Annotated in this window: 109 protein-coding genes and 1 tRNA gene (2 of these 110 cut by a window edge); 61 read left to right on the top strand and 49 right to left on the bottom strand. The window is 60.7% G+C overall.

Annotated features, from left to right (window positions below; all coding sequences use genetic code 11):
• The 5 genes from ACUN8C_RS14610 to egtB all read right to left on the bottom strand — a co-directional run.
• Window positions 1-1,200, bottom strand: the 5' portion of a protein-coding gene (locus ACUN8C_RS14610) for a hypothetical protein (RefSeq protein WP_445619893.1). 378 nt of this gene lie to the left of the window's left edge; the window shows 1,200 of its 1,578 coding nt (coding positions 1-1,200); it begins with the start codon at window positions 1,198-1,200; the stop codon falls past the left edge of the window.
• Between the two features lie 18 nt (window positions 1,201-1,218).
• Complete coding sequence (locus ACUN8C_RS14605; RefSeq protein ID WP_445619892.1) at window positions 1,219-2,748, bottom strand: OmpA family protein; 1,530 nt, start codon at window positions 2,746-2,748, stop codon at window positions 1,219-1,221.
• A 216-nt stretch (window positions 2,749-2,964) separates the two neighbouring features.
• Complete coding sequence (gene bglX / locus ACUN8C_RS14600) at window positions 2,965-5,184, bottom strand: beta-glucosidase BglX (RefSeq protein WP_445619891.1); 2,220 nt, start codon at window positions 5,182-5,184, stop codon at window positions 2,965-2,967.
• Between the two features lie 11 nt (window positions 5,185-5,195).
• Window positions 5,196-6,203 (bottom strand): L-histidine N(alpha)-methyltransferase, encoded by a 1,008-nt coding sequence (gene egtD / locus ACUN8C_RS14595; RefSeq protein ID WP_445619890.1) that lies wholly within the window; start codon window positions 6,201-6,203, stop codon window positions 5,196-5,198.
• Between the two features lie 80 nt (window positions 6,204-6,283).
• On the bottom strand, window positions 6,284-7,630 hold the full coding sequence (gene egtB / locus ACUN8C_RS14590) for an ergothioneine biosynthesis protein EgtB (RefSeq protein ID WP_445619889.1): 1,347 nt from the start codon (window positions 7,628-7,630) through the stop codon (window positions 6,284-6,286).
• A 257-nt stretch (window positions 7,631-7,887) separates the two neighbouring features.
• On the opposite strand from egtB, the gene ACUN8C_RS14585 reads away from it, so the two are divergent.
• Window positions 7,888-9,078, top strand: coding sequence for a CynX/NimT family MFS transporter (locus tag ACUN8C_RS14585; RefSeq protein ID WP_445619888.1), 1,191 nt, complete (start codon window positions 7,888-7,890; stop codon window positions 9,076-9,078).
• Between the two features lie 161 nt (window positions 9,079-9,239).
• Window positions 9,240-9,734, top strand: a complete 495-nt coding sequence (locus ACUN8C_RS14580) for a universal stress protein (protein ID WP_445619887.1) — start codon at window positions 9,240-9,242, stop codon at window positions 9,732-9,734.
• Between the two features lie 74 nt (window positions 9,735-9,808).
• Here the strand turns inward: ACUN8C_RS14580 and hglS are convergent, their stop codons facing one another.
• The 3 genes from hglS to ACUN8C_RS14565 form a co-directional block, all read right to left on the bottom strand.
• On the bottom strand, window positions 9,809-11,218 hold the full coding sequence (gene hglS / locus ACUN8C_RS14575; protein ID WP_445619886.1) for a 2-oxoadipate dioxygenase/decarboxylase HglS: 1,410 nt from the start codon (window positions 11,216-11,218) through the stop codon (window positions 9,809-9,811).
• Window positions 11,219-11,310: 92 nt separating this feature from the next.
• The gene (locus ACUN8C_RS14570) at window positions 11,311-11,682 is read right to left on the bottom strand and encodes a DUF202 domain-containing protein (RefSeq protein ID WP_445619885.1); all 372 of its coding nucleotides are present in this window, start codon (window positions 11,680-11,682) and stop codon (window positions 11,311-11,313) included.
• A 4-nt stretch (window positions 11,683-11,686) separates the two neighbouring features.
• Window positions 11,687-12,076 carry a YidH family protein gene (locus ACUN8C_RS14565; protein WP_445619884.1) on the bottom strand — a complete coding sequence of 130 codons (390 nt, stop codon included), beginning with the start codon at window positions 12,074-12,076 and terminating at the stop codon, window positions 11,687-11,689.
• A 123-nt stretch (window positions 12,077-12,199) separates the two neighbouring features.
• On the opposite strand from ACUN8C_RS14565, the gene ACUN8C_RS14560 reads away from it, so the two are divergent.
• Window positions 12,200-12,394: a hypothetical protein gene (locus ACUN8C_RS14560; protein ID WP_445619883.1), complete on the top strand. Its 195-nt coding sequence runs from the start codon at window positions 12,200-12,202 to the stop codon at window positions 12,392-12,394.
• Here the strand turns inward: ACUN8C_RS14560 and ACUN8C_RS14555 are convergent.
• Window positions 12,385-12,720 (bottom strand): YnfA family protein, encoded by a 336-nt coding sequence (locus tag ACUN8C_RS14555; RefSeq protein ID WP_445619882.1) that lies wholly within the window; start codon window positions 12,718-12,720, stop codon window positions 12,385-12,387. The two genes, ACUN8C_RS14560 and ACUN8C_RS14555, sit on opposite strands and share 10 nt — an antisense overlap.
• A gap of 90 nt (window positions 12,721-12,810) precedes the next feature.
• Between ACUN8C_RS14555 and ACUN8C_RS14550 the strand changes: the two genes are divergently transcribed.
• Window positions 12,811-12,883 (top strand) — tRNA-Thr (locus ACUN8C_RS14550).
• 57 nt (window positions 12,884-12,940) lie between these two features.
• On the opposite strand, the gene ACUN8C_RS14545 is transcribed toward ACUN8C_RS14550, so the two are convergent.
• From ACUN8C_RS14545 to ACUN8C_RS14525, 5 genes are all read right to left on the bottom strand, one after another.
• Window positions 12,941-13,678, bottom strand: a complete 738-nt coding sequence (locus ACUN8C_RS14545; RefSeq protein WP_445619881.1) for a hypothetical protein — start codon at window positions 13,676-13,678, stop codon at window positions 12,941-12,943.
• 113 nt (window positions 13,679-13,791) lie between these two features.
• Window positions 13,792-14,550 (bottom strand): phospholipase D-like domain-containing protein, encoded by a 759-nt coding sequence (locus ACUN8C_RS14540; protein WP_445619880.1) that lies wholly within the window; start codon window positions 14,548-14,550, stop codon window positions 13,792-13,794.
• A 127-nt stretch (window positions 14,551-14,677) separates the two neighbouring features.
• Entirely contained in the window at window positions 14,678-14,935 is a 258-nt protein-coding gene (locus tag ACUN8C_RS14535) for a hypothetical protein (protein ID WP_445619879.1), read from the bottom strand.
• Entirely contained in the window at window positions 14,932-16,227 is a 1,296-nt protein-coding gene (locus tag ACUN8C_RS14530; RefSeq protein WP_445619878.1) for a Y-family DNA polymerase, read from the bottom strand. Before ACUN8C_RS14530 ends, ACUN8C_RS14535 begins: the two co-directional genes overlap by 4 nt.
• Window positions 16,224-16,676, bottom strand: coding sequence for a LexA family protein (locus tag ACUN8C_RS14525; RefSeq protein WP_445619877.1), 453 nt, complete (start codon window positions 16,674-16,676; stop codon window positions 16,224-16,226). Before ACUN8C_RS14525 ends, ACUN8C_RS14530 begins: the two co-directional genes overlap by 4 nt.
• A 250-nt stretch (window positions 16,677-16,926) precedes the next feature.
• On the opposite strand from ACUN8C_RS14525, the gene ACUN8C_RS14520 reads away from it, so the two are divergent.
• Window positions 16,927-17,307 carry a S24 family peptidase gene (locus ACUN8C_RS14520; protein WP_445619876.1) on the top strand — a complete coding sequence of 127 codons (381 nt, stop codon included), beginning with the start codon at window positions 16,927-16,929 and terminating at the stop codon, window positions 17,305-17,307.
• Window positions 17,308-17,385: 78 nt separating this feature from the next.
• Here ACUN8C_RS14520 and ACUN8C_RS14515 read toward each other — a convergent pair whose 3' ends face one another.
• Entirely contained in the window at window positions 17,386-18,993 is a 1,608-nt protein-coding gene (locus tag ACUN8C_RS14515; RefSeq protein ID WP_445619875.1) for a PQQ-dependent sugar dehydrogenase, read from the bottom strand.
• A 405-nt stretch (window positions 18,994-19,398) separates the two neighbouring features.
• On the opposite strand from ACUN8C_RS14515, the gene ACUN8C_RS14510 reads away from it, so the two are divergent.
• The 8 genes from ACUN8C_RS14510 to etfB all read left to right on the top strand — a co-directional run bounded on the left by ACUN8C_RS14510 (window position 19,399) and on the right by etfB (window position 29,545).
• Entirely contained in the window at window positions 19,399-19,860 is a 462-nt protein-coding gene (locus ACUN8C_RS14510; protein ID WP_445619874.1) for an adenylate kinase, read from the top strand.
• A gap of 372 nt (window positions 19,861-20,232) precedes the next feature.
• Complete coding sequence (locus tag ACUN8C_RS14505; RefSeq protein ID WP_445619873.1) at window positions 20,233-21,384, top strand: GlxA family transcriptional regulator; 1,152 nt, start codon at window positions 20,233-20,235, stop codon at window positions 21,382-21,384.
• Window positions 21,385-21,662: 278 nt separating this feature from the next.
• Window positions 21,663-22,640: a dipeptidase gene (locus ACUN8C_RS14500; protein WP_108842040.1), complete on the top strand. Its 978-nt coding sequence runs from the start codon at window positions 21,663-21,665 to the stop codon at window positions 22,638-22,640.
• A 112-nt stretch (window positions 22,641-22,752) separates the two neighbouring features.
• On the top strand, window positions 22,753-23,283 hold the full coding sequence (locus ACUN8C_RS14495; RefSeq protein WP_108841662.1) for a 4-vinyl reductase: 531 nt from the start codon (window positions 22,753-22,755) through the stop codon (window positions 23,281-23,283).
• Between the two features lie 15 nt (window positions 23,284-23,298).
• Window positions 23,299-25,371 (top strand): dimethylglycine demethylation protein DgcA, encoded by a 2,073-nt coding sequence (gene dgcA / locus ACUN8C_RS14490; protein ID WP_445619872.1) that lies wholly within the window; start codon window positions 23,299-23,301, stop codon window positions 25,369-25,371.
• Window positions 25,372-25,456: 85 nt separating this feature from the next.
• On the top strand, window positions 25,457-27,469 hold the full coding sequence (locus tag ACUN8C_RS14485; RefSeq protein WP_445619871.1) for a (Fe-S)-binding protein: 2,013 nt from the start codon (window positions 25,457-25,459) through the stop codon (window positions 27,467-27,469).
• Complete coding sequence (etfA, locus tag ACUN8C_RS14480) at window positions 27,466-28,746, top strand: electron transfer flavoprotein subunit alpha (RefSeq protein WP_445619870.1); 1,281 nt, start codon at window positions 27,466-27,468, stop codon at window positions 28,744-28,746. The genes ACUN8C_RS14485 and etfA overlap by 4 nt, the downstream gene beginning before the upstream one ends.
• Window positions 28,736-29,545 carry an electron transfer flavoprotein subunit beta gene (etfB, locus tag ACUN8C_RS14475; protein WP_445619869.1) on the top strand — a complete coding sequence of 270 codons (810 nt, stop codon included), beginning with the start codon at window positions 28,736-28,738 and terminating at the stop codon, window positions 29,543-29,545. Before etfA ends, etfB begins: the two co-directional genes overlap by 11 nt.
• A gap of 286 nt (window positions 29,546-29,831) precedes the next feature.
• On the opposite strand, the gene ACUN8C_RS14470 is transcribed toward etfB, so the two are convergent.
• Complete coding sequence (locus ACUN8C_RS14470) at window positions 29,832-31,574, bottom strand: sodium:solute symporter family protein (RefSeq protein ID WP_445619868.1); 1,743 nt, start codon at window positions 31,572-31,574, stop codon at window positions 29,832-29,834.
• Between the two features lie 177 nt (window positions 31,575-31,751).
• Window positions 31,752-33,335 (bottom strand): BCCT family transporter, encoded by a 1,584-nt coding sequence (locus ACUN8C_RS14465; protein ID WP_445619867.1) that lies wholly within the window; start codon window positions 33,333-33,335, stop codon window positions 31,752-31,754.
• Between the two features lie 211 nt (window positions 33,336-33,546).
• Here ACUN8C_RS14465 and ACUN8C_RS14460 point away from each other — a divergent pair, with 211 nt between their 5' ends.
• Complete coding sequence (locus ACUN8C_RS14460; protein ID WP_445619866.1) at window positions 33,547-33,786, top strand: hypothetical protein; 240 nt, start codon at window positions 33,547-33,549, stop codon at window positions 33,784-33,786.
• Window positions 33,787-33,910: 124 nt separating this feature from the next.
• Here the strand turns inward: ACUN8C_RS14460 and ACUN8C_RS14455 are convergent, their stop codons facing one another.
• On the bottom strand, window positions 33,911-35,197 hold the full coding sequence (locus ACUN8C_RS14455) for an aromatic ring-hydroxylating oxygenase subunit alpha (protein ID WP_445619865.1): 1,287 nt from the start codon (window positions 35,195-35,197) through the stop codon (window positions 33,911-33,913).
• Between the two features lie 357 nt (window positions 35,198-35,554).
• Between ACUN8C_RS14455 and ACUN8C_RS14450 the strand changes: the two genes are divergently transcribed.
• The gene (locus ACUN8C_RS14450) at window positions 35,555-36,661 is read left to right on the top strand and encodes an FAD-binding oxidoreductase (protein ID WP_445619864.1); all 1,107 of its coding nucleotides are present in this window, start codon (window positions 35,555-35,557) and stop codon (window positions 36,659-36,661) included.
• 281 nt (window positions 36,662-36,942) lie between these two features.
• Here the strand turns inward: ACUN8C_RS14450 and fdhA are convergent, their stop codons facing one another.
• Complete coding sequence (gene fdhA, locus ACUN8C_RS14445) at window positions 36,943-38,130, bottom strand: formaldehyde dehydrogenase, glutathione-independent (RefSeq protein ID WP_445619863.1); 1,188 nt, start codon at window positions 38,128-38,130, stop codon at window positions 36,943-36,945.
• Window positions 38,131-38,495: 365 nt separating this feature from the next.
• Between fdhA and glyA the strand changes: the two genes are divergently transcribed.
• The 6 genes from glyA to purU all read left to right on the top strand — a co-directional run bounded on the left by glyA (window position 38,496) and on the right by purU (window position 46,200).
• Window positions 38,496-39,827 carry a serine hydroxymethyltransferase gene (gene glyA, locus ACUN8C_RS14440; RefSeq protein ID WP_445619862.1) on the top strand — a complete coding sequence of 444 codons (1,332 nt, stop codon included), beginning with the start codon at window positions 38,496-38,498 and terminating at the stop codon, window positions 39,825-39,827.
• A gap of 46 nt (window positions 39,828-39,873) precedes the next feature.
• Window positions 39,874-41,124 carry a sarcosine oxidase subunit beta family protein gene (locus tag ACUN8C_RS14435; RefSeq protein WP_445619861.1) on the top strand — a complete coding sequence of 417 codons (1,251 nt, stop codon included), beginning with the start codon at window positions 39,874-39,876 and terminating at the stop codon, window positions 41,122-41,124.
• Window positions 41,125-41,136: 12 nt separating this feature from the next.
• The gene (locus tag ACUN8C_RS14430) at window positions 41,137-41,526 is read left to right on the top strand and encodes a sarcosine oxidase subunit delta (protein ID WP_445619860.1); all 390 of its coding nucleotides are present in this window, start codon (window positions 41,137-41,139) and stop codon (window positions 41,524-41,526) included.
• Window positions 41,523-44,564 carry a sarcosine oxidase subunit alpha family protein gene (locus tag ACUN8C_RS14425; protein ID WP_445619859.1) on the top strand — a complete coding sequence of 1,014 codons (3,042 nt, stop codon included), beginning with the start codon at window positions 41,523-41,525 and terminating at the stop codon, window positions 44,562-44,564. Before ACUN8C_RS14430 ends, ACUN8C_RS14425 begins: the two co-directional genes overlap by 4 nt.
• A complete protein-coding gene (locus tag ACUN8C_RS14420) occupies window positions 44,557-45,192 on the top strand; it encodes a sarcosine oxidase subunit gamma (RefSeq protein WP_445619858.1) in 636 nt (211 codons plus the stop codon). Before ACUN8C_RS14425 ends, ACUN8C_RS14420 begins: the two co-directional genes overlap by 8 nt.
• 141 nt (window positions 45,193-45,333) lie before the next feature.
• On the top strand, window positions 45,334-46,200 hold the full coding sequence (purU, locus tag ACUN8C_RS14415; RefSeq protein WP_445619857.1) for a formyltetrahydrofolate deformylase: 867 nt from the start codon (window positions 45,334-45,336) through the stop codon (window positions 46,198-46,200).
• A gap of 12 nt (window positions 46,201-46,212) precedes the next feature.
• Here the strand turns inward: purU and ACUN8C_RS14410 are convergent, their stop codons facing one another.
• Window positions 46,213-46,479, bottom strand: a complete 267-nt coding sequence (locus tag ACUN8C_RS14410; RefSeq protein WP_445619856.1) for a DUF4113 domain-containing protein — start codon at window positions 46,477-46,479, stop codon at window positions 46,213-46,215.
• 187 nt (window positions 46,480-46,666) lie between these two features.
• On the opposite strand from ACUN8C_RS14410, the gene ACUN8C_RS14405 reads away from it, so the two are divergent.
• Both ACUN8C_RS14405 and ACUN8C_RS14400 read left to right on the top strand, forming a co-directional pair.
• A complete protein-coding gene (locus tag ACUN8C_RS14405) occupies window positions 46,667-51,172 on the top strand; it encodes a CHASE domain-containing protein (RefSeq protein WP_445619855.1) in 4,506 nt (1,501 codons plus the stop codon).
• Entirely contained in the window at window positions 51,093-52,106 is a 1,014-nt protein-coding gene (locus tag ACUN8C_RS14400) for a diguanylate cyclase domain-containing protein (protein ID WP_445619854.1), read from the top strand. Before ACUN8C_RS14405 ends, ACUN8C_RS14400 begins: the two co-directional genes overlap by 80 nt.
• A gap of 136 nt (window positions 52,107-52,242) precedes the next feature.
• Here ACUN8C_RS14400 and ACUN8C_RS14395 read toward each other — a convergent pair whose 3' ends face one another.
• Both ACUN8C_RS14395 and ACUN8C_RS14390 read right to left on the bottom strand, forming a co-directional pair.
• Complete coding sequence (locus ACUN8C_RS14395; RefSeq protein ID WP_445619853.1) at window positions 52,243-52,944, bottom strand: hypothetical protein; 702 nt, start codon at window positions 52,942-52,944, stop codon at window positions 52,243-52,245.
• Between the two features lie 47 nt (window positions 52,945-52,991).
• Window positions 52,992-53,729, bottom strand: a complete 738-nt coding sequence (locus ACUN8C_RS14390) for a Crp/Fnr family transcriptional regulator (protein WP_445619852.1) — start codon at window positions 53,727-53,729, stop codon at window positions 52,992-52,994.
• A gap of 434 nt (window positions 53,730-54,163) precedes the next feature.
• On the opposite strand from ACUN8C_RS14390, the gene ACUN8C_RS14385 reads away from it, so the two are divergent.
• A complete protein-coding gene (locus tag ACUN8C_RS14385) occupies window positions 54,164-54,934 on the top strand; it encodes a Crp/Fnr family transcriptional regulator (protein ID WP_445619851.1) in 771 nt (256 codons plus the stop codon).
• A gap of 283 nt (window positions 54,935-55,217) precedes the next feature.
• Here ACUN8C_RS14385 and ACUN8C_RS14380 read toward each other — a convergent pair whose 3' ends face one another.
• From ACUN8C_RS14380 to ACUN8C_RS14365, 4 genes are all read right to left on the bottom strand, one after another.
• On the bottom strand, window positions 55,218-56,306 hold the full coding sequence (locus ACUN8C_RS14380) for a calcium/sodium antiporter (protein WP_445619850.1): 1,089 nt from the start codon (window positions 56,304-56,306) through the stop codon (window positions 55,218-55,220).
• Between the two features lie 241 nt (window positions 56,307-56,547).
• Window positions 56,548-57,060, bottom strand: coding sequence for a ferritin-like domain-containing protein (locus ACUN8C_RS14375; RefSeq protein ID WP_445619849.1), 513 nt, complete (start codon window positions 57,058-57,060; stop codon window positions 56,548-56,550).
• Window positions 57,061-57,128: 68 nt separating this feature from the next.
• Window positions 57,129-57,953 (bottom strand): manganese catalase family protein, encoded by an 825-nt coding sequence (locus tag ACUN8C_RS14370; RefSeq protein ID WP_445619848.1) that lies wholly within the window; start codon window positions 57,951-57,953, stop codon window positions 57,129-57,131.
• Between the two features lie 379 nt (window positions 57,954-58,332).
• Window positions 58,333-59,064, bottom strand: a complete 732-nt coding sequence (locus tag ACUN8C_RS14365) for a hypothetical protein (protein ID WP_445619847.1) — start codon at window positions 59,062-59,064, stop codon at window positions 58,333-58,335.
• 319 nt (window positions 59,065-59,383) lie between these two features.
• On the opposite strand from ACUN8C_RS14365, the gene ACUN8C_RS14360 reads away from it, so the two are divergent.
• The 3 genes from ACUN8C_RS14360 to ACUN8C_RS14350 all read left to right on the top strand — a co-directional run bounded on the left by ACUN8C_RS14360 (window position 59,384) and on the right by ACUN8C_RS14350 (window position 63,013).
• Complete coding sequence (locus tag ACUN8C_RS14360; RefSeq protein ID WP_445619846.1) at window positions 59,384-60,055, top strand: bacteriorhodopsin; 672 nt, start codon at window positions 59,384-59,386, stop codon at window positions 60,053-60,055.
• Window positions 60,056-60,121: 66 nt separating this feature from the next.
• Window positions 60,122-61,030, top strand: coding sequence for a Brp/Blh family beta-carotene 15,15'-dioxygenase (locus ACUN8C_RS14355; protein ID WP_445619845.1), 909 nt, complete (start codon window positions 60,122-60,124; stop codon window positions 61,028-61,030).
• A 48-nt stretch (window positions 61,031-61,078) separates the two neighbouring features.
• Window positions 61,079-63,013: a DUF3413 domain-containing protein gene (locus ACUN8C_RS14350; RefSeq protein ID WP_445619844.1), complete on the top strand. Its 1,935-nt coding sequence runs from the start codon at window positions 61,079-61,081 to the stop codon at window positions 63,011-63,013.
• Between the two features lie 72 nt (window positions 63,014-63,085).
• Here the strand turns inward: ACUN8C_RS14350 and ACUN8C_RS14345 are convergent, their stop codons facing one another.
• The gene (locus ACUN8C_RS14345; protein ID WP_445619843.1) at window positions 63,086-63,574 is read right to left on the bottom strand and encodes a phosphate-starvation-inducible protein PsiE; all 489 of its coding nucleotides are present in this window, start codon (window positions 63,572-63,574) and stop codon (window positions 63,086-63,088) included.
• A gap of 180 nt (window positions 63,575-63,754) precedes the next feature.
• Here ACUN8C_RS14345 and ACUN8C_RS14340 point away from each other — a divergent pair, with 180 nt between their 5' ends.
• The 3 genes from ACUN8C_RS14340 (at window position 63,755) to ACUN8C_RS14330 (ending at window position 65,653) form a co-directional block, all read left to right on the top strand.
• Complete coding sequence (locus ACUN8C_RS14340) at window positions 63,755-64,711, top strand: cation diffusion facilitator family transporter (RefSeq protein WP_445619842.1); 957 nt, start codon at window positions 63,755-63,757, stop codon at window positions 64,709-64,711.
• Window positions 64,712-64,884: 173 nt separating this feature from the next.
• The gene (locus tag ACUN8C_RS14335) at window positions 64,885-65,082 is read left to right on the top strand and encodes a hypothetical protein (RefSeq protein WP_445619841.1); all 198 of its coding nucleotides are present in this window, start codon (window positions 64,885-64,887) and stop codon (window positions 65,080-65,082) included.
• Between the two features lie 163 nt (window positions 65,083-65,245).
• Window positions 65,246-65,653 carry a hypothetical protein gene (locus ACUN8C_RS14330; RefSeq protein WP_445619840.1) on the top strand — a complete coding sequence of 136 codons (408 nt, stop codon included), beginning with the start codon at window positions 65,246-65,248 and terminating at the stop codon, window positions 65,651-65,653.
• A gap of 87 nt (window positions 65,654-65,740) precedes the next feature.
• Here ACUN8C_RS14330 and ACUN8C_RS14325 read toward each other — a convergent pair whose 3' ends face one another.
• Window positions 65,741-66,595 (bottom strand): oxidoreductase, encoded by an 855-nt coding sequence (locus ACUN8C_RS14325; protein ID WP_445619839.1) that lies wholly within the window; start codon window positions 66,593-66,595, stop codon window positions 65,741-65,743.
• Between the two features lie 345 nt (window positions 66,596-66,940).
• On the opposite strand from ACUN8C_RS14325, the gene ACUN8C_RS14320 reads away from it, so the two are divergent.
• The 3 genes from ACUN8C_RS14320 (at window position 66,941) to ACUN8C_RS14310 (ending at window position 69,286) form a co-directional block, all read left to right on the top strand.
• Entirely contained in the window at window positions 66,941-68,104 is a 1,164-nt protein-coding gene (locus ACUN8C_RS14320) for a DegT/DnrJ/EryC1/StrS family aminotransferase (protein ID WP_445619838.1), read from the top strand.
• Window positions 68,094-69,053, top strand: coding sequence for a Gfo/Idh/MocA family protein (locus ACUN8C_RS14315; RefSeq protein WP_445619837.1), 960 nt, complete (start codon window positions 68,094-68,096; stop codon window positions 69,051-69,053). The genes ACUN8C_RS14320 and ACUN8C_RS14315 overlap by 11 nt, the downstream gene beginning before the upstream one ends.
• Window positions 69,054-69,175: 122 nt before the next feature.
• Window positions 69,176-69,286, top strand: coding sequence for an entericidin A/B family lipoprotein (locus ACUN8C_RS14310; RefSeq protein WP_407656580.1), 111 nt, complete (start codon window positions 69,176-69,178; stop codon window positions 69,284-69,286).
• Between the two features lie 76 nt (window positions 69,287-69,362).
• Here ACUN8C_RS14310 and ACUN8C_RS14305 read toward each other — a convergent pair whose 3' ends face one another.
• Window positions 69,363-70,091 carry a DUF4396 domain-containing protein gene (locus ACUN8C_RS14305; protein WP_445619836.1) on the bottom strand — a complete coding sequence of 243 codons (729 nt, stop codon included), beginning with the start codon at window positions 70,089-70,091 and terminating at the stop codon, window positions 69,363-69,365.
• A 286-nt stretch (window positions 70,092-70,377) separates the two neighbouring features.
• On the opposite strand from ACUN8C_RS14305, the gene ACUN8C_RS14300 reads away from it, so the two are divergent.
• Entirely contained in the window at window positions 70,378-71,601 is a 1,224-nt protein-coding gene (locus ACUN8C_RS14300) for a glycosyltransferase family 4 protein (RefSeq protein WP_445619835.1), read from the top strand.
• 3 nt (window positions 71,602-71,604) lie between these two features.
• On the opposite strand, the gene rarD is transcribed toward ACUN8C_RS14300, so the two are convergent.
• The gene (gene rarD / locus ACUN8C_RS14295) at window positions 71,605-72,507 is read right to left on the bottom strand and encodes an EamA family transporter RarD (protein WP_445619834.1); all 903 of its coding nucleotides are present in this window, start codon (window positions 72,505-72,507) and stop codon (window positions 71,605-71,607) included.
• Window positions 72,508-72,608: 101 nt separating this feature from the next.
• Between rarD and ACUN8C_RS14290 the strand changes: the two genes are divergently transcribed.
• The 6 genes from ACUN8C_RS14290 to ACUN8C_RS14265 all read left to right on the top strand — a co-directional run bounded on the left by ACUN8C_RS14290 (window position 72,609) and on the right by ACUN8C_RS14265 (window position 77,941).
• The gene (locus ACUN8C_RS14290; protein ID WP_445619833.1) at window positions 72,609-72,965 is read left to right on the top strand and encodes an ArsR/SmtB family transcription factor; all 357 of its coding nucleotides are present in this window, start codon (window positions 72,609-72,611) and stop codon (window positions 72,963-72,965) included.
• Window positions 72,962-73,375 (top strand): arsenate reductase (glutaredoxin), encoded by a 414-nt coding sequence (gene arsC, locus ACUN8C_RS14285; RefSeq protein WP_445619832.1) that lies wholly within the window; start codon window positions 72,962-72,964, stop codon window positions 73,373-73,375. Before ACUN8C_RS14290 ends, arsC begins: the two co-directional genes overlap by 4 nt.
• On the top strand, window positions 73,372-74,094 hold the full coding sequence (arsH, locus tag ACUN8C_RS14280) for an arsenical resistance protein ArsH (protein WP_445619831.1): 723 nt from the start codon (window positions 73,372-73,374) through the stop codon (window positions 74,092-74,094). The genes arsC and arsH overlap by 4 nt, the downstream gene beginning before the upstream one ends.
• 15 nt (window positions 74,095-74,109) lie before the next feature.
• The gene (locus ACUN8C_RS14275) at window positions 74,110-75,423 is read left to right on the top strand and encodes an arsenic transporter (protein ID WP_445619830.1); all 1,314 of its coding nucleotides are present in this window, start codon (window positions 74,110-74,112) and stop codon (window positions 75,421-75,423) included.
• 158 nt (window positions 75,424-75,581) lie between these two features.
• Entirely contained in the window at window positions 75,582-76,913 is a 1,332-nt protein-coding gene (locus ACUN8C_RS14270) for a methyl-accepting chemotaxis protein (protein ID WP_445619829.1), read from the top strand.
• Window positions 76,914-77,014: 101 nt separating this feature from the next.
• Complete coding sequence (locus tag ACUN8C_RS14265) at window positions 77,015-77,941, top strand: CysB family HTH-type transcriptional regulator (protein ID WP_445619828.1); 927 nt, start codon at window positions 77,015-77,017, stop codon at window positions 77,939-77,941.
• A 286-nt stretch (window positions 77,942-78,227) separates the two neighbouring features.
• Here ACUN8C_RS14265 and ACUN8C_RS14260 read toward each other — a convergent pair whose 3' ends face one another.
• The 4 genes from ACUN8C_RS14260 to ssuC are packed head-to-tail and all read right to left on the bottom strand — an operon-like array spanning window position 78,228 to window position 82,069.
• Complete coding sequence (locus ACUN8C_RS14260; protein WP_445619827.1) at window positions 78,228-79,238, bottom strand: aliphatic sulfonate ABC transporter substrate-binding protein; 1,011 nt, start codon at window positions 79,236-79,238, stop codon at window positions 78,228-78,230.
• Entirely contained in the window at window positions 79,235-80,425 is a 1,191-nt protein-coding gene (gene ssuD / locus ACUN8C_RS14255; RefSeq protein ID WP_445619826.1) for an FMNH2-dependent alkanesulfonate monooxygenase, read from the bottom strand. The genes ACUN8C_RS14260 and ssuD overlap by 4 nt, the downstream gene beginning before the upstream one ends.
• Before the next feature lies 1 nt (window position 80,426).
• On the bottom strand, window positions 80,427-81,284 hold the full coding sequence (locus tag ACUN8C_RS14250; protein ID WP_445619825.1) for an ATP-binding cassette domain-containing protein: 858 nt from the start codon (window positions 81,282-81,284) through the stop codon (window positions 80,427-80,429).
• Window positions 81,281-82,069 (bottom strand): aliphatic sulfonate ABC transporter permease SsuC, encoded by a 789-nt coding sequence (gene ssuC / locus ACUN8C_RS14245; RefSeq protein WP_445619824.1) that lies wholly within the window; start codon window positions 82,067-82,069, stop codon window positions 81,281-81,283. The genes ACUN8C_RS14250 and ssuC overlap by 4 nt, the downstream gene beginning before the upstream one ends.
• Window positions 82,070-82,355: 286 nt before the next feature.
• Here ssuC and ACUN8C_RS14240 point away from each other — a divergent pair, with 286 nt between their 5' ends.
• A complete protein-coding gene (locus tag ACUN8C_RS14240; protein WP_445619823.1) occupies window positions 82,356-83,444 on the top strand; it encodes a sulfate ABC transporter substrate-binding protein in 1,089 nt (362 codons plus the stop codon).
• 112 nt (window positions 83,445-83,556) lie between these two features.
• On the opposite strand, the gene ssuE is transcribed toward ACUN8C_RS14240, so the two are convergent.
• On the bottom strand, window positions 83,557-84,144 hold the full coding sequence (gene ssuE / locus ACUN8C_RS14235; RefSeq protein WP_445619822.1) for an NADPH-dependent FMN reductase: 588 nt from the start codon (window positions 84,142-84,144) through the stop codon (window positions 83,557-83,559).
• Between the two features lie 152 nt (window positions 84,145-84,296).
• Here ssuE and ACUN8C_RS14230 point away from each other — a divergent pair, with 152 nt between their 5' ends.
• A complete protein-coding gene (locus tag ACUN8C_RS14230) occupies window positions 84,297-84,515 on the top strand; it encodes a DUF2835 family protein (RefSeq protein WP_445619821.1) in 219 nt (72 codons plus the stop codon).
• Between the two features lie 114 nt (window positions 84,516-84,629).
• On the opposite strand, the gene ACUN8C_RS14225 is transcribed toward ACUN8C_RS14230, so the two are convergent.
• Together ACUN8C_RS14225 and ACUN8C_RS14220 are read right to left on the bottom strand one after the other, a co-directional pair.
• A complete protein-coding gene (locus ACUN8C_RS14225) occupies window positions 84,630-84,845 on the bottom strand; it encodes a hypothetical protein (RefSeq protein WP_445619820.1) in 216 nt (71 codons plus the stop codon).
• Between the two features lie 117 nt (window positions 84,846-84,962).
• Window positions 84,963-85,604: a YoaK family protein gene (locus tag ACUN8C_RS14220; protein WP_445619819.1), complete on the bottom strand. Its 642-nt coding sequence runs from the start codon at window positions 85,602-85,604 to the stop codon at window positions 84,963-84,965.
• Between the two features lie 186 nt (window positions 85,605-85,790).
• Between ACUN8C_RS14220 and ACUN8C_RS14215 the strand changes: the two genes are divergently transcribed.
• The 7 genes from ACUN8C_RS14215 (at window position 85,791) to ACUN8C_RS14185 (ending at window position 91,660) form a co-directional block, all read left to right on the top strand.
• Entirely contained in the window at window positions 85,791-86,708 is a 918-nt protein-coding gene (locus tag ACUN8C_RS14215) for a CHAD domain-containing protein (RefSeq protein ID WP_445619818.1), read from the top strand.
• Between the two features lie 61 nt (window positions 86,709-86,769).
• Entirely contained in the window at window positions 86,770-87,249 is a 480-nt protein-coding gene (locus ACUN8C_RS14210; protein WP_445619817.1) for an OsmC family protein, read from the top strand.
• Window positions 87,242-87,739, top strand: a complete 498-nt coding sequence (locus ACUN8C_RS14205) for a GNAT family N-acetyltransferase (RefSeq protein WP_445619816.1) — start codon at window positions 87,242-87,244, stop codon at window positions 87,737-87,739. The genes ACUN8C_RS14210 and ACUN8C_RS14205 overlap by 8 nt, the downstream gene beginning before the upstream one ends.
• Window positions 87,740-87,906: 167 nt before the next feature.
• A complete protein-coding gene (rhtA, locus tag ACUN8C_RS14200) occupies window positions 87,907-88,788 on the top strand; it encodes a threonine/homoserine exporter RhtA (protein WP_445619815.1) in 882 nt (293 codons plus the stop codon).
• Between the two features lie 244 nt (window positions 88,789-89,032).
• On the top strand, window positions 89,033-90,274 hold the full coding sequence (locus tag ACUN8C_RS14195) for an NAD(P)/FAD-dependent oxidoreductase (RefSeq protein WP_445619814.1): 1,242 nt from the start codon (window positions 89,033-89,035) through the stop codon (window positions 90,272-90,274).
• 80 nt (window positions 90,275-90,354) lie between these two features.
• Window positions 90,355-91,278 carry a DUF808 domain-containing protein gene (locus ACUN8C_RS14190; RefSeq protein WP_445619813.1) on the top strand — a complete coding sequence of 308 codons (924 nt, stop codon included), beginning with the start codon at window positions 90,355-90,357 and terminating at the stop codon, window positions 91,276-91,278.
• 67 nt (window positions 91,279-91,345) lie between these two features.
• Complete coding sequence (locus ACUN8C_RS14185; RefSeq protein WP_445619812.1) at window positions 91,346-91,660, top strand: thioredoxin family protein; 315 nt, start codon at window positions 91,346-91,348, stop codon at window positions 91,658-91,660.
• 401 nt (window positions 91,661-92,061) lie between these two features.
• Here the strand turns inward: ACUN8C_RS14185 and ACUN8C_RS14180 are convergent, their stop codons facing one another.
• On the bottom strand, window positions 92,062-93,567 hold the full coding sequence (locus tag ACUN8C_RS14180) for a PAS domain-containing protein (protein WP_445619811.1): 1,506 nt from the start codon (window positions 93,565-93,567) through the stop codon (window positions 92,062-92,064).
• A gap of 140 nt (window positions 93,568-93,707) precedes the next feature.
• On the opposite strand from ACUN8C_RS14180, the gene ACUN8C_RS14175 reads away from it, so the two are divergent.
• Window positions 93,708-94,313, top strand: coding sequence for a cyclodeaminase/cyclohydrolase family protein (locus ACUN8C_RS14175; protein ID WP_445619810.1), 606 nt, complete (start codon window positions 93,708-93,710; stop codon window positions 94,311-94,313).
• A 33-nt stretch (window positions 94,314-94,346) separates the two neighbouring features.
• On the opposite strand, the gene ACUN8C_RS14170 is transcribed toward ACUN8C_RS14175, so the two are convergent.
• The 4 genes from ACUN8C_RS14170 to ACUN8C_RS14155 all read right to left on the bottom strand — a co-directional run bounded on the left by ACUN8C_RS14170 (window position 94,347) and on the right by ACUN8C_RS14155 (window position 97,926).
• The gene (locus ACUN8C_RS14170; RefSeq protein ID WP_445619809.1) at window positions 94,347-95,759 is read right to left on the bottom strand and encodes a PepSY-associated TM helix domain-containing protein; all 1,413 of its coding nucleotides are present in this window, start codon (window positions 95,757-95,759) and stop codon (window positions 94,347-94,349) included.
• Window positions 95,760-95,863: 104 nt separating this feature from the next.
• On the bottom strand, window positions 95,864-96,295 hold the full coding sequence (locus tag ACUN8C_RS14165) for a DUF2946 domain-containing protein (protein WP_445619808.1): 432 nt from the start codon (window positions 96,293-96,295) through the stop codon (window positions 95,864-95,866).
• A 200-nt stretch (window positions 96,296-96,495) separates the two neighbouring features.
• Window positions 96,496-96,783: a hypothetical protein gene (locus tag ACUN8C_RS14160; RefSeq protein ID WP_445619807.1), complete on the bottom strand. Its 288-nt coding sequence runs from the start codon at window positions 96,781-96,783 to the stop codon at window positions 96,496-96,498.
• Between the two features lie 126 nt (window positions 96,784-96,909).
• On the bottom strand, window positions 96,910-97,926 hold the full coding sequence (locus ACUN8C_RS14155; protein WP_445619806.1) for an Lnb N-terminal periplasmic domain-containing protein: 1,017 nt from the start codon (window positions 97,924-97,926) through the stop codon (window positions 96,910-96,912).
• Between the two features lie 191 nt (window positions 97,927-98,117).
• Between ACUN8C_RS14155 and ACUN8C_RS14150 the strand changes: the two genes are divergently transcribed.
• The 11 genes from ACUN8C_RS14150 (at window position 98,118) to ccmI (ending at window position 106,340) form a co-directional block, all read left to right on the top strand.
• Entirely contained in the window at window positions 98,118-98,588 is a 471-nt protein-coding gene (locus tag ACUN8C_RS14150; RefSeq protein WP_445619805.1) for a DUF2243 domain-containing protein, read from the top strand.
• A gap of 16 nt (window positions 98,589-98,604) precedes the next feature.
• Complete coding sequence (locus ACUN8C_RS14145; RefSeq protein ID WP_445619804.1) at window positions 98,605-99,465, top strand: cytochrome c oxidase assembly protein; 861 nt, start codon at window positions 98,605-98,607, stop codon at window positions 99,463-99,465.
• 86 nt (window positions 99,466-99,551) lie between these two features.
• On the top strand, window positions 99,552-100,223 hold the full coding sequence (gene ccmA, locus ACUN8C_RS14140) for a cytochrome c biogenesis heme-transporting ATPase CcmA (RefSeq protein WP_445619803.1): 672 nt from the start codon (window positions 99,552-99,554) through the stop codon (window positions 100,221-100,223).
• Window positions 100,213-100,938 (top strand): heme exporter protein CcmB, encoded by a 726-nt coding sequence (gene ccmB / locus ACUN8C_RS14135; protein ID WP_445619802.1) that lies wholly within the window; start codon window positions 100,213-100,215, stop codon window positions 100,936-100,938. Before ccmA ends, ccmB begins: the two co-directional genes overlap by 11 nt.
• 41 nt (window positions 100,939-100,979) lie before the next feature.
• Window positions 100,980-101,729, top strand: coding sequence for a heme ABC transporter permease (locus tag ACUN8C_RS14130; RefSeq protein ID WP_445619801.1), 750 nt, complete (start codon window positions 100,980-100,982; stop codon window positions 101,727-101,729).
• Window positions 101,719-101,934: a heme exporter protein CcmD gene (gene ccmD, locus ACUN8C_RS14125; RefSeq protein ID WP_445619800.1), complete on the top strand. Its 216-nt coding sequence runs from the start codon at window positions 101,719-101,721 to the stop codon at window positions 101,932-101,934. The genes ACUN8C_RS14130 and ccmD overlap by 11 nt, the downstream gene beginning before the upstream one ends.
• A complete protein-coding gene (gene ccmE / locus ACUN8C_RS14120) occupies window positions 101,931-102,419 on the top strand; it encodes a cytochrome c maturation protein CcmE (RefSeq protein WP_445619799.1) in 489 nt (162 codons plus the stop codon). Before ccmD ends, ccmE begins: the two co-directional genes overlap by 4 nt.
• A gap of 12 nt (window positions 102,420-102,431) precedes the next feature.
• The gene (locus tag ACUN8C_RS14115) at window positions 102,432-104,405 is read left to right on the top strand and encodes a heme lyase CcmF/NrfE family subunit (protein ID WP_445619798.1); all 1,974 of its coding nucleotides are present in this window, start codon (window positions 102,432-102,434) and stop codon (window positions 104,403-104,405) included.
• A complete protein-coding gene (locus ACUN8C_RS14110) occupies window positions 104,402-104,929 on the top strand; it encodes a DsbE family thiol:disulfide interchange protein (protein ID WP_445619797.1) in 528 nt (175 codons plus the stop codon). The genes ACUN8C_RS14115 and ACUN8C_RS14110 overlap by 4 nt, the downstream gene beginning before the upstream one ends.
• On the top strand, window positions 104,920-105,423 hold the full coding sequence (locus ACUN8C_RS14105) for a cytochrome c-type biogenesis protein (RefSeq protein WP_445619796.1): 504 nt from the start codon (window positions 104,920-104,922) through the stop codon (window positions 105,421-105,423). The genes ACUN8C_RS14110 and ACUN8C_RS14105 overlap by 10 nt, the downstream gene beginning before the upstream one ends.
• On the top strand, window positions 105,420-106,340 hold the full coding sequence (gene ccmI / locus ACUN8C_RS14100; RefSeq protein WP_445619795.1) for a c-type cytochrome biogenesis protein CcmI: 921 nt from the start codon (window positions 105,420-105,422) through the stop codon (window positions 106,338-106,340). Before ACUN8C_RS14105 ends, ccmI begins: the two co-directional genes overlap by 4 nt.
• A 16-nt stretch (window positions 106,341-106,356) precedes the next feature.
• On the opposite strand, the gene ACUN8C_RS14095 is transcribed toward ccmI, so the two are convergent.
• The 7 genes from ACUN8C_RS14095 to ACUN8C_RS14065 form a co-directional block, all read right to left on the bottom strand.
• Window positions 106,357-107,073, bottom strand: coding sequence for a glycosyltransferase (locus ACUN8C_RS14095; protein WP_445619794.1), 717 nt, complete (start codon window positions 107,071-107,073; stop codon window positions 106,357-106,359).
• A complete protein-coding gene (locus ACUN8C_RS14090; RefSeq protein WP_445619793.1) occupies window positions 107,057-107,674 on the bottom strand; it encodes a class I SAM-dependent methyltransferase in 618 nt (205 codons plus the stop codon). The genes ACUN8C_RS14095 and ACUN8C_RS14090 overlap by 17 nt, the downstream gene beginning before the upstream one ends.
• 15 nt (window positions 107,675-107,689) lie before the next feature.
• Window positions 107,690-108,475 (bottom strand): PIG-L deacetylase family protein, encoded by a 786-nt coding sequence (locus tag ACUN8C_RS14085; protein ID WP_445619792.1) that lies wholly within the window; start codon window positions 108,473-108,475, stop codon window positions 107,690-107,692.
• Window positions 108,472-109,494, bottom strand: coding sequence for an acyl-CoA dehydrogenase family protein (locus ACUN8C_RS14080; RefSeq protein WP_445619791.1), 1,023 nt, complete (start codon window positions 109,492-109,494; stop codon window positions 108,472-108,474). The genes ACUN8C_RS14085 and ACUN8C_RS14080 overlap by 4 nt, the downstream gene beginning before the upstream one ends.
• Window positions 109,495-109,698: 204 nt before the next feature.
• Window positions 109,699-110,307, bottom strand: a complete 609-nt coding sequence (locus tag ACUN8C_RS14075) for a YceI family protein (RefSeq protein WP_445619790.1) — start codon at window positions 110,305-110,307, stop codon at window positions 109,699-109,701.
• 57 nt (window positions 110,308-110,364) lie between these two features.
• Window positions 110,365-110,925, bottom strand: coding sequence for a cytochrome b (locus tag ACUN8C_RS14070; RefSeq protein WP_445619789.1), 561 nt, complete (start codon window positions 110,923-110,925; stop codon window positions 110,365-110,367).
• 244 nt (window positions 110,926-111,169) lie between these two features.
• Window positions 111,170-111,605, bottom strand: partial view of a C40 family peptidase gene (locus ACUN8C_RS14065; RefSeq protein WP_445619788.1) — the 3' portion only. The gene runs 323 nt beyond the window's last position; only the last 436 of its 759 coding nucleotides appear in the window; the start codon falls outside the window, past its right edge — the gene reads right to left on this strand; it ends in the stop codon at window positions 111,170-111,172.

Below are 111,605 nucleotides of genomic sequence, written 5' to 3'. Positions count from 1 at the left end.
GATGCTGTCGCTATCGGTGTTGTATTGCAGGGCACGATTAAGCATGCGCTGCTGCAGCGTCGAGAGGTGTTTCTGGGCAATATGAATGACCTGATTGCGCCGCCGGACATGGTAATTAACGTACTCATCCTTGTTGCGGAACTTGCCAATGTAGCTGCACGCCTTTGAGGATTCCTTGCCGGCAAAACCGGTGAAATAGCCGATCATCGTGCCCATGATCTGAAGAAAAACAAAGATGAAGGCCAGCACGACAAAGGTTCCCCAGCCGCCCTTGCGCTGGTGATCAATGATGCTTTGTCCGGCGTCACTGTCGGCCTCGCGTTGAATGCTGGCGAGTTCGTCGGGGAGGGCGGTATCGGAGTAGGGATCCTGATACTGGGCGCCGGCCATGCTGCTCCCCTGGGACATCTGCTGGCTGGAGAGCATTTCATCCAGTGCCTGTCCCCGAACATAGGTGGCACCGATGGCGATCGCGATAATGAAGGCCCCCGTGATGCCCGTAATGGTCCAGCCCGGTTTGACGTTGGCATTGGTCTTGAGACGATTTAGCAGCTGGCGCCACGTAGGGGCGCCGTCATCGATCTCGTTGTTGTCCAGCGTCACTCCCGAGTCAGGCATCAGGTTGCCGTCCTGACCATTGAACCAGGTGCGTACCTTGCGGACCAGATGGTTGTGATGAATCTCCTGTCCGGTCTTGTGGGTCAGATACACCAGCAGCGCTGAGATCAGAAAGGCAATCCCCAGTGCGCCCTTTTGCTGCAGGGCCTCACTGGCGCCGGGAATGGTCCAGCCCGCCAGCACGTAGGAAAACCCCATGGCTTCCACGAAGACCATGGCGGCGATCAGTACCCAGCCCAGTAGCGGCAGCTCACGGCGTCCCGTTTCCTGTGCCTTGTCCAGATAGCTCTGACACTTGACGAAAAAGGCCGGGCTGGCACGGCCACGGTCTTCAAGATGCTCCCTGAAATGGGCGCACAGCTCGCTTTCGCTGGTAAACCAGCCGGTCTGGCTGTCATGGGACTGACTGTTTTTGGAAAGCCTTGCCACCTTGCCGATGCCGGGCAGCGCGCAGTGGATTCTCAGCACCATCAGGCTGATCCGATCCCAGAAGCGATAGATGAGCAGGGCCGTCAACAGCAGCAAAACAATCGCCCCCAGAAGGATGCGATAGCTGTTGATCAGATAAAGAAGATCATTCATTGGTGTTCCCTTGAAAGGTTAGCGCTGCGGGCGAGCCGGCTGATAGGTGGCGGCCATCAGGCCGGATTCACCCTGATAAAAGAGACGGCCATCCTGCGCTCGCTCGCCGCCTGTCTTGTCAAACACGATGTCCAGGCATTGAACCGGCGACTGCTCATCAACCATGAAGGCGCGATACAGCAGCGTGTCTGCACCTTCATAGACGTTGACGTGTGTCTTCATTCTGAGATCGGCATGCGCGTGATTGGCGGCATCGTAATAGACATAGACCTGCGGCTCGGAGGCGGGTGAGTAGTCCTTCAGTACCGCGACGGGCCCCACACCGACCAGACTGTCCTGCATCTGCGTGACCAGCACACCTCCATTGAGCCCCTGCAGATAATCCGACGCCGAGTGGGAAATGGCCTTACCGCTACTCAGGGAATGGATGTCGCCACTGGGACGAAATTCATCCATATAACAGGCATGCTGCAGGCGCTCGGCCTGATCACTGGCCTGGGCGCTGGCCACGGGCGAAAGTCGTTTCAAAAGGCTGCGGTTATCCTTGAGCTGGAAGCGGCTATAAAGCCCCAGATCGGCCTGATCGATGCGCTTGCCCCCCAGCGCCAGCCCCTTGTAGGTCGGGGTTGAAGGCGTTGGGGCCGGCGAGGGTTTGACGCTGTGATCGGCACGGCTTTCGGATGCCGTCGAGCGAGGCGCTGACGTGTTCTCTGACGCGGTGGTCTTGTTCTTTGACGCAGCGGCCGGACGAGTCGATGAAGTCTGGCTGATCTGGCGGGTACGCTGCTCGACGCCTGCCTGTGACAGCGTCGACCAGGAAAGGTTGTCCAGGCTGCGCTGACTGCTGTTGGAGTATTGTGCCAGCGCCTGTTCGGACTGGATTTCAACAATCTGCACGCGTCGGTTGAGCGCTCTGCCTTCGGGCGTATCGTTACTGGCCACGGGTCTTGAAAGACCGGCGCCCTGATAATAGATCTGCCCGGCGTTGAGGCCGGCCTGCTGGAACAGGCGTGCCACGGTTTTTGCTCGTTGCTCCGACAGGCGCTGATTGAGCGTGCCGGACCCGGTCGCATCGGTGTGACCGATAATCAGCACCTTTTGCTGAGTGCCCTTGTAGGCACCGGCGACCTGGCGAAGCGTTTGCTGCGCTGCAGTGGTGAGCTGCGCCGAGCCGGAGGCGAACATGGCCTGATCGTTGATGGTCGCACTCAGGCCCCGTTCGGCCTGCCGTGATGACGTTTTTTCGGTATCGATCTGCTGATAGACCACCGCCAGATTATTGGCACGGGCCACCTCTTCAAGCGCCTTGCGCCGCTGATCGACCCACGAGCCGATGGCCCAGCCGGCCCCGGCACCGGCGGCCATGCAGGCCGCTTTTTGAACATCATTTTGATCCTGGCAGGCCAGGTAACCAATGCCTGCCCCAACGGTGGCGCCGATGGTGCGGCCGGCATAATCCGACATGGTGCTCATGGTGTCCTGCATTGAGGCGCAACCTGACAGCAGCAATGCAGGCATCAGGCTAAGCGATACGAGACGCTTGCTCATGGCCTGTTGTTCCCTTGGTGTGTTTTTTAATTGAGTTATTTCTGAATAAGCCGGCAACTCTAAGGGCAGACCGGGGGCCTTGCAAGGCAGGCGTCAGGTTTCTCCTGACCGATTATGTCAGGGCCCGGGCCTTTGAATGTTTGCCAGATACCCGCGGCAAAGAAAAACGCCGCTGCCCGATGGGGGCAGCGGCGTTTCAGAAGGGGGCAATGCGTCTTACCCCCTGACCCGGAACTCGACCTCTTCACCGCTTTCCGAGCAGCTGCCGATCTGTACCCGGAAAAGCCCCGGCTCCTGAACGCGTTCAAGCTCGGCGTTCAAAAAGCAGCGCATGTCAGGTGTCACATGGAAGGTCACCTCCCGGCACTCTCCCGGAGAAAGCCGAAGGCGCTGGAAGTCCTTGAGCTCACGCAGCGGGCGCACGACGCTGGCATGCACGTCCTGCAGGTAGAGCTGGACCACCTCGGTGCCCTCGCACGCCCCGGTGTTGGTGAGGGTGAAACTCACCTCGAGGGTGTCATCGAGCGCAATCTCCGAGCACGAGGCCTTGAGCGCGCCGTATTTAAACGTGGTGTAGGACAGTCCGAAACCGAAGGGGTAGAGCGGGGCGTTGGGGATATCCAGATACTGCGAGGCGTATTTGGGATCGACCCCCTTCGGGCGCCCGGTGTTGAAGGCGTTGTAGTAGATCGGGATCTGGCCAACGCTTGCCGGGAAGCTCATCGGCAGTTTTCCGGCGGGGTTCACGTCGCCAAACAGCACATCGGCCACGGCATTACCGGCTTCGGTGCCCGGCCACCAGGCCTCCAGAATGGCCGGCGCCATGTCATCAAGTTCGGTCAGCGCCAGTGGCCGGCCGTTGAACAGCACCGTGGCCACAGGCGTGTCACCGGCGGTTTCCAGCACCCGGCGGGCCAGTTCGAGCTGCGCGCCGGGCAGGCCGATATCGGCGCGGCTGGCGGCCTCGTCGGCGTAATCCTCGTCTTCGCCCAATGCCAGCACTACAACGTCGGCCTGACGCACCAGGTCCAGGGCGTCTTCGATGCCGTCAGTGTCGTTTTCCCCGATCTGATTGGAGGCGCCCTGCGCGTAGAGCAGGGTGGCTTCTTCTCCCAGCCGTCGGGCAATGCCTTCACGCAGGGTGATGGTGTCATCGTGGTCGCCGTTACCGCGCCAGGAGCCGAGCAGGCGCGGGGTGTTGCCCAGCGGCCCGATGATGGCCACCTTGCGGTGCCGGTCGCTCAGCGGCAGCACGCCGCCTTCGTTTTTTAGCAGCACCATCGACTCGCCTGCCTGCTGACGCGCGGCGCGGCGGTGCTCATCGGTAAGCAGGCACTGCGCTTCGCGCTCGTCATCCGCGTAGCGATATGGGTCCTCGAACAGGCCCAGCGCGGCCTTGAGCCACAGGATCCGCCGCACCGCCTCGTCGATGCGTGCTTCACCCACCTGGCCGTTTTGGACCAGATCATTCAGCGTCTTGATGAAATAGCCGGACTGCATGTCCATGTCGACACCGGCGTTGACCGATTGACGTGATGCCTCACTGGCGTCGGCAGCCACGCCGTGCTGCTCAAGCTCCATGATCGCGGTGTAGTCGGTGACCACCATGCCCTCGAAGTGCCATTCACGGCGCAGGATCTGATCGAGTAGCAGCGGGTGGCAGGTGGCCGGGATAGCGTTGAGGGTGTTGAACGCCGTCATGACGCTGGCGCAACCCTCGCTCAATGCCGCCTGAAAGGGCGGCAGATAGATCGAGCGCAGACGCCACTCGGACATGTCGACGGTGTTGTACTCGCGCCCGGCTTCCACCGCGCCGTAGGCCGCGTAGTGCTTGACGCAGGCAGCCAGCGTGTCGGTGGCGCCGGGATCACGACCCTGAATGCCGCGCACCTGGGCACGGGCGATCAGCGAGGTCAGATGCGTGTCTTCGCCGGCGCCTTCCATGACCCGGCCCCAGCGCGGGTCGCGGGCGATGTCCACCATGGGTGCGAACGTCCAGTGCACACCGGCGGCCGCGCCTTCCACGGCCATGATGCGCGCGGCCTGCTCGATGCCTGCCATGTGCCAGCTGGCCGCCTGGCCCAGCGGAATCGGGAAGATGGTGCGAAAGCCATGGATGATGTCGTACCCAAACAGCAGCGGAATGCCGAGCCGGGAGTGCTCGACAGCATGGCGTTGCAGCTCGCGAGTGAACTCGACCCCGAAGGCGTTGAAGACCGAACCGACGCGCCCGGCGCGCACATCCTCCTCGATGTCGGTATTGGCCGGGGCGCCGGTGGTGTCACGACTGCCGGCGACCTGATTCATCTGGCCGATCTTTTCTTCCAGCGTCATCTGTTCCAACAGTGCCTCTACCTGCTGGCACAGCGCCTGATAGCGTGCCGGGCTGGTGCCAAAGGGCAGCAGTGCTCTCTGGTCTGACAACATCAACGACATTTTTCCCTCCTTTAAACCGGGCGTTCGAAGTAGTGCACGTCAAAGAGCCCCTCATCATCACACCAGTGCGCGCGGGCCTGAAAACCCGCGTGGCCGGCGAGTTTCTCAAAACCCTTGCGACTGTACTTCCAGGAGTTTTCGGTGTGAATGTGCTCGCCAGCCGTCAGGGCGATGGTCTGACCGTCGAGGCTGAAGGTCTGGTCGCGCTGGCTGACCAGGTGCATCTCGATGCGCGAGGCGGCTTCGTTGTAAAAGGCCAGATGCTCGAAATCATCGGGCGATACCTCGGCGCCCAGCTCATCGCGCAGGCGGTGGATCAGGTTGAGGTTGAACGCGCGCGTCACGCCTGCGGCGTCGTTATAGGCGGCTTCCAGCCGGTCACGATCCTTGATGCGGTCCACGCCGATCAAAAGTCCGCCCCCGGGCGGCAGCTGATCGTGCACGCGCACCAGCAGTTCCATCGCCTCCCGCGGGGTGAAATTGCCAATCGAGGAGCCGGGGAAAAACACCACCGGGTGAGCATCGCCTTCAAGCGTTGGCAGGCTAAATGGTGCGGTGAAGTCGGCGCACAGGGCGTGGACCGACAGCCACGGATAGTCATTGGCCAGGCGCTGGGTGCTTTCGAGCAAAAAATCACGTGAGATATCCACACCCACATAGTGGTGAGGGCGCAGGGCATCCAGCAGCAGACGAATCTTGTGGGAGGCGCCGCTGCCCAGCTCGATCAGGTCAATATCCCGACCGACGCAGTCCGCGATGGCCGCCACCGAGCGCTCGAGAATGGCTTCTTCGGTGCGGGTCGGGTAGTACTCCGGCTGCTGGCAGATCCGGTCGAACAGCTCGGAGCCACGGTGATCATAAAAATGCTTGGGCGAGATCCAGCGCGGTGAATCGGTCAGCCCGAGGGTGAGCGCTTCCAGCAGGCTCTGCGCCTCCATGGGCTCTGCCAGTTGATCGTGAAACCATACCCGGTGACGGTTACTCGGAGACGAAAACGCAGAAGAGAGTGCCTGTGACATGACGGCCGTTCCTTTTTTCAAAAGCGCCAGAGCTCAGGGGTTCCGGATCGGGCCGCGCCCTGGGGGCGGCCCTCACAGGGTCAGACATCGCGCGCCAGGCGGATGCCGGAAAAGGCCCAGCGCGCCTGAGGCGGGAAGAAGTTGCGATAGCTGGCCCGAATATGGTTCCCCGGCGTGGCACAACAGCCGCCACGCAGCACCATCTGGCCGGACATGAACTTGCCGTTGTATTCGCCAAGGCTGCCTTCCAGCGGCGTAAAGCCCGGGTAGGGCAGAAAGGCGCTGCCGGTCCACTCCCAGGCATCACCAAACAGCTGCTGCGGGCCATCGCCGGCGCGCTCGCCCTGAGCGGCGGGTTGCAGCAGGTCGTTGTCCACAAAGTTGCCCTGAATGGGCTGATCATCTGCGGCGGTTTCCCATTCGGCCTCAGTGGGCAGGCGAGCGCCGGCCCAGCGGGCGTAGGCATCGGCCTCATAGAAGCTGACATGGCACACCGGTGCGTTGGGATCGACCGGCACCAGCCCGCCCAGGCTCATGGTGTGCCAGCGCCCGTCGACCTTCTCCCAGTATTCAGGGGCCTGCCAGCCGGTCTGATGAATCAGGTGCCAGCCATCCGACAGCCACAGTTCGGTGCGCGAGTAGCCGCCGTCCTCGATAAATTTGAGGAACTCGGCGTTGGTGACCGGGCGGTCGGCCAGCTCGAACTCGGCCACGTACTGGCGGTGACGCGGTGTTTCGCTGTCAAAGACAAAGCCTTCGCCGTCGTGTTCGCGCGCCGGTTCGGTGGGATAGTCCACCCCGATCTGGCGCACCCCGGACGCATAGCGGTGCCAGCGCGGCGCATCGGGTGACGCGGCCTGGTCGGCATGGGCCAAAAGCTGCACTCGGATGTCGTCGCGATAGACCGGATGCAGCGGGTTGCAGGAGAGGATGTGCTTGATGTCCATCACCAGCAGCTCCTGGTGCTGCTGCTCGTGATGCAGGCCGATCTCGAGGCGGTCGATGATCTCGTCGAGATGCTCGGGCGGGGGCGCGCTCAGAAGCCTTTCCATTTCGCGGTCGATATGGGCACGAAACTGATAGACCTGCGCCACCGTTGGTCGCGAAATGGTGCCGCGCAGGTTGCGCGGAAACGGCTTGCCGTGGGTTTCGTAATAGGAGTTAAAGAGAAAGTCATACGCCGGGTCAGGCGTTTGATAGTCCTTTAAATAGGGGGCAAGAATAAAAGCTTCAAAAAACCAGCTGACGTGGGCCAGATGCCATTTGGGCGGGCTGACGTCCGCCATGCTCTGGACCATGTAGTCCTCGGTTTCGAGCGGGGCGCACAGCTTTTCACTGGCACGACGCACGTGCTGGAAGCGGCGCAGCCATTCGCGGATGTGGGCGCCGTCGGCGTTTTCAAGCGGCGCGCGGGTCGTCTGGGTCATGACGTGTCCTCACGATAGGATCGCATCAAACATTGACGCATCAAGCATTGACGCATCAAACATTGAACAGGGGGCAGCCGGGTGCTGACATCGAGCACCTGGCCGCACGTCTTCTTAGCGTAGCAATGCCTTCCCCGGGTGCCCGACTCCCTGAAGGAAAATTTGTCACGGTGGGTAAGGCGGTGCGACGTCCGGTGCGCGTCTCGCGGTGCTAGACTGCGCCTTTCTCCCGCTGTCCTGCCGGTATTTGAGCGCTCATGTCCTACACCCCACGTCTGTCCGTTTCCCTTGTGTGGCTGCTGGCCTTTGGTCTGGCCGCCCTCAATCTGCGCGCGCCGATCGTGGTCATCGGCCCGGTGCTTGAGCCGATCATGGACTCCCTGAATATCGGTGCCGGCGCGGCCAGTCTGCTCACCACCGGCATGATCCTCTGCTTTGGGCTGCTCTCGCCGTTTGCACCGGCGCTGGCGGGTCGGCTGGGGCTTGATCGGGCCATTGCGGTGGCGCTGGTGGCGGTCGCCCTGGGCAGCGTGCTGCGCGGCGTCGAGCTTTTCCCGGTCATGCTGGTCGGGACACTCATTGCAGGGCTTGGCATCGCCTTTGGCAACGTCTTCATGCCGAGTCTGGTCAAGCGTGACCGCGCCGACCGGCTGGGGCAGACCATGGGGCTTTATACGGTGGTGATGGGCATCGGCGCGACGCTGGCGGCGGGCACGGCGGTGCCGCTGTTGCAGGCCAGCGGCCACTGGTCGACGCCGATTCGGCTATGGGCCGGATTTGCGATAGTGGCGGCGCTTTGCTGGCTGTGGCTGGCCTTTCGACGGCCAGTGACGCCACAGGCGGGCGGGCCGGTGCGCATGACGGCGCTGTTCAAAAGCCCGGTGGCCTGGATGCTGACCATTTTCATGGGCATGCAGTCGCTTGGTTTTTATACCCTGCAGACCTGGATGCCGTCAGTGGTCATCAGCGCCGGCGTCTCCAACACGATGGCCGGCAACATGGTGTCGCTGCTCAATCTGGTGAGCATTCCGGCCAGCTACGTGATTGCCCGCATGGCCGCACGCATGCACCACCACAGTCTGCTGGTGCTGGGCATGTGTCTGTTGATTGCCACGGGGCTTTCGGGGATTTTACTGGCGCCAACGCTGTCCCCGGCGCTGTGGGCCGTATTGCTCGGCGCCGGGCAGGGGGGCTGTTTCAGCTTCGCGCTGACGATGATCGTTTTGCGCACGCACAAGGCGCAGCACGCCGCGATGCTCTCGGGCATGTCGCAGAGCGTGGGCTATCTGCTTGCCGCCAGCGGTCCGCTGCTGTTCGGGGCGCTCAAGGGCGCGACCGGCGGCTGGGAGGCGTCGATGGGATTGTTGCTGGTGCTGCTCGGCGTTCAGACCGTGGCCGGCCTCATGGTCGGCCGACCGCGGATGGTGACGCTGCGCGGCAGTGATTAGCGACCGGGCGTGACATGCCGCCAAAGACCATGCACGACCAAAGACCAGGCGCTATCGGCGGCGAAATTGATCACGATCAAGCAGGGATGGCCCGCGCTGCGTAATGCTGACCTGACCTGATGGCGCTTTCCGGCGCCATCCATGCCACTGGAGGCTGCGCCATGTTCACCTCACTGCTCGTACCCGTGGATGGTTCGGTCCATGCCCTGAAAGCGCTCAGCATTGCGGCACAGCTGGCGTCACCGGACGCCACCCTGCATCTTTTGCATGTGCGTGAGCTGCTGCCGCATCTTCATTACGGCAGCCTGCTCAGCCTTCAGGAGGCCATTGAGGCCTCGTCTCCGGAAACCGCCGAGGCAGAGATCACCGAGATCCTCGAGCGCGCGCAGGCCCATCTTCGCGAACGCTTTGACGGTCGTATCGAAACTCATGGGCGCCACGGCGACCCGGCGCGCATCATTGCCTACGAGGCCGAGGCGCTTGAGGTCGAGGTGATTGTCATTGGCAGCCGCGGCCTGAGCGACTGGAGCGGCATGATCACGGGCAGCGTCTCCCACAAGGTCAGCCATATCGCTACCTGTATGGTCATCAGCGTGCACGATGACCCGCCCGCACTCGCCGAGCCCGACGAGAGCAACCCCTATCAGGGGCTGTAGTCGTAGACGATTGGCCAGAACGTAGGCGATTGGCCAGAACGTAGACGGCTGATCAGGGCGCAGACGATCGGGGCTCAGGCGTCTGGCGCAAGCCCCAGCTGCGCCAGACAGTCCGACAGAGAGCGCTCGCTGCGCTGCTCATACAAGGCGAACTCGTCTTCAACCGCCGCGCCCAGTGCCGCTTCAAACTCGGCCCGGCTATCGGTGGCGGCATACTGCTGCGCGCCACCCTCGCCCAGATTGGAGCGAAAGATGCCCGCGGCGCTGACCGGCAGAAAATCCTCATAGGTAATGGGGCGTGCCCGAATCACGTCCTGCTCGATCAGCGCCTCGACCAGCGCGCCCCGATCACGCGGCAGCGCCGCCACGTTGGTCACACTCGCTCCCTCGTTTGGCTGATAATCAAACCAGGCCAGCCCTTCACGGCGCAGGGTTGTCTCGTCATCGGGGAAGTCCAGAAAGGCATCACGCAGCGCTCGCTGCTGGGCTTCTCCTTCCAGACCGTGGGTGGCATCCCGAGAGGCGGCCAGCAGCTGGTCATACAGCTTGCGCCCACGCCGGGTGAGCGCGGCGCCGCGCTGCTCGATCTCGCCAAAGCGTGCCGTATGGGTGCCGCTTTCTTCGCCGCTCTTTCCACCTTCATCGGCAGGAAAGAGAATCGGCTCCTCCAGCGCCTTGAAGCTGGTCTGGCGCAAAAGAATTGGACAGTTGCGCCGCGGCGGGCCTTCGATGGTGGCTTTTGGCGTGATGCCCCATTCCGGCATGGCCTGCTGGGTGGCATCAATGTCCAGCGTGCGTGGGGTGAGATGGTTGATATGCGGCCCACGAAAGCACACCACATCGGCGATCAGCCGGTGCGCCTGGTGAAAGGCGTGGTAGGTCTCGGCATCCACCGTGGCGTGGCTGTGCCAGCGAAAGGTCTCCAGCGCCTCGATCACGAAGGCCGTGGCATCCTCATCGTTCAGGCCGCCCTCGCTGTCGAACCGATCCAGCAGGGTCAGCAGGCGATCGGTGAAGATCTGCCGGCGTTCCAGAATGGCGGCCGCGCGGGCGCGCAGGTCGTCATCCTCGATCAGTTCCAGTCGCAGCAGCGAGGTAAACACCCGAAACGGGTTGCGGGCCAGCGCCTCATCGGTCACCGGGCGAAAGGCGGTGGCGTGGACCGGCATACCGGCCGGTGCCAGGTCGTAATAGCCCACCGGCGACATGCCCATCACCGCGAATACGCGGCGCATGGTGTGAAGCTCGCCCGGCGTGCCCAGGCGAATTGCGCCGTGACGCTCGATCTCGATGCGCGCCATCTCGCTGCCGCCCCGGGTGGTCAGGGCATCTTCACCGCGGGTGTTGTGATAAAGCGTCTGGGCATTGATGTCGGCGACCAGCTTCAACAGCGTGCCGTACTGGGGCACCTCGGTGCGGTACATGTCGGACATGGCGCTGGAAAAACGGGTGCGAATATCATCACAACTGACGTGCCGGGCCATGAGGGTGCTCCGTGACGGCAATGAACGTGTGCTTGATTTAACGCCTGACGATGGTCGGGGTTCAAGCGCCGTGAGGGTGCTTGGAGCGTCCTTTAGTGTACAAGGGCGCTGATATGCTCAATCAGCCGGCCGTGATAAAGCACGCTGGCGGCCAGCGTCAGCCCCACCAGTGCGATGATCAGCGTCGTGGCGCGCATGACCCAGGTGGCCGTGACCGTCACCGGGGCAGCGCTTGTCATGGCACTTGTCGTCATGCGCAGACGCCACCCCGCCCAGCCATACATCGCGCCGGTGGCGATCAACAGGATCACCCCCGCCCAGGCAAGCATCGGCTCGTGATGGACAATCCCGCCGCGCAGCAGCAGCGCCGAGAGCAACAGCGCCACAAAGGCGGTGCGCGACCAGGCCAAGGCCGTGCGCTCGGGCTGGAGGCCAGGGTCGCGTGTGGTATTCGGCTCGGTCATGGCCTCAGCCCGAGACCAGCAGCAGGCCCAGCACCACCGCCACCGCCGTGACAAACAGCGCCAGAAGCCATAACAGCCGCGTATAGGGCAGGGCGGCATCACTGCGCATGGCGCGCTCGTTGCCGGCCCAGCGGCGATAGGCCGCCAATGAGAGCAGCGCACCGCCGAGTGAGAGCATCAATGCCAGTGCCTCCCGCGCCCAGGGTGTGGCGATATCCGGCGCGAACTGATAGATGCCCACCGCGCCGGCCATGAACGCCAGTGCGGTGCGAATCCAGGCCAGAAAAGTACGCTCGTTGGCCAGCGAAAAGCGGTAGTCCGGATGGCGGCCCTGACGCTGCCAGCGTGGTCGGAAGGCGCGTCGGCGACTATGGTCTGGAGACGGTGTGGTCATGTTCGGGGCTTTGTGATCATGGGGCATGGTAAACCGTGCGCTGACACGGACGGTCACTGTTAAAGGCGGCTGCCGGGCAGACACCCACCGCGAAATGAGTATTCATGGTAGCAGGAGACAGGCATGACCCTTTTGACACGAAGCTGTGCCCTCGGCGCGCTGATGCTGCTGGCAGGCTATCTCTTTGGCGCCGTACTGCAAAGTGACTGGGCCTTTATGCACTGGCCGCTGCCGGTGCGGCTGACGGTCATCGTGTTCGCGCTCGCTGTGGTAGCGGTGTGGCTTCTGGTGCATCTGTTCATTCGCGATCAGGACTGAGACTGATAGCCCACCATGATGATCAGCGCACCTGCCAGCGCCAGCGCACCGCCGAGATAATCGGTCAACTGCAGCGGCTGACCATCCACCAGGCGCAGCCACCCCAGCGCGGTGATGAGATAGACGCCAGCATAGGCCGCATAGATGCGCCCGCTGGCCGCCGGGTGCAGGGTGAGAAGCCACGCAAACAGCGCCAGAGAAACTGCCGCCGGCACCATCCACCAGGCGCTTTTCGCCAGCACCCACCAGCGATAGACCAGATAGCAGCCGACGATCTCGGCCAGCGCCGTCACGATAAAGAGCAGGGTAGTGATGACCGGAGACATAAGGTTCTCGGGGGCGTGAAAAAGGAGTCGCTACTCTGCCACAGGGACTGGGCAAGGCAAAAAGGGCTGGCTAGAATGAAGGCCGGGTTCGCCGGTATAGCTCAGCTGGCAGAGCAACGCATTCGTAATGCGTAGGTCGGTGGTTCGAGTCCACTTACCGGCACCCGCAGATTCTCAAAGGCCCGGCGCATATGCGCCGGGCCTTTTTTTATACGATCATTTAGCCAGATTTTAAGTCATTGAACTTGATTACTTGGTTTCGATTTTCCAGTCCCTGAACTACCAGCTTCACTGAAGGTATATGGTCGATATCATTTTGAGTGGACTGGAAAACCAATGTGATTCGTGTGGGCAAGCCTCTGGCAAGCTCAATGCCATAAGTTCTGCGGCTTTCCTTGTTGCCGATAAAAATCTTTTCAAGCTTGAGCGATCCACCATTAGGTTCAAAGAAGGTGGTATTCGAAGTAAAGCCTATTTCTCGGTCGCTATTTGTACTGGTAAGTTCAAGAGTGCAGGACGGTGTTTGAGCAATAATATTACAACTTACTAATTGCACGCGCAGCGCCTCGATCATTTCTACTCGAGCACCTGTAAATACAGGTGTATTGTTTTCAATAATGTTTTGATCGGTAAAGCCAAGTGACGGTTTTGCATATTCCTTGCCAAGAACAAAGAAGGAAAGCGCTAATGCCAGAGCAAGGATGATGCTAATAGTGCTTTTGATATAGCGATGCAGTTTCCGAGTTATAAAAGCTATAAAGAAAGCGATCATCAGAAAGCAGGCTGCGCAAAAATAGATAAAGCCTTCCCAGCTAAAGAAAAACCAATCGAGAGTGGATGGATCGGGAAACATGTAAGTGATAAAGGCCCAGCAGGCACTGAGCACAGTACCCACGACAGTTATAAGCTTGGATGGGAACCTTGATGTTTGTTGTTGAGAGCTGCTCTCGGCGTTCATGCGTGGTTGGTCGCTTTGGTTTGTTTTAAGATTGGGCCAACCATACCCCATTAGCGTTTTTGGATGAACGCATAAGAACAAATTTCGTCATAGATGCTACTTTCGTCCAGCTGCTAGGCTTTCGTTGAAGTAGCCCCATACACCTCCTTGCTCCTCGTCTCCCTACCCTTGCACGACGCCATCAGCTCCACCACCACACGTCTCTCACGGGTCCTGAGGCTGGTTTCCCTGTCCCGGTAGTGCGCGTTGGCCAGCCAGTTGAAGCTGCCGACGATCGCATATCGCTTATCCACAATCAGGCACTTTTCATGCGTGGCGCGCTGCACAATGGTCAGCCGGCCCTTGCGACTCTGCGCCCCTGTCGCCTTCAAGCTGTTCAATGCTTTAAACGCGGTGTCGGAGAGCCGATGCTGGCCGTCTCGATCACTCGCGCCATAGGCAATATGCACGTTGACGCCGCGCTCAAGCGCACTCGCCAGCAGCCCGCAAAACTGATCATTCACGACTCGGTCGGATAGCCAGCCGGAGACGATCACCAGTTCCTTTCTGGCGATCTGGAGCGCGTGGGTCAGCTCTTCGTGATGATCACGGCCCTGGATCAGGTGATGTCTGGAAGCAGTTCTTTTGGTGTTGGAGGCCGCCTTGCTGTCGGCGGTTCGAGTCTCATTGCCGGCTCGCGCTTTCTGCTTGAGGAAACACCGGGTGCCGTACCAGCTCACCCACGCCGTGAAGGTTTGTACGGCACTATAGGCGGGCCATTTGAGCATCAAAACAGACCACAGTGTGCAGCCAAGCGCGGCGAGCGCACCTGCGCTGCGATGAATCCGGGTCAGGCAGAGTACCGAGACAAAAATGATCAGCTGATAATGCAAAAACGTCATCAGGAAATGCTCAAAAAATCAGCATGTTACCTGTGCTTGTCGGGATGGGCCATGTTTGATGAAGGCTAGCGACCAATCAGTGCCCGGCTTGCTCGTTTGAGCGATGATGTAACGTCGATCACCCCGGTTTGAACACGGGCTGATGCTGCGCCATGACCGTGATGGTACGCATGGCCCAGTTTTCGACCTCCAGCCATGCCCGCTCGGTCTTGTCGTGACGCGGCATGGGCTCCATCCAGATCCGTTCGTCATTCCATTCGATGGCGCCGTGCCAGCCGCGGTTGTCCGACCGGCGGACCAACAAAATCGCGGCACTGGAGTGCCCGTAGGTGATCGCCTGCTTGTGCGTTTCGAAGGGGCGGTAGGCGGTGGTCATTGCAGCCTCACGGTGGGCAGTTCCTCCCATCGGGTCGACCAGCGCTTTGAGCGGTGGTTGCTGCGCAGCTGCCACGCGGCGTCCGGGCGCTGGACGCCTACGGTCACCGTGCCGCGACCATACTGCGCATTCAGCTGATCCAGCACCGACATCAAACGGTCGCTTTTGTCCCGTTCAACCGCAGGCTGTGGGGGCTGAAAGGCATCAAGCTGCTGACCGGTTACCTCGATCAGATCCATCAGCTGCACGCCGCACTTTTGATAGCGAATGCCGCGGTCCTTCCAGAGGCGATGCAGGGCTTTTTGTGCGGTACGCACGATTTCGAAGGTGTTGTCGGTTGGAAAGGGCAGCGCCAGCGTGATGCTGTCGTGGTCCTGCGGCAGGTGCAGCATGTGCCTGTTGGTCCTGACCGTCACCCGCAGCGCGCAGGCCAGGCTGTGCTGTCGTCGCAGTTTTTCGGCCCCGCGGGCGGCGTGGGCGCGTACGGCTTCTTCGACCTCACGGCGATCGGCCGTCATCCGGCCGAATGAGCGGCTGGTCATGATCATCTTCTTGCTGTCTTGATCGTCGTTCATGTGAATACAGCGAATGCCGGTCAGCTCCCGTACGGTGCGCTCGACCACCACGGAAAAGCGCCGGCGTATCCATTTTGGGTTGGCACGGGCAAGATCCAGCGCGGTGTGAATGTCCATCTCATACAGTCGGGTGGTCACGCGCCCGCCAATTCCCCAGACCTCGCCGACCGGCGTGCGCTCAAGCAGGGCGAGCGTGTCGGGGCTGTCCGCCGAGTCGATAACCAGCACGCCCCGGGTGGCCGTATGCTGCTTGGCGTGGCGATTGGCCAGCTTGGCCAGCGTGCGGGTGGGGGCCACGCCTACCGAGACCGGAATGCCGGTCCACTTGTAGACGATCCGCTGCATCTCCTGACAGTGGGCGGGCAGGGTGACGCGGTCAAAGCCTTCAAACCCCAGCCAGCTTTCATCGATCGAATAGGGTTCAAGATGGGGCGTGAATTCACGCAGGGTGGCCATCACCCGCGCGCTCATGTCGCCGTACAGCTCGTAGTTGCTGGAGCAGAGCACCAGCCCGCGATCAAACGCCTCGCGCGGGAGGTGATGCATCGGCGTGCCCATGGCAATGCCGAGATCCTTCGCCTCCTGTGAGCGGGCAATCACGCAGCCATCATTGTTGGACAGCACCGCCACTGGCAGGCCGTGCAGCCAGGGTCTGAATACCCGCTCACAGCTGGCATAGAAGTTGTTGCAGTCGACCAGCGCGATCAGGCCGTTCATCGCCGCACCCGACGCAGGATATCGGTGACCACACCCCAGATCTGGTACTGCGCGTCGCGCAGGGGAATGGGCGTATAGCGCGGGTTGGCCGAGTGCAGCGCCGGGGGGCAGTGCCGGCAGCGCAGTTCCTTGACGATCATCTCGCCATCCACCAGCGCGATGACGATATCGCCGTGGTCAGCATCGATCGAGCGATCCACCAGTAGCCGGTCCCCGGCATAGATCCCCGAGCCATCCGGACACTGCATCGAATCGCCATCGGCCGTGAACATGAACGTTGAGGTCGGCCGCGGGATCAACTGCTCGTTGAGATCGATGCGCCGGCCGTCATAATCCTGCGCGGGAGAGGGAAAGCCGCTGATTCCGCCGCGAACGTGGTAGATGGCCCAGGGGATGCTGCGCCGCGGCGGGTCAATCGCCAGTGGCTGCATACGGGTGACATGAAGCATGCCGGTTGCCTGCATTGGTGAAGGTTAAAGTGCTGTATACGTATACAGCATAAACGGCTGGCGGTTCCATTACGGGATAGGCGTTATTCGACCAAACGATGAGGCGAGGTAGTACCCCCATCCGGCAGGCGGCAACGTATGGAGGCCCGCCACGGCTACACTGGATACATGGGCGTAGATGCCCTGCGCAGTGGCTTGATGCATGTCACCTGTCGTCATGCTTGTCGTTCAATATCAGTGAGGATGAATCATGCGCGTGGCGTATCGAATGCCCATGCCCACCATGCTGCCCAAAGGCGAGCAGGACCTGGCCTATAACCCGGGCGCTTTCCGCTGGCAGCAGTTTTTTGCCCCAAATTCTCACCTCTCCTTTCTGGCCGAAGTCGTTCAGGATGATGACGCGATTGATCCGTGGCGGGAGGGCGACTGGCTGGTGGTCGATCAGTCGCTGTCGCTGCGTGACGGCGTGCTGGTGGTGGTGAATGCCGATGAGGCGCTGTACGTCTATCGCTATGCCCACCGCATCAATGTGCCCGTGCTGGAAGGCCTCGATGGTCAGCTGTGGACGGGGGATCTGACCAACGTGGAGATGGTGGGAATCGTGGCGCATCAGGTGCGGCCGGTGTACTGAGTCACTGACGCCTTGATCCATCACAATGGCCGCCGCCCGCGGGTTGACGGCCATCGTAATAGAAGCATCGAACGCTCATCACTGCGCCGGCATCACCCGCAGCACCCGCCCTTCGGGGTTATCGGTCAACAGATACACCGCGCCTTCCGGGCCGGTGCGCACGTCTCGAATGCGCTCATCCAGCTCGCCAAAAAGCCCTTCGACGTCCTCGGCCTGGGTGGCATCAGATGAGAGCGTCACGCGGCGCACTTCTCGATTGACCAGCGAGCCAACCAACAGGTCGCCCTGCCACTGGGGAAACAGCGCGCCGTCATAGCGGGTCATGCCGGATGGGGCGATCGAGGGTGTCCATTCCAGCAGAGGTGGCTGCGTACCGGGGTATTCTTCAAAGGGCGTGACGCGGGCGCCGGTGTAATCCAGGCCGGTGGTGGCGATCGGCCAGCCGTAGTTGCCGCCCGGTACAATGAGGTTGATCTCGTCGCCGCCCTTGGGGCCGTGCTCGTGGGTGATGATGCGGTCCTCACCATCCACGACCAGCCCCTGCACGTTGCGATGGCCGTAGCTCAGAATCTCGGGCCGGGCGGTATCGTTACCCACGAAGGGGTTGTCCGCCGGGGCGCTGCCATCCGGGTTCAGGCGCACGATCGCGCCAATATGGTTGGCGGTGTTCTGGGCCTGCTCGCGGTAGTCAAAACCATCCCCCAGCGTGAGAACCAGCGTGCCATCCGAGAGCCATGCCAGGCGCCCGCCAAAGTGGGCGTCGCCCCGCTTGGCGGGCGCGACCCGAAAGATCTCCTCGACATGCTCAAGCCCCGCGTCACCGAGTTGTGCCCGGGACAGGCAGGCGTGATTGGCGGCCGGGGTGCCGCACGAATAGGCGAGATAAAGCGTCCGGTCCTGCTCGAACTCCGGCGAGGGCAGCACGTCGAAAAGCCCTGACTGACCGGAGGCGAATACCTTCGGCACGCCTGCCAGCGAAGCGACAAGCGTGTCGCCGTCAGCACCTAGAAGGCGCAGCCGTCCCGGACGCTCGGTGACCAGCATGCGCCCGTCGGGTAGGAAGGCCAGCGACCAGGGGTGCTCAAGCCCTTCGGCCACGGTCTCGATGCGGTAGTCGGCGGGCTTGGCCTGAGGCTGTGCCACCGCATCAGACGCAGGGATAACGGTGACAACTCCCGCTGCCAGCAGGGCAACGGCTAGGGTGCCGGTGGCTTTCTCCGGGGCGCACTGATGGTCGGCGCCTCTCAAAATTGCCAGCACCACACCGGCGACGCCGGCACTCAGCAGCATCGCGGCCATGCCAGTACCCGTGCGAGTCGCGGCAATCAGCGTCGGCATGGGCGCGAAAAAATCGACCAGATGAAAGGTGGCCCACAGCGCCACCATGGCCGACAGCGCACACAGCGCGACCCGGTAACGGCCGTTCCAGAATTGGTGCGAGATCAAAAGCGCTGTGAGCTGCGAGAGGACAAACCCGACGGCGAAAAGCGCGGCATAAACGGGCGAGAAGTGGATCAGATCGCCCAGGGTGGTCATGAGGCGCTGTCCCATGGAGATATCCACACCCATTTGCTGAAGTGCTGCCAGATTCAGCTGGGTCTGGACGATGCTGCCGAGCACTGTGCCCGTGAGCAGTGCCAGAACGAAGTGAACCACCGTGATGAAAAAGCCTTGCCGGTTGCGCATGGGAGTCACCCTTGAGCCGAGAGAGAAGCAGAACAGGCGCGCCTCTGTCGCTAATGGGCTCAAGCGTACCCTGTGTTCCTCAGTTCGGGTTTAAGGCGCAAGGGGTGTCGAAAGGCCGCCACGGTGGGCGGCCCTTTGGACATGCGGTCAGTGCGCCATCATTTCACGAGCGATCTCCTGATCACTGCGCCTGGCGATCGTTGATGCTATCGAGTAAGGCTCATTTGGCTGAAAAGGTGAAACATATCAGGGCTCTGGTTGTGCTCTGATATGATAAGCGGCTTATATAAACACTGACCGGGTGAGACCAGAGTCATGAACATCAACGTGGTCGGCACCAGCGGTGCTGGCAAAAGCACGCTGGCTTGAAGGCTAAGTGAGGTTCTGTCGCAGCCTCATATTGAGATGGATGCGCTTCTCTGGCTGCCGGACTGGCAGGAGAAACCCGATGCGCAGTTTCTGGCCGAGCTTGAAGAGGCACTGACTGCCTCACCCGGCTGGGTTCTGGATGGCAACTTTGACCGCACGCGCGGTGTTAAATGGCGCGATGTAGAGATGGTGGTCTGGGTCGATATGGGGTTCTGGCGCACCATACGACAGGCCGTCGCTCGCGCTGTCCGTCGCGCTTGGACGCAGCAGGAACTCTGGCCCGGGACAGGTAACCGGGAGAGCTTCAAAAAAACCTTTTTCAGCCGTGACTCCATCCTGCTCTGGACACTCAAGAGCTGGCCGCGCAATCGCAGGCGCTACGTGGCGGCCATGACCGATCCGCAGTACCGGCACATTCGATTTGTTCGTCTGTGCAACCCCAATGAAATCGAGAGCTTCGTTCAGGCAGTCGGAAAGTGGTCTGAACACAAGCTCTGATGCGCTGTTTCCTCTTCCTTTCTTCTTCTTATAGCGTCTCTCTCATTCAACGATGAAAAGCCGCCTGACCCTGCCTTGATTTGTCAGAAGTTACCCCTTGTCTGTAACCCTGTGTCGCGTCTGGTGTTTATGCGTCATTCATGGATCACGTTGCGACATGGGTTGTTTTGAGAGCGACGCTTTCAACTATCGGAGGGCGATACAGTGTCCGTAAAACCGTGTATACGTATCTATAAGCGACAAATTAAGAGGCGACTGTTATAGCCGGAATGATGCATGCTATGTGTCATGGCAACCGGGCTTTCAACAGATCGCAAACGAGTCTGCCAAAACAATGATAAAAGCAGGATATAGTTGAGGAGGCATGACGACATGTTACCTGACCACAAGGCCGGCCCCGTCCCGGGTGCCAGCGGCATTTCCACGCCGCAAACCATCGGTTTTTTACTACTTGATAACTTTACGCTGATTTCGCTGGCCTCGGTGATCGAACCGCTGCGCATGGCCAATCAGCTGGCCGGCCGCGAGCTGTATCGCTGGTACACGCTCACCCATGATGGGGCGCCGGTACGGGCCAGTGACGGTCTGCAGGTAACGCCCGATGTTTCGATCACCGTGCCCCTGTCGCTCGACTGGGTCGTGGTCTGTGGTGGCGTGGCGCCACAGCATAGTGTCACCCGTGAACATGCCCACTGGCTGCAGGCGCAGTCGCGTCAGCTGCGCCGGCTGGGCGCCATCTGTACGGGCAGCTGGGCACTGGCCAAGGCGGGGCTTCTGGATCATTACGAGGCCAGTATCCACTGGGAGTGTCTGGCCTCCATGCAGGAAGCCTTCCCCAACGTGACACTGACCACGCGTCTGTTCTCGATCGACCGCGACCGGTTCACGGCTTCCGGTGGGACGGCACCGATGGACATGATGCTCAATCTGATCGCGCATGATCACGGTCATGAGCTGTCTGCCGGTATCTCCGAGATGTTCATCTGCGAACGGGTGCGCAACGAGCAGGATCACCAGCGCGTGCCGCTCAAGCATGTGCTGGGCACCACTCAGCCGAAGCTTCTGGAAATCGTGGCGCTGATGGAATCCAACCTCGAAGAGCCGATCGAGCTGGATACGCTGGCGCGCTACGTCAACGTTTCCCGACGCCAGCTGGAGCGACTGTTCCAGCGCTATCTGCACTGCTCGCCGTCGCGTTACTACCTCAAGCTGCGCTTGGTGCGGGCGCGTCAGCTTTTGAAGCAGACGTCGCTGTCGATCATCGAGGTGGCGTCGGTGTGTGGCTTCGTGTCGACGCCCCATTTCTCGAAGTGCTATCGCGAATACTTTGGCGTGCCGCCCAGAGGCGAGCGCTCGGGCAGCAATGTCTGGTATGGCCGCAATGCCAGCGCCACGACTGCCCTGCAGCAGGGCAAGATCGTGGCGGTCGAGCCGGCCTCCACCGAGCCCATGTCGAGTGCGATGATGTCGCTGGTCTACGCCCAGGGCGAGCCGACGTTTGCCAGCGTGCCACTGACGCGCTGACCCTTCGAAAACGACGCGCTTGCAACGCTCTCCAGGGAGCTGTCCGGTATCGGGCAGCTCCTTTTTTATGCGCTCTGATTCAGGGGGTGTGGGTCGGTGCCATGGCAGAGCCTTGATTCACTGATGTTTTCTGTGTGGGCGAAGAGGCGGGGAGAGGCCGGGCTGTCACTCTTTGGCGGTGAATGACGCTTTTGGAATTTTCCCCGTCGTTTCCAGGCGTCGGATGAGGCCGAGGCAGGGATATGCTCCATGCATTAGTCACCATCTGGAGCCTGACCATGACCCCTGCCGAACTGCATGACGACGCCATTGTGATCGATGGCCTGATCATCGCCAAATGGAACCGGGAACTGCTTGAAGACATGCGCCGTGGTGGTTTGACCGCCGCCAACTGCACCGTCTCGGTCTGGGAAGGGTTCAAGGCAACGGTCGACAACATCGTGGCCTCCAAGAAGCTGATGGACGAGTGCAGCGACCTGGTACGCCCGGTGCGTACCACGGCCGACATCACTCGCGCCAAGGAAGAAGGCAAGACCGGCATCATCTTCGGCTTTCAGAATGCGCATGCCTTTGAAGACCAGATCGGCTACGTCGAGATCTTCAAGGAGCTGGGCGTGGGCATCGTGCAGATGTGCTACAACACCCAGAACCTGGTCGGTACCGGCTGCTACGAGCGTGACGGCGGCCTGTCGGGCTTCGGGCGTGAAATCGTTGCTGAAATGAACCGCGTCGGGATGCTGTGTGACCTTTCCCACGTGGGTGCCAAGACTTCCGAGGAAGTCATCCTCGAATCCAAAAAGCCGGTGTGCTACTCCCACTGCCTGCCCTCCGGGCTCAAGGAGCACCCGCGCAACAAGTCCGATGAAGAGCTCAAGTTCATCGCCGATCACGGCGGCTTTGTCGGCGTCACCATGTTCACCCCGTTTCTCAAAAAGGGCGTCGATTCGACCATCGACGACTACTGCGAAGCGATCGAGTACATCATGAATATCGTGGGTGAGGACGCCATTGGTATCGGCACCGACTTCACTCAGGGGCATGATCAGAATTTCTTCGAATGGCTGACCCACGACAAGGGCTATGCCCGTCGTCTGACCAGCTTCGGCAAGATCATCAACCCCGAGGGCATTCGTACCGTCGGCGAATTCCCCAACCTGACAGAAGCGCTTTTGAAGCGCGGCCTGAGTGAATCTCAGGTCAGAAAGATCATGGGCGAGAACTGGGTCAGAACCCTGAAGGATGTCTGGGGCGAATAACCTCCGACCAGGGCCGGGGCGGTGCCTGAACCACCACCTCGGCTTTCCTTTCCTGCCGCCCCTTCAGGGCCGAACCGGCTCTTGAACAACTACAAGTTTGAGGAAGACGACCGTGACGAAACAAGCTCCCGAACTCCCGATTGAAGTCGACAGCGAAACCGGTATCTGGACAACCGATGCCCTGCCGATGCTGTATGTACCGCGCCATTTCTTTATCAACAACCACATGGCCATTGAAGAGGCCCTGGGGGCCGAGAAATACGCGGAGATCCTCTATCACGCCGGCTACAAGAGCGCCTGGCACTGGTGCGAGAAGGAAGCCGAGCTTCATGGCCTGGAAGGCGTCGACGTTTTCGAGCACTACATGAAGCGTCTGTCCCAGCGCGGCTGGGGGCTTTTCATCACTGAAGAGATCGATCTGGAAGCCGGTACGGCCCGCGTGCGTCTTGAGCACAGCGCCTTCGTCTATCAGATGGGCAAGGTGGACAGGAAACTCGAATACATGTTCACCGGCTGGTTTGCCGGCGCCATGGACCAGATTCTGAGCGCCCGTGGCAGTGATCTGCGCACCGTTGCCGTACAGACCCAGAGTGGCGCCCAGCAGGGCCACGACCACGGTCTGTTTGTTGTCACGCCCGCGTAACCGAGGATCAATGACATGGCATTCGAGGCACTGTTCAAGCCGATCCAGATCGGCAAGCATACTATCCGTAACCGCGTGGTCAGCACGGCGCATGCCGAGGTGTACGCCACCGACGGCGGCATGACCACCGACCGCTACGTCAAATACTACGAAGAGAAGGCCAAGGGCGGCTGCGGCCTGTGCATCTGTGGCGGCTCGTCGATCGTGTCCATCGACAGCCCCCAGGGCTGGTGGAGTTCGGTCAACCTGTCGACCGATCGCATTATCCCGCACTTCCAGAACCTGGCGGACGCCGTGCACAAGCATGGCGGCAAGATCATGATCCAGATCACCCACATGGGCCGTCGCTCACGCTGGGATGGTTACGACTGGTCGACGCTGGTGTCGCCGTCGGGTATCCGCGAGCCGGTACACCGCTCGACCTGCAAGACGATCGAAGTCGAAGAAATCCACCGCATCATTTATGACTTCACCCAGGCAGCCCGCCGGGCGAAGGAAGGCGGTCTTGATGGCGTTGAGCTGTCGGCCGTACACCAGCACCTGATCGACCAGTTCTGGAGTCCGCGCGTCAACAAGCGTACCGATGAATGGGGCGGCAGCTTTGAAAACCGCATGCGCTTTGGCATGGAAGTGCTCAAGGCCGTGCGTGCCGAGGTCGGTGACGACTTCGTGGTCGGCATGCGTATCACCGGGGACGAGTTCCATCCGGACGGTCTTGATCACGAGGAAATGAAGCGGATCGCGGCCTATTACGACGCCACCGGCATGGTCGATTATTTCGGCGTGGTGGGTTCGGGTTGTGATACCCACAACACCCTGGCCAACGTTATTCCCAACATGTCCTATCCGCCGGAGCCGTTTTTGCACCTGGCCTCGGGCATCAAGGAAGTGGTCAGCGTTCCGGTCATTCACGCCCAGAACATCAAGGACCCCAACCAGGCCCAGCGTATTCTGGAAGGCGGTTACGTGGATCTGGTCGGCATGACGCGTGCCCACATTGCCGACCCGCACATCATTGCCAAGATCAAGAACAATCAGGTTGATCAGATCAAGCAGTGTGTGGGTGCCAACTACTGCATCGACCGTCAGTATCAGGGCCTTGACGTGCTGTGTATCCAGAACGCGGCAACGTCGCGTGAATACATGGGTCTGCCGCACATCATCGAGAAAACCGAAGGGCCCAAGCGCAAGGTGGTCATCGTGGGCGGTGGTCCGGCCGGAATGGAAGCTGCACGTGTCTGCGCCGAGCGCGGTCATGATGTGACCCTGTTTGAAGCCAAGGATCAGATTGGTGGCCAGATCACCATCGCCTCCAAGGCCCCGCAGCGTGACCAGATTGCCGGTATCACGCGCTGGTATCAGCTGGAGCTGACGCGTCTGGAAGTGGATCAGCGCCTGGGCACGAAAGCCGATGAGGCGACCATTGCCGACCTGCGCCCGGACGTCGTGATTCTGGCGACCGGCGGGCGGCCGTTCCTCTCGCAGGTTCCGGACTGGGGCTTTGACGAGGACAAGAGCAAGAGCCTGGTCGTCAGCACCTGGGACATCCTTGATGGCTCCGTGGAGCCCGGCAAGAACGTGCTGGTCTTTGACACCATCTGTGAGTTTTCAGGGGTCTCGGCGGCCGACTATCTGGCTGACAAGGGCTCGCGTGTCGAGATCGTCACCGACGATATCAAGCCCGGTGCTGCCGTGGGCGGTACCACGTTCCCGACGTACTACCGCAGCCTCTACGAGAAGGAGGTCATCATGACCTCGGATCTCGCGCTGCATAAGGTCTATCGCGAAGGCGAGTCTCTGGTGGCGGTGCTTGAAAACGAGTACACCGGTGCCATGGAAGAGCGCGTGGTGGATCAGGTCGTGGTCGAGAACGGTGTACGCCCGGATGAGGCGCTCTACTACACCCTCAAGGAGCGTTCGCGCAACAAGGGTCAGACCGATATCGAAGCACTCTATGCGATCAAGCCGCAGCCCTGCCTGAGTGAAAGTGGTGACGGCTTCGTGCTGTTCCGCCTGGGGGATTGCACCGCGCCACGCAACACGCATGCTGCCATCTATGATGCGCTGCGGTTGTGCAAGGACTTCTGATCACAATAACGCTGTAAGCTGAACGTCATGGGCCCAGGGGCCCGTGACGTTTCGTCCTTACGGCGTCTCCGAGAGGAGAGACGCCATGCTCGATATCCTTTTGCCGATACTGATTTTCTCTGCACTCCTGCTGACCGTCATTGGTGCCGTACGGCGTTTTCGCCTCTGGCGCCAGGGTCGCTCAGCGCCCGTTGACTGGGTCGGTGGCCTGCTTAAAATGCCGCGTCGCTATCTGGTAGATCTTCACCATATCGTCGACCGCGACAAGTACATTTCAAAGACGCACGTCGCCACGGCCGGCGGTTTCGTGCTGGCGGCGCTTTTGGCCATCATCGTGCATGGCTTCGGTCTGCACAGCCGTATCCTCGGCTGGGCACTGCTGGCCGCCACGGCCTGCATGTTTACCGGTGCCCTGTTCGTCGCCAAACGCCGTGTTGACCCACCCTCGAGGCTCTCGAAAGGGCCGTGGATGCGTCTGCCCAAGAGTCTGCTGGCCTTTGCTGCCAGCTTCTTTATTGTCACCCTGCCGGTGGCCGGCGTCCTGCCTGCGGATTTCGGCGGCTGGATTCTGGCCGCGATTCTGGCGGTAGGCGTGGCCTGGGGCGTGTCCGAGATGTTTCTGGGCATGACCTGGGGTGGGCCCGTCAAGCACGCCTTTGCCGGTGCGTTGCATCTGGCCTGGCATCGTCGGCCCGAGCGTTTCACCACGCCGCACAACGCCAGCGCTGCGCGCTCCAGTGGTCTCAAGGCGCTGGATCTGGACAACCCCAAATCAACGCTGGGCGTTGAAAAGCCCGCCGACTTTACCTGGAACCAGCTGCTGGGCTTTGATGCCTGCGTGCAGTGCGGTCGCTGTGAGGCCATGTGCCCGGCCTTTGCCGCCGGTCAGCCGCTCAACCCCAAAAAGCTGATTCAGGACATGGTCATCGGCATGCGCGGTGGCACCGATGCCAACTACTATGGCTCACCGTATCCGGGCAAGCCGGTTGGCGAGCATGGCGGCAGCCCGAACGGGCCGATCGTGCCGCGTGAAGGCCGTGCGCTGGTGGATGCCGAGACGCTGTGGTCCTGCACTACCTGCCGCGCCTGTGTCGAGGAGTGCCCGATGATGATCGAGCACGTCGATGCCATCGTCGACATGCGTCGTTTCCTGACGCTCGAGCACGGCAACACGCCCAACAAGGGCGCGGAAGTGCTGGACAACTTGATCGCCACCGATAACCCCGGCGGCTTCGATCCGGACTCTCGTCTGCACTGGGCGGCGGATCTGAATCTGCCGCTGATGGCGGACAAGGGCGAGGCCGACGTACTGCTGTGGCTGGGCGATGGCGTCTTTGACATGCGCAACCAGCGTACGCTGCGCTCCTTGATCAAGGTGCTGCGCGCCGCCGAAGTCGATTTTGCCGTGCTCGGCAACGAGGAGCGCGACAGCGGTGATGTGGCCCGTCGTCTGGGTGATGAAGCGACCTTCCAGACCCTGGCCCGTCGCAATATCAGGACCATGAGTCAGTATCGTTTCTCGCGCATCGTCACCTGTGACCCGCACAGCTTCCACGTGCTCAAAAACGAGTACGGTGAACTGGGCACAGCTGACATGCCGTCCGACTATGAGGTGTATCACCACAGCACGTTTATTAATGAGCTGGTCAAGGGCGGCAGGCTCACCTTCAAGACCTGGAAGGGCGGCAGCGTGACCTATCACGACCCGTGCTATCTCGGTCGCTACAACGGTGAGTACGAAGCGCCGCGTGATGTGCTCAGGGCGCTGGGCATCGAGGTCAAGGAAATGGCGCGTTCAGGCTATCGCTCGCGTTGCTGCGGCGGTGGCGGCGGTGCGCCGATCACCGATATTCCCGGCAAGCAGCGTATTCCCGATATGCGCATGGGCGACGTGCGTGAAACCGGTGCCGATACTGTCGCGGTAGGCTGTCCTCAGTGTACGGCCATGCTGGAAGGCGTGGTGGAACCGCGCGCCGACATCAAGGATATCGCTGAGCTGGTGGCCGATGCGCTGGTGATTGATGCATCCGCCGGGAAGGGCGCCTCCAACAGGGAAGCGTCGCAGACACAGCGTAATGTCGAGGAGGTAACGCCATGAGCGAGCTTGTTCGCCGCGACCCGCGCAAGGAATGGATCGCCCGTAATCGCCTGCACCCGCAGCACCTTGAAATCCTGGCCGAGATCGGCGGCAACGCCGTCTCGACCGAATGGATGGGACCCAACGGCCTGATGCGGCGCAATCTGCATGCGGTGGGCTTTATGGGGCCCAACGGTATTCGCCGTATCGACCGCAGCGGTGCGTCACACGCTGCGCATACCAATGCGCGCAGCTCACAGAGTCAGGATTCACGTCGCAGCGTCAGCATCAGTGATCCGGCCTTCATGATCGCCGTGGTGCCCGATATGGCCGGTGGCCGCCTGTCGCCGCATGATCGCGATCTGCTGGGCATGGCGCGTCAGCTCGCTGACGCCAACCCGGATCAGCCCGGTGCCGTGCTGGCCATCGTGTTTGGTGAGCACAAGGAATCTGCATTCGATGAAGCCGGTGTCGATCGTTTGCTGTCGCTGGAAGGCGAGCAGTTTGACGGCTACACCCCGGAAAACCGCATTGCCGCGCTGCAGGGCGTGGAGCGCGACGTCTCACCGCGCCACTGGCTGCTGCCCGACTCCAATCAGGGTGGCGGCGAGCTGGGTCGACGCCTGAGCGTTCGGCTGGGTGAGCGTGCCGCCACACAGGTCTGGCAGGTTGAAGCCGACAGCGACAGCGCTACCGGCTGGCGCTGCACGACCCGCGGTGCTGCCGGCTCGACCGATGTCGTCCGTGCTCTGCCGCGCGTGATCATTGCCCTGGCCGAGTGCGCTGATCCGGTCAGCGAGACACGTCACGCAGCCGAAGTCATCGAGCTTTCCCAGGAACTGCCCAACGTACTCGGTCGTATCGAGGACATTGGCGAAGTCGCCGTCGACCCTGCCAGCGTGTCGCTGGCCGAGGCCGAGTTCATTCTCTCGGCCGGCAACGGCGTCAAGGACTGGGACAACTACCATCACGCCGCTGAAGTGCTGGGGGCGACCAAGGGTGCCTCACGCGTGGCGGTCGATGATGGCCACATGCCACGCGACCGTCAGGTCGGCGCGACAGGCACCTGGGTGTCGGCGCGTGTCTATGTGGCCGTGGGGATTTCCGGTGCCATCCAGCACCTGCAGGGCATTCAGACTTGCGAAAAGGTCGTGGCCATCAACCTCGATGAAGGCTGTGACATGGTCAAGCGCGCCGATCTGGCCGTGATTGGAGATGCCAACGCCATACTGGCGGCGCTGGTCAAGCGCGTGGAGCAATATCGCGCCGATCAGGAGGAGAACCGCGATGCCGCTTAACGCCGAATCCCCGGGTGCTTCCGGACTCAACGTGGCCGTGCTGGTCTCGATCGGTCGTCACCCGCTGACCGCGCGCACGCGTCGCGCTGATCAGGATGCCCGCGCCGTGGAGATGGCGCTCAGCCTGAAGGGCGCCTCGGTCAATCTGATGCACGCCGGCCAGCACGACAGTGACAACGAAGAGGCCATTCGTGGCTATCTTGGCATGGGGGTTGAAGAGATCCGCCTGCTTGAACAGATGCCGCAGGCCGATGTGGTGCCCGTGCTGACTGATGCCCTGCGTGCCAGTGCGCCGCAGCTGGTGCTGACCGGCACGCGCGCCGAGACCGGCGAAGGCTCGGGCATTTTGCCCTATCTGCTGGCCGAAGCGCTGGGCTGGCCGGTCATCAATGGTCTGGCCGCGGTTGAAAAGGTGGAAAAGGGGGTGGCCACGGTGCTTCAGGCCCTGCCTCGCGGCAAGCGTCGCCGCCTGCGCGTTCGCCTGCCGGCCATCGCCACGGTCGACACCAGTGCACCGGCGGCGCGTCAGAGCGCCTTCGGCCCGGCCCGTCGCGGTGAACTCGATGTCCAGCCGCATGCCAGCGAAGCTGATCCGTCCGTGAGTCAGTGGCAGATTCAGCCGGCACGCAAGCGTCCCAAGCGTCTCAAGATCGTCAAGTCGTCCTCGGCGCGTGACCGCTTCAAGGCCGCCGCCGCCAAGTCCGATGGGGGTGGTGGCCAGACCCTGACCGATGTCACCCCGGAGCAGGGTGCCGAGGCGATTTTCAAACTACTCAGGGAAGAGGGCGTGCTGCGCTGACCATCGGTGTCTGTCTGCTTCTGGCCGTCAGACAGCAGGGTCGCGAGCATGAGTGAAAAAGAAAGGGATTAAAACGCAGGCTTGTGCCCCGTCATTATGGCGGGGCGTTTTACGTTGTGGGGTATGCCGGCGCCTTGTTCGAAAGCGCTGTCATTTGTTCGAAAGCGCTGTCAAAAGCCGCCTGGGGTCTGAAGGCCAGTGTCGAAGGCCGCCCCCTTTGATCGGACCCGAAAGACCGATCAAAAGGGCGCTGGTTAACAGCAGGCCGGTGGAATTTTATGGGCGCTCAGGAACGGGCCGGCTGCATGTCCGGAGCCTTGTGACCTCTTTTGCGCACCACCCAATAGCCTGCGCTGCCGGCGGCCAGCAACATCGCGCCGCAGCCTGCGGCCAGTAGATAGCCCCCCGTGATGGCCTGTCCGGGCACGTCGAACTGCTCGGCCAGCGCATCCAGCGTTGTGGCGTACTGAAACCACAGAAAAATGCCGATGGCCGCGCCGGCCAGCATGGTGCATAGCGCCACCACGCGCGTGCCTGAAATCCAGGCGGCACTGACATCACGGTCATGTTCATGCAAAAAGGCGCGATAGGCCTTTTGAGGCGCCGTCACTCGGGTCAGCTTCGAGGCCACCACGATGGCAATCAGAGCGGCTACCGTGCTGAGTACGACCGGATGCAGATACACCGGCAGCGAGATCCACTGCGCCTGATCCATCAGTGACAGGGCAATATTGCTGACAAAGCCGACCGTCAGCCCCCAGCCAGCCCCTGCCGCGGTAATTCTGCGACTCCAGATGCTCATCAGGGCGACCGGCCCCCAGGACGAGGCAAAGAGCGTGGCGGCAAACCAGACCACGGCCATGATGGCCGGTGACTGAAACAGCGCAATGATCAGCGAGACAAGGCCTGCGCCCAGAATCGACAGGCGGCTGGCGCGCATGGCGGCCTTTTCGCTGCGGTTGGGCGGCAGGATATCGTTGGAAATGCTGAAGCCGATGATCGACAGAAACGTGGAGCACGACGACAGCCCCGCGGCAAACACGCCGGTGAGGATCACCACGCCCAGCCAGGTCGGCAGAATATTGAGTGAGGCCCAGACCATGGCCCGCTCGCCATCGAGCTGGCTGTCATACAGGTTGATGGCCGCACCGGTCATCATCATCAGGGCATAGAACACGGCCAGCGCCACGGCGGTCAGCATCGCCGAGCGCATGACGACATGCTCGTTGCGTGCCATCAGATAGCGACTCGACTGCCAGGGGCTTGCGGCCAGTACGGCCGCCCAGACCAGGCCTAGGGTGATGCCCCAGGTCAGTGCCTCGCCCGGCGTCGAAAAGTTGGCGTCACTGCCTTTTATTACCCCATGCCACAGCGCGATGTCGGGCTTGTCGGTCTGGCTTAAAAGCCCTTCAATCACCCCGTGCCAGCCGCCCAGATCCTGCAGGATATAGATCGAGCCGCCGAGTGCTGCCAGCGAGAAAATCACGAACATGATGGTGTCGGTCACCATGACGCCGGGTGAGCCGGAATAGAGAATAAACCCGGTATAGGTCAGCCAGACCAGCACCAGCCCGGTCCAGTAGGGCATGCCGGTCAGCTCGGAAAACATGATGCCGGCGCCCTGCATGACACCGACCAGATAGGCCCCCAGCCCGATGACGGTGGTCAGCCCGGCGATCATCTGCACGCGTCTGGAATCAAAGCGCTTGCCGAAAAACTCCGGCACCGTTCTGGCCTCGCTGCGTCGCAAATAACGGCCAAATGCCAGTGCGCCCAGCAGACATCCAGAGGTGCTGATGGCGGCAAAGATCAGCATCACGAAGGGATAGCCGTCGTAGGCAAAGCCGGTCTCGCCGAGAAAGGCACTGGTGCTCAGGTAGCTGGCCACCAGCGTGCCCAGAATGAAAAAGGTCGGGGCGTTGCGCCCGGCGACCAGATAGTCATCGAGATGTTTGACGCGTCGCCCGGCCAGATGGCCGATCAGAAAATAGCCGACGAGGCTGCACAAAATGGCGATGGTGTAGACCATGAAAGGGCTCCCGCTTTATGAGTCTTTTATTACTTGTCCCGAGAGCATGTCGCGAGCGGCCCCGGGGCTCATGCTCGCCAGCGTCACGGGGCATGACATTTGCGACATGAGAGATCAAAAAAAGGGCCGCCCCGAAGGACGGCCCTGTGCACTGTCGAATGTCCTGGATGCGCTGTCTTAAAGCGGCTGGGCAGCTCGGGTCGATGTCTTTGGCCCATACAGCTCCCGATGCAGGCCCATATAGAGGCTGGCGCACATCAACAGCAGTACCACGGTGAAGGGCAGTCCGGTCGCCACGGCGCCTGCCTGGAGCGCGCTCATGGCCGTGGTGCCACCGCCATAGAGCAGCACGCCGGCAATGGAGCCCTGCATGGTGGCCCAGAACACACGCTGACCGCGCGGGGTGTCGGTCTTGCCTCCGGCCGTGATGTTGTCGATGACCAGCGAGCCCGAATCCGAGGAGGTGATGAAAAAGACCAGCACCAGCACAATGGCCAGAAATGAGGTCACACCGGACAGGGGCAGCTGCTCGAGCATGTGGAACATGGCCAGCGACACATCATCAATACCACCGGCCAGCTTGCCGATATTATTGGTGACCTGATAAAGCGCCAGACCGCCAAACGTGCTCATCCAGACCAGGGTCACCAGGGTCGGAATGACCAGCACGGCAATCAGGAATTCACGAACCGTGCGACCCTTTGAGACGCGTGCGATAAACATGCCGACAAACGGTGACCAGGAGATCCACCATGCCCAGTAAAAGATCGTCCAGCCGTGATACCAGGTGCCGTCGTCGCGACCGATCCAGTTTGATAGCGGCAGGATATTGGTCACGTAAGCCATGGCCGTAGTGCCGATACCTGCCAGCACGGTCATGGTGGGGGCAACGGCAATGACAAACACAAGCAGCAGGGCAGCAATGAGCATGTTGATGTTGGAAAAGAGCTTCACCCCGCCATCAATGCCGCGCCATACCGAAATCAATGTCAGCACACTGACCACCACGATAATGGCCAGCTGGGTGCCCAGGGTATTGGGCACATTAAAGAGATAGGCCAGTCCGCCTGCTGCCTGTGAGGCACCAAAGCCCAGCGAGGTGGCAAGACCAAAGACGGTGGCCAGAACCGCCAGAATGTCGATGATATGACCGGCCCAGCCGCGGGTATATTTACCGAGGATGGGATAAAAGGCCGAGCGAAGCGTCAGCGGCAATCCACGGTTATAGGCAAAAAAGGCCAGCGATAATCCCACAACGGCGTAGATGGCCCAGGGATGCAGGCCCCAGTGAAACATGGTCGCGCCCATGGCAGCGCTGGCGCCTTCCGGAGTGCGTGCCGGTGCATTAAGCGGGGTGCCATACCAGTCCGTGTAGTAGGCCACAGGCTCGGCCACACTCCAGAACATCAGCCCGATGCCCATGCCCGCAGCAAAGAGCATGGCAAACCAGGACATGCGGGAATATTCGGGTTTCGCAGTGGGGCCGCCCAGTCGAATGCGACCGACCGGCAGCGCGATCAGTGCCAGACAGAAAACCACGAAAACGTTGCCGGAAATCATGAACAGCCAGTCGAAATGTTCAATCGACCAGCTCTTGGCCAGGCCCAGCTGTGCGTTGGCCATGTCAGGATAAATCAGGGCATAGATCAGAAAGGCGAGAATGGCGGCGGCAGAAAGCGGAAAGACGGGAAGGTGAAAATCCATCCCCATCATCTGCTTGTTGTCCTGGCCCGACGTCAGTAATGAATCATGGTCATCCATACGCGGTCCTCTTTGTTGTTATACAAAAAGTTGTTGTACAACCAGCCCCCTTTCAGGCTGTCATGCATTCTTGGTCTCCGCCCAGGAATCCATTTATTTAAAAGCGACGCCAACATGCCCATTGCCGCGCGCCCGAGCGCGCCATTCGTCTATTGCCTTTAATATCGATGGTCAGCAGTAGACCAAAGGGCAACAACAAGAGGGCGTGAAGATGATGATTGTCGATCTGATTGATGGCGATGATTTTCGAATGCGGCTGGTGGCACTTGGCGTCCACATTCCTGAAGGTGCAGGGCCTGATACCTGCGCGCGCATGGCGCTGTGCAAGCATCGGGGAGAGGGCGTTGAGGGGCTGAAGGAGCTGGTGGACGAGCTGGTAAGACGCTCGGATATTCTGCTGCCATCGGTGCGACAGGCCATTGATCACTATCTGCTTCCGGCGTTGTATTAGCTGAAATAAAAAAGGGACCGGCCCACACATTGTGGCCGGTCCCTTTAACGTCATGATGGTGTTTAAATCTCGTGTATTTAAACCTCTCGTCTTTAAACCCCTGACACGTCTTTAAATCCCTGAATCAGCCCTTGGCCAGATGCAGGGCCGGCGTGTCCTGACCCAGATGGGTGAGCATGCGCTCGCCGTACCAGTTGACGAAGTCGATGACGCCGAACTCGTAGGTTTCGGAGTACGGGCCGGGCTGGTACGCCCTTGAGTTGATGCCGCGCTGGTTCTCTTCGGCCAGTTGACGGTCCTGGTCATTGGTGGCATCCCAGACGTGACGCAGGCGTTCGGGATCGTAATCCACGCCTTCCACGGCGTCCTTGTGCACCAGCCACTTGGTGGTGACCATGCTCTGCTGCGGACCCAGCGGCAGCACGCGGAAGACCACGGCATGATCGCCCATGAAATGGTTCCAGGAATTGGGCAGGTGCAGGATGCGCAGTGAGCCCATGTCAGGGCTGGTCAGACGACCCATGAGCTTGTTGCAGCCCGGCTTGCCGTCCATGGTCATGGAAACCACGTTGTCCAGCAGCGGTGTGCGGGTCAGGCGATTGCGCTTGCCGAAACGCTTGAGCTGCCAGGGCACCTGCTCGTTGTTCCAGTCGGCCTGCTTGCGAGTGACCAGTTCCTTGTACTTGTCGGTGGCACGCGGGTCTTCGGTGTCATCGAACTCGATCAGCGAGTTGAGCAGCTCCGGGTGCGCGCCGTTGCAGTGATAGCACTCGCGATTGTTTTCGATGACCAGCTTCCAGTTCGCCTGTTCAACGATGGTGGTTTGCGTGGCCACCTTGACGTTGTCCATGTCATACGGCTCAAGGTAGTGCTCGAGCGTGACCAGGAAGTCATCAATGGCGGGCGCTTCTTCACTCAGATTGATGAAGATGAAGCCACCGGCGGTGCGAACGTTGACCGGCTTGAGGCCGAACTCGTTCAGGTCGAAATTGGTGCCCATGTCGCTGCCGGCAAACAGCAGGCGGCCATCAAGTTCATAGGTCCACTGGTGGTAGGGACAGACCAGCTTGGCAACCTTGCCCTTTTCCTTGGTGCAAAGCCTTGAACCGCGGTGACGACAGACGTTGTGAAAGGCATGGACCACGCCTTCGGCGCCACGAACGATGACGACCGGGTTGTTGCCGATCTCCAGCGTCATGAAATTGCCCTTGGCGGGAATTTCACAGGTCATGCCGGCAAAAAGCCATTCCTTCTCAAACACTTCCTGCATGTCGAGCGCGAAAAAACGCGCATCGTTGTAAAACGGCTGAGGCAGTGAGTAGGTGGGGTTTCGATTCTGAAGCAGGTCGGCCGCGGCCTTGCGGGCCTGATTCAGAGCGTCATCCGGTCCATATGAAGCTGTCATGTCCATACCAAATATCCTTTTCATTGCCGCTTTGGGGGAGAAGGCGACAATACGGTTGAGCGGATGTTATTTATTGTGTGAGACCTGGCATTTACGCACGGAAAACTGATCCATCTTGATTGATGGCGATTGTGGTATAAGGCCATGGATTTCGGTTGTCTACCCGCGACATGAAAGAGTGTCACGACGACCTGATTGGTCGAAGAAAGACAGAAAGTGGGGGTGAAAGGCATGCGCGTGTCGCTGAGAGACAAGCCTGGTGCGAGAGGCGTCACCAGAATGCCAGACTGAAAGGGTGTCGGACCGTATCGTCAATACGGATCGGCGAGCGAATAGCTGCGGCACTGCCAGGCAGAGAATATCATGACAATGAACTACTTCAATCCGGTTACAACTCAGACCTGGGCCAACGGCCGCCACGAGGTTCGCTGCGTCAAGATCATCCAGGAAACCCCTGATGTGCGCACCTTTTGCTTCATGGCAGAACAGCCCGTGTTGTTCTTTTTCAAGCCCGGGCAGTTCGTGACGCTTGAACTGGACATCGACGGCGAGCAGGTCATGCGCTCGTATACGATCTCCAGCTCGCCTTCCATCCCCTACAGTTTCTCGATTACCGTCAAACAGGTGCCGGGCGGCAAGGTTTCCAACTGGCTGCACGCCAACATGAGCGTCGGCGACAAGATTGCCGTCCACGGCCCGGTCGGTAACTTCAACTCGATCGATTTTCCGGCCGACAAGGTCCTGCTGTTGTCCGGTGGGGTCGGTGTGACGCCGCTGATGTCGATGACGCGCTGGTTTTTTGACACCAATGCCAATGTGGATGTCGAGTTCATCCATAGTGCCCGCGCGCCGCGCGATGTGATCTATCACCGCGAACTCGTGCACATGTTCTCGCGTATCCCCGAGTTCAAGCTGCACATCGTCTGTGAAAAGAAAGAGGACATCGGCGAGGCGTGGGCCGGCTATCGAGGCTTTTTGACCCAGCCCATGCTGGAGCTCATGGCACCTGACTTTCTTGAGCGCGAGATATTCTGCTGTGGCCCCGTGCCCTACATGAACGCGATCAAGAACATTTTGCGCGCGAACAACTTCGACATGGATCACTACCATGAAGAGCTGTTCGGTGCGACGCCTGCCGATGTCAAGGAAGAGGCGCTCGAGATGGCCGAGATGGCCGAAGAGGCGGCCGAAAATATCGTCGAGGCCGATCTGGTCACCGTCGAGTTTGCAAGCTCCGGCAAGAGCGTTCAGGTTCAGGTGGGCGAGACGGTCCACAGCGCCGCAGCCCAGCTGGGTCTGCATATTCCCAAGGCCTGCGGTATGGGCATCTGCGGCACCTGCCGGGTCGAGCTCAAGTCAGGCGAAGTCGATATGGACCACAATGGCGGGATCACCGACGAGGACGTCGAAGAGGGTTATATCCTGTCGTGCTGCAGCCGCGTCAAGGGCGACCTGGTGGTGGATTTCTAAACCCCCGGGCTTCTGACATCCGATGGTCATCGGTGGCCGTCACAAGCGGGGAGGGCGGGGACGGGTGGCGATGAAACGTGTGCGATGAAACATGGTCGCCCGTGTCGAGTCACCATCCTGATGCCGGCCTCTGCAAACATCCTGATCCCTGCTTCTGAAAACCTCTGAAAGCCGGCATTAAAAAAACGCTCATGACCCTGTGGTCATGAGCGTTTTTTGTCATGCGACGTTTTGACATGACGTTATGTGTCGTCAAAAGCAGCGCATGTCGTCAGGCTCGATCAGGCGGCGCCGAGCATGCCGTGCGGGTCGAGGACAAACTTGCTGGCCATGCCTGCATCAAACTGCTCGTAGCCCTGCGGTGCGTCTTCCAGCGAGATGACCTGCGCGTTGACGATCTCGGCAATGTTGAGACGACCGTGCAGGATAGCCTGCATCAGCTGGCGGTTGTACTGAACCACCGGTGTCTGACCGGTATGGAAGGAGTGACCCTTCGCCCAGCCCAGACCGAAGCGCAGGCTCAGGCTGCCGGTCTGTGCGGCTTTCTCGGTCGCACCCGGATCTTCGGTCACGTACAGCCCCGGAATACCGATGGAGCCGCCTTCGCGAGTCACTTCCATCATCTGGTTGAGCACGACGGCAGGCTGCTCCTTGCCACCATGGCCGATGGCCTCGAAACCAACGGCATCGATGGCGCTGTCAACGCTGGGCTCGCCGACGACGGCAGCAATCATTTCGCCGAGACGGTCGTGCTTGTTCAGGTCGATCGGCTCAAAGCCCATCTTGCGCGCATGTTCCAGACGCTGATGGTTGAAGTCGCCGATCATGACCACGGCAGCACCCAGAAGACGTGCGGAGGCGGCAGCAGCCAGACCGACCGGGCCTGCGCCAGCCACGTAGACCGTTGACCCTGCGCCAACGCCTGCTTTCAGCGCGCCGTGGAAACCGGTCGGCAGAATGTCGCTGAGCATGGTCAGGTCGCGAATCTGATTCATCGCCTGATCACGATCCGGGAACTTGAGCAGGTTGAAATCGGCATACGGCACCATGACGTAGCGCGCCTGACCGCCAACCCAGCCACCCATGTCGACGTAGCCATAGGCACCGCCGGCACGATCATCATTGACGTGCAGGCACAGGCCGGTGTGGCCTTCCTTGCAGGTACGGCAACGGCCGCAGGCCACGTTGAAGGGCACGGATACGATGTCGCCGATATTGAGGAATTCGACGTCACTGCCCTTTTCGATGACTTCACCGGTGATCTCGTGACCCAGCACCATGCCCTGGGGTGCAGTGGTACGACCGCGCACCATGTGCTGATCCGAACCACAGATGTTGGTGGACACCACCTTCAGGATGACTCCGTGGTCGATGGGCTTGCCGTTGGGCGTTTCCATTTTCGGGTAGGCAATGTCCTGTACTTCGACCTTGCCCGCACCCATGTAAACCACGCCGCGATTGTCTGACATGCTGGAACCTCCTGGTGCCATCACTTGCGTTTAAAGATACCAGGCCAGCAGGGCGCGCTGACGCACCATAAAGGTGCAAAAAACGGCCGGGACGGATGCCTGGAGCTCTAGAGTGGAACAGCCACGAAAGGGAGAGTTGTCCGTGCGCGACGTCGCAAGGTGGCTGCGCGACGTCGTTATCCCATGGTCGTATGCCTGTCGTGTAATGACAGTCATGTCGCAAATACACCAGGTGGTGACGTCGGCAAGCATTTCAGGGCAGGGGAGCAGCGATACCATCGCAACAGGATAGCGTGCGATAGGAACCCCTGGCAGAGCACGCGACCAATTCCAGATAACAAATGATTTGATGATAAGGAGGCGTGATGCTTCATCATGGTTTCTCCCCCAGTGCACAGCTGTCTGATTACGACGCAGCCCTGGCCGAGGCGATCGCTGAAGAAACACAGCGACAGGAAGCGCATATCGAACTGATCGCTTCCGAAAACTATACCAGCCGCTATGTCATGCAGGCGCAGGGCTCGCAGCTGACCAACAAGTATGCCGAAGGCTATCCGGCACGCCGCTATTATGGTGGCTGCGAGTTCGTCGACAAGGTCGAGGCCATGGCCATCGAGCGCGCCTGCGAACTGTTTGGCGCCCACTACGCCAACGTTCAGCCGCACTCCGGCGCTCAGGCCAATGCGGCCGTATTCATGGCGCTGGTCAAGCCGGGCGACACCATTCTCGGCATGAGTCTGGCCCATGGCGGCCACCTGACCCACGGCGCCGCCCCGAATTTCTCCGGCAAGTACTACAACGCCGTTCAGTACGGCCTGAATCCCGACACCGGGCAGATCGATTACGACGAAGTGGCCTCACTGGCCCGCGAGCATCAGCCCAAAATGATCATCGCAGGCTTCTCGGCCTATTCACGTGTGATCGACTGGCAGCGCTTTCGCGAAATTGCCGATGAAGTCGGCGCCTATCTGATGGTCGACATGGCTCATATCGCCGGTCTGGTTGCCGCGGGCCTTTATCCGAGCCCGCTGCCCCATGCCCATGTCGTGACCACAACCACACACAAGACCCTTCGCGGTCCGCGTGGCGGCCTGATCCTGTCAGCCGACAGCGATGAGACGCTCTACAAAAAGCTCAACGGCGCGGTGTTCCCGGGCCAGCAGGGCGGCCCGCTCATGCACGTGATCGCGGCCAAGGCCGTGGCGTTCAAGGAAGCCATGACGTCGGACTTTGCCGACTACCAGCGTCAGGTGATTGCCAATGCGCGCGCCATGGCCGATGTCTTCATCAGCCGCGGCTTTGACGTGGTCTCCGGTGGCACCGATGACCATCTGTTTCTGGTCTCCCTGATCAAGCAGGGTGTCACCGGAAAGGATGCCGATGCCGCCCTTGAGCGCGCCTGCATCACCGTTAACAAAAATGCCGTACCCAACGATCCGCAAAGCCCGTTTGTGACCTCGGGACTGCGTATCGGCACCCCGGCCGTGACCACTCGCGGATTCGTTGAGAAGGACTGTCAGGAACTGGCGTCCTGGATCTGTGACATTCTGGATGCGCTTGCAGCGCAGAAAAATATCGAGTCGGTCGAAAGTGATGTTCGTGGCAGGGTGGAGTCACTGTGCGCACGTTATCCCGTCTATGGTCAAAGTACGGCCAGAGCGAATCAGCGGCTCGAGAGTGAAACCTCCGTAGTCTGAATACGGCCGACAGAAGGCTCCGAAGGAGCCGATCAAGGAGAAAGTCATGCAACGTTATTCCGGCTTCGGACTGGTTAAACATGCGTTCGGTCATCATGAAAACTGGGAGCGCCAGTGGCGTAACCCAGAGCCCAAGAAGCGCTACGATGTCATCATCGTGGGCGGCGGCGGCCACGGGCTGGCCACGGCTTATTACCTGGCAAAGGAATTCGGCGTCAAGAATGTCGCCGTGATTGAAAAGGGCTGGCTGGGCGGTGGTAACACGGCGCGTAACACCACCATCGTGCGTTCCAACTATCTGTGGGACGAAGCGGGGCGGCTGTACAACCACTCGCTGGATCTGTGGAAGGGTCTGTCACAGGATCTGAACTACAACGTGATGTTCTCCCAGCGTGGGGTGCTCAACCTGGGCCACACCCTGCAGGACATGCGTGACATCCAGCGTCGCGTCAATGCCAACCGTCTCAACGGCATCGACAGCGAAGTGGTCACGCCTCAGCAGGTCAAGGAAATCGAGCCCGAGATCGACATCACCAACCGGGCGCGCTATCCGATCATGGGCGCCTCCTGGCAGAAAAGTGCCGGCGTGGCACGCCACGATGCGGTCGCCTGGGGCTTTGCCCGCGGTGCCGACTCACACGGTGTGGATCTTTTGCAGAACACCGAAGTGACCGGCTTCAAGATTCGCGATGGCAAGGTGCTGGGTGTCCACACCAACCGTGGCGACATCGAAGCCCATACGGTGGGCTGTGTGGCGGCAGGCAACTCGGGTGTGCTGGCGAAAATGGCCGGCATCAAGCTGCCGCTGGAGTCGCATCCGTTGCAGGCACTGGTTTCCGAGCCGCTCAAGCCGATTCTCAATACGGTCACCATGTCCAACCACGTTCACGGCTACGTGAGCCAGTCGGACAAGGGCGATCTGGTCATCGGGGCCGGCATCGACGGCTACCTCGGTTACGGTCAGCGCGGCAGCTATCCCACCATCGAACACACCCTGCAGGCCATCGTCGAGATGTTCCCGATGTTTTCGCGGGTTCGCATGAACCGTCAGTGGGGCGGCATCGTGGATACCTGCCCTGACGCCTGTCCGATCCTGTCCAAGACGAAGGTCAAGGGACTGTATTTCAACTGCGGCTGGGGTACCGGTGGTTTCAAGGCCACACCCGGTTCGGGACACGTTTTTGCTGCCAGTCTGGCAAAGGGTGAAATGCATCCGATCGCGGCACCCTTTTCCATCGACCGTTTCCATACCGGCGCGCTGATTGATGAACACGGCGCCGCTGGCGTGGCGCACTGAGGAGAGCCCAACATGTTTTATATCTTTTGCCCTTACTGCAAGGAGCACCGCGAGGAAGAGGAGTTTCATCCCCGCGGCCAGGCCCATCTCATGCGCCCCGAAGACCCTGAAAACACAACCGACGAGGAGTGGGGCGACTACCTGTTCTTCCGCGATAACCCGCGCGGTATCCACCACGAAATGTGGGTGCACTCGGTCGGCTGTCGCAAGTTTTTCAACATCACCCGCAACACGGTGACCTACGAAATCCTCGAGACCTATCCGATGGGCGAGCAGCCGACCATTACGGCAGACAGCCCCGAGATTCATCATGAAAATGGGGTCCAGGTGGCTGATGGCGGCTGGCAGACCGTCGGTGCGCAGCCCGAGAACAAGGCGCTTAACGAGGAGGCCTCGTCATGACCCAGAGCAATCGCATTTCGACAGGCGGGCGCATTGATCGCTCGCACGGCCTCGAGTTCAACTTCAACGGCCAGAGCTATCAGGGCTACGCCGGTGACACGCTGGCCTCCGCCCTGCTTGCCAATGGCGTGGACATCGTCAACCGCAGCTTCAAGTACTCCCGTGCCCGCGGCATCGTGGCCGCCGGCGCCGAAGAGCCCAATGCCCTGGTGCAGCTGGGAGCGCGCAAGGATACCCAGGTGCCCAACGTACGTGCCACGCAGCAGGCGCTTTACGATGGCCTGGTCGCGCGCAGCACCAACGGCTGGCCGAACGTCCAGCGTGACGTGATGAGCTGGGTCGGCAAGCTGGGCGGCAACTTCATGCCGCCGGGTTTCTACTACAAGACCTTCATGTCGCCGGCTTCAATGTGGATGACCTATGAGAAGTACATCCGCATGGGCGCAGGGCTTGGCCGTGCCCCGACTGAATCCGATCCGGACATCTATGACCACATGCATCATCACTGTGATGTGCTGGTCATTGGTGCTGGCCCTGCCGGTCTGGCCGCGGCGCTGAGCGCTGCCCGTGGTGGCGCACGCGTCATCCTGTGTGATGAGCAGGAAGAAATGGGCGGTTCGCTGCTGGACAGTCGCGAAACGCTTGACGGTACCTCTCCCGTTGCCTGGATCGAAAAGACGATCAGCGAACTGGCCTCCATGGCGACCGTGACGCTGCTGCCGCGCACCACCGCTAATGGCTATCACGATCACAATTTCGTCACGCTGCATGAGCGGCGTACCGAGCATCTGGCCGATACCGCCAGTGATGCCGGTTTCCCGGGGCAGGCACGTGCCCGTCTGCACCGCGTTCGTGCCACGCGTGTGGTGCTGGCCAGCGGTACTCATGAGCGCCCGGTGGTCTATGCCAACAACGACTTGCCCGGCAACATGGTCGCCGGCGCCGTGTCGACCTACATCCGTCGCTATGCGGTGGTGCCCGGCAACAGCCTGGTGCTGACCACCAGCAACGATCACGCCTATCGTGCGGCACTGGACTGGCAGGAAGCGGGCCGCAAGGTCGTGGCCATCGTGGATGCGCGTGCCAATCCTGACGGTGATCTGGTGCGCCAGGCCCGCGACAGCGGCATCCGCGTGATCACCGGCAGTGCCGTGATCGAGGCGAAGGGCACTCAACGTGTCAGCGGCGCCCGCGTATCAGCGGTCGACCTGGATCATTTCGTGGTCACCGGCCGTATCGAGGATCTGGAGTGCGACACCATCGCAAGCTCCGGTGGCTACAGCCCGGTCGTTCACCTGTCGTCACACACCGGCACGCGTCCGAAGTGGCACGAAGACATGCTGGGCTTTCTGCCCGGTGACGTGAAAGACATGATTTCAACCGGTGGCGTGGCCGGCCATTACGCGCTGGGTGAGACGCTGGCCGATGGCGCTCGCGCCGGACGTCAGGCCGCCATCGACAGCGGGTTCGAGGACGCTGAAGAGCTCAAGCTGCCGGATGTCAAGGAACGTCGCGACGGCCCGTCCTGCGCTCTCTATCAGGCGCCGCACGAAAAACAGGGACTGCGGGCTCCCAAGCAGTTCGTGGACATGCAAAATGATGTCACGGCGTCCGCCATCGAACTGGCCACGCGTGAAGGCTTCGAGTCCATCGAGCACGTCAAGCGCTACACCGCGCTGGGCTTTGGTACCGATCAGGGCAAGCTGGGCAACATCAATGGCATGGCCATTGCCGCGCGCTGTCTGGGCCGCTCGATCCCGGAAGTCGGCACCACGGTGTTTCGTCCCAACTACACGCCGATCACCTTCGGCGCCATTGTGGGACGTCACTGCGACGAACTCTTTGACCCCAAACGCTATACCGCGCTGCACCAGTGGCACGTTGAAAACGGTGCCGAATTCGAGGATGTGGGCCTCTGGAAGCGCCCCTGGTACTTCCCGCGCAACGCCAATGGCAAAAAGGAAAGCATGCATGACGCCGTGGCCCGCGAGTGCCTGGCCGTGCGTGAAGGCGTTGGCATCCTGGATGCGTCAACGCTGGGCAAGATCGACATTCAGGGCCCGGATGCCCGTGAGTTCCTGGGTCGCGTCTACACCAACAAGTGGGCCAAGCTGGAGCCGGGTCGCGTTCGTTACGGCCTGATGTGCAAGGACGACGGCATGCTGATGGACGATGGCACCACCAGCTGTCTGGGGGACAACCATTTCCTGATGACCACCACCACTGGTGGTGCGGCAGGCGTGCTGGAGTGGCTGGAGCTGTGGCATCAGACTGAATGGCCCGAGCTGCAGGTCTACTTCAACTCGGTCACTGACCACTGGGCCACCATGACCGTGACCGGGCCCGACGCGCGCAAGCTGATGTCGGAAGTCACCGACATCGACCTTGATCGCGAAAAGTTCAAGTTCATGGACTGGAAGGAAGGCAATGTGGCGGGTATCCCGGCACGTGTGTTCCGTATCTCGTTCACCGGTGAGCTGGCCTATGAGATCAACGTCCAGGCCAACTACGCCATGCACGTCTGGAAAACCCTGTTCGAACACGGCGAGAAGTACAATCTGACGCCTTACGGCACGGAAACGATGCACGTACTGCGCGCCGAGAAGGGTCTGATCATCGTCGGTCAGGACACCGATGGTTCGGTGACGCCTGAAGATCTTGGCATGCAATGGGCGATTGGTTACGACAAGCCGTTCCACTGGATCGGCAAGCGTGCCCTGAGCCGCCCGGACACCATGCGGGGTGACCGCAAGCAGCTGGTCGGTCTCAAGCCGAAGGATGCGAGCATCGTGCTGGAAGAGGGTGCCCAGATCGTGCTTGATCCCAACGAGTCGATCCCCATGACCATGATGGGACACGTCACCTCGAGCTATTACAGTCCGTCACTTAAAGGCAGCTTTGCGCTGGCCGTACTGAAAAACGGGCGCGAGCGCATGGGCGAGACCGTCTATCTGCCCATGTCCGATGGCAAGACGCATGAGGCTGAAGTCGTCAGCACCATCTTTATCGATCCCAAGGGAGAGCGCCAGAATGTCTGACGTCAAGGAATTCGAGACCCGCCCGGCCGACGATTCGAAGGCGGAGTCACCGCTTGCATGGTCGCTGCACGAGCAGAAATCGCTGCCGCATGCTTCTAACCCGGGAATCATCCTGAGTGAGAAGCCCTTTCTGGGCCATCTGATCCTGCGTGGCGGTGCCATCGTCATGGATGAGGCAGTGCGTGAGGTCATGGGCATGGCTCTGCCGGCACGCCCGCTGGCGCTGGTGAGTGATGACAGCGGGGAGCGCTCGATCCAGTGGCTGTCGCCCGATGAGTGGCTGGTCATTGTGCCCGGCGGTGAGGAGTTTGCGCTGGAGCAGAAGCTGCGCCAGTCGCTGGGACAGTCGCACTTCAGCATCGTCAACGTCGGTGGCGGTCAGACCGTTCTGTCGCTGAAGGGAAAGGCGTCGCGCGACGTGCTCATGAAGTCCATTTCCTATGATGTGCACGAAGAGGTGTTTCCGGTCGGCAAGGGCGTGTCCACGGTCTTTGCCAAGGCCACCGTCATCCTGCGCAGGCCGGAAGAAGATGGCTGGGAGCTGGTGATTCGTCGAAGCTTCGCCGATTACTGCTATCGCTGGCTGCTCGACGCCGCAAAAGAGTATGGCGTCAGCGTCACACGATAAGTCCTGATGAGAGGGCCGGGGGCAGACGCTCCCGGCCTTTTTTCATCCGTGCTATTGCCTGGCCGCTTTAACCATCATCTGCTCTACCCGTCATCTGCTCCAACCGTCATCTGCTCTATTACCCACAACAAGAGAAATGCCATGACCCGAACCGCTGATACCTGGATCCTTGCGGCGCAGTGCCCCAGCATTTTGGGCACCGTGGATGTCGTCACGCGCTTTCTCAAGGAGCAGCGCTGCTACATCACAGAGCTCAACTCCTTTGATGATCGACTGACTGAGGGCTTTTTCATCCGCGCCGAGTTTCGCCCGCTGGAAGACAACTTCAGCGCTGAGGCCTTTGAAAGGGATTTCGGCGAGCGTGCGACTGAGTTCGACATGTCATTTGAACTGACGCCGCCCAACAAGCGCACCAAAGTCGTGATCATGGTCTCAAAGGCCGATCACTGTTTAAACGATCTGCTGTATCGCTACCGCACCCATCAGCTGCCGATGGAAATCTGTGCGGTCGTCTCCAACCATCCCGACCTTGAGCCGCTGGCCCAGTGGCATGGCCTGCCCTGGTATCATCTGCCGGTCACCCCGGAGACCCGCGAGGCGCAGGAGCAGCAGATTCTCGACATCATCGAGCGCACCGATGCCGAGCTGGTCATTCTGGCACGCTACATGCAGGTCCTGTCAGCGCACATGTGTGACGTGCTGGCCGGAAGGGCCATCAATATCCACCATTCCCTGCTGCCTGGTTTCAAGGGCGCTAAACCCTACCATCAGGCCTATGAAAAGGGCGTCAAGCTGGTGGGCGCCACGGCGCACTACATCAACAATGATCTTGATGAAGGGCCCATCATTGCCCAGGGCGTCGAGACGGTCGACCATGCCCACTATCCGGAAGATCTGGTCGCCAAGGGGCGTGACATCGAGTGTCTGACCCTGTCACGCGCGATCGGCTACCATCTCGAACGTCGCGTATTTCTCTATTCGGGCCGAACGGTCGTCCTCGGTCACTGAGTTGTTTTTCAGTCAAACAGCCAGGCGGGGCCTCTTTGCGGCGCTTTTCAAGGGCGTCGGCCCCGCCCTGTCATTACCGATCCCAGGGTTGCCTTGCGTTAGTCTGGCCGCGGGCAGCTCTTCCCAATGCGTGGACCACCGGTTGGTCCGATACACACAGCGCAACTGCCCGTCGACGTCCTGACGCGGCCCTCCAATCGTCACCGTATTGCGCCTGAAGCGGGTGTTGAGCTGCTCCAGCGCTGCCACCAGGCGGCCCCCTGCGCCCGACTGCAGCATTTGAAAGACATCAAACTACTGCTCGACGCCAGCATCAAGAAGGTCTAATAAGCGATATAGACGCTAAGCATTCGCCTGCCATTGCCGTTAAAACCTGGAAAGCGTTCAGGAAAAATTTTTTTGAAGGCGACGGCGTGGATGTCAAACGTCGTTTTCGGCGACTGATCCTCCTTGCATTAGGGCTGATATGCAGATCAATAAAAAGATTCCTTCTCCCTATGCCAGTCGTGGGGTCATCCTCGGTCTAATCGCTGGCATGATGCTCAGTGTGGCTGCCAGCCTCGCCATGGCCAACTTTAACCATCAGCGTGCTGAGCAGGTGGCCATCGCGGCTGCAGAAAACACCGCTGATGCTGTGCTCAACCGTCTGAAGCTTTACGAATATGGATTGCGAGGCACTCGTGGCGCGATTCAGGGCATGGGGGAAGGGGCCATTAGCCGTGAGCATTTCAATGGTTACAGCCGCAGCCGTGATGTTGATGGGGAATTTCCGGGGGCTCGGGGTTTCGGCTTTATCCGCCGTGTCGCGCGTCAGGATGAAGCCACTTTTCTCGCCCGGGCACGGGCCGATGGCTGGCCCGATTTCAAGATCCGCGAGCTTGCCCCGCATGATGCAGAGCGTTATGTCATTGAGTACGTCAGCGAGGTCGAGCGCAACCGGCAGGCCGTGGGTCTGGATATCGCGTCTGAAGCCAATCGCAGGCAGGCCGCACTGTCTGCCATGCGCAGCGGAGAGGTACAGCTCACCGGGCCGATTACGCTCGTACAGGCGACGGGGTTACCCCGGCAGTCCTTCCTGATTCTCATGCCGATTTACCGTGGCGGGGTCACGCCGGATACGGTTGCCGCGCGCGAAGCGCAGGCGTTTGGCTGGAGCTACGCGCCGTTGATCACTGATGAAGTGCTCGGTAGCTTACATTTGCGGGAAAAGGGCGTCAGTCTTGAACTGAGTGACATTACCGATCCCGCCAATCGCGTCGTGTTTTACCGATCTGCCGAGGCCGCGTCTCGGGAAGTCGTGTTTTCACACACCACAGTGCGCGATGTGTTTGGCCGCCGCTGGCAACTGCACTTCGATGCCCATCCTCTGTTTATCAGACAGCTTCACCAGCTCTCTCCCTGGCTGGTGCTGAGCGTTGGAATAATGCTGACGGGTCTATTGGCGGGCTTGTTCGGTGTCCTGAATCTCAGCCGGACACGACAAATGCAGGTTATCTCGGAACAAGAGAGACTGGCCACCATTGTGGAAAGTTCGGTCGACGGCATTATTGGCAAGGACATCAATGGCACGATAACCAGCTGGAACAGGGGCGCTGAGGTCATGTTTGGCTTCAGTGCCGAAGAGGCGATCGGACGCCGTTTCGTTGATCTTGTGATTCCCGCAGATCAGCGCAATGAGGAGGCAGTGATACTGGCCTCTATCTGTAACGGCAAACCTGTTGCCGGCCTCAGCACTCTGCGCCAGCACAAAAATCAGCATCTGATCCCCGTTTCAATTACCGCGTCACCTATCCGTAACTCCAGCGGGAGGGTTGTGGGGGTCTCAACAACGGTGCGAGATATTTCTCAACAGGTTGCGGCAGAGAAAAGGATTCGCGAACTCAACAGCAGTCTGGAAGCTCAGGTGGCTGACCGTACCGCCAAACTCCACGGGCTCAACCTGTTGTTGGGCAATGTTCTGCGCTCGGCCTCCGAGGTCGCCATCATCGCTACAGACTGCGATGGCATCATTCAAATTTTCAACACCGGCGCCGAGCGCATGCTGGGATACAGCGCGGCAGAGTTAATGGATCGGGGCAATCTGGTCGATTTCCACCTGAGTGAAGAGGTGGCGGCTTACTCGCATGAATTGACGTCTGGGGCCGGCCAGGTCGTAGAGGGCTTTCGGGCGCTGGTTTACAGGGCCGAACACAACATCGCGGAAACCAGAGAGTGGACCCATGTTCGCAGGGATGGCTCAAGACTGCCGGTTTCCCAGGTGATCACGGCCATGCGCAATGAACAGGATGTATGTACCGGCTATCTGGCCATTGCCATTGATCAGACGTCGCGTAAAGCCTCCGAGGCTGCGCTTGTCTCGGCCCGGGATCAGCTGTTGATGGCCGCCGAAGTGGCCGGGCTCGGTATCTGGTCCTGGAGCCCCGCTGATAACGCCTTGAGCTGGAATGACCGCATGTTCGAGATCTTCGGTCTGCCTCCTGGCTTGCGCGAATCCGGGCTGAACTATGAGCACTGGCGCGCCCGTGTGCACCCGGCCGATGTTGAGATGGCTGAAGGCCGGCTGAATCAAATGCTGACGAATGGGGCCAGGTATGACCCCGTGTTCCGCATCGTACGACCGGACGGTGACGAGTGCTTCGTACAGGCCGGTGCTCAGGTCGAGCGCGATGCCATGGGGCGCGTGCTCAGGGTCACCGGCATCAACCGCGATATCACCGCGCAGCGCGAGCTGGAGTCACGCTTGCTGTATGCCAGGGAGCAGGCGGACGCCTCCAGCGCCGCCAAATCCTATTTTCTGGCCAACATGAGCCACGAAATCCGCACACCGATGAACGCCGTGCTGGGCATGCTGCACCTGGTACAGAACACGGCGTTGAACACTCGCCAGCTGGATTACGTCAGCAAGGCAGAGAGCGCGGCGAAATCGCTGCTGGGGTTGCTCAACGATATCCTCGACTATTCCAAGATCGAAGCCGGCAAGTTATTGCTGGATGAACATGCCTTCGAGCTGGAACCTCTGATGCGTGACCTGGCAGTGGTGCTGTCAGGCAATCAGGGCGACAAGGCAGTTGAAGTCCTGTTCGATCTGGACCCACAACTGCCCTGTACATTGATCGGCGACAGCCAGCGCCTGCAGCAGGTGCTGATCAACCTGGCCGGCAATGCGCTCAAATTCACCCATACGGGTCAGGTGATTGTCCGAGTGCAGGAGCTTCAGCGGCAAAACGAAGTGCTACAGATTCGCATTGAAGTGACCGATACCGGTATCGGGATCAGCCCCGATCAGCTGACACGGATCTTTGATGGTTTCACCCAGGCAGAGGCTTCAACGACCCGGCGCTTTGGTGGCACTGGCTTGGGATTGGTGATTTCCAGACGGTTGATCAACCTGATGGGCAGCGAGTTGCAGGTCAGCAGCGAGCCCGGGGTGGGTAGTCGATTCTGGTTTGACCTCGAGCTGGGGATGGCTGAAAAGACGCCGCTACGTGCCTCATGCCCGGGCACTGACCGTCCAATGCGCCTGCTGATCGCAGACGACAATGAGGTCGCCGGTCTTCTTCAGGTACGCATGGTGCAGGCTTTGGGGTGGCAGGCCGATCTGGTGCACAACGGCCTGCAGGCGGTGGAACGTGCACAACAGATGCAGCAGGCGGGCAAGGGCTACGATGTGATTTTGATGGATTGGAAAATGCCCACCATGGATGGGTTGAGCGCCGCGAGCCTGATCCATCAGCAAGGCCAGGGGCAACGTATGCCCATGATCATCATGATTACGGCCTATGGGCGTGAAGTGCTATGTGATGCCCGGCAGGAGGGTGAAGTACCTTTTGCAGGCTTCCTCAGCAAGCCGATAACGCCTTTACAGCTGGCGGATACCATTTACGGATTGTTGAATGAAGAGCAGACGGCTGAACCGTCACTCGCCAGTCGGCGCGCGGCGCAACCCCGGCGTCTGGACGGGCTGCGTTTGCTGGTGGTGGAGGACAATATGCTCAATCGTCAGGTGGCCTTCGAGCTTTTACAGGGGGAGGGCGCTCAGGTCACCCTTGCCGAAGGGGGGATTGAAGGCGTGCAGCTGGCCACCAATGGCGCGAAGACATTTGATGCGGTGCTGATGGATATCCAGATGCCCGATATCGATGGCCTGGAAGCCACCCGTCGGATCCGCCTGGATGCCGCCAGAGGGGCGGTAAAGATCATCGCCATGACGGCCAATGCTTCAGGTTCGGATGAAAAGGCCTGTCTGGCGGCGGGTATGGATGACCACCTGGGCAAGCCCATCGATCTGGACAAAATGGTGGCCACGTTATTGCGCCATACCGGCCAGGTCGGCGTTGAGCCCGCAGCGCAGACACAGGCAGCGTCGCAGGATTCGGTGCTGGAGCCCATCGACGCGATCGAGCGACGTTTTGGCGGCAACCATGCATTGATTTGCGATGTGTTAAGCCGTTTTGCCCAGGACCAGGCAAGTCAACTCGTGCGCCTGGAGGCTCGGATGGCGCAATACGATGCGACCGGAGCCGCCTCCGTGTTGCATGCCATCAAGGGCAGCAGCGCTACCATGGGCGCGCAATCACTCTCGCGGCTGGCCGGGGAGATGGAGCATCGCTTGCGCCATGATGATGACGCCAGTGTCAAAGCGCTATTGTCCGATGCCTCATTGATTGAAGCACTGACCAGCGTTTTGCGCACGAGCGACGAGATGTTGAGAGCCGCGTTTGATCTGCCGCCCGGTCAATGCTCGCCCGCCGGCTCTGACTCGCTGTCCAAAGCGCAATGGCGCGAGGGGATGAAAACGATTATGAAGCTGTTGGAAGACAGTAATATGCAGGCCATTGAGCAAAGCGAAGCGTTGCAAGCGGTGACGCCACAAGCGCTGAGAGCCCAATTCGATGCCTTTGTTGATCTGGTCAGGTCGCTGGATTTTGCGGCATCCATATCGGCTGGCCAGAAGTTGCTGGATTCGGTCTAAGGAATTATTCATGCAACATTGGCTGAAAGGTTCACAGAGAAAACCAAGGCTGCTGCTGGTGGATGACCAGCGCATTAATATTCTGACCCTGCATGAATTGTTTCGAGAAGAGTGCGACATCTTCATGGCCATGACCGGCGAGCAGGCTTTAGAGACATGTCGGAAATTGTCGCCTGATTTAATCCTGCTCGATGTGCACATGGAAGGGCTTGATGGTCATGAGGTGTGTCGCCGTCTCAAGAAGGATCCGAAAATCCGTGATATCCCCGTCATTTTCGTGACGGCTCAAGGGACCGAAGAAGATGAGGTGCTTGGTCTGGAGCTCGGCGCGGTAGATTTCATCGTCAAGCCGATCAATCCGATAATCGTCAGAGCGCGTGTTAATACCCATCTGACGCTCAAATATCAGAGCGACATGCTGCGCTCCCTCGCTCAGCTTGACGGTCTTACCGGCGTTGCCAACCGTCGCAAGTTTGATGAGGAACTGGAGCGAACCTGGAGACGCAGCCTGCGCGAGAAGACCGAGCTCTCGATCATCATGATCGATATCGATTATTTCAAACGCTATAACGATCACTACGGACATCTGCAGGGCGATACGTGCCTGCGATCTGTCGCCGGTGCGCTGGCCACCACGGTTAATCGGCCATACGATTTGCTGGCGCGCTATGGCGGCGAGGAATTCGTCTGCCTGTTACCCAATACTGATTTGAATGGCGCAGTGGTGGTTGCCGAGCGCATGCAGGCTGGTGTCCAGGCCCTTCAGCTTGAACATTCGGGCTCCGAGATCGGGCAGTTGTTGACTGTGTCGATGGGGGTTTCGGCGATGATGGCCAACGCGATGGACAGACCGCAGGTATTGATGGAGGCAGCAGACAAGCAGCTTTATCAGGCCAAGCAGGCCGGGCGCGCTCGCATTCGGTTTGGCAGTTAATTTCTGCTGTGTAGTGATTTTCTGCAGGGCCAGCTCGAGAAGAGAAGGGAGCGCTTTTCGAACGCCTCGCCCCGATATGAGACTTCCTCCGATGACTGCCAACGCCCGGACTCAGGGTTTTTGGCGACCTTATGGGTCACTTGTCGGGCACGTCTTCCAGCTCACGTCGCCATCGCTGCAGGGTGCGGCGTTGCCGGCGTGTCTTGAACTGCTCGGTACGGGCATCGTCCGGCACCAGCAGGACGCGGCCATCGTCGGCTTTTTGAATGTGGAATGTTCGACGGGCACCAATCTGATGGTGTTCTGCGCCAAAATTGGCAATCAGACTGATCTCGATCGACACCAGTTCATCGTCGCCGGCAATGTCGTGATTCTCATCAAACTCGATGCCTCCGGCAAACCCGGCCTGTCGAATCATGTTGCCAAAAGTGCCTGCATCCATGTAATCGCCCGAGACCATGGGCCCCTGACGGGTGAATTCATGAAGGCTGATGTCTCTACCCTTGTCATGACGGTCGAGGCTGACCGGCTGGCCCGAGTCATCGACGATATCGGTGACATTGCAGAGCCACTGCGTTTTTGAAGTGGTGATCCGTGCCATGACAAGATCGATAAAGACGCTTTGCTTGCTCATGTTGCTGAACAGGCACACCGAGTTGATATCCCGCCCCTTGCCTCGATTGATGATGATCTGGGGGCGGCGCTGCATCCGAAAGTTGTGCAGCAAAAGCTGTAGATAGGCAGCCCAGATGATCAGCATCCCTACGCTGGTAATCCCGCTGAACGTGGACGCATTTTCGGTAATCCACTGCCACAGGCTATCCAGCGAGGAAAACATTTAAAAAACTCTTTGGGTTATGGGGTGCGATATTCAGCGCAAACAGGTCATGAGACGAGCCGCAGACTGACCGGCAGTTTGCCACTGATATGAAGATAATTTTTGTCAAAATCGGCAAATTCTGCGAGCTGCCGCCAGTCAAGGATGGTCAGTGTCTTGCGATAAAGCGAGACCAGTTTCTTGTGTCTCAAAAGTTGCAGGGAGCGATTAAGGTGGACAGGCGAAAGCCCCAGCGCTTCGCTCAGAGCCACCTGGGTCAGCGGAAAATACATGCTGTTGTCGTCTGTCCTGCCAATGATGGCATAGCGGGTAAACAGCTCGCAAAGCAGATGGGCCAGGCGCATGGCGGCCGGTCGGCGAGTGACGTTTAAAAGCCACTCTCCCATCATGGAAGTATCCACGACCGAGGACCAGGCAAGGCCATTGGCAAGACCTGAACCGGGCGTCAGGCGCGAAAGAAACTTCTGGCGATCCAGTCGGGTCAGGCGGATATCCGACAGCGCCTTGACACTGTAGCCCGGGCGGTAGTGAACGGAAGAGATATCTTCACACTGGTCACCGGGCAGGATCAGGGAAATGATTTGATCGGTACCGTCATGGGCAGTCTTGAAACGACAGGCCCAGCCATCAGTGACAATGTTGACCTTGTCCGACTTCTCACCGGCACTTGCCAGTCTCTGCCCTCTGGCAAAGCGATGTTTGCCGTCAACACACTCCTGAATGGCGGCCTTTTCTTCCTGGGTCAAACAGGAGTAGAAATTCATTTTGTTGATAAATGAATACATGCACGTTCCCTTGTCGCATCCTCCGACTGAATGAGCCTGAAATATCCTGGAAGGAGAGTGGGTTAACCTCTTTTGATAGCGCATGCTCTGGGCGCCTCTCATTATCCTGCTTAATATATCCCGTGAGAGCAGGTTAAAATAAATAACCCAGATTAGTAGAGGCCTGTAAAAAAAGCGCTCATGTAGCATTGGGGGGTGCTTGCTGTAACATTTAATTAACGGACACTGTTTGACTTTGAATGACTTGATTTTTAATCATCACTTATTCGAATTATTGTTCGTTAACAGAGTCTTTTTGTGCACGTCCTGTTCAGTAAAACAGCGATAATTGCTTTAGGTTGATAATCCGGATGGCCGAATAAGGGTCAATTGGCGCAAGGCTTTTGTTCGTTCCAATAACATGTTGAGATGATCTCTCTACCTGGAGTGCTGCCATGATCGATCCTTTGCTTGAAAAGCTTAAGCACTATACGGATCTGGAAAAACGCGAAGTCAGGATGCTGCGCGCAGCGCCCACGCGGGAAAAGCGCCTTGAAAATGGCGATTACATCATCAAGGAAGGCGAAAATCCTCCCGCCGTCCATCTGATCATTGATGGCTGGGCATGCCGCTGCAAGATGCTCTCTGATGGGCGTGAACAGGTCATGGGGTATTTGATCAAGGGAGATCTCTGTGATCTTCATGTCACCCTGCTGTCCCGGATGGATCACTCGATACGCGCCATTACGACCACGACCGTTGGCATGGTGCCTGAAGAAAGTATTAATCGGATCATCGAGGATTTTCCCCGCCTTGCCCGGGCCCTGTTCTGGTCTTTAATGGTGGATGAAGCCGTGGCCCGGCACTGGATCCTCAACATTGGCCTGCGCAGCGCTGAAGCGCGTGTTGCTCATCTTTTTTGTGAGCTGCTTGTGCGCTTTCAGATTGCCGGTCTCATACAGGGAAACACGCTGGAGATGCCAATGACCCAGGCCAATCTTGGCGAGGCGCTGAGTCTGACGCCGGTCCATATCAATCGGGTGTTACAGCGGTTGCGCCAAAAGGGGCTGATTGCCCTTGCACGCAAGGAGTTGACGGTCATTGACCCTGAAGGCCTGAAAGAGGTGGCCGAATTTGACGCTGTTTATCTGCATCTGGATAAACGACTGGTGAACCATAAGGGCGAGTTGATCAATAAAAAAGAAAAGCGAATCCTTTCGCCCTGAATCAATATTGTCTTCCTTGACCGGGGTAATTCCCTTTACCCGAAAACGTTTCTATCTTCCCTGATAGAGCGTTCATTGTGATGCTTTTCAGTAGCAATCTATATAATTTAAATTAATTAATTCTAATGATTTGTGTTGATTTTGTTACTGACATGAAGGGACATGACCTACAGATTCTGGAGCCGGGCTCCCATGTGTCGCGATGAGTGATGTCAGCCAACAGAGAACGGCGCCGTAAGGGCGCCGTCTTTCGTAACAGATATCCTTCATACCGATATCATGATCAGGCGCGCTGGGCCTTCCAGCTTCTGATGCCCAGTACTGCCAGGGTGACCGTGGTCAGGGGCAATGCATAGAACAATACGGCGTCGCCCAGCAGGGTGGCGCTGTCCTGTCCGGTCGAATAGAGCACCAGATAGGCGGTATAGGCGATGTAGTAGGCAAAAAACAACAGCCCTTCCCAGCGATCAATTCGGTAACCGGTAAAGAAAATCGGCAGGCAGGCGATCGACACGGCAATCATGACCGGGAAATCGAATGCCAAAGCATTGGGCGAGACAACAATCGACTGTGGCGATACAAGTGAGGCCAGCCCCAGTACACACAGCAGATTAAATAACCCGCTGCCCACCACATTGCCCACGGCAATATCGCGTTCGCCGCGTACGGCGGCCAGAACCGAGGTGGCAAGCTCCGGCAGGGAGGTCCCGACGGCCACCACGGTCAGGCCGATCACCAGATCGGAAAGCCCCAGCGCGCGGGCCAGTGTCGTGGCGCCTTCTACAAGGAAGTGAGAACCGCCTACCAGCAGCGCCAGCCCCGCCAGTACCATCACCAGATTGAGTACCCAGGCATTGCTTCGTGCTGGCGTAGCTTCAACGGGGGATTCGACGCTCTGCTGCACGCGCTCTTCCCTGCTCTCACGCATGCTGCTTTTCACCATGTACACTGTGTAGGCGATAATTCCTGCAAATAAAATGGCGCCATCAAGACGGCTGAGCGTGCCATTGGCAGCCAGCACCCAGGTCAGTATTCCAGCGGCGATCAACAGAGGGACATCCAGGCGAATCAGCTGACGCGAGACAATCAGCGGCGCGATCAGGGCTGTCAGGCCCAGAATCAGCAGCACGTTGGCAATGTTGCTGCCGACCACGTTACCAATTGCCAGATCCCCCTTGCCACTCAGTGCCGACTGTACGCTAACGGCCGTTTCCGGCGCGCTGGTACCAAAGGCCACCACGGTCAGCCCGATCACCAGCGGTGATATGCCAAAAAGAGCGGCGAGCTTCGATGCCCCCCGCACCAGTATTTCGGCTCCCCCCACCAGCAGAACCAGGCCTGCGGCCAGATACACGAAGGTCATCAGTGTCATTACAAGGCATCTCTTTTCAATGTGATGTCAAAGCTTTGTCGTTGGCCGTTTTTCGATAATGATCAAAAGAATAGTCATCGCCAATACAGATTGCCTCGATGACAAACTGAAGCATGCCGCAAAAAGCGCCGTTGGGATGGGCGTATCCGAAAGAATGTGCCGGGAGGGTAAATGCGCAAACAGGCGAGGCCCGCACCGTGGTGCGGGCCTCGAAAGTGATGATCAGGCGTCGGCAGGAAAATCAGCGTTTGGCAGTAGTGTCTTCTTCTTCCGAACGCTTCAGGAAGGTTTGCGTGATGGCGGGAAGATGCTCCTCCAGCCATTTGGCCATGTCCTCTTCCTGCTTGAGAATGCGCTCACAGGCTGATCTGACTTCAGGTTCACCCAGATAGTCGGCTGCGCCGATCAGGGCGCGATAGTTGGCAATCTCGAAGTGCTCGAAGGCATAGCTGGCAGCGCCGCCCTTGACGACTTCATCACTGGTAAACATCCCGCCCATGCCCTGGGCCGTCGCAGCCATCTTGCCGCCCATATCCTTGAAGCTCGAGGTGCTGCCGTGCAGGCGGGTGATGCACTCTTCCAGAAGTTCGGACTGGCCGCGGGTTTCTTCGAGATGTTGCTCGATGCGGGCCTTGAGCTCGGGATAGTGCTCCAGCCGTTTGGCCTGCGCCTCGAGCATGGTCTCTGCCTGCTTTTCCATGGCGTGAGCGTCGCGCAGCCAGTCCATGAGATGAGATTTGGCATCGGTAGTCATGATCAATGTCCTTTTGATGGAAAAGCGATGTCTGCAGTAGATCTGTCAGCCGGCTGTCCCCGGATGGGCTAGAGCTGCTCTTTTTGCGCACCCGAGCCAGGCTTTGCCTTGCCCAGCGTCGGCACCTGACCCAGCGGTTCGGGCTGCTGCTTGAAACTGTACTGGCTGCGGCCATCCAGTGACGGCCCTTCGCTCCACCGCCCCTGAGGGGCTTCCTTGTCGAGCAGCGTGTTGAGGAAATAGTACGAGTGCTCGGTCGCCTCGTGTTCCTCGGGTGTGCTGTTGGGAATCGGCAGGCTTTCCTGCAAACCACCCAGGTCTTCTATGACGGCCAGCCACTGCTGCTGGTGATAGGTATCGCGCGCGATCAGAAAGGACAGAAAATCCTTCATGCCCTTATCGTCTGTCCAGTTGTACAGCCGCGAGGCCAGTACGCGGCCACTGGCTTCCGCTGCCACGTTGGCCTGCATATCAGCAGCAATGTTGCCGGTGGCATAGACATGGCTCATGTCAAAGGGGACGCCGTTGGCGTTGACCGGCATGGCAGACAGCCCGGAGGAGAGCAGATGGCGCGGATTGGCACCGCCCAGGATCGCATTGATGACCGGATCCTTTGCAGACGCTTCCTGATAGGAGACGGGGGCGCCTTCCAGGTTGAGCGCCACGGCATGGCCCAGCATTTCGATGTGGGACAGTTCTTCGGTTGCCGTGGACATCAGAAGATCACGAATGCGGTCGTCACCCCGCGCGCCCATGGCCTGAAAGAAATACTGCATGGCGACACGGATTTCTCCCTCAATGCCACCAATGGCCTGCTGCAACAGCATGGCAAACTGCGGGTCAGGCTTGTCGACACGAACGGGATACTGAAGCTTTGAGGAATGATGGAACATGAATGCCTCCCTGCATGATGTTCAATAAAACAAAAACCGATGGAGAAGCCGGCATGACAGGTCGATATGTGAGCGCTGCGCCCTTTGTCAATCAGTCCATTAAAGAGGCAGGCTACCACGCGGCTACTGCATCAAGCGTGGGCAGGAAGGCAGGGAACAGCAAACTTTATAAGGTGTTTTAATATAGTTAAATGTGTCGTTTTGAAGGAAGTTAATCGCCATCAAGGCGATTTTTAAAAGATGTACTACGCATGGCGAGCGGTCGGGGACATACGTTATGTGGCACAGGAGGGAAGCCGCAGTGATCGGGGTTCGGCGCATGTGTTACGAGCCCCGGGCCGTCACGTGACGGGCTCCGGCATGCGTTACGGGCCTTTCGTTACAGGCCTTCAATGGTAATGTTTTGCCGCCAATGGTTGAGCTGTCGTCGCTGACGCCAGGAGGTGAGCATGTGGGTATTGTGCCTTTCCGGTACGAGCATGAGCTGGTTGTCATTGTCCCGAACAAGGTTGAACCGGCGTCGTGCTCCGATCGGGCGCTTTTCTGTCCCCTGAATGGCAATCAGATTGATCTCGATGGCCTTGATTGTCTCGCCGCTGTCCTTGACGGTGTCATCATTGTCAAGCGTCAGGCCATACTGCTGCGCGGCATGGGAAATAATGCGATCAAAGTTGCTCGCCTTCATGTATTGCATCGAATTGAGTGGCCCCATTCGGGTTACCAGCTCGCCTTCCTCTTCTCCTCCGCCCTTGCCGGTCTCACCTTCATCGGTTTTGTCCTCCTCGGAGGAGGACGGCTGCTGGCGGGTGTCTTCATCCGCGAGTTCGGTGATGTCACAGAGCAGCGTCTGCTGATCGGTTTCAAGCCGGGCAATGATGGACTCTACAAACACGACGCCATGGCCCATGTTGCTGATCAGACAGGGGCTGTCGATCCGGCGGGCCTTGCCGTGCTTGATCAGAATGGAAGGGCGTCGCAGCGCACGAGCGTCGCTGACGGCCACCTGCATGGCGATGCCCCATATCAGCACGTGGCCGATACTGGCCAGACCGCCAACCACGATCGCGTTGTCGGTAATCCAGGCCCACAGGGGGTGTAGCTGGCTGAGCATGCCGCCCTCTCTCGATAGGCATGGAAGATATCTGAAACGTCATGGTAGCAGAGCGCAGGCGTCAGCCCCTCATCAAGACGACGGCTCGATCTGCTGGCGCTTTATATGTCGTCCTTGCGGGAAGAAGGGTAATGGGTGAAGCCGAATTCGATAGAAATAACTTATGGGTTCAATTTTGATACGGAATTTAACTTCTACTAACCTTTGCCTTGTCTTCAGTCTGGTTTCAGTTATGGGCTCTGCAAGCGTCATGGCACGTCGACAGGCCATCTTCCGGTACCACTGATGACGTCTTTTCAAACGCAATGGAGTGCTCGACATGTCATCTGGCGTACAACTTTCCTTTACGATCGGCTGGATCGCGATGCTGCTGGGCGGGGTGCTGTTCTGGCTGGCCAGTCGCCGACTGCCGGAGCTTGAAAAGCGTCATGGTGTGGCGGCCATGACCATCGTGTTTGTGGCCTTTGCCAACTATCTTGCCATGGCGCTGGGTCAGGGCGATCTCTTCTTTAACGGGCGCACGGTCTACTTTGCCCGTTACACCGACTGGGTCATCACGACCCCCATCCTGCTGACAAGTCTTGCGATGTTCGCCGGGAATACCCTCGGGCGCATTGCCACGTTGCTGGCGGCGCTGATCGCGGCCGACGTTTACATGATCGTGACCGGTCTGGTGGGTAATCTTTCTATAGCACCCTACAACTACTACTGGTGGGTGATCAGCATGGTGGCCTTTTTCGTCGTGCTGGGCCTCATTTGGGGGCCGCTGCGTCGCCGTGCCAGCGAGGATGGCCAGATAGCGCCCTATTCGAAGCTGGCCGGCATGCTGACGGCACTCTGGGTGTGCTATCCCATCGTCTGGCTGGTGGGGAGTTCCGGCGCCGGGATGATCTCCGTGGATATTGAAAGCTGGCTCTATCTGGTGCTGGACGTCACGGCCAAGGTCGGCTTTGGCGCGGTTGCTCTCAACGCTGCCCGCCAGGCGCGTTGAGACCAGGGCCGGGCGGCTTCATGTGGCCCGGCCGGTCATACTTGTCGCAGAGCTGAAGGGCATCGGATGAGGACATCAAAAGAGGCGCCACAAGAGGGCACCGATACCGTTCGAGGTCGGCTGCTCTGGCTGATGGCCGGCGCCATCGTTCTGGCTCTGCTGTCACAGCAGTGGTCGCCTGCCGGTGCGGTTTCTCTGGTCGCGCTGACGGTCGGGGTCGCTCTGCTGGGACTGCCTCATGGCGCCTTCGATCACCTCACCGGAGCCCGCCTGATTCGCTATTACCTGCCCGGCACTCGGCATCCCGGGGCCTGCCTGGGCCTGTTCATGCTGGGCTATCTGATGCTCTCCCTGCTGCTGCTGTGGTGCTGGTATCACTGGCCCGCCGTGGGGCTGACGCTGTTTTTATTGCTGTCGGCGGCCCATTTTGGCACCGACTGGCGCGGCCGGCAGACATTGATGACGCGCCTGTGCTGGGGCGTGCTGGTGATCGCGCTGCCGTTTGCCTGGCGCGGCAGCGAGGTGGCCGACATCGTGCGGACCCTGGCCGTCGCCGACCCGACGCCCTTTCTGGACGCCGCCCGTCCGCTGGTGGCGCTGGCGCTGGGAATTGTGCTCGTGGGTCTTCGCCGCGAGGGAGCAATGTTCGTGGCGGCCACGGGGCTTTTGCTGCTGGGGGCCATTATGCTCAACCCGCTGGCCTACTTTGTCTGCTACTTCTGCGGTTTTCACAGCCCACTGCATCTTGGGGCCATTCGACGTGAGCATGCTCTGACCGGACATCGACAGATGCTGGTCGTGGCCACGCCTGTGGTGCTGCTGACCTGGGCCGGCGCCGGTGCCGGCTATCTCTGGATGAGCCATGACCATGTCACCGGCGCGCTGATCAAGACGGTCTTTATCGGGCTTGCCTGTTTGACAGTGCCACATATGCTGGTGGAGTGGTTGGGCGAGCGTATCCCCATCACACCCTGACGGCTGCGCCCGGCTGGCAGGCCCTGTGTCTGGTCACGGCCGTACGGTATGCGTCAGGTGTCTGTCCAATGCACCATCCTCGGCCATATCCCTGTAGACTACGCCGCCAGCTATCAACGGTTTCAGGTGGTCATCAACGTGGATGTTGTCTCTTCCCGGCTACGCGCGACGCTGGCGCTGGCACTTTACCAGCTGCCGCTCGTCTGGCTGATCGCTCTTCGCTATCTCCCTTTCATGGAAGTGCCGCACGATGGCTGGGGCATCCTCTATCTGGTGCTGACATGGGTCGGCCATTTCGGTCTGCTGGTACTGCTGGGCTGGGTACTTTTGCTGTTGCCGGCACTGGTGCTGCCGTCGCGCTTTCTCTGGCCGCCGGCGGCACTGCTGGCAGCGCTGGGAGCCAGCGCGTTGCTGGTGGATACGGTGGTCTACGCCCAGTATCGTTTTCATGTGAACTACTTCATGGTGTCGCTGTTTTTAAACGATAAAAACGGCGAAATCTTCAGCTTTTCCACCGAAACATGGTGTGTGGTGATCGCGGTGGCCGTGGCGCTGCTGCTGGCGCAGGGATGGCTGGCGCGCCGACTGCTCATGGCCGGTGGCCCAGGGCGTTGGCCGGTCGGAAAAGTGTCTGGTGTGCTGCTGCTGGCACTGGTGGCCAGCCACCTTTTACATATCGTGGCGGATGCCCGCTACATGCGCAGCGTCACCCAGCAGACCAGCGTTTATCCGCTGCTGTTTCCGGCCACGGCCAAGGATTTCATGGCCGAGCACGGCTGGCTGGACCCGCGCGCCGCGCGCAGCGCGCGGGGTGATGTCAGTGTCCGTGAAGCCAGTGAGCTCGAGTGGCCGCGTCATCCTCTGCAGTGCCGCCCGCAGTCCTCTCCCAACATCATGCTGGTCATGATCGACTCCTGGCGCAGCGATGAATACGACGCCCGAACCACACCCAATATTCATGCCTCGCTGTCGCAGAGCGGGCGGCGCTATACCGAGCATTACAGCGGCGGTAACAGCACGCGCACCGGGGTCATGAGCCTGTTTTATGGGCTGATCGGCAACTACAACGCCTACATCAATAACACCCAGACGCCGCCGCTTTTGGTCACCGAGATGCAGCGTCAGAACTATGCGCTTGGGATCTTTGCTGCAGCGAGTCTGGATAGCGTGGGCTTTGATCGCACCGTCTTCTCCTCGGTGTCGCCGCTGCGCAGGGGGACCCCCGGCGAGACGCCGCACGAACGTGATGCCCGCATGACCACCGACTGGCTGGCATGGCTTGATCAACACGAGCGAACCGAGCGGGACAGGCCCTGGTTTGGCATGCTGTTTTACGACGCGCCGCACGGCTACAGCGTCCCAGAGGATGCGGCCATGCCGTTTCAGCCCTCGGCAAGCGAGATGAACTATCTCGAACTCGGTCCGGATACCGATCCTGAGCCGCTGTTCAATTTGCACCGCAATGCGGTCCATTATGATGATCAGCTGCTCAAGCGAGTCATCGATGATCTGAAGGCGCGCGGGGAGTGGGACAATACCGTGCTGATCGTGACCGCCGATCACGGCCAGTCCTTCAATGATTTCCACAAAAACTACTGGGGGCACAACAGCAACTTCGCCGCGCCTCAGACCCATGTGCCGATGATCGTGCACGGGCCGGGTGTTGCCCCGGGTGTGGAAGATGGCATGACCAGCCATCTGGACGTGGCGCCGATGCTGATGCGTCACGTGCTGGGCTGCACCAATCCTCTGTCGGACTATGCTCAGGGGGGCGACCTGCTCGATGAACAGCTGAATCATCCCTGGGTGATTGCCAGCAGCTATCTGGATTACGGCATTATCGAGCCCGACCGGATTACCGTGGTCGATGGCACCGGTCAGTGGAAGATACTCGACCGCCAACTGACGCCGCTCGACAATCCCGGGTTTTCCCCGGCGGTGTTTGAGGCCCTGCAGCAGTTTCGCCAGTTCTACGAAAAATAGCCGGGCGCCTGTTGACGAAAAACAGGCGGGCGCTTGAGGAAAAGGTGCCCCGGCAACGGCCGGGGTATCGCCTCAGTGTTCGTCGGTGGTGTCGTCCTGTTCACCGGCTCGAGCAGGCGCCACATTGCGGTGAGGCCCCGAGGGGAACCGGTGAGAGCCATAGCGGACCACCAGAATCGACAGGGCCAACAGCAGAATCGAGCCGGCGACATAGATGATGCCCATATCCGGACGGTGATGATGCTGAATGTCCCCGATCATCATGCGCGTCAGCGCGGTGATGGCCACATAGATCAGAAAGCGCACCGGCATGTGATTGGTTCTGAAGTAGATGCCGACCATCGCGCCCAGTTCCAGATAGATAAACAGCAGCAGCACATCATCGATATCCGCCTGACCATCGGCAATCATCTCAAGAAAGGCCCCCAGGGCCGCCCACGCAATGACACCGCCAATGGCAAACAGCGCCATGAAGTGGAAAGTGCTCACCAGCAGGTTGCCCAGGCGGTCGGCCTGTTGGTGCAATCGCGAGCCCAGGGGCTCTTTTGTCCTTGTTGGCATGGTCATGTCCTGAAAAATCATGTGATAAACAGCGGGCGCCCCGGTGCCGTGACGGCCTGGCGGGCAGATAGCCCCGTGACAGCGATGCGACGTTCATCGGTGCATGAATGTGTCATCCTGACACCATCATGATGATTGTCATCATGTCCTGACGCTCGACACAAGTAACGGAGAAGATTCATGACGCAGGAGCAGGCGCATCACGGGCACGATCACCACCATGGCCCCGGACATCATCACGGCACGGACAACGAGCGGCGCCTGCTGTGGGCCATGGTGCTGACCGGCGGATTCATGGTAGCCGAGGTGGCCGGTGGGCTGGTGACGGGGTCGCTGGCGCTGCTGGCAGATGCCGGCCATATGCTGACCGACAGCGCTTCACTGGCGCTGGCCTGGGTGGCCGCCCGGCTGACGCATCGCCCGGCCAATGCTCGCAAGACCTACGGCTATCATCGGGTGCAGGTGCTGGCCGCCTTCGTTAACGGCGTGGCGCTGCTGGTGATCGTGGCCTGGATCCTGTTTGAAGCCGTGCGCCGGCTGTGGACGCCAACCGAGGTGGCCAGTGCCGGCATGCTGGCCATCGCCATTTTGGGACTTGTGGTCAATCTCGGCGTGTTCTGGCTGCTGCACAGCGGGGATCGAGGCAACATCAACATCCGCGGTGCGCTGCTGCACGTGCTGGGCGACCTGCTGGGCTCGGTGGCGGCCATTGCCGCCGCAGTGGTCATCATGTTGACCGGCTGGATGCCGATCGATCCGCTGCTATCGTTGCTGGCAGCAGCACTGATCGCCCGCAGTGCCTGGAAAATCACCACACAGTCGGCGCACATTCTGCTTGAAGGCGCACCGGCTCATATCGACAGCGAGCAGCTGATACGTGATATCCCGCACGCGCTTTCCGATATCGAAAGTGTTCACCACGTGCATATCTGGTCACTGACACCGGAGCGGATCATGATCACCCTGCATGCCGTGATCCATGACGGCGTGGATCAGGACCACGCCATTCTGGTGATCAGGGCGTATCTCAAAAAACGCTTCGATGCCGATCACGTTACGGTACAGATCGAGCGGCAGTCACATTGCCTTGAACACGCGGATATCGATCACCCTGCCGGACACGCCCATCCTTCATGATCGTAATGACCTGACGCGTCGGCCATGCCTGATAACTCAGGTGATGGATGGCGCCTGGCAACTGCTTTTGAATACGCGTCATCCTTTGCGTTTCAGGCAGAGCGCTGAAGGTTGGTTGCCATAAGGCGGCCCGATGCCGCGTTTTAAACATCATCATGAAAGGAACGAATACCGTGTCTGAAAATGCCCGGAGCGCCAGGTGGGACAGGATCGCCGGGCAGCTCAAGGAAAAGTGGGGCGTGGTCGCCAACGACCTGTCTTCCTACGAAAAGGGCGAGGTGCAGCGCATCGCCGGAATGCTCAGAGAGCAAAAGGGCCTGAATGAGGAAGCGTCAATGCGTGAAGCCGAGCGCATCATGCGCAACTCCTGACCTGCCCGTGAAGTGTGTCACACTGTATGGTGCCCCTGATCCCACAAGTACAGGAAGCCCGGCCGTTGCCGGGCTTCCTGCGTCGATGGACAAAAGGCGCAGACTGCAGCCCGGCCCGCAATGGCCCGCAATGGCCCGCAATGGCCTGACAGGGAGTGAGCCCATGAGTGAGATCAATACTGTGCCCCCATCGAAAGGGTCGCGGTCGGCGTCGGTGATGCTGGTATGGATCGTGCTGGTCATCGCCTGGGGTGCCTTTTTACTGCCACAGGCAGGCTCCGGGCTTTTGATTGGCTGGCCGCTGAATCTGGTCGCCTTTTGTCTGGCCATCGTGATCATGGTGCGTGGCCGCACGGTGGCCGGTCTTCTGGCCGCGGTGGCGTCTGTGGTGGTGTCCCCTCTGATCTATCTGCTGGGGCTTTTTTTGCTGCTGCTGACCACGGCCTTTCATGATGTCGATATCGACATTCAGGCGTCGGGCCCGGTGCGTGAGTATCATGCGCCGCCACCACCGGTGGAGACACCATCGCTGCAGATGACGGCACTGTCGCCCGGCCAGCGCGAGATATGAAAAAAGGCGCCATTGTGATGGCGCCTTTTTTATTCGTTTCTCTTTGTTCACTGATTCATGACGTATCGGCCCGGAAAGGGAGGCACGTCATTTTTCGTCGGCGGGGTAGTCGGTATTGACGCTGGTCGCACGCCACTGCTCGATCTCTTCCAGCGTCTGGCGCAGATGCGCGCTGACCTGATCCACGCCCCAGGCACCGAGCACCAGGTGATGCGGCGGGTTGGCATGCTCATGAATCTCGATCATGGCGCGAGCGGCACGTACCGGGTCGCCAGGCTGCTGGCCGCTGCCCTGAGCCGTGCCTGCCATGCGCGCCCCCACGGTCTCGCTATAGTCATCAAGCTCGGTGGTGGTCTGCTGCAGCGAGCGACCGGCCCAGTCGGTGCGAAAGGGTCCGGGGGCGACGCTGGTGACCTTCAGTCCCAGCGGCTCTACCTCGGCGGCCAGCGCGGTGGAGAAGCCCTCGACCGCGTGCTTGGTGGCGGCGTAGTAGCCCGAGCCCGGAAAACCGATAAAACCTGCCACGGAACTGATGTTGATGATGTGACCCTGTCGGCGCGCGCGCATGCCCGGTAACACCAGGCGGGTCATCTCGAAAAGCCCGAAGACATTGGCATCAAACTGGGCGCGCACCTGGGCGTCATCGGCCTCCTCGACGGAGGACTGATAGCCGTAGCCGGCGTTATTGACCAGCACATCGATTCGACCGAAGTGCTGCTCGGCGCTTTTGACCACCTCACGCAACTGCTCGCTTTTGGTGACGTCCAGTCCAAGCGCCAGCACGCGTTCCTTCGCGCCCTCGGCCAGATCAGCTACCCGTGCGCTGTCCCGCGCGGTGACGACCGCCTTCCAGCCTCGTGCTATGACCAGCCGGGCCAGTTCGCGACCAAATCCGGTTGAGCAGCCCGTAATCAGCCAGACAGGATCCTTGACTGCACTCATGTTTCTCTCCTTTGCGCCGGTGAACGGCCTGTCAGATCGACAGGCCCTCATCCATATCGTTGCAGTCACTATAGAACAGTCGTTCGGCGCGCCTGATTGAATCAGGCAATACAGGGCATAGCGGCGTGTCTCAAGGTGATGATAATCACAATGTTTTAACAGCGATCAATAAAAAATAACCCTTTACTACAAGGCTATGGATTAATGCCGGTGCCGGCAACGTAATGAATCAGCAAGGTTATCGGCGCGCTACAAAAGCAGGACAATAGTCTTAACCCGGTTAAGTCGTGATGGGGTACAAAAGGCGGTCATACAACTACGCCATCACCAGAGCGACCGCCTTTCATGTCCAGCGCATCCTTCATGGATCCAGCAGCACAATATCGCCGCATCGAACACCGGCTCAGATGCGAAATGGAGGAGGTGCTGTCCTCGGGGACCTTCATCAACGGGCCGAAGGTAGAAGCGCTCGAGCAGCAGCTGGCCGAGCGGGCCGGCGTGGCACGGTGTGTGAGCTGTGCCAGCGGCAGCGATGCGCTGGTACTGGCCCTGCAGGTGTTGGGGATTGGCGCCGGCGATCGGGTGCTGTGTCCGGCCTACACCTTTGCAGCCACGGTCGAGGCCATCGTGCGGGTCGGCGCACAGCCAGTGTTGATTGATATCGATCCTGCCTCCTTTAACATTGATCCGCGCGCGCTTGAGGCCTGGCTTGTGACTCATGCCTCGTCCCCGGGCACAGGCAGCGTCAGGGCAGTGATTGCTGTCGATCTGTTCGGACGCCCGGCGGATTACGCCGCGCTTGGTCGCATCACCGAGCGTTTTGGTCTGCATCTGGTGGCCGATGCCGCCCAGAGCTTTGGCGGTGACTATAACGGTCGTCCGGTCGGGTCACTGGCTGACATCACGATCACTTCCTTTTATCCGTCCAAACCGCTGGGCTGCTACGGCGATGGCGGCGCCCTGTTTGTGCGGGATGCCGGCGTTGGTGAGCGACTTCGCTCGTTGCGCAATCACGGCATCAGCCCCGATCACGCCTGTCATGAAGAGATCGGCATGTGCTCGCGGCTGGATGCCCTGCAGGCCGGTGTGCTGCTGGCGCGGCTGACCGTTTTTGATGAGGAGCTCACCCGACGTGATGAGATCGCCCGGGCCTACCGGGAAGGGCTTGGGACACTGCTGGTCACCCCTGACGTGCCCGCGGGCTGTCGCTCGGCCTGGGCGCAGTACACGGTGCGCCTGCCGGACATTCCGGAAGAGGACAACGTGGCACTTGAGACGCGTCGCAATGCGCTCGTGGCCGCAGTTCGCGAGCAGGGCGTTCCGGTGCGCTGCTATTACTCCCCGGCGCTGCATCGCCACCCGCCCTATCGGTCGATGATGCATGACGGTCTGATTCGAACCGACCGGGTGGCCGCTGCAGCCTTCAGTCTGCCGATGCATCCCTATCTGGAAGACCATCATGTCGAGCAGGTCTGTCAGGCCGTCAGGGACGCCTGCCATGAGCGCTAGTGCTCCAGAAGTGCTTCGCGTGGCCGTGGCCGGTGCCGGCCGCATGGGCGCCAGGCACATACGTACCTTCAACGCGCTGGAAGGCGTGGAGGTCAGCGTGATCTACGATCCTCGTCCGGCCACTGAATGTGACCTGTCAGACGCCATGCAGGGCCGCTGTACCCAGAGTTATCGAGCCTTTCTCGAGCAGGCGCGCCGGGCGGACATGGCCGTGGTGGCCGGCCCCACGGCCACGCACTTTGGCGTCACCCGAGACCTCATCGGCTGTGGTCTGTCGTGTCTGGTGGAAAAGCCCATGACCGTGCGACCCCGGGAATGTCTCATGCTGGGCCGCCTGGCCCGGGCACATGGTACCGGTCTTTTTTGTGCCCATATCGAGCGTTTTAATTCGGCGCTGCAGGCCACGGCCGGGCTTTTGCGGGATCATCCCTGGGAGGAGGTGAACATCACCCGGCACAATCCCGACAGCGCGCGCCTTTCCGGAGACTCCATCGTGACGGATCTGATGATTCATGATCTGGATATCGTGCAGCACGTTATGGGGCTTACGCCCGAGGCTTTGCTGGGTGTCGAGAGCGGCCCCGGCCAATCGGCAGGAGAGGGCGCCGATCATGTGGCGGTGCGCCTGCAAACCGATGCCGGCTATCCGGTGACCCTCAGCACCGGGCGGTTGCCGGATAGTCGTCAGCGTGTCATCCATGCTCGAGGCGCAAAGGGCAGTCTGCATGTGGATCTGCTCAATGGCGGTCATGACCTTCAGTTTGCGCCGCAGGATCTTCCAGCGGACCCTGCCGACAGTACCGGCGGTGATGCCCTGACCCGTCAGGCACAGGCGATGGTGTGCAGTGTCATGGACGGGCAATCGCATGGGCTGGCCAGTGCCGAACAATCCTGGCAGACCCTGACACTCTGTCAGCTGATCGAGCAGCGTCTGTGGCTCGCCTCATGAGCGGATCTTCACCGACATCAGGGGGATAGCCGCTTGTGACGGGATGGTGCTAAAGTCATGAAGACGCGCCGCCGGGCGGCCGATCACACGGGAAGGTAAACATGAAACGCATGATGCTTTTAATGGTGGCAATGCTGTTGTCTGCCGCGGTACTCGGCGGCTGTAATACCATGCACGGGGCAGGCGAAGACATCTCTGACGGTGGACAGGCCATCCAGAACGCCGCTGATTGAGGTGTTCTGAATTCCCGGCATGACGAGGCCCGCAGCCATTTGGCTGCGGGCCTCGTTGCGTTTTCTGGCGGTGTGCCTACATGGCGTGCTTGATGCCCTTGTTGACCAGCAGCCAGTTGGCCGGATAGGAGGTCAAAAGTCCGACCAGCATGGCGATTTGCATCATGAACCAGAATTCGGGCGTGGCAGCATCCATTCGACCGTCCAGAAACAGCGGCGTGGCGATCAGCATCCACAGATACATGCCAATTTGAAAGGCGATCAGCGACAGCGTGTCGGCCTTGATGGCATCCATCAGCGCCTGGCGTGGCGAGCGCTCACCCATCTCGCGAATGGGCAGGTACTGAAACAACACGCCAAAGGCGTAGGCCGCTACAAAGGCCAGCATGAAATGGCCGGCCATATGCGAGCCGAACAGGGTAAAGCCAAGCGCCGTGGCCAACGGTGCCGCAACAATATCGCCCAGCGTGCACCCGCCGCCACAGTGGGTAGCCGAGACGAAGACGCCCTGCCATTTGGGCTTGTCACCGTGGTGGTGATGACTGCCCTGATGCTCCTGACCGGGGTGTTGATGCGACTCTGGAGTCTCATGGCCCTTGTGGCTTTCATGGCCCTCATGGGCGGGGGCCGCTCGCCCCATCTTCTGATAAACCCACCAGCCCAGCACCGGCATATAAAGCCCCGTGATCGGCCAGGTCACGTTCATGATGGCCATATGCTGTGGCCGGCGACGCACGTCTACTGCGATCAGCACGCAGGTAGCCATTCCCAGAATCAAAAATATCCACGACCAGAAGGTCAGCATTGGCCCCTCCCTGTTGCCTTCAGTTTGAATTCACCGGATGACACAGGGTTTAGTGCAATCGAAGCGATCGAGCAAACCATGGGGTAGGGGCACGGATGCCTTTTGAGCACTGTTGAAGGCGTTAAAAGAGTTACGTGAGAGTGGCATGAACAGCGGTTTTACAAATCATTGAATCAAATATGGTATTAGCTGATTTGAAAAAGGTGTATTGGCATCCCCGAAAGGAAAATAAAGCTGATAAGCGCTCCAATTGGTATGCTTTCGGGAACTATGAATGGAGCCAAGCGTGACGATCCCTCTGACTACTCCCGTGTTTTCAAAAACCCGTGTGGCACATCTTGTCAGTCTCAAGAATCTGGGTGGTGTGGAGCGTTCCTTTGCACGTTTTTATACACATCATGTTCCATCACTGGATCACCATGTATTGCTGCAGACTGACGGCATTCATCCCCTTTTAAAGCCAGATCTTGCTGCCTTTAAATCACGTATACATGGCATCAAGGGGCCTGCGGGTTTAAAAATTCCACGCCTTGCCAAGCCGCTACGTCATGCCTGGCAAAGGCGTGTGCTTGAGCAGCAATCCATTGATGCAATTCTTGTTTGGAACAAGATTTCAAACCATCCCATGGTTTTTCCGTATGATATGCGGGTGGTCCATTACGAGCATGGTACCGCTTGGCTTGCCAAGGATTCCCCTTCTGCTCGCGCCTATCTTGACCGTATTGATGGCGTTGTCTGCAATTCGTTTGCTGCGCTGCGATTGTTACAGATTAAGTGGGGTGTCAGCGAAGATATTCCTTATCTCGTGCTGCCTAACACAATCACTCTGCCAGAAGCGCGCGCCCAGCATCCAGAGGGACGTTTTCGGCTCGGTTTTGCAGGAAGACTAACGGCTCTCAAGGCGCCCATTGTGGCGCTTGAAAGCTTTGCCGAGTTAAAAAGGAGTTGTCCACATGCAGAGTTCTGGATCGCGGGGCAGGGGCCCATGCGCTCGGTTCTGGAGTCGCTGGTAACGCGCTGGGGGCTTCAGGAGAGCGTCACCTTCTGTGGGCTGCTCGATGACATGTCAGATTTTTATGTGTCTCTGGACGCTTTTATCTGCCCTTCATGGCGTGAGCCTTTTGGGAATGTCGTGCAAGAGGCGCTGGCTCATGGTGTCCCCGTGGTTGGCGGCGCGGTTGATGGCATTGCAGAGCAGATCGTCACCGGTGAAAACGGTGCGCTTTTGACACCTTCACGAAGCCGCCAGACACTGGCCCAATATGGCGAGATCTGCACACAGGGTCCCAGAGAGGTCTATTCACCCCTGGAAGACAATATCGTTGAAGCCGGCATTCTGGAGCCAGCAGAGGTTGCAGCCTGCCTTGCCCGATGGGCAGAAAATCCGGCCTTGAGAAGACAGCTCGGCCAACAGGCACGGATACGCGTCCAGCGCGACTTCGATCTTGACTGGTACGGTGAGCGACTGGATGACTTCATGCAGGGCATCGTACATGGACCGGCATCGTAGACTTTATTGCGAGGTGCTCACCTGCCGCTGCGCCCGAAGGGTATCGACGGTGTAAAGGGCAAGGCCGGCCCAGATGCAGGCAAACGTCACCAGATTGGCCTGATTGAAGGTTTCCCCGAAGATAAACACGCCGGTGAGCAGATGCAGGGTGGGAGTAAAGTACTGGATCAGCCCGAGGGTGCCGAGCTTGAGTCGTCGTGCGCTCATGGTAAAGAGCACCAGCGGCAGCACGGTAATCAGTCCACAGCCGACCAGCAGTGCATCGGTGAAGAGGCTGCCCTGTAAAAAGACGGCCTCCTGCTGCCAGTACAGCCCGCCCAGCCAGAGCAGGGCAAACGGCAACAACAGCATGGTTTCGATATAAAGGCCCGTAATGCTGTCGACGGCGATGCGCTTTCGGATCGCCCCGTAGACGCCGAAGCTGCCGGCAAGAATCAGTGATACCCAGGGCACCCGACCAAAGCCCACCACCATGATCAATACGCCGGCCGCGGCCAGCAGTACGGCCGCGATCTGCAGCGGGCGCAGCCGTTCACGAAAAAAGATCAGCCCCAGCACCACGTTGAGCAGCGGGTTAATGTAGTAGCCAAGGCTTGCCTGCAGCACGTGATGACTCGATACCGCCCAGATGAACACGCCCCAGTTGCAGCTGATCAGAAGCGCCGAGGCCATGAGGGCCAGCAGCAGATGGCGCTGGCGCAGGACAGCCATCACCTTTTCGTGGCGACGGCTGATCAGTACAAATAGCGTGAGCAGCACGGCGGCCCAAACCATGCGCTGGGTCAGGATCTCCCAGGGCGTCACTGCCGGGCCGATCAGATGAAAATAGATCGGCATTACGCCCCACATCGAAAAACAGCCGAGCGCGGCCAGAAGTCCTGTACTCCGTTCACGCGTGTCCGTCATCGCCCTGGCCCTCGGATAAAGGACAGCATCATACCCGTGATGATGACGCCGGGCACGAGCCGCGCTTGACTTGTTTTTGATATGTCCATAATTTTGGACATATGGACAACATAACGGTAATCGAGATCTTTTCTGCGCTGGCCCAGGGCACCCGACTGGACGCCTTTCGTTTGCTGGTACAGCACGCGCCCGAGGGGCTGGCGGCCGGTGCGCTGGCCCGCCGTCTTGATGTGCCGCACAACACGCTGTCGGCGCATCTGGCCGTGCTGTCACGCGCAGGCCTTGTCGTCTCACAGCGTCAGAGCCGCTCGATCATCTACCGCGCAAGCCTTGAGCGGATGCAGGCGACGCTGGGCTTTCTGGTGCACGACTGCTGCGCCGGGCGACCTGAACTCTGTGCGCCGCTGCTTGAGGCGCTTCAACCCGAATGCCACTTTCGTGAAGAGGGCACATCATGACGTGCGTGATTTATCACAACCCCGCCTGCGGCACCTCGCGTAACGTGCTTGAAATGCTGCGCCAGTCCGGCGAGACGCCGGAGATCATCGAATATCTGGATATCCCGCCGACACGGGCACGACTGGTCGAACTGCTGGCCGCGATGGCCATCACGCCGCGCGCATTGCTGCGCGGCAAGGAGCCGATGTGCGCCGAGCTGGGGCTTGAAGACGACACGATCGATGATGAGGTGCTGATTGACGCCATGGTGGCCCATCCGATCCTGATTAACCGTCCGATCGTGGTGACCGATCGCGGCACACGCCTGTGTCGGCCCTCCGAGCTGGTGCTGGCGCTGCTGGACAACCCGGTGACCGAATTCACCAAGGAAGATGGTGAGGTCATCAGACCGGGAGCGCCGAACGCATGAGTGACACGCTGCCCCATATCGACGCAGAACAGCTTCATCCCATTGATGTCGAGGCGTTGATCGGCCCGAATGATCCGCGCCATGCGCCGCGTATTCTGGTGCTGTATGGCTCGCTGCGTGAGCGTTCCTTTTCGCGACTGGTGGCCGAAGAAGCGGGCCGGCTGCTGCGGTGGTTTGGCTGTGAGGTCAGAACCTTCAACCCTTCCGGGCTGCCGCTGCCCGATGACGCCGAGGCCGATCACCCGAAGGTCGCCGAGCTGCGCGAACTGGCGCAGTGGTCGGAGGGCATGGTGTGGGTCAGTCCCGAGCGCCATGGGGCGATGACCGGCATCATGAAAACCCAGATCGACTGGATTCCACTCTCGCTGGGTGGCGTGCGCCCGACCCAGGGCAAGACGCTGGCGGTGATGGAGGTCTCCGGTGGCAGCCAGAGCTTTAATGCAGTCAACCAGATGCGGATTCTGGGGCGCTGGATGCGCATGCTGACCCTTCCCAATCAGTCCTCGGTCCCGAAGGCCTTCAACGAGTTTGACGAAGGCGGGCGCATGCACGCTTCCCCGCTTTATCAGCGTATCGTCGATGTCTGCGAGGAGCTGGTGAAGTTCACCTGGCTGACGCGCGGCCGCGCCGGGTATCTGGTGGACCGCTACTCCGAGCGCGTCGAAAGCGCCGAAGCAGTGTCGAAACGCGTCAATCAGCGTACTCCTCAAGCCGACTGACCGGGTAACGATCTCATGCTGGCACTCATCATTTTTGTGGTGACCCTGACGCTGGTCATCTGGCAGCCGCGCGGGCTGGGCATCGGCTGGAGCGCACTGGGCGGTGCGTTGGTCGCACTTGCTACCGGCGTGGTGGGGTTTGGCGATGTCGCCATTGTCTGGGACATCGTGTGGGACGCCACCTTCACCTTTGTGGCGCTGATCATCATCTCGCTGATTCTCGATGAAGCGGGCTTTTTCAGCTGGGCGGCGCTACATATCGCCCGCTGGGGCAACGGCCGCGGGCCGTGGCTTTTCATGCTGATCGTGATGCTGGGTGCGGTGATTGCGGCCCTTTTTGCCAACGATGGCGCGGCCCTTCTGCTCACGCCCATCGTGCTGGCGATTCTAACGCGTCTTGAGTTCAGCGCCCGCGCGGCGCTGGCCTTTATCATCGCCACCGGCTTTGTCGCCGATACCACCAGCCTGCCGCTGGTGATCTCGAATCTGGTCAATATCGTCACCGCCAACTACTTCGATATCGGGTTTGGTGAATACGCCATGGTCATGGTGCCGGTCAATCTGGTGTCGCTGGCGGCCACGCTTGCCGTGCTGTGGTTTTATTGTCGCCGGGAAATTCCGCGCCATTACGATCGCAGCCGGCTGGAAGCCCCGGTCAGTGCGATTGTGGATGTTCGGGTCTTTCGCGCCGCTTTCCCGCTGCTGGCCGTGCTGCTGGCCGCGCTTTTTATCACCGCCCACTGGCAGGTGCCCTTTACCTTCATCATGGGGACGGCGGCGCTGGTGCTGCTGGCGATTGCCGGGCGCTGGGGGCGGCGTGAAAAACCGGTGATCTCGCTGACCCGGGTGATCAAACATGCGCCCTGGCAGATCGTGCTGTTCTCGGTCGGCATGTATCTGGTGGTGTATGGACTGGGCAATGCCGGGCTGACCGATTACGCGGCAGACATGCTGACCCGGCTGGCCGGGCAGGGCACCCTTGTCGCCACGCTGGGCACCGGGCTGGGACTTGCGGTACTGGCCTCGATCGTCAATAACCTGCCGTCCACCCTGATCGGGGCGCTGGCGATCGACCAGGCCCATGTGCCCGAGCTCACCCGACAGCTGATGGCCTATGCCAGCGTCATCGGCAACGATCTGGGCCCCAAGTTCACCCCGGTTGGCAGTCTGGCAACGCTATTGTGGCTGCATGTGCTGGCCGGCAAGGGACACCGGATTGGCTGGGGGCAGTACATGAAGGTGGGGCTTGTGATCACGCCACCGGTGCTGCTGGCCACGCTGATCGCCCTGGCATTTTGGGGGCCGCTGGCCATTCGGGTGAGTGGATAGCACAGGAGCGCGGTGAGCGGGAGATGAGGGACCAGCCTTAAGGGGCATATCAGCCAGCGCTCAAGAAGACGGCGCTGTATGCCGATGCTGCCTTTAATAATGATTCGGGCAGCAGACGCCACATGCGCCCGCCTGACTGCCTGCGGCAGGAGCCCCTCATGTTCCGATATACCCCTTCTTCCCGGCAGGTGCCGCTGGTTGAAGCCATTCATCGCGCCATGGCCGTGATCGAATTCGATCCTCAGGGTACGGTGCTGTGTGCCAACCCGGCCTTTTTCGAGGCGACCGGCTACAGTGCCGAGACGCTTGCAGGGCAGCATCACAGCGTGCTGTGTTCCCGCGAGCATGTCGAAAGCGACGAGTACGCCACCTTCTGGTCGCGCCTGCGTCAGGGCGAGTTCATCAGCGGTCGCTGCAAACGGCTGCGCCGGGATGGCGAGCCACTGTGGCTGGAAGCCACCTACAACCCGATCCGTGACCGGCGCGGGCAAGTGGTGCGCGTGATCAAGATCGCCACCGACATTACCCCGCAGGTTCGCGAAGAACAGGAGATGGGCAGCCGCCTCAAGGCCATTGATCGCTCGATGGCGGTCATCGAATTCACGCCGGACGGCCATATCCTCACCGCCAACCAGAATTTCCTGCACACGGTCGGGTATCGGCTCGAGGAGATCGAGGGCAGGCATCATCGTATCTTCTGCTGCAAAACGATGTCGGCCAGTCCCGAGTATCGCGCGTTCTGGGCCCAGCTCAACGCCGGAGAGTTCATGTCCGGTCAGTTCAAGCGCTTTGACAAGCAGGGCCGCACTTTATGGCTCGAGGCCACCTATAACCCGATTTTTGATGACGAGGGTCGTCTCTACAAGGTCATCAAGTTTGCCAGCAACATCACCGACCGGGTCGAGCGTGAAACCGAGAGCCTGCGCATGGCCTGTCGCATCTCGGCCGATACGGAAAATACCGCAGGCGATGGCAGCCGCATCATCGATGAGACCGTGCGCGAGATTCGAAGCATTGCCGACCGGGTAGAAGCCACCTCCAGACTGCTGGGGGAGCTGACCACGCAGGCCGCCGGGATTACGGCCATCGTCGAGACCATCCAGTCGATTGCCTCCCAGACCAACCTGTTGTCCCTGAACGCTGCCATTGAAGCCGCGCGCGCCGGTGAACACGGCCGCGGCTTCTCGGTGGTTGCCCATGAGGTGCGAGCGCTGGCCCGCCGAACGGCCGAGGCCACCAGTGACATTTCCGGCACGATCGATCATCTGCAAAAACTCTCCCATAGCGCCAGTGCCAGCATGCACACCTGTCGGGAAAGCGTTGAAAAGGGCGTTGGCATGGCCGGCAATGCCGGTGAGGCGATCATTCGCATCAGCGCCTGCACCAACGATATGGTCACAGCTGTGCGCAACATGGCTTCATCCACGGATCTGAGCGAAGATCCCTGTGCGCCGGAGCAGAAGCCCTGTACGTCGGCCGTGACGGCCTGAATCGGCCCTGTCATAACGTTATCAGCAATGCTGATTTAGCCCATAAAGATTGAAGGGTTATATTGAAAATCGTTTTGATAACGATCTGACATGAGGCCGACGTGAATTTTCAGCAACTGCGAATCGTGCGGGAAGTGGTGCGCCGTCAGTTCAATCTGACCGAAGCCTCCAATGCGCTGTTCACGTCCCAGTCCGGCGCCAGCAAGCACATCCGTGATCTGGAAGACGAGCTGGGCGTGGTGCTTTTCGAGCGTCGCGGCAAGCGGCTGCTGGGGTTGACGCCGGCCGGGACCACGCTTTTCGAAACCGTCGAGCGCATTTTGCTCGACAGCGAAAACCTGAAACGTCTGGCCCAGCAGTGGGTGCATGAGGACCAGGGACGTTTGCGCATTGCCACCACCCATACACAGGCTCGTTATGTGCTGCCGCGCATCATTGCACGCTTTCGACGCGACTTTCCGCGGGTGCATCTGGAGCTCCAGCAGTGCGGGCCCGGCGAGATCGTCTCGCTTTTGCGGGCCGGCAAGGTCGACATCGGCATGGCCACGGAAGCCCTTGGCGAGGCGCACGGCGAGCTGGTGACCTTTCCCTTTCATCAATGGCAGCACGGGCTTGTGGTGCCCGAGGATCACCCGCTGCGAGACGTCGATACCCTGACCCTGCAGGAGATCGCTCGCTATCCGATCGTGACCTACCACGAAGGGTTCACCGGGCGGTCGCGTATCGATCAGGCCTTTGCAAGCGCAGGTGTCACGCCGGATGTGGTGATGTCGGCACTCGATGCTGACGTGATCAAGACCTACGTCGAGCTGGGGCTGGGCATCGGCATCATCGCCTCCGTGGCCTTTGATGCCGGGCGCGACGCCGGTCTTGCGATGCTTGAGCAGGACCATCTCTTTCCACGCAATACCACCCTGATTGCGCTGCGTCGCGGGCACGTGCTGCGTAATTTTGCCTATCGCTTTCTGGAATGTTGCTCGCCTGAATTAAGCGGTGAGGCCGTACAGGCTGCCCTGAGCCGCTCCTGATCGGTGCTCTCCTGATGGGCGAGAGGGACTGATAACCCGTGCCGATACCCTGCTGGATGCCCCACCGGAAGAGACGCTGACCGCCACCGCACTGCGAGGGCAGGCACCGGGCGGTTAAAACTGGCGATTAAAACCGCCGAGCTTCGCCTGTCTTTAGTGCTGACTTTAGCGCTGCCCGCAAGGCACTGATGTCGCAGCTCAAACACCTCCCCAGGGCGTTTGAGCTGCGACAGGTTCATGGTGAAAGGCACGTTATGTTGAAAGTCACGTCATGGGGAAAAGCGCGTCATGGCAGCGTCGATGAGACAGCGGCGGTTGATGTCTGTTGCTTGGGGGCCTGCCATACGGCACTGGCAACATCGACATCACGGGGAATCAGCCCCTGCGCTCGGAAGGTATCCGCCACCTGCTGCTGACGGCGCACGACATCGTCGCTCATGGGACTGATGCCATAGTGGTTGCGCTCGAGCCAGCGTGACACCACGGCTTCGGGAAGGCCCAGCTGGCCCGACAGCAGCTGTGCCATATCCCTTTTGTGCGTATTGGCCCACGCCCCGGTTTCAGCCAGCGTATCCCGCAGCAGGGCAAGGGTCTGCGGGTGCTGCTCGGCAAACTGGCGTGAGGCCTCGTAAAAGGAGTTGGTAGGTTCAAGGCCGTGATAGTCCGCCAGCCGTCGTACATCATCCTGAGATTCGATGGCAGCAAGATACGGGTCCCAGATGGCCCAGGCATCCACGCTGCCGGTCGCGAAGGCCGCCCGCGCATCGGCCGGCGGCAGCCACACCGGCTGAATGTCGCTCAGGCTCAGCCCGGCGCGCTCAAGGGTCTTCACCAGCAGATAGTGGGCGCTCGATCCCTTCTGAAGGGCCACCTTGCGCCCCTTTAGCGCGGCCACGTCGTGCAGGTCTGAATCGGCCGGGGTAATGACGGCCTCGGTTTCCTCGGCGTTGGGCTCGGACCCGACATAGACCAGATCGGCCCCCGCGGCCTGGGCAAACACGGCCGGAGGTGCCCCGGTCTGACCGACATCAATGCTGCCGGCGTTGAGTGCTTCGAGCAGCTGCGGTCCGGCGGCGAACTCGTGCCAGCGCACCGTGATGCCTTCCGGCGCAAGCCGCTTTTCCAGCGTCTTTTGCGCCTTGAGCACGGTCAAAAGCCCCGAACCCTTCTGATAGCCAATGCTCAGTGTCTCTTCCTTTTGTCCGGCGGCGCCGGCGCTCAGGGGCAGGGTGGCGACGGCCAGCGCCAGCGCCGTACGGGCCAGTCGTGTTCTCAATGGTGGTGTCGCCTGGCTCATGAAGGCCGCTCCTGGTTGGCAATGGTTTCCCCGACGGGGCCGGTATTGACGCGAGTGCTGGTGGTGGGCACCTCGTGATCGAGCGGCAGGTGCGGCAGCACCAGCTCCCCGAAGCGCCAGGCTTCCTCCAGATGCGGATAGCCCGAGAAAATGAAGGTGTCGATACCGATGGCCATGTATTCCTTGATGCGCTCGATGACGGTCTCGGCGCTGCCCACCAGCGCCGTGCCGGCGCCGCCGCGCACCAGCCCGACGCCGGCCCACAGGTTGGGGCTGATTTCCAGGCGATCACGCTTGCCGCCGTGCAGCTCGCGCATGCGCGATTGCCCGACCGAGTCCATACGGGCAAAGACCTTCTGCGCTGCGGCAATCGTGTCGTCGTCGAGGTGTTCGATCAGTCTGTCGGCCGCCGCCCAGGCCTCGTCATCGGTTTCCCGCACAATCACGTGCAATCGAATGCCAAAGGTGACCTCGCGGCCGGCCCTGTGCGCCGCCTCGCGCACGGTGGCGACCTTTTCGGCCACCTGAGCCGGCGGCTCGCCCCAGGTCAGATACTTGTCGATGGTGTGCGCCGCCACCTCGATGGCAGAAGACGAGGACCCGCCAAAATAGAGCGGCGGATGCGGCGACTGCACCGGATGAAAGAGCAGTTTCCCGTCCTCGATACGCAGGTGTTTGCCCTCGTGGTGGACGGTTTTACCGCGCAACAGGTCCTGATAGACCTTCAGGAATTCGTGGGTGACCTCATAGCGCTCGGCGTGATCGAGAAAGACCCCGTCGCCGCGGTTTTCGACCGGGTCACCGCCGGTAACCACGTTGATTAAAAGCCGCCCGTGAGAGACGCGGTCCAGCGTCGCCGTCATGCGCGCGGCCACCGCCGGTGACTGAAGTCCGGGGCGCACCGCGACCAGAAAACGCAGGTGCTGCGTCAGCGGGGCCAGTGCCGAGGCGATGACCCAGGAATCCTCGCAGCTGCGCCCGGTCGGCAGCAGCACGCCGTAGTAGCCCAGTTGATCGGCGCTCTGGGCGATCTGTTTGAGGTAGTCGATATCGACCCGGCGGCCGCCCTTTGAGGTGCCCAGATAGTGGCCATCGCCATGGGTGGGCAGAAACCAGAGCACCTTCGCGCGACGGGCGCCGTGATCGGTGGTAAAGCGAACGGGGGCATCAACCGTGGTTTGCGTCATGTCACGCTCTCCCTTCAATGGATGTGGCGGCTGGGGTAGAAGCAGGGAATACATTGGCGTCGCGCTCGTTCCGACCGAGCACGTGCTGCAGGACGGTGGTCTCGATGGCACCCACATCAGGACTGGCATGTCGGCGCGGGCGAGGAAGATCGATACGCTGATCGAGCTCGATGCGCCCCGAGGACAGCACGATGACGCGGTCGCCCAGCTGCACGGCTTCAGCGACGTCATGGGTCACCAGCACCATGGTGAACCCGTGCTCTCGCCACAGACGCTCGATCAGCTGTTGCATCTCGATGCGGGTCAGGGCATCCAGCGCGCCCAGTGGTTCATCGAGCAGCAGAAGTCCGGGCTGATGGATCAGGGCGCGAGCCAGCGCAACGCGCTGTTTTTGTCCGCCGGAAAGCTGCGCCGGCCACTTGTCGGCGTGTTCCAGCAGGCCCACCTCGGCGAGAGCATCGCGGGCCCGGGCCTTCCAGTCGCCGGCGAGCCCCAGCCCGATGTTGTTGATCACGCTTTTCCAGGGCAGCAGGCGGTCATCCTGAAACATCAGGCGGGTCTGCTCGGCCAGAGGGTGTCCGTTGGTGTCGATTATTCCCGCGCTATGCGGCTCAAGGCCTGCAATGATGCGCAACAGCGTGCTCTTGCCGCAGCCACTGCGCCCGACAATCGAGACGATCTGACCGGCGGGAATCTCCAGATTGATGTGGCTTAGCACCTGATGCGCACCGAAAGTCTTGGTAATTCCTTCAAGCGAGAGATTCAGGCCGCCCGTCGGGTGAGTTCGGCGGGCGTTCGTTGTGGCCGTGCGCGGCGAGGCCACGTCATACAGCGATGTGACGTTGGTTGACGTGTTCATGTGAGGGCTCCTTTTGAATAGGCGGGGTGCCAGCGCAGCCAGCGGCGCTCCAGAAGACGGGCGGTTTCATCGGCCAGCTTGCCAAGGGCGGCGTAAAGCAGAATCGAAAGCACCACCACATCGGTCTGCATGAATTCACGGGCATTCATGGCGAGATAGCCGATGCCGTCGCTGGCCGAGATGGTTTCCGAGACGATCAGGGTCAGCCACATCAGTCCCAGCGAGTAGCGCAGGCCCACCAGAATCGAGGGCATGGCGCCGGGCAGGATCACATGGGCGAACAGCGGCCAGCCGGTCAGGCCGTAGCTGCGTGCCATCTCCATGAGGTTGCGATCGATACCGCGGATACCGTGAAAGGTGTTGAGATAGATGGGAAAGGCGGTGCCCAGCACCACCAGAAAGATCCGGGCGGTCTCGTCGATGCCGAACCAGAGGATGACCAGCGGAATCAGCGCCAGATGGGGGATGTTGCGCGCCATTTGAATCGTTGAGTCCAGCAGGGTTTCGCCCCAGCGCGACAGCCCGCTGATCATCCCGAGCACCAGCCCGATGCCGCCACCAATGATCAGCCCCGTGATGGCACGACGAAAGCTGATCCCCAGATGATGGAGAAGCTCACCGCTGCGGCTCAGCTGCCAAGCGGCCTCAACAACGGCGCCCGGGGCCGGCATGACCCGGTTTGAAAGCCAGCCGGTGCTGGATGAAAGCTGCCAGCCTGCCACGATCAGCAGTGGCAAAAGCCACGGCAGAAATCGCTGCAGGGCCTGTGTCCGCCAGTGTGTCATGTCGCCTCCCCGAAAATGGTCGTGTCGGAAGAGACGCTATCGAGCCGGAACCAGACCTTGAAATGGTTTAAACCGCAATGCTTATGAAGTGGGGGTGAATAACCTTTTCGCATCATCCGGAAAAGGGCGTTCGGGGCCGGTGACAGGCGCTTCAGCGGCGTTGAGCCGTCAGTATTTAATAGCTCAAAAAGCGATAAGCAATCCGTTATTATATATTTTCAGGTAATTAAAACCCCCGGTACGCTTGAGCCAAACCAATCCTCACGCGCTATGAAGGGAACCTGACATGCCCCATCTATTCTCCGTTTCACGGCGTCGCGGGTTGACGCTCGCGCTGGCCTCGACGCTTCTGTCGGGCTCGATGGCGGCGCACGCCGAGAGCATCCGCCTGCTCAACGTCTCCTATGACCCGACCCGAGAGCTTTACAGCGACTATAACCAGGCCTTCAGCCAGTGGTATGAAAAGCAGACCGGGGATCAGGTCAGCGTTCAGCAAAGCCACGGCGGCTCGGGGCGTCAGGCCCGCTCGGTGATCGAGGGCAACCCGGCCGATATCGTTACCCTGGCGCTGGCGGCAGACATCGATGCCATCACCGACAAGAGCAATCTTCTGCCCACCGACTGGCAAAAGGCGTTTGCTGATGACAGCACGCCCTATACTTCCTCGATCGTCTTTCTGGTGCGCAAGGGCAATCCAAAAAACATTCACGACTGGGATGATCTGGTTCGTGACGGGGTCGAGGTGATTTCGCCCAATCCCAAGACCTCGGGCGGGGCACGCTGGAACTATCTGGCTGCCTGGACCTGGGCGCTCAAGCATGAACTGGGCGATCTGAAGCGACTGCATGATCCGGCCGCCAGCCAGAAGGTAGCGAAGGCGCAACAGGCGGCCGAGCAGTACGTCAAAACCCTTTATCAGCACGTGCCGGTGCTGGATACCGGAGCGCGCGGTGCCACCAACACCTTTATCCAGCGCGGGCTGGGCGATGTGCTGCTGGCCTGGGAAAACGAGGCGCTGCTGGCCGTCAACGAACTGGGGCAGGGGGACTACGAGATCATCGCGCCATCGGTGAGTATTCTGACCCAGCCACCGGTGGCGGTGGTGGAGGACAACGTGAAGAAAAAGGGCCCGGCCGCCGAGAAGGCCGCTCACGCCTATCTGGAACACCTCTATTCACCGGAAGGCCAGCAGCTGGTGGCGCGTCACTACTACCGGCCGATCAACGATGATGGTGTGGACCCGAAGCTGCTTGAGCAGTTTCCGACCATGGATCTCTACAACATCAACGATGTCTTTGGCGGCTGGAGCAAGGCGCAGAAGACGCACTTTGCCAATGGCGGCGTCTTTGACCGCATCACGGCGCCGGGGTCGTAAAACAGTCCCATGGATGACATCAAAACCGGGCCTTTTGCCCGGTTTTTTTGAAGGTGCTCCAATGTTTGAAAGTGCTCTCTAAAGAGGACAACGTGCCGGTCGAAAAAAGACCTCAGCCTGCCTGCGCCAGCGAGAAGACCTGCTTCTCGCGGTGCGGCAAGGGTTCGAGTCGGCGTGCTTCCAGCAAATGCGTTATTGTCTCCACGGCCTGCGTCATGCGCTGGCGAATGTCCGGCCCCGGCACGTGATGGCCGCTCGGGCACCTGCCGAGATGGCCGGGACCTGCATAGATGCCCGGCAGCTGATGGGTGGCGCCCATGGCAGAGAGTACGGGTTTCAGGGCATAGTCGAGCATGAGAAGGTGCTGATCACCACCGCCGGTGGCCAGGGTCTGCACCGTGCAGTGCTCGAGTCCGCGCTGGGGGATGATATCGAGCAGCAGCTTCAGCGCCCCTGAAAAGGAGGCTTGATAGACTGGAGTGGCCACGATCACGGCGTTCGCCCGGGCAAGGGTGGTCTGAAAGGCCTGAATGGTCGGGTGGCCATAATCGGCATTGACCAGTGCCTGAAGGGGGAAGTTGTCGGGTGAAAATCGTCGGATTTCGATGCCGCGCCGATGCAGCTGGCTCTCCATGAAGGCCAGCAGCGCCGTGGATCGGGATTCTATGTTGGTGCTGCCTGCCAGAGTCACTACGTTCATGATCGCTCCTTGCCCTGAGGGAATGCCTCATTGTGTCGCGACGATCAGAGCCTCTGGAAATAACGATCCACGAAAAGCAAATCAGGCAAGGGGCTACGCCATGGCGGCGCCGAAGAGGGCGTCATGGTGGCCCCTGTTTTCTGGAGACCGACGTGCCCAGCATTGATATCGCTCTCAACCTCAGCGCCGAACAGTGCCGTGCCCACTACGCCGGCGCCGCCGACAGTATCCGCACGTATACGCTGGATGGTCGCAGTGTGATGCTGCCCTCGCGGGTATTGCATTACATCATCGGCCGCGATGGCGTGAAAGGCACCTATCGCGTCACCTTTGATGATAATGGCCGGTTTATTTCGATCCGCGCGTTATGACAGTGCGATCCATGTCTAACGTTATGAAAGACCCTTTGGTTGGCGGTGCCGTGTTTGTTGGCCGCACCAAAAACGCCCGGCCTGAGCCGGGCGCGCCTTGTGAAAGCGATGCCCTCACATCTTCTGGTCGGCGTGGACATCGTTCGGCCCTGGGTTGTCGGTCGCCGAGCGATTGAGCATGTCGCAGTGGCTTTTGGCTTCCTGCTCGGAGGCGTAGATGCCCTCCTGGTCAAGGGTGTCTTCATCGTAAACAATAAAGCTTTGCTCGGTCTCGGCTGCCGAGGTGGCATCCAGTGCGTCCTGCGAGGCAGGTTTGCAGGCGTAGGTCATGTCAGTGCCCTCCATGGGGGAACCTTCTGATTCTAGTGCTGCGTGGTCCGTGCTGGCAGCACGCAATGGTCCTGTCTCCTGGTGCCGACAAACGAGCGAACACCGTTCGGCCGGGCATCAGGTCGGATGCCTGGCCCGATGCCGCCCCACCAGTGCATTCCACGTCGTGAATACCGCACCGAGCGCCAGCATGGCGGCAATGGCCAGCAGGGCGTGTCGGCCCAGATGATGATTGAGAGGAATGGCCAGCGCCGCACCGGTGACCAGCGCGCTCCAGCGTACCAACCCATCCAGTCCGGCCCTGAAGTTGCCTTCGGCAAAGGCGCGCCCGGTTCTGACCAGCATGCCGGTCAGAAAGGTCACTCCCGATTCGTTGCCGCTGACCTGGTTGAGCATGCCCATTGCGGCGGCAATCAGAAGTACCGTGATGAAGGGGTAGTCATCCCCTTGGGCAAAAGGCATCGAGGCGCTCATCAAAAGGGCGGTGAGCAGCAGAATCACCGTGGGCCGCCATCGTCCGGCGCGCATCCCGATCCACGCTCCCAGCGCCGTGGCAGTGAAAAACGCCGCGATGACCGCGGCCAGCGGCGTAATGCCGGCCCAGTTTCCTTCCCCGATGTGGCGCCCGATGTGCGAGCTGTTGCCGGTCATGTAGACCGCCAGCAGATCGCGACTGTGCAGGTAAATCAGCGCGTCCGTGGCGCCTGCCACCATGAACAGCAGCGCAAAGGCCGGGAATGGAATCTTTCTATCCAGCATGGGGGCACCTGAAAACGATCATGACGGCGGTGAGTGTAGTGCTTTCGCAAGCGAGTGTGCCGTCATCGATTCGACCTTCGCTGTGCGGTGGCCGTGTTGCCTGCGCCAGGGTCATAACGAACAGGGTGTCGAGCGCGGTGAGCAGTACACTGCTGTCATGGTCTGTCACGTTTGGTGGAGGGGGTCATGCCTTATCGCCTTGAGATGTCTGAAAGTAGCCGCAAGGGACTCGCGCGCATTGCCGCCGAGCAGATTGACCGGGCGCGCCGTGATATTGCCCGGCGCGATACGGTGGAGGGCATTCACAAGCTGCGCCAGCGCTGCAAGCGTGTCCGGGCTATCCTGCGGCTGACGCGCCCCGCGCTGGGTAAACACTACGCCGAGGAAAACCGGCGCTTTCGCGATATCGCACGGGCCGTGGGCGGCCCGCGCGATGACCAAATATTGATCGATACCTTTGATGCGCTGCTGGCCGCCCAGGGGAAAAGTGTTGATCGACGCCAGTTCACGCTGACGCGCCAGCAGCTGCTCAAGCGACACCGCCAGGCGCTGAAGGCGACGTCGCTGCCGGACATGGCCTGGCTTGAGGTCGAGCTTGAAAGGGCCCGTCACGCGCTTGAAGACTGGGCGCCTGCCATCGACCGTTTTAAATCGCTGCGCGAGGGGCTGGTCGAGACCAGCCGTCGGGCGCGTCAGGCGATGAAAAGGGCCGAGCACGCCAATGATGAAGCGGCCTTTCACGAGTGGCGCAAACAGGTGAAGTACCACCGACACCACTGTGAACTGCTCACCGATGTGTGGAAGGCGCCAATGGAGGCTCGCGCCCGCGAGGCCCACCGGCTGGCGGATCTGCTTGGCGAGGAGCACGATCTGGCCATGCTGGCGCAGGTGCTGAGCGAGCCCCAAACGGCCGTGCAGGATCAGACGCTGACAAATACCTTGCTGAAAATGATTGCCCATCGCCGCCAGGCGCTTCAGGGCGAGGCGCTGCTGCTGGGGCAGCGGCTGTTTGCCGAAAGGCCCGAGGCACTGGGCAAGCGGATCAAACGCTACCGCGACGTGGCACGCCGGGAAACCCGAAAGGCCGAGCCGTTAGCCTCCTGATCGACGCCAGCGCTCAAAATGGCGATGATAAGCCTTTACTCATGAGCGCGGAGCCGACGACATGGCAGGGCAGCAACATCACTATCAGGTCAGGGTGCAGTGGCAGGGCGGTCGTGACACCGGCACGACCGGCTATCGCGACTACGGGCGTGAGCATCAGCTGAGCGCCCCCGGCAAGGCACCCATCGAGGGCTCCGCCGATCCCGCCTTTTTAGGCGACGCCGATCGCTGGAACCCGGAGGAGCTGCTGGTCGGCTCGCTGTCAGCCTGTCACAAGCTCTGGTATCTGCATCTGTGCGCCGAAGCCGGCGTCATCGTACTGGCCTATGAGGATCACGCCGAGGGCGAGATGGATGCCGCACTCGGGCGCTTTACCCGCGTCATCCTGCGCCCACACATCACTCTGAGCGCTGACAGCAGCGAGCAGCGTGCACGCGAGTTGCACGAAAAAGCCCACGAGAACTGCTTCATTGCCGCCTCGGTCAATTTCGTGGTCGAGTGTCAGCCGGTATTTGTCCGGAAGGGCGCCTGTCATGGCTGAGCAGACCATCTGGTATCTGGAAATGCGCGACCCCGATGCCCATCGCGCCCGGGCACTGCCGGAGACGTTCACGGTCACCGAGTGCGAGATCCCTCAGTTTGCGCTGAACCGCTTTTTGTATGAGCTGGTCGGCGCGCAGTGGCAGTGGGACGAAAAGCTCGAAGGCGATCAGAACGCGTGGCGGGCGATGATTGAAAGTGATGCCCATCGCACTTTCGTGGCGTATTACCGCGGCGCGATTGCCGGCTACTTCGAGCTGTACCGTCCGGATGGCATCAACGTCGAGATTCTCTACTTCGGGCTGGTGGAAAACTTCATCGGCATGGGGTTTGGCGCCGGGCTTTTGAGTCACGCCATCGATCAGGCCTGGCGCTGGACGGGCACCGAGCGCGTCTGGCTGCACACCTGCTCACTGGATCATCCGGCGGCGCTGGAGAACTATCAAAAGCGCGGCTTTACGATCTACGATGAGGAAATCGCGCCCTGTTGACGATCGTTGCCGTTACGACATGGCCATGGTCCTTGACGACAGCATCGAGCGGGCGGTGGTTTCTCTCCCTCATCGCCTTGATAAGGCAGTTATCATGAGCGGTATGGCCGTCGTTGTTAACGCCTGCTGCCCTCTGCCTTTCCATGATCGTTCCGGGATAAATGTCGATGTCGTTTGTGCGCGCGCCTGTTATGCAACGCCTGCTGCCGGTGGCCCTGCTGGTGGTGGCCATGAGCTCGATCCAGAGCGGCGCCTCCATTGCCCAGCAGCTCTTTCCGCTGGTGGGCGCCTCCGGAGCCACCTCCATTCGCCTGCTGCTGGCCGCCATTTTGATGCTGGCCATCTTTCGGCCGTGGCGCCAGCCATTGACGCGCAGCGCCTGGAAGGCCATCACCGTTTACGGTGTGGCGATGGGGCTGATGAATTTTCTGCTCTATCAGGCGCTGGTTACCGTGCCACTGGGGATTGCGGTGGCGCTCGAGTTCACCGGACCGCTGGCGGTGGCGGTGTTTACCTCACGAAGGCGTCGCGATCTGGCCTGGATTGCGCTGGCCATCGTGGGACTGGCGATCCTGCTGTGGCCGGACAAGAGCGTCGAGCACGGCATTGATCTTCGGGGCGCGCTCTGTGCACTGGGCGCGGGGGTGTGCTGGGCACTCTATATTCTTTTCGGGCGCCGGGCCGGCAGCGGCAACGGTACCCAGAGTGCTGCACTGGGCATCACCATTGCCGCGATTGTCATGGTGCCGATCGGGCTGGTCGAAGCCGGCACCGCCATCCTGTCGCCGGCCGTGCTGCCCATCGGGCTTGCCATCGCAGTGCTCTCCACAGCGCTGCCCTATACGCTTGAGATGTTTTCCCTGTCGCGGATGCCCACCCACATGTTCGGTACGCTGATGAGCCTGGAGCCGGCCATTGGCGCGCTGTCGGGGCTGATCTTTCTGGGCCAGCAGCTTACGGTGCTGCAATGGCTGGCGATCGGCACCATCATCATGGCCTCGATGGGCACAACGCTGACCTCGCGTTCGGCAGCGCCCGTCCAGAGCTGACGGATGCCCGACGCTATTCCCCCGCGGGCCGGCAAGGCGCTTTCACGGACGCTGCCGGCCGATGAGCTGATCGCACAGCTTGATAATGAGAGCCGCTGGCTCGGTTGTGCATCAAAAATTATTGAATAAACAATCACTCATGCAAGAATGTTGAGACGACAAGGGAAAATGCCTTGCTCGTCCTCCGCTGGGTTGACGAGCCCGATGCGTTGATTCCCAGTTTTCAACTGCGCAAGGAGTGATCATGACAGGCCAGACCCCGGGGACTCGAGACGTGCCACATGACGTGGTCGTGATTGGTGCCGGCGCTGCCGGCATCGCCATCGCTCAGGGTCTTCGCAAGCGGGATGCACGCCTTGATATCGCGCTCATCGATCCGGCCTCCGAGCACTACTATCAGCCGGGCTGGACGCTGGTCGGCGGCGGGGTGTTTGACGCCGACCGGACCCGGCGGAAGATGCAGGAGGTTCTGCCCAAGGGCATGACACACTACGCCTGCCTGGCCGCCGGCATCGACCCTGATCGGGGCGTCGTGCGGCTGGAGGATGGCCGCACCGTGTCCTTTCGCGCTCTGGTGGTGGTGCCGGGGCTCGAGCTTCACTGGGACGCCATCGACGGGCTTGCCGCAACGCTTGGCGAGTGCGGTGTCACCTCCAACTACCGCTTTGATCTGGCGCCCTATACCTGGTCGCTGGTCCAGAAGCTGCGCCAGGGACGAGCGCTTTTCACCCAGCCGGCCATGCCCATCAAGTGTGCCGGTGCGCCGCAAAAGGCGATGTATCTGGCTTGTGACCACTGGCGCCGCCTCGGCGTGCTGGGCAACATCAACGTCTCCTTTCACAACGCCGGCGGTGCGCTGTTTGGCGTGCCGGCCTATATCCCGGCCTTGATGGAGCAGATCCAGCGTTACGGCATCGGCCTTGAGTTTCATCGACAGCTGGTGGGCGTGGATGGGCCCGGGCGGCAGGCGCACTTTGTGATCCATGATGCCGATGGTCGACAGCGTGAGCACGTTGAATCGTTTGATATGCTCCATGTCGTGCCGCCACAGCGCGCACCGGCGTTGATTCGTAACAGCTGCCTGGCCAACGATGCCGGCTGGCTGGACCTGCACCCCCACACCCTGCAACACCAGCACTATCCCGCCATTTTCGGGGCCGGCGATGTCAGCGCCACGCCCAATGCCAAGACTGCCGCGGCCGTACGGGTTCAGGCCCCGATCGTGGCGGATAATGTCGTGGCCTATCTCGGAGGCGAGGCGCTGTCAGCGCGCTACCAGGGCTACGGGGCCTGCCCGCTGACGGTCTCGCGGGGTCGGGTGGTGCTGGCCGAATTCGGCTATGGCGGCGAACTCATGCCGACCCTGCCGGTCTGGCTCAACGACGGCCAGCGGGCCACGGGCCTTGCCTGGCAGCTCAAGGCGCATCTCATGCCGATCATCTACTGGCAGATGATGCTGAAAGGGCGTGAATGGATGGTGTCATGACGCGCCCCATAACCTTTTGATCAGGTTGGGCGGGCGTGCATGCTTTAAGCTTGTGGCAACCGTTTTAATGAGGAAGTGCTGTGGCCGCCGGTAGCCTGTTGACCCTGCTTGATGATATTGCCGCCCTGATGGATGACGTCTCCGTCATGACAAAAGTGGCGGCCAAAAAAACCACGGGGGTGCTGGGGGATGATCTGGCGCTCAATGCTCAGCAGGTCACCGGCGTGCGCGCCGATCGTGAGCTGCCGGTGGTCTGGGCCGTCTGTAAGGGCTCACTGCTTAACAAGCTGATGCTGGTGCCGGCGGCGCTTCTGATCAGCGCCTTTGCCCCCTGGCTGGTGACACCGCTTCTGATGCTGGGCGGCGCCTATCTGAGCTATGAAGGGGTGGAGAAGCTGGCGCACGCCTGGCACAAGTGGCGACACCCGGAGGCTGCCAAAAAGGACGCCACAACTGCCGAGCGCTCCCCGGAGGAGCAGAAGGCCTTTGAGCAACAGCGCATCAAGGGCGCAGTGCGTACCGATTTCATTCTGTCGGCGGAGATCATTGCCATCACCCTGGGCACCGTGGCCAATGAGGCCTTCATGCAGCAGGCGGTGGTGCTGTCGATTATCGCGCTGGCCATGACGCTGGGGGTTTACGGCCTGGTGGCGGCGATCGTCAAGCTGGATGATCTGGGGCTTTATCTGAGCCATCGCAGCACCTCCGCCGCCCAGGGGCTGGGGCGGGGTATTTTGACCGCGGCACCGTGGCTGATGAAGTTTCTTTCGGTGGCGGGAACGGCGGCCATGTTTATGGTGGGCGGCGGTATCCTGACCCACGGCATACCGGTGCTGCATCACGCCATCGAGGCGCTGACGCTGGCCGAGGGTGATATTCCGGGGGTAGGTGTCATTTTACAGCCGATTACCCCCACGCTGATCAACATGCTGGTGGGTCTGGTGCTGGGTGGGGTGATCCTTGGCGTGGTGACGCTGGTGAAAAAAATGCGCGGCACCCACTGAGATCGCTTCTGACGAAATGCTCTTTAATGCCCCGGGCCACGGGGCTGTGACCAGGGAGAGGTAACCCATGACCATGCCCGATAGCGTTGTGCCGGAGCGCAGCGAGCTGGATGCCAGTCAGGGACCGGTAGTGGTGGAGTTCGGGACGCCCTGGTGTGGCTATTGCAAGGCAGCGCAACCCTTGATCAGCGACGTCATTGGTCAGGCCGCCGGGGTATGGCATGTTCGTGTCGAGGACGGCAAGGGCAATCGGCTGGGACGGTCATGGCAGGTCAAGCTCTGGCCAACGCTGATCTTTCTAAAGGATGGTCAGGAGCAGGCACGCTGCGTGCGTCCCGAGACGCGCCAGGCGCTGGAAGCCGCGCTTGAGCGTATTCTGTAATTCTGCAGGGCAAGGGTCATGCGAGAGGACGGGTAATATCGGGGTAGGCAAGGGTGGGGCATACATGGTGACCCGAGAGTGTCATCACTGACAGCCATGACGTCCTGCCATGGCGCTCTTCCCTGAGTTCTATCGGGTCGACGTGGTCTGCTTCCCTGCCACGTCCTGTCTCCCTTTGGCGGACACCTTTCGGTTCCCCGGGCAGGTGCCGGGCGTGAGGAGCATGCTTCCCTTCATCAGCCAGGTCCTTCTGTCCGGGTGCCTTCCTGGCACCACCTCAAGCCACAGGTAATATATCGGCTTCGTTACCGGCTCAATAGATGCAGATGTATCGGTGCCCCCGATGCATTTGCGGGGTCTGTCCACCGACGGGCTGCCGGGTTGCCATAATGAATCGACCGTCATGAGGTCTTCTTCGGGTCCGGCGCAACGTCCAGGCCCTGATGGCGCGCGATAATAATGGCTTCACTGCGACTGTGGACGTCCAGCTTGCGATATAGCGAGGCGATGTAATTGCGCACCGTGCTGTGGGCCAGCGACAGCTCGGTGGCCATGCGCTTGTCGGAAAGCCCCTGACACAGCAGGATCAGCACTTCGCGCTCCCGGACGCTGAGATTGATGACCGACGGCGACGTGACGGGCACGGAATGCTGGGTATGGCGGACGCTGGCGAGTTTTTCGACCAGGGTGCGCGTAAACCACGAGGCGTCCTGCATGACAGTGTCGATGGCGGCAAAGAGTTCTGCTTCCGTGCGCTTGCGCTGGGTGATGTCGACCAGCGTCAGCAGGACCCGGTCATGATCATCGATGCTCACCATGGTGGCCGAGATCAGCCATGTCAGGCAGTCACCGCCGGGAATGGTCACGTTGCTTTCAAGACCGCTGATGGTTTCGCCGGCATCCAGTGCCGAGAGGATGCGGCGGCGAACGGCGGCAGGCAGGGGCGCATACCGGGTCAGCGGCCCGGTCTGCGAGACGCTGGCATCATGGCCCAGCGCGCTGTTAAAGGCGTCATTGACCTCCAGCAGCGAGAGCGTGTGATGATCGGCCAGTGCCGTGGGCACCGGCGACAGGTGAAACAGCGTTGAAAACTGCGCTTCGCTGCGCCGCAGCGCGCTCTGGGCCCGTCGGGTCGGTTCAAGGTCTGTGAAGGTCAGCAGCATGCAGTCTTCCTCGCCAACCTCGATGGGCTGACCGGCCACCACCACACATTTGCTCTCACCCGTGGTCCGCGGATGCAGCACGGCTTCCATCTGGGCAATCATCAGGCCTTCCTCAAGGCGGCGAAGGGCCTGTTCACGCTGGTCGGCGCCGGCAAACACATCCAGCTCGTGGATGGAGCGGTCGAGCACGTCCTGTTCGCTCAGTTCGGTCATGTCCAGAAACCCCTGGTTGACGCGAATGAAGCGCTGATCATGCAGCCGGCAGATCAGGGCCGGGGCCGGATTGATGTTGAACGATCTTTCAAAGCGTTCCTCGGCGCTGGCAAGGGCCGTGATGTCCTCGATGATCAGGGCCGCCACATGGGTGGTGGCATCAATGCTCAGCACCCGGCCGCGGGTGCGGTGCACGCGCAGATGGTCTGCCTGATCGGGCAGTATGATCTCGACGGTGACATCATCGAAGGGCGTGCCCTCGAGCAGCTGGACCACCGGTGGGTGCGGCTGGTCATGCGGCGTTTTAAAACGCAGCTGAAAGCGCTCGCGGTACGCCACGATGGTGGTGCCCAGAGCATCGACCCGCGAGACCTCGTGCATGGCCAGCGCCGCCCGGTTGGCCCAGCGCAGTGAACCGTCCGGGTCGAGCAGCATGACGCCTTCTCTCATCTCTTCGATCAGCTGGGACAGCGGCGAGGAGAAGAGATCATCAGGGCAGGGGATGTCGGTAATGGCAAGCTGGTCGGACACGGCGGCTCTCGGGCGATGAAAAACCTTATGATGCAATGGTGTGGCGATGGTGAACAGCACGCGATTCGTCGATAGGCCCGCTATGCTTGAAACGCCTCGCCCGTCCGGGCGAGTGTGCCATCTCAAGGAGTGCCATGATCATGACCCAAAAGGCCGACAGTCTCTGGCAACAGCGACTCCATGATTTTCGTGACGCCGTTGCCGGGGAGCCGATGCCCGGATGCGGTGCCACGGCCGTGGTCAGCGCCGATCTGGGCCTGGCACTGGTGCTCAAGGGATTGAATCTGAGCCAGCAGCATGACGCCAGCGCCCCGCGTCAGGCGCTGATCGATGAAGGTAACTCGCTCAAGCAGCGCCTGAGCCCACTGGCCGAGAAGGATGTGGCGGCGTTTGAAGCGTTTATGGCCGCGGTGGGGCGCGACGGGGAAGACGATGATCGCACGCAGGCCATCCATGATGCGGCCGATAACGCCGTTGAAGTGCCGCTGGAAACGGCCCGGCTGTGCGATGCGGCGCTGGCACTGTCGTATCAGGCCAAAGCGCACATTGAGCAGCAGTTCACAAGCGATGCCATTGCCGGCGCCCGCCTGATTCATGCCGCGCTGCATGGCGTACTGCTTAATGTGGACGCCAATGCCGGGCAGCTTGGCAGTGACGCGGCCCGGGATCAGGCAAGGCATGCCCGCGAGGGTCTGGCACAGCGCGCCGATGCCCTGCTGGCGACCATCACGAGCGCGCCGGACTGAGCCCCGATCGATTCCTCTCATCAGGTCATCTCATCAACTCATGGCCCAGGCGCTTTTTCGCCGCTGGGTCAGCGCGACCGCACCGTCGATCAGGGTCAGCAGCACCAGACTGCCGCCTAAAACCGGCAGTGCCAGCCCCAACAGGATGGCGGTGGCCACCACGGCCAGCGCTGCCGGTCTCGGTGCCTGCCAAAGCGCCTGTATTAGCGTCACGGGCGTCACCGCGGCGCTGGCTCGAGTCGGACGCCGACGCCACCACATGGCATATCCCAGTACCAGCATGACCACCAGCGCACTGGCAAATACGACCAGCACCAGTTGATTGATCACCCCGAACAGCACGCCCATGTGTAGATCCACGCCCCAGCGGGTCAGTTTGGCCGCCAGCGGGAATGTCTCGAATCGGGTGCGATCAATCACGGCCATGGTGGCCGGATCGATGGCAGCTTCATCCACTTCGGTGGGCCATTCGCGGCCGACCTCACGCACCTTCCAGGCACTGCCCGGTCCTGCAGCGGGAACGATCTCTATCCTGTCTGCCTTCAGCCCCTCGGTGCGGGCCGCGGCCAGCACGCGGTCGTAAAGTGTCGGGTCAAGGGAGTGACCCATCATGGCCATGTCATGCCCCGAGGGCTCGGCATGTTCGGCGTGCGGGCCCTGCGCGGTCGGTGCGGTGCCGTTCAGTTGCGTTGAGACCGTTGGCGTCTGCCAGCCGAACAGGTGACGCAGCTCGCCGATATTGCCCCCGGCGTATTTTGACCAGGTCAGCCCTGTGGCAGAAAAAAACACGAAGCCGATCAGTGCCCAGGGGCCCAGTCGAGTGTGCCAGCGACGGGCGCGCTGCCCGGCCTCATTGGCCATAGGGTGCGCCGTGCGCGCACTGCTGCGCCGGCGCTTGAACCAGAGCGCCAGCCCGCCAAGGGCCGCGATCCAGAGCCAGGACGCCGCCAGCTCGCTGTAAACGCGTCCCGGCTCGCCCAGCAGCAGGCTGCGGTGAAACTTGTCGATGGTGATGCGAAAAGCCGAGATGCCGCTGGTGCCATAGACCGGCAGGGCGCCGCGAACCTCGTTAGTGACCGGATCGACAAACATCGCCAGATGCTCCCACTGCCCAACGCTCGGGTCTGAAAACATGACTCGGGTCGTCTCGCCCGGTGCGGGCGCCGGACGGACCGCCATGGGCGCCTCATTTCGCCCCAACGCCTGCTGGGCGGCGTGGATCTGATCGGCCAAGGGCCGCGGCGTGCCGGCAGCGCTGTCGGTATAAAACTGCTCGTGATAGAGCGCGCGCTCGATCTGCGGGGTCATGGCATAGACGATACCGCTGAGGGCGACGAGCAAAAGAAACGGACCGACCAGCAGGCCGATATAAAAATGCAGTCGGGCAATGAAGGCCCAGCCCCACGGTTGGCGACCGGCGGCAGTTTTGACGGTAGGGTCTGACATGAAGTCACCTGTCATGGCCATGGTTACTGACGCCATGGCGTAGTCTCGATCGGCCTGCTCTGGTACAGGGGCCGATGACGGCAAGAACGTGAGGGGATGACGGTTCAGGCAGACAGGGGTGGGGCACGCGATAGGGCGTTGGGAAAGGGAGAATGCCGGGCATGACCCTGCAGGCGAGCGGGCACGGGCGTGGTGTCAGGCCCGGCGCGGCTGGGAGGCAGCGCCAGGGCGGTCTCGGCCATCAGAGGCGTGTGGGCCAACAGCGAGCAGTAGCCACACTGGGCAAGGTCCATGTGACCGGCGGGGTGTGTGCTGTCGTGTTGGCCAGTGCTGACCTGATGCATGTGCTGCATCTGCTGCATGGCCATGGCGTGGCTGGCCGGCATGTCGACGCGCTGAGTGTGCCAGGCAGAGGCGTGGGCGCGCTCACGCTCATGGGCCAGCGCCAGTGTCTGTGACAGCACCGGGGCCAGAAAAATGACCAGCATGGCGGCCAGGGCCAGCCAGGCCGGAAGTGAGCAGCGCAGACGGGTCATGAGCGAGTAAGGACAGCGTCCGGGAGTAGAAGGATCAGAGTCCGTGACCTTACCGCAAACCGACGCCTGATGATATCGCAATGCGGCAACGCCGGCCCGGCAATATCTTCATGACAGACAGGGTTCATGACAGACAGGGGAATACGGTTAGCTCCGGGAGACCATGCCCCGGCAGTGGCGGAGCAGCAACATGCGACAGCCTAGTCGGCTGCAGAAACGCTGGAGGCCGAGACGTCATTGTCATTGACTGCCTTGAGCGCTACGGGCACATGAAGGGCCACGGCGTCCGGCTGTGCGTCGAACGGCTCATTGGCGGCGCCCACGATCAGGCGACGACGTTCAAAGGCCAGATCGCTGCGCCGACCCAGATAGGTATCGCAGTCCCGGCAATGCACGGGATCCTCGACCGGGCGCAGGTGCCCCGATCTTACAATAATGCGTCGGCTGCCACAGTGAAAACAGCGGACATTGAGCTCTGTGGGCCTCATGAAACACCTCTGTAATTTATTTATCCATGTTATGTGATAAACCTCAAACGCCCTAGCATGAAATTGCCTTTTCATACTTCAAGCTCAGGCCACTGGACCGTCCATTTCATGTCTTTAATGATTGAGTCAGTCGTGGCGCTGGTCGTCAGGGATGGCCGCTCCCAAAAGGTGTCCACCGGGTGCCGGCACTCCCCTGCGAATCCATTCGGAGAAGCCGGGAAAGGCATGGCCCCCGTTATCGGCCGCCAGAGCTCTGGAGTTGATATGGCCGCGCGACTTTAGTTCAACAAGTGGCCGGGAAGTATCCAGTGCTTTCAGATCATACAGATAGCCGGGCAGGTAGCCCGACAGCAGCAGGCGGTAGTCGGTGGGCAGCCCCGGGATAATGTTTTTCACCATGTCAAAGACCAGCGTGGTGCAGTTGCTGGTCAGGGTGTTGTAAAAGGCCGGCGTGTCTCGCAGGTCATCGGCCTCGTCCAGATAGGCCAGAAAGAGCGTGCGGGCAGCCTCCTCTGGCAGGGCAACGCGATAGAGATAGACCTCTTCTGCGCGCACGTTGGAGCGGGTGCGCACGATGTCGTGTTCATCGGCGGCGACCAGCGCCATCTCGAACTGTTTGAAAAAGCCGCCAATGGCAGAAAAGGCCTCATTGCGCTGACGGCGAATCTCGACGGAAAACACCAGCTGGCGTCCGTCATCAAAGCCGAAACTGACCAGCGTGTGGGCGATGGCCGGACCCATCCAGTAGGAGACGATCAGATCCGTGGAGGTCAGTTCGGAAAGTCGATAGGTACGCGTCTCCCAGCGCTCGGTATAGCGCTCCGGCGTCTGCCAGTCGAAGTTGCGCACGTTGTCGATGGTGACAAGGTCCCCGTCGACGACGGCATGAGGCAGACGCGACACGTCATCGGCCCAGTCCCGATCATTTCGGGGCGCAATGCTCTGCCACCAGATCAGCAGAACCGCCAGCGCCAGAAGCCATGCCCCCAGCGCGATTCGGCGGCGCACGATGGGCACTCTCAGTGTCATGAGCGTCGCGCTGAGTCCGAGCAGCCCCCAGACGACCATGACCGTCACGACCACGGCAGAAGGCCCCGGCAGCTGATAAAAAAGCGCCAGTGCGCCCCACAGAGTGGCCGACACGATCAGCAGCGCGGCGACAAGACGCTAGGTCCAGCGCAGGCCGCGTATTAAAGGGGAGGGCATGAACGGGCTCCGGTCATTGCGGTCAGGGAAATTTTTAAATCGGGACATGATGTCGGATCCGCTGTCATGCGCCAGGCTTGAGCCAAAGATAACGCATTGCCCGAGTGAGAGCCTGCCAGGAGAGCACCATGGCCATACCGTCCCCCGTTGCACCGGATATCCGCCGTACCATGATCGCTGCCATATTGCTCGGTATCGGCTTCATGGCCGCCATCGATGAAATCATCTTTCACCAGGTGCTGGCCTGGCACCACTTCATCGATACCGGCTCCTCGGCGCTGGCACTGGCCTCCGATGGCCTGTTGCACACCATGGAGCTGGTGCTCTTCATTGTCGGGGCCTTCATGATGATCGAGCTGCACGGGCGTGCCGCTCAGGCGCCCGGCTATCGTGGCCCCGGCTTTCTGCTGGGGATGGGGGGCTTTCAGACCTTTGATGGCATCGTTGATCACAAGATTCTGGGGCTTCATCAGGTGCGCTACGTCGATCATGTCTGGCTCTACGATATCGCCTGGATCGGCGCGGGGCTTGTGGTGCTGGCCATTGGCTGGAAGCTTTTGCAGCGTGCCCGGCAGGGGCGGGCGACAAGTCAGCACTGATTAAACAGGCGCCGCCGTGACCGCCCACTCGACCCTGCACACGCCCATGGCCATGGGCGCGACTTCTGCCGTCGCATGGCTGCTGATCGCTTGTCTCTGGCTTGTCTATATCGCGGGCGTCTGGCGCACGCGTCGACAAAAACCCTGGCCCTGGTGGCGAACGCTTCTGTTCACGGCAGGCTGTCTCACGCTTGCCGTGGCGTTTGTGCCCGCGCTCATGCACGCTGCCCATCAGGACGTGCGATGGCACATGGTGCAGCATTTATTGCTGGGCATGTTCGCCCCGCTCGGGCTGGTGTTTGCCGCCCCCATGACGCTTTTATTGCGCAATCTGCCGCCCGGTGGCGCTCGGCGGCTGGTGCGCTTTCTGGGCACAGGGCCGGTGCGTGTGCTGACGCATCCTGTCACTGCAGCACTTCTGGATATCGGCGGCATGTATCTGCTCTACATGACGCCGCTGTATGCCATGAGCCTCACCACGCCGTGGCTGGGTCATTTTCTGCATCTGCACTTCATCATTTCCGGCACGCTCTTTACCTGGGCGATCGCCGGGCCCGATCCTGCGCCGCATCGCCCCGGCTGGCGCACACGCATGGGCGTGCTGTTCGTTGCCATGGCTGCACACGCCACGCTGGGCAAGCTCTTGTATGCCTTTGGTTTCCCGCGCGGTACCGGTGCCGGGCTCGAGGAACTTCATCAGGCAGCGATGTGGATGTACTACTGGGGCGATCTGGCCGAAGCGGTGCTGGTGGGGGCATTGATGCTGGCCTGGCTGCGCCGTCGCCGTCGTGCGCTGCACCCTGATGGGGCCCCGGCGGACACTCGTACCGGCTCGGACGCGTCATTGCGGGTCGATGATCCTGGCAAAATGGCGTAGACTGCGCCGCAAATTACTTGCCCCTCCATGACGTGTGCCCGGCCTGATGCGGTGCGCGGTCATGACGTTACCGTGCGGACCCCGTCTTGCAACTCGACATCCAAAAGCTTGGCTGCGAGCGCGATGAGCGCTGGCTTTTCAGCGACCTTGACTGGCAGATCGGCCCGGGAGAGCTGTGGCGCATCGAGGGCCCCAACGGCTCGGGCAAGACCACGCTGTTGCGCATTCTTTCCGGCCAGATGGCGGATTATACCGGCACGCTCTCATGGCACGGCGAAAAGCTTTCCCGCTGTCGTGAGGCCTTTATGGCCTCGATGCTTTATATCGGCCATCGTCCGGGCGTTAAAAAGGCGCTCACGGCGCTTGAAAACCTCGACTGGTATCAGGCCATGAGTGCGGTGGAAGAGGGCGGCGGCGCCCGGGCACGTCGCGACGCCTGCTTTCAGGCGCTCGAGGCGGTCGGGCTGGCAGGCTTTGAGGAGACGCCGGTAGAGGCACTTTCCGCCGGTCAGCAGCGCCGCGTGGCGCTGGCCAGGCTGGCCCTGGGACATCAACGGCTCTGGATTCTGGATGAACCCTTCACTGCCATCGACCGCGACGGCGTGCGTCAGCTGGAGCGCTGGATGATGGCGCACTGTGAGGCCGGTGGCAGTGTGGTGGTGACCTCGCATCATGACAGCGGGGAACTTTTACCCGCGTCCAGGGTTCTTAGAAACCTTTGCTTTGACGGGCAGGGAGGCGTGCACGTTGACTGCTGAGCGCGCCGACCCCCGCCGCCGGACTGTCGAGGTTCTGCCAGGTCTCTGGCAGGGATTTGCGGCCACGCTGGGTCGCGACTGTCGGCTGCGTTTTCGTCGCCGCAGCGAGCTGGCCAATCCGCTGATCTTTTTTGCGCTGATCGTCACCCTCTTTCCGCTGGGACTGGCGCCCGACAGCACGCTGCTGTCAGGCATCGCGCCCGGGCTTTTGTGGGTCGCGGCGCTGCTGTCGGTGCTGTTGTCCCTCGATGGTCTTTTTCGCGATGACTTCGATGACGGCACGCTCGAGCAGCTGCTGCTCGCCCCGCAGCCGGCCAGCGTGCTGGTGCTGGCCAAGATCGTGGCGCACTGGCTGACCACCGGCCTGCCGCTGGCGCTGATCTCGCCGCTGCTGGCAGTCATGCTGTCTCTTCCCGGTCACAGCATGGGCGTTTTGATGCTGACGCTGCTTTTGGGCTCGGCCACGCTGAGTCTGGTGGGCGCCATCGGCGCGGCGCTGACCGTGGGGCTTCGGCGCGGTGGCGTGCTGCTGTCGCTGCTGATTTTGCCGCTGTATACGCCGGTGCTGATCTTTGGCGCCGGTACGGTGCGCCTTACCATGGAAGGCGCCGTGATTGCGCCCTGGCTTGCGCTGATGGGCGCCATGCTCGCCCTGTCCCTGCTGGCCGCGCCCTGGGCGGCGGCCGCTGCCCTGAAACTCTCGCTTGATGGCTGACCCTGCCCCGGCACCGACTTGAACAACGTTGATCGATAATCATGTGGCCCATTATTCATAAACTCGGCTCCCCAAAATGGTTCTACACCATGAGCGGGCGCTGGCTCCCGTTTCTCTGGGGAATCGGTACGATCCTTGTCATCACGGGCAGTGTCTGGGGACTGGCCTTCGCGCCGCCCGACTACCAGCAGGGCGACAGCTTTCGCATTCTCTACGTGCATGTGCCGGCCGCCATTCTGGCGCAGTCCTGCTTTGCGCTGATGGCCACCTGCAGCCTGATTTTTCTGGTCTGGCGCATCAAGCTGGCGGATATGGTGGCCGGCGCCGCGGCGCCCTTCGGTGCGGCGATGACCTTCAGTGCGCTGTTTTCCGGAGCCATCTGGGGCGTGCCGACCTGGGGCACCTGGTGGGTGTGGGATGCGCGACTGACCTCGATGCTGCTGCTGCTGTTTCTCTATCTTGGCATCATGGCCCTGCGCGGTACCTTTGCCTCCCGCGACGGCGGCGCCCGGGCGGCGGCTATCCTGTCGCTGGTCGGGGTCATCAATCTGCCGATCATCAAGTATTCGGTGGTGTGGTGGAACACGCTGCATCAGGGCGCCACCTTCAGCCTGATCGAAAAACCGGCCATGCCGGCGAGCATGTGGCTGCCGCTTCTGCTCATGGTCATCGGGTTTTATCTGCTGTTTGCCGCCGTCACGGTGGCCCGCACGCGCAACGAGATCATCAGACGCCAGCCCACCGCCCGCTGGGTGCGCGCGCTGGTGCAGGGAGGGCGCAATGGCCTTTGAATCGCTGGCCGATTTCTGGGCCATGAATGGCTACGCCGTCTATGTCTGGCCGGCCTTTGGGGTCGTGCTGGGCAGTCTGGTGGCGTTTGCCCTCTACAGCCTGTTGGAACAGCGTCGGCTGCTGCGCCACGTGGCCGCGCTCGAGCGACGTGAAAGGCAGCGTCCCACGGCTCGCGCCGTAACCGATGACGGAGAGACGACATGAAGGCGCATCGTCGACAGCGACTGATCCTCATCGTGGTGCTGGTAGCGCTGGCCGGCGTGGCCATCGGGCTTGCGCTCTATGCGCTGCGGGCCAACATGAACCTGTTCTACTCGCCGACCCAGATCAGTGCCGGGCAGGCGCCCGGTGGGCGTTCGCTGCGCGCCGGCGGCGTGGTGCGTGATAACAGCGTTCAGCGTGATCAACAGACGCTGGATGTGACCTTTACCGTGACCGATTTCGAACATGATGTGCCGGTGCACTATCGCGGCATCCTGCCGGATCTTTTCCGGGAAGGGCAGGGCGTGGTCATTGTGGGCACGCTTGACGAGCGCGGCTGGATCGAGGCCAGCCAGGTGCTGGCCAAGCACGATGAAAACTATATGCCGCCGGAAGTCGACGGGGCGCTCAAGGCCGCCGAAGCACGCAGGGCGATTCCCTCCGATGCGCCTGCGGTAGCCGATAGCCGCGCCTCCGGAACGCCCTGAAACGAGATCGTCATGCTGATTCAGATTCTTCCCGAACTCGGGCTCTACGCCATGATGCTGGCCCTTGCCATGGCGCTGGTGCAGGCCATCGTGCCGCTGGCCGGCAGCCTGACCCGTCGCCCGCTGTGGATGAGCTACGCCGCACCCATGGCCTGGGGGCAGGCGCTCTTTTTGCTGACGGCCTTTGTCTGTCTGGCGCTGGGCTTTTTGTTCAATGACTTCAGCGTTACCTACATCGCTGACAATGCCAATTCAAACCTGCCCTGGTATTACCGACTCAGTGCGGTCTGGGGCGGGCATGAAGGGTCGGTGTTGCTGTGGTCGATGATGATGGCCTTCTGGGGGCTGGCGGTCAGTGTCTTTTCGCGCAATCTGCCGCGCGACATGCTGGCTCGCGTGCTCTCGGTGCTGGGCATGATCAATGCAGGCTTTCTGATTTTTATTCTGGCCACGTCGAGCCCGTTCGAGCGCATTTTGCCGGTGCCTCCGTCGGACGGCGCCGATCTTAATCCGCTGTTGCAGGACCCGGGGCTGATCGTGCATCCGCCGATGCTTTATATGGGCTATGTCGGCTTCTCGGTGGCCTTTGCCTTTGCGCTGGCCGCACTCATGGGCGGTCGCCTGGATGCGGCCTGGACACGCTGGGCGCGGCCCTGGACCAATCTGGCCTGGGCGTTTTTGAGCGTGGGCATTGCGCTGGGCAGCTGGTGGGCCTATTACGAGCTGGGCTGGGGCGGCTGGTGGTTCTGGGACCCGGTCGAGAACGCCTCATTAATGCCCTGGCTTGCCGGTACGGCGCTGATGCACTCGCTGGCAGTGACCGAAAAGCGCGGCGGCTTCAAAAGCTGGACGGTGCTGCTGGCGATTGTCACCTTCTCGCTGTCGCTGCTGGGCACCTTTCTGGTGCGCTCGGGGGTGCTGACCTCGGTCCATGCCTTTGCCAACGACCCTTCCCGCGGCACGTTTATCCTGATTCTGCTGGGGCTGACCGTGGGCGCCTCGCTGACGCTGTATGCCTTTCGGGCACCCCGGGTCAAAAGCCCGCTCGGCTTTGGCTGGTGCTCCCGCGATGCGATGCTGCTGTTCAATAACATCCTGCTGCTGGTAATGATGGTGACCGTGCTGCTGGGCACGCTCTACCCGCTCATTCTCGACAGTCTGGATCTGGGCAAGATTTCGGTAGGCCCGCCCTATTTCAATACCCTGATCGTGCCGCTGACGGTCGCGCTCGGGCTTTTCATGGGCGCAGGCCCGGTGACGCGCTGGAAGCAGATGGCGCCGCGCGAACTGATCAAGCGGCTGTGGCTGAGTGCGATCGTCTCGCTGATTGTCGCGCTGACGATTCCCTGGCTGTATGACGGTGCCTGGTCGCTGCCGGTCAGTCTGGGTCTTCTGGTGGCGGCGTGGATCGTGGTGCCGCTGGTGCGCGAGCCGCTGACGCTGATCCGTCGCTTTGGCCTGCGCGGGCCGGCGAAGCTTTCGCGCAGCCACTACGGCATGGTGCTGGGCCATATCGGCATGGCGATGACCATTGTCGGCGTGACCATGGTGTCGAATTACGATCACGCCGATAACGTGCGCATGCGCCCGGGGCATTCGGTCGAGGTCGGCGGCTATCGCTTTACCATGACCCAGCTCAACGAGGTGCATGGCCCCAACTATCTCGCTGATCGCGCCACCGTTCGAGTGACGCAGGGCGATCGGCTGATTGCGATGCTGCATCCGGAAAAGCGCTTTTTTGATGCCCGGCGTCAGGCCATGACCGAAACCGCGCTGGACCACGGGCTGACCCGTGACCTGTACGTGGCCATGGGCGAGCCGCTGGATGACGGCGAGTCGTGGGCGATGCGCATTCAGGTCAAACCCTTCGTGCGGTGGCTGTGGCTGGGTGCCCTTTTGATGGCCGCCGGCGGCATTCTGGCGGTCTGTGACAAGCGCTACCGTCACCGTAGTCGAACCCGACAGGCGATGGAGGCCCGTCCATGAAAAAACGCTACTGGCTGTTCGTGCCGCTGTTGATCTTTGTGGTACTGGCGGTGCTGCTCTGGCAGGGCCTCGGACGTGACCCGTCCCATCGCGAGTCGGCACTGCTGGAAAAGCCCTTTCCGACGTTTTCCCTGGCCACGCTCACCGACCCCGAACGCACGGTGGACGCCTCGCTGCTGAAAGGGCAGGTGACACTGGTCAATGTCTGGGGCGAGTGGTGCCCGACCTGCAAGCGCGAGATGCCCCAGCTTCTAGCGCTGGCCGAGCGCGGCGTGCACATGGTGGGGGTGGATTACAAGGACACTCGCGAGAAGGGGCGCGCCTTTTTGAACGAGTTCGGCAATCCCTTTGCGCTCACCGTCTTTGACCCGGAAGGGTCACTCGGTTTCGACCTCGGCGTCTATGGGGCGCCCGAGTCCTTTATCGTCGACGCTCAGGGCAACATTCGCTATCACCACACGGGCTATATCAAGCCCGAGGACGTCGAGGGCGTGATCCTGCCGGAGATTCAGCGATGGCAGTGATCCCGAAGGCACTGATGGCGCTGCTGGTGGCGGCCCTGCTGATGCTGCTGACAGGCACGGCAGGCGCCGACGATCTGCATCACTTTGATGATCCGGCCCTGCAGGCGCGTTATGGCGAGCTGACCGCCTCGCTGCGCTGTCCCAAGTGCCAGAATCAGGCGATTGGTGACTCCGGCTCGCCCATTGCCGGCGATATGCGAAACTTTGTGGCGCGCGCGCTGCGTCGTGGCGACAGCGATGAGGACATTCGTCAGGCCATGGTGGATCGTTTCGGCGATTACGTGCTGTATCGACCGCGCCTTGAGTGGCGCACCATCGCGCTCTGGGCGGGCCCCGGCGTGGTCGTGTTGCTGGGCGTTGCGGCCATTGCGGCACTGATTCGCTCGCGTCGACCTGAGCGCGTCCAGGCGCTGGACAGTGACGAGCGACGGCGCCTTGAAACGCTGCTGTCGCGCCATGAGCGCTCGAACCATCAGGACAGGAGTCAGCAATGATGGCGTTATGGGTGGGCCTGGCCCTGCTTTTGGGTGTGGCCATCATGTTTTTGCTGCTGCCGCTGTGGCGCAGCCGTGGCCTGCGGGCAGCGCAATCGGCGCTGGAAACACGAGGGGATGAGGTTCAGGACAACGTCACCGTGTTTCGCGACCGACTGGCAGACCTTGAAAAAGAGCTGTCGCGGGGTGAGATCGACCAGGCGCGGTTTGACACGCGGCGACTTGAGCTTGAGCGTGACCTGCTCGCCGATACCGAGGGGCAGACGCCCCAGGGGCTGAAGTCGACCTACAGTGGCTGGTGGCTGACGGCCATCGTGGTGGTGGCCGTGGGCGTTGGCTCGCTGTATGCCTATCACCGCGAGGGCAGCACGGGGGATCTCGAGCTTTATCAGGCCCGTCAGCAGATCAAGCAGGAGGGCGGCGAGCCGCAGCAGTTCATCGCGCGCTTTGAGCAGGAGGCCGGTCGCCAGCCTGATAATCCCAATGTCTGGGCATCGCTCTATCCGCTGTATCGCGACAGTCAGCAGTATACAAAAGCCGATCACGCCCTGACCCGGCTGATCGATTTAAAGGGCCGGGCGCCGTCACTGGTGTCGGAGCTGGCCCAGATTCGCTTTGTTGAAAACGATCGACAGATGAATGATGACATTCGGGCGCTGGCCGATGAGGTGCTGGCAGAAGACCCGCGTCAGCCCACGGTGCACGGCCTGCTGGGCTTTGCCGATTTCACCGACGGGGACTATCAGGGCGCCATCGATCACTGGCGTATCGCGATTGCCGGCAGCGATGATGAGGGCAGTCAGACCGCGCTGCGTCAGGCGATGGCGGCGGCCAGGGCGCGTATGGGGCCCACGGCCGACGGCGCGCCGGTCGAGCAGGACAGCGAGGCGCGCAACGAACAGGGTAGCCGGCCCTGAAATCGGTGCCTGCGACCTAGCCGACATCCTGTGCCGGCAGCCGCTGTGACTCGGCGCAGGCACACTCCAGGCCGTGCAGAAGCGCGCCCAGCCCTTCGGGGGCGCGGGCCTTGAACCGGGCACTGGTCATGACGCGAAGCGAGTGTGCCCAGGTCATGCTGCCGCCCGCTGCCATGAGTCGTTCGACCAGATCCACATCCTCATGACAGCGCAGCGGCCGAAAGCCGCCCAGCGCCTGATAGGCTGCCATGCGGATGCCCAGGTTGGCACCATGCACATGCTGTCGGCCGACGTTCTGGTGCTGATGCGCCAGATAGCGTGCGCGCAGCGCCGGCGATAGACCGTGCCATTGATTCAGATGGATCCCGCCACAGACCGCATCGGTGCCGAAGGCGCATTGAGCGCTCAGCCATGTTTCGGGCACGCAGGTATCGGCATCGGTAAAGGCCAGCCAGTCGATGCCCTTCGGCAGCGCCTGTACCCCGGCATGCCGGGCCATGCCCACATTGCGCGCGTTCACGCTCACCCGGAGCACGTCATGGGCCCTGGCGATGGCCGCCGAGCGGTCCCGGCAGTTGTCGAGCACCACCACCAGCGTGACCTCATGCCCTAGGCTGCGCGCATGGCGGGCGGCGCGGGTCAGCGATTCCAGGCATTCTCCCAGATGCTGCTCTTCATCATGAGCAGGGACCACTACGCCGATGCGCGCCAGGTCATTATGGGGTGTCGTCATGAGCGTCCTCCCGACGAGAGGTCACCGGCGAGGCCGTGCGCTGCCAGAGATCGATCAGGGTGTCGCTGTCTTCGTAATGGCCGTGGTGGGCGTAGTTCAGGCGGCTGCCCAGTGTCTGGTGGACGCTTTGAGCATTCAGGGTGCTGCCATCGATCGGGTGACGCCAGTGACAGGCCAGTAGCTCACCATTATGACTCAGCGCGGCATCGATACGTTCACACAGCGTCTCGAGCCCTTCCCGGCTCAGGTAGTACCCCATCTCGCTGATCACGATCAGATCAAACTGGCCGGCTGGCCACTGATCCGGCACCGCGCCGCAGGTGATGCTCACATGGGGCTGGCCCTCAAGGGCCTTGCGTGCGCGGGTTACGGCGCTGTCGCTGACATCCTGTATGCACAGGGTGTCACAGCGCAGGGCCAGTTCGGCGCTGAGCACCCCGATGGAGCAACCGGGTTCAAAGGCCCGGCGATAGCGCTCGCGGGTCAGCATCGCAAGTGTCAGGTCGCGTTTTCGTTTTTCATACCAGCGGGTGTGGTACTGCCACGGGTCCGCGTGTTCGGCATGGAGCTGCTCGAAGGCCTGGGCGTCCAGACGGGTCATGGGCATCGCCTCCTGTCAGTCATGGGCACCCTGGGGCTCGTCGATAAAAAAGACTTCATAAGGACGCATCAGGCGTGCCAGCACATGGCCGGGCAAAATCGGTGCCTGTCCGGTGTCCGGATCAACCGAGAGCTGACTCTCGTGGGCCTGGATGGCGGCTTCCTTTCTGGCCAGCATGTCCGCATCAAGGGGCAGGCGCCGGGCCCTGGTCCAGGGGACGCGAGAATCCCGGGGGGCGGCCCAGTGCCAGGTCCAGATCGGGATTTCGATCAGATGGGCGCCGGTCGCTTCGCAGGCCCGCGCGCAGGCGCGCCCGGTGGCTTCGTGATCGGGATGGCCATCGCCACGCCAGGTGGTCAGCACCACGTGATCAGCGGTGAGCTGAGCGGCCAGATGCTCAAACAGCGCCGCTTCATGGTGTGCAACGGCCGTATCCGGCAGGCCCAGCCGCTCAAGGGTCGTTTGTCCCTCACAGCCCAGTATCGACAGTGCCCGTTCACTCTCGATGGGGCGCTGGCGGGCGAGGCGCTCGGCACTCCAGTGCGTGGAACCCGTATGGCTTGCCGTGCCATCGGTCACGGCGATCAGGTGCAGGTGATGGCCGGCTGCAGCGAGCTGAAGCATCAGCCCGGCAAAGCCCAGCGTTTCATCATCCGGGTGGGGGGCCACGATGACGGCCTGCTGATGGGACGCCACCAGTGCCTCAGGGGAGATCAGGGGCAGGGCCTCTAGTTCCCCCGTGTTCTGCCAGTCGGCTTCCGGGGTGCCTTCGCCTTCGATGCGACGATCATCAGCGCTCATAATGACCACCCGCTGCTGGCGTCGTCGCAGAGTCTGCCCAGAGCACTCAGGTCGCGCTCGGCGTGGCTCTGGCGCAGATAAACCGGCAGATCCGCCATCATGTGGGCGAAATGGCGATCGCGACAGAAGGGACCCGCCCCCAGCGCTCGGCCGCAGTGGGCAATGATCTGTTCAACGCTGTGCTCGATGATGGCGCGAGTACGCAACGCAAGCATCTGAGCTTCTCTGTCGGGGTGAGCATCAATGACGGCGGCGGCGTCGCGAAGGGAGATCAGGCCGGTCTGCAGCGCCACATCGACGTGGCCCAGATGCGCCATCATGAGAGGGTCGTCCTGACGTGAGGCTGCCTTGGTCTGCAGTGTCCGGGCCAGCGCATGCGCACCGCCCAGCCAGCAGGCTGCGATGCCGGCGCCGCCCTGCCAGAAGCCGGGGCGCGCGATGTAGGCATCAAATCCGCCAGTCAGGGTGGCATGGGCGTCAGAAAATTCTACCTCGACGCTCGCGGTGGCCTGCATGCCGATGGCCTGCCAACCTCGATCGGTGACCGTGACGCCTTCCTGATCAAGGGCCACGGCAGCCAGCCGCTGCCGGTCTTCGTGCCAGACGGTCATCAGCGCGTGAGTGACCATCGGTGCTCCCGAACACCAGGCCTTGGTGCCGTTGAGCGTGACCCGGTCGTCATGGCCGCTGACCTGTGCACTGATCTGCACCCGGGCCTGGGGCGGCTCGGCGGCCCACATGGCCCAGCGGGCGTCATCAGGGGTATCAGGCGTGACGCCCAGCTCGGCCATGATGGCCAGCGCGTCCGTGTGGCCTTCATAAAGCTTGATGAGTGCCAGATCACACCCCGCCACGCGATATAGGGCGCGCCAGCGCGATAGCGTCTCGCCTGATCCGGGAAGAGGAAGCGGTCCCAATGCAATCAGCTGATCCAGCGGGTGGGCCAGGGCATTGATATGTTCTGCGGGCAGATCGTGACAGGCCAGTGCGCGATCAAGTCGTTCGGGGAGAGGGTCCATTCAAGCTCCTTTTGATGCCTGTCACAAGCAATCCATGCCGGGTAAAAAATGACAGGCCAGCGCTTGAGCATAGTCACTCGCGCATCACGTTATCTTGTCCGGCGTTAAGAATTTGCAGTTGGATACAAAAAGGGCTGCCGGATGGCAGCCCTGACAATGGCAATGTGATGCGCTTTTTCTCTCCCGAAGAAAAGGCCTGCGGCGTTACTGGCGTACGCCTTCCAGTGACAGATAAAGATGAACGGTCTCGCTGGCAGGGCCGAGATGGTTGTCCGGATCGATATTGAAATCGGCCAGCTTGAACTCGGTTTCCCCTTCAAAGCCCTGACGATAGCCGCCCCAGGGGTCATCGCCGCCGCCGATGCGGGTGACTTCGATCTCGACCGGCCTGGTCACGCCGTGCAGGGTCAGATCTCCCTTTAGCACGCCTTCATCGGACTCGCCTTCTTTGGGCTCAAAGCCGGTGGACACAAAGCGGGCTTCCGGAAATTTGGACACGTTCAGGAAATCGGCGCTTTTAAGGTGCTTGTCTCGTTCGGCGTGGTTGGTATCCAGACTGTCGGTATGAATGGTGACCTCGGCAGCGGAAGCTGTCAGGTCATCCGGGTCGTAGCTGAAGCTGCCGTCGAAGTCGCGAAACTGGCCCAGTAGCCAGGAGTAGCCCAGATGCTGAATGCGAAATTCGATGAAGGCGTGCTGGCCTTCCTTGTCGATCTGGTACTCGGCGGCATCGGCCGTGGGGCTGACGGCCATCGCCAGCGGTGACAGGGCCATGGCAGCAAGACCGGCGGCAAGTATTTTTTTCATGAGCATTGTTTTCCCTGAATGAACAAACGAAAGCACAGCGATTAAAAAGGAGAAGAAAGGGCGTCAGGCACGGCGCCCCAGCATGCGAATCAATGTGGCATCACGATCAATGACGTGATGTTTCACGGCCAGCAGGCCATGACCGACCCCGGCCACGATCAGCGACCAGGCCACGTACCAGTGCACCGTGCCGGCCAGCGTGGCCTGATCCCTGAACGGGGAGGTCAGTGCGGGCAATTCGACAACACCGAAGACGCTGACGCCTCGACCCTCGGCCGTCGAGATTAGATAACCGGCCACCAGTACCGTGCACAGCAGCAGATACAGCAGTAGATGACCCACATGAGCCGCGCGCCGGGCATGCAGGTGGCCCAGTGCCGGCGGGCGCGGAAAGGCAAGGCGCGCTGCGACACGCAGAATCAAAAGGGCTGCCAGGGTCAGACCGAAGGATTTGTGCCACCAGGGCGCCCGGTGATACCAGCTGTCGTAATACGAAAGGCCCGTCATCCACCAGCCGCTGGCAAAAAGGCCTGCGATCAGCGCTGCGCTGCTCCAGTGCAGCGCCATCGAGGCAGGGTGCCAGCGCTCGGGCCGATTCGATTGCACAGTCTCCACATTGGCCATTGGTGCCATCCGCTTTCAAGCGATGCCGAAGCAAGGCGTCATTGTCATGAACACGGGGCAGGCAGCGCCCGTCCAGTGGTGTGACGGCATCGTGCCGTACTCCCTGCATGCAGAAAAGCGAAAATACTCAGCGCCATGATTCGAAAAAATCGAATCAAGACGTTAGGAGTAGGTGGTATGGAAATACTGGCGGACAGCCGCGGTAAACATGCTGTCCTTCAGAGAGATACATCAGAGAGGTATATCAGCGCGAGGCAAGCTGGCGGACGGTGTCGCCGGTCAAAAGGCGCCTGGCGCCCAGATAGTGGCGCTGCCAGTAGTCGCCGGAAAGCGAGCTGACGCGAATGTTTTCGCCGGTTCGAGGGGCCTGAACGAACTGGCCATCGCCTAGATAGACACCGACATGATCGGCGGCGCTGGCGGCCTTGATGCGGAAAAAGACCAGATCACCGCGTTTGAGCGAATCCAGAGCGACCGGAGTGGACTTTGACCAGTGATACATGCCGTTGGCCGTACGCGGCAGATCCCCGGAGAGAAGATCACGAAAGGCGTAATAGATCAGACCGCTGCAGTCAAAGCCTGCCTGAGGAGTCGTGCCGCCCCAGAGGTATGGCCGCCCGACCTGATCCATGACGGTGTCCATGGCGCGCGCCATGGCCATTTCACCGGGCCGGTCGATC

Source organism: Kushneria sp. Sum13 (assembly GCF_052692355.1).
This window is presented reverse-complemented; position numbering and strand designations above follow the sequence as displayed.

Bases quoted from the DNA above. Each gene is read 5' to 3' on its own strand.
- ACUN8C_RS14605 (WP_445619892.1), bottom strand. From the start codon at position 2,748: ATGAGCAAGCGTCTCGTATCGCTTAGCCTGATGCCTGCATTGCTGCTG.
- bglX (WP_445619891.1), bottom strand. From the start codon at position 5,184: ATGTCGTTGATGTTGTCAGACCAGAGAGCACTGCTGCCCTTTGGCACC.
- egtD (WP_445619890.1), bottom strand. From the start codon at position 6,203: ATGTCACAGGCACTCTCTTCTGCGTTTTCGTCTCCGAGTAACCGTCAC.
- egtB (WP_445619889.1), bottom strand. From the start codon at position 7,630: ATGACCCAGACGACCCGCGCGCCGCTTGAAAACGCCGACGGCGCCCAC.
- ACUN8C_RS14585 (WP_445619888.1), top strand. From the start codon at position 7,888: ATGTCCTACACCCCACGTCTGTCCGTTTCCCTTGTGTGGCTGCTGGCC.
- ACUN8C_RS14580 (WP_445619887.1), top strand. From the start codon at position 9,240: ATGTTCACCTCACTGCTCGTACCCGTGGATGGTTCGGTCCATGCCCTG.
- hglS (WP_445619886.1), bottom strand. From the start codon at position 11,218: ATGGCCCGGCACGTCAGTTGTGATGATATTCGCACCCGTTTTTCCAGC.
- ACUN8C_RS14570 (WP_445619885.1), bottom strand. From the start codon at position 11,682: ATGACCGAGCCGAATACCACACGCGACCCTGGCCTCCAGCCCGAGCGC.
- ACUN8C_RS14565 (WP_445619884.1), bottom strand. From the start codon at position 12,076: ATGACCACACCGTCTCCAGACCATAGTCGCCGACGCGCCTTCCGACCA.
- ACUN8C_RS14560 (WP_445619883.1), top strand. From the start codon at position 12,200: ATGACCCTTTTGACACGAAGCTGTGCCCTCGGCGCGCTGATGCTGCTG.
- ACUN8C_RS14555 (WP_445619882.1), bottom strand. From the start codon at position 12,720: ATGTCTCCGGTCATCACTACCCTGCTCTTTATCGTGACGGCGCTGGCC.
- ACUN8C_RS14545 (WP_445619881.1), bottom strand. From the start codon at position 13,678: ATGAACGCCGAGAGCAGCTCTCAACAACAAACATCAAGGTTCCCATCC.
- ACUN8C_RS14535 (WP_445619879.1), bottom strand. From the start codon at position 14,935: ATGACCACCGCCTACCGCCCCTTCGAAACGCACAAGCAGGCGATCACC.
- ACUN8C_RS14530 (WP_445619878.1), bottom strand. From the start codon at position 16,227: ATGAACGGCCTGATCGCGCTGGTCGACTGCAACAACTTCTATGCCAGC.
- ACUN8C_RS14525 (WP_445619877.1), bottom strand. From the start codon at position 16,676: ATGCTTCATGTCACCCGTATGCAGCCACTGGCGATTGACCCGCCGCGG.
- ACUN8C_RS14520 (WP_445619876.1), top strand. From the start codon at position 16,927: ATGCGCGTGGCGTATCGAATGCCCATGCCCACCATGCTGCCCAAAGGC.
- ACUN8C_RS14515 (WP_445619875.1), bottom strand. From the start codon at position 18,993: ATGCGCAACCGGCAAGGCTTTTTCATCACGGTGGTTCACTTCGTTCTG.
- ACUN8C_RS14510 (WP_445619874.1), top strand. From the start codon at position 19,399: ATGGATGCGCTTCTCTGGCTGCCGGACTGGCAGGAGAAACCCGATGCG.
- ACUN8C_RS14505 (WP_445619873.1), top strand. From the start codon at position 20,233: ATGTTACCTGACCACAAGGCCGGCCCCGTCCCGGGTGCCAGCGGCATT.
- ACUN8C_RS14500 (WP_108842040.1), top strand. From the start codon at position 21,663: ATGACCCCTGCCGAACTGCATGACGACGCCATTGTGATCGATGGCCTG.
- dgcA (WP_445619872.1), top strand. From the start codon at position 23,299: ATGGCATTCGAGGCACTGTTCAAGCCGATCCAGATCGGCAAGCATACT.
- ACUN8C_RS14485 (WP_445619871.1), top strand. From the start codon at position 25,457: ATGCTCGATATCCTTTTGCCGATACTGATTTTCTCTGCACTCCTGCTG.
- etfA (WP_445619870.1), top strand. From the start codon at position 27,466: ATGAGCGAGCTTGTTCGCCGCGACCCGCGCAAGGAATGGATCGCCCGT.
- etfB (WP_445619869.1), top strand. From the start codon at position 28,736: ATGCCGCTTAACGCCGAATCCCCGGGTGCTTCCGGACTCAACGTGGCC.
- ACUN8C_RS14470 (WP_445619868.1), bottom strand. From the start codon at position 31,574: ATGGTCTACACCATCGCCATTTTGTGCAGCCTCGTCGGCTATTTTCTG.
- ACUN8C_RS14465 (WP_445619867.1), bottom strand. From the start codon at position 33,335: ATGGATGACCATGATTCATTACTGACGTCGGGCCAGGACAACAAGCAG.
- ACUN8C_RS14460 (WP_445619866.1), top strand. From the start codon at position 33,547: ATGATGATTGTCGATCTGATTGATGGCGATGATTTTCGAATGCGGCTG.
- ACUN8C_RS14455 (WP_445619865.1), bottom strand. From the start codon at position 35,197: ATGGACATGACAGCTTCATATGGACCGGATGACGCTCTGAATCAGGCC.
- ACUN8C_RS14450 (WP_445619864.1), top strand. From the start codon at position 35,555: ATGACAATGAACTACTTCAATCCGGTTACAACTCAGACCTGGGCCAAC.
- fdhA (WP_445619863.1), bottom strand. From the start codon at position 38,130: ATGTCAGACAATCGCGGCGTGGTTTACATGGGTGCGGGCAAGGTCGAA.
- glyA (WP_445619862.1), top strand. From the start codon at position 38,496: ATGCTTCATCATGGTTTCTCCCCCAGTGCACAGCTGTCTGATTACGAC.
- ACUN8C_RS14435 (WP_445619861.1), top strand. From the start codon at position 39,874: ATGCAACGTTATTCCGGCTTCGGACTGGTTAAACATGCGTTCGGTCAT.
- ACUN8C_RS14430 (WP_445619860.1), top strand. From the start codon at position 41,137: ATGTTTTATATCTTTTGCCCTTACTGCAAGGAGCACCGCGAGGAAGAG.
- ACUN8C_RS14425 (WP_445619859.1), top strand. From the start codon at position 41,523: ATGACCCAGAGCAATCGCATTTCGACAGGCGGGCGCATTGATCGCTCG.
- ACUN8C_RS14420 (WP_445619858.1), top strand. From the start codon at position 44,557: ATGTCTGACGTCAAGGAATTCGAGACCCGCCCGGCCGACGATTCGAAG.
- purU (WP_445619857.1), top strand. From the start codon at position 45,334: ATGACCCGAACCGCTGATACCTGGATCCTTGCGGCGCAGTGCCCCAGC.
- ACUN8C_RS14410 (WP_445619856.1), bottom strand. From the start codon at position 46,479: ATGCTGCAGTCGGGCGCAGGGGGCCGCCTGGTGGCAGCGCTGGAGCAG.
- ACUN8C_RS14405 (WP_445619855.1), top strand. From the start codon at position 46,667: ATGCAGATCAATAAAAAGATTCCTTCTCCCTATGCCAGTCGTGGGGTC.
- ACUN8C_RS14400 (WP_445619854.1), top strand. From the start codon at position 51,093: ATGCCTTTGTTGATCTGGTCAGGTCGCTGGATTTTGCGGCATCCATAT.
- ACUN8C_RS14395 (WP_445619853.1), bottom strand. From the start codon at position 52,944: ATGTTTTCCTCGCTGGATAGCCTGTGGCAGTGGATTACCGAAAATGCG.
- ACUN8C_RS14390 (WP_445619852.1), bottom strand. From the start codon at position 53,729: ATGTATTCATTTATCAACAAAATGAATTTCTACTCCTGTTTGACCCAG.
- ACUN8C_RS14385 (WP_445619851.1), top strand. From the start codon at position 54,164: ATGATCGATCCTTTGCTTGAAAAGCTTAAGCACTATACGGATCTGGAA.
- ACUN8C_RS14380 (WP_445619850.1), bottom strand. From the start codon at position 56,306: ATGACACTGATGACCTTCGTGTATCTGGCCGCAGGCCTGGTTCTGCTG.
- ACUN8C_RS14375 (WP_445619849.1), bottom strand. From the start codon at position 57,060: ATGACTACCGATGCCAAATCTCATCTCATGGACTGGCTGCGCGACGCT.
- ACUN8C_RS14370 (WP_445619848.1), bottom strand. From the start codon at position 57,953: ATGTTCCATCATTCCTCAAAGCTTCAGTATCCCGTTCGTGTCGACAAG.
- ACUN8C_RS14365 (WP_445619847.1), bottom strand. From the start codon at position 59,064: ATGCTCAGCCAGCTACACCCCCTGTGGGCCTGGATTACCGACAACGCG.
- ACUN8C_RS14360 (WP_445619846.1), top strand. From the start codon at position 59,384: ATGTCATCTGGCGTACAACTTTCCTTTACGATCGGCTGGATCGCGATG.
- ACUN8C_RS14355 (WP_445619845.1), top strand. From the start codon at position 60,122: ATGAGGACATCAAAAGAGGCGCCACAAGAGGGCACCGATACCGTTCGA.
- ACUN8C_RS14350 (WP_445619844.1), top strand. From the start codon at position 61,079: ATGCGTCAGGTGTCTGTCCAATGCACCATCCTCGGCCATATCCCTGTA.
- ACUN8C_RS14345 (WP_445619843.1), bottom strand. From the start codon at position 63,574: ATGCCAACAAGGACAAAAGAGCCCCTGGGCTCGCGATTGCACCAACAG.
- ACUN8C_RS14340 (WP_445619842.1), top strand. From the start codon at position 63,755: ATGACGCAGGAGCAGGCGCATCACGGGCACGATCACCACCATGGCCCC.
- ACUN8C_RS14330 (WP_445619840.1), top strand. From the start codon at position 65,246: ATGAGTGAGATCAATACTGTGCCCCCATCGAAAGGGTCGCGGTCGGCG.
- ACUN8C_RS14325 (WP_445619839.1), bottom strand. From the start codon at position 66,595: ATGAGTGCAGTCAAGGATCCTGTCTGGCTGATTACGGGCTGCTCAACC.
- ACUN8C_RS14320 (WP_445619838.1), top strand. From the start codon at position 66,941: ATGTCCAGCGCATCCTTCATGGATCCAGCAGCACAATATCGCCGCATC.
- ACUN8C_RS14315 (WP_445619837.1), top strand. From the start codon at position 68,094: ATGAGCGCTAGTGCTCCAGAAGTGCTTCGCGTGGCCGTGGCCGGTGCC.
- ACUN8C_RS14310 (WP_407656580.1), top strand. From the start codon at position 69,176: ATGGTGGCAATGCTGTTGTCTGCCGCGGTACTCGGCGGCTGTAATACC.
- ACUN8C_RS14305 (WP_445619836.1), bottom strand. From the start codon at position 70,091: ATGCTGACCTTCTGGTCGTGGATATTTTTGATTCTGGGAATGGCTACC.
- rarD (WP_445619834.1), bottom strand. From the start codon at position 72,507: ATGACGGACACGCGTGAACGGAGTACAGGACTTCTGGCCGCGCTCGGC.
- ACUN8C_RS14290 (WP_445619833.1), top strand. From the start codon at position 72,609: ATGGACAACATAACGGTAATCGAGATCTTTTCTGCGCTGGCCCAGGGC.
- arsC (WP_445619832.1), top strand. From the start codon at position 72,962: ATGACGTGCGTGATTTATCACAACCCCGCCTGCGGCACCTCGCGTAAC.
- arsH (WP_445619831.1), top strand. From the start codon at position 73,372: ATGAGTGACACGCTGCCCCATATCGACGCAGAACAGCTTCATCCCATT.
- ACUN8C_RS14275 (WP_445619830.1), top strand. From the start codon at position 74,110: ATGCTGGCACTCATCATTTTTGTGGTGACCCTGACGCTGGTCATCTGG.
- ACUN8C_RS14270 (WP_445619829.1), top strand. From the start codon at position 75,582: ATGTTCCGATATACCCCTTCTTCCCGGCAGGTGCCGCTGGTTGAAGCC.
- ACUN8C_RS14260 (WP_445619827.1), bottom strand. From the start codon at position 79,238: ATGAGCCAGGCGACACCACCATTGAGAACACGACTGGCCCGTACGGCG.
- ssuD (WP_445619826.1), bottom strand. From the start codon at position 80,425: ATGACGCAAACCACGGTTGATGCCCCCGTTCGCTTTACCACCGATCAC.
- ACUN8C_RS14250 (WP_445619825.1), bottom strand. From the start codon at position 81,284: ATGAACACGTCAACCAACGTCACATCGCTGTATGACGTGGCCTCGCCG.
- ssuC (WP_445619824.1), bottom strand. From the start codon at position 82,069: ATGACACACTGGCGGACACAGGCCCTGCAGCGATTTCTGCCGTGGCTT.
- ACUN8C_RS14240 (WP_445619823.1), top strand. From the start codon at position 82,356: ATGCCCCATCTATTCTCCGTTTCACGGCGTCGCGGGTTGACGCTCGCG.
- ssuE (WP_445619822.1), bottom strand. From the start codon at position 84,144: ATGAACGTAGTGACTCTGGCAGGCAGCACCAACATAGAATCCCGATCC.
- ACUN8C_RS14225 (WP_445619820.1), bottom strand. From the start codon at position 84,845: ATGACCTACGCCTGCAAACCTGCCTCGCAGGACGCACTGGATGCCACC.
- ACUN8C_RS14220 (WP_445619819.1), bottom strand. From the start codon at position 85,604: ATGCTGGATAGAAAGATTCCATTCCCGGCCTTTGCGCTGCTGTTCATG.
- ACUN8C_RS14215 (WP_445619818.1), top strand. From the start codon at position 85,791: ATGCCTTATCGCCTTGAGATGTCTGAAAGTAGCCGCAAGGGACTCGCG.
- ACUN8C_RS14210 (WP_445619817.1), top strand. From the start codon at position 86,770: ATGGCAGGGCAGCAACATCACTATCAGGTCAGGGTGCAGTGGCAGGGC.
- ACUN8C_RS14205 (WP_445619816.1), top strand. From the start codon at position 87,242: ATGGCTGAGCAGACCATCTGGTATCTGGAAATGCGCGACCCCGATGCC.
- rhtA (WP_445619815.1), top strand. From the start codon at position 87,907: ATGTCGTTTGTGCGCGCGCCTGTTATGCAACGCCTGCTGCCGGTGGCC.
- ACUN8C_RS14195 (WP_445619814.1), top strand. From the start codon at position 89,033: ATGACAGGCCAGACCCCGGGGACTCGAGACGTGCCACATGACGTGGTC.
- ACUN8C_RS14185 (WP_445619812.1), top strand. From the start codon at position 91,346: ATGACCATGCCCGATAGCGTTGTGCCGGAGCGCAGCGAGCTGGATGCC.
- ACUN8C_RS14175 (WP_445619810.1), top strand. From the start codon at position 93,708: ATGACCCAAAAGGCCGACAGTCTCTGGCAACAGCGACTCCATGATTTT.
- ACUN8C_RS14170 (WP_445619809.1), bottom strand. From the start codon at position 95,759: ATGTCAGACCCTACCGTCAAAACTGCCGCCGGTCGCCAACCGTGGGGC.
- ACUN8C_RS14165 (WP_445619808.1), bottom strand. From the start codon at position 96,295: ATGACCCGTCTGCGCTGCTCACTTCCGGCCTGGCTGGCCCTGGCCGCC.
- ACUN8C_RS14160 (WP_445619807.1), bottom strand. From the start codon at position 96,783: ATGAGGCCCACAGAGCTCAATGTCCGCTGTTTTCACTGTGGCAGCCGA.
- ACUN8C_RS14150 (WP_445619805.1), top strand. From the start codon at position 98,118: ATGGCCATACCGTCCCCCGTTGCACCGGATATCCGCCGTACCATGATC.
- ACUN8C_RS14130 (WP_445619801.1), top strand. From the start codon at position 100,980: ATGTGGCCCATTATTCATAAACTCGGCTCCCCAAAATGGTTCTACACC.
- ccmD (WP_445619800.1), top strand. From the start codon at position 101,719: ATGGCCTTTGAATCGCTGGCCGATTTCTGGGCCATGAATGGCTACGCC.
- ccmE (WP_445619799.1), top strand. From the start codon at position 101,931: ATGAAGGCGCATCGTCGACAGCGACTGATCCTCATCGTGGTGCTGGTA.
- ACUN8C_RS14115 (WP_445619798.1), top strand. From the start codon at position 102,432: ATGCTGATTCAGATTCTTCCCGAACTCGGGCTCTACGCCATGATGCTG.
- ACUN8C_RS14110 (WP_445619797.1), top strand. From the start codon at position 104,402: ATGAAAAAACGCTACTGGCTGTTCGTGCCGCTGTTGATCTTTGTGGTA.
- ACUN8C_RS14105 (WP_445619796.1), top strand. From the start codon at position 104,920: ATGGCAGTGATCCCGAAGGCACTGATGGCGCTGCTGGTGGCGGCCCTG.
- ccmI (WP_445619795.1), top strand. From the start codon at position 105,420: ATGATGGCGTTATGGGTGGGCCTGGCCCTGCTTTTGGGTGTGGCCATC.
- ACUN8C_RS14095 (WP_445619794.1), bottom strand. From the start codon at position 107,073: ATGACGACACCCCATAATGACCTGGCGCGCATCGGCGTAGTGGTCCCT.
- ACUN8C_RS14090 (WP_445619793.1), bottom strand. From the start codon at position 107,674: ATGACCCGTCTGGACGCCCAGGCCTTCGAGCAGCTCCATGCCGAACAC.
- ACUN8C_RS14085 (WP_445619792.1), bottom strand. From the start codon at position 108,475: ATGAGCGCTGATGATCGTCGCATCGAAGGCGAAGGCACCCCGGAAGCC.
- ACUN8C_RS14080 (WP_445619791.1), bottom strand. From the start codon at position 109,494: ATGGACCCTCTCCCCGAACGACTTGATCGCGCACTGGCCTGTCACGAT.
- ACUN8C_RS14075 (WP_445619790.1), bottom strand. From the start codon at position 110,307: ATGCTCATGAAAAAAATACTTGCCGCCGGTCTTGCTGCCATGGCCCTG.
- ACUN8C_RS14070 (WP_445619789.1), bottom strand. From the start codon at position 110,925: ATGGCCAATGTGGAGACTGTGCAATCGAATCGGCCCGAGCGCTGGCAC.